Source organism: Streptomyces eurocidicus (assembly GCF_002891295.1).
Lineage (GTDB): Bacteria > Actinomycetota > Actinomycetes > Streptomycetales > Streptomycetaceae > Streptomyces > Streptomyces eurocidicus.
In genome coordinates this window covers 57672-173014 of sequence record NZ_LGUI01000012.1, presented here as the reverse complement: position 1 = coordinate 173014, position 115343 = coordinate 57672, and the positions used below count along the sequence as shown (strand labels likewise).

94 protein-coding genes, 2 pseudogenes and 1 riboswitch (2 of these 97 cut by a window edge) are annotated in these 115343 nt (G+C 72.1%); of the genes and pseudogenes, 69 read left to right on the top strand and 27 right to left on the bottom strand.

The window, feature by feature from the left end; all coding sequences use genetic code 11:
* The 7 genes from AF335_RS30110 to AF335_RS30080 all read left to right on the top strand — a co-directional run.
* Positions 1-458, top strand: the 3' portion of a protein-coding gene (locus AF335_RS30110; protein WP_102921607.1) for an NUDIX hydrolase. Its footprint begins 34 nt before the window's first position; the window shows 458 of its 492 coding nt (coding positions 35-492); the start codon falls outside the window, past its left edge; its stop codon occupies positions 456-458.
* 39 nt (positions 459-497) lie between these two features.
* A complete protein-coding gene (locus tag AF335_RS30105) occupies positions 498-806 on the top strand; it encodes a DUF2469 domain-containing protein (protein ID WP_009714730.1) in 309 nt (102 codons plus the stop codon).
* Positions 807-888: 82 nt separating this feature from the next.
* Positions 889-1248 carry a YraN family protein gene (locus AF335_RS30100; protein WP_102921606.1) on the top strand — a complete coding sequence of 120 codons (360 nt, stop codon included), beginning with the start codon at positions 889-891 and terminating at the stop codon, positions 1246-1248.
* On the top strand, positions 1248-2870 hold the full coding sequence (locus tag AF335_RS30095) for a YifB family Mg chelatase-like AAA ATPase (RefSeq protein WP_102921605.1): 1623 nt from the start codon (positions 1248-1250) through the stop codon (positions 2868-2870). The genes AF335_RS30100 and AF335_RS30095 overlap by 1 nt, the downstream gene beginning before the upstream one ends.
* 55 nt (positions 2871-2925) lie before the next feature.
* The gene (dprA, locus tag AF335_RS30090; protein WP_102921604.1) at positions 2926-4104 is read left to right on the top strand and encodes a DNA-processing protein DprA; all 1179 of its coding nucleotides are present in this window, start codon (positions 2926-2928) and stop codon (positions 4102-4104) included.
* Between the two features lie 240 nt (positions 4105-4344).
* Complete coding sequence (gene whiG / locus AF335_RS30085) at positions 4345-5181, top strand: RNA polymerase sigma factor WhiG (RefSeq protein WP_102921603.1); 837 nt, start codon at positions 4345-4347, stop codon at positions 5179-5181.
* Positions 5182-5266: 85 nt separating this feature from the next.
* Positions 5267-5824, top strand: a complete 558-nt coding sequence (locus AF335_RS30080) for a TetR/AcrR family transcriptional regulator (RefSeq protein WP_102921602.1) — start codon at positions 5267-5269, stop codon at positions 5822-5824.
* A 150-nt stretch (positions 5825-5974) separates the two neighbouring features.
* On the opposite strand, the pseudogene AF335_RS30075 reads toward AF335_RS30080, so the two are convergent.
* Positions 5975-6511, bottom strand: a pseudogene (locus AF335_RS30075) (peptidoglycan DD-metalloendopeptidase family protein); the annotation flags it as partial.
* A gap of 314 nt (positions 6512-6825) precedes the next feature.
* Between AF335_RS30075 and rpsB the strand changes: the two are divergent.
* The 9 genes from rpsB (at position 6826) to AF335_RS30030 (ending at position 16609) form a co-directional block, all read left to right on the top strand.
* Positions 6826-7677: a 30S ribosomal protein S2 gene (rpsB, locus tag AF335_RS30070; RefSeq protein WP_087926041.1), complete on the top strand. Its 852-nt coding sequence runs from the start codon at positions 6826-6828 to the stop codon at positions 7675-7677.
* Between the two features lie 96 nt (positions 7678-7773).
* Entirely contained in the window at positions 7774-8610 is an 837-nt protein-coding gene (gene tsf, locus AF335_RS30065) for a translation elongation factor Ts (protein WP_102921601.1), read from the top strand.
* Positions 8611-8773: 163 nt separating this feature from the next.
* The gene (pyrH, locus tag AF335_RS30060; RefSeq protein ID WP_102921600.1) at positions 8774-9553 is read left to right on the top strand and encodes a UMP kinase; all 780 of its coding nucleotides are present in this window, start codon (positions 8774-8776) and stop codon (positions 9551-9553) included.
* 166 nt (positions 9554-9719) lie between these two features.
* Positions 9720-10277: a ribosome recycling factor gene (gene frr / locus AF335_RS30055; RefSeq protein ID WP_087926038.1), complete on the top strand. Its 558-nt coding sequence runs from the start codon at positions 9720-9722 to the stop codon at positions 10275-10277.
* On the top strand, positions 10277-11377 hold the full coding sequence (locus AF335_RS30050) for a phosphatidate cytidylyltransferase (RefSeq protein WP_102921599.1): 1101 nt from the start codon (positions 10277-10279) through the stop codon (positions 11375-11377). The genes frr and AF335_RS30050 overlap by 1 nt, the downstream gene beginning before the upstream one ends.
* 165 nt (positions 11378-11542) lie before the next feature.
* Positions 11543-12652 (top strand): dual-specificity RNA methyltransferase RlmN, encoded by a 1110-nt coding sequence (gene rlmN, locus AF335_RS30045; RefSeq protein WP_102921598.1) that lies wholly within the window; start codon positions 11543-11545, stop codon positions 12650-12652.
* Positions 12653-12698: 46 nt separating this feature from the next.
* A riboswitch (TPP riboswitch) is annotated at positions 12699-12803 on the top strand.
* Entirely contained in the window at positions 12799-13887 is a 1089-nt protein-coding gene (locus AF335_RS30040) for a thiamine ABC transporter substrate-binding protein (RefSeq protein WP_102921597.1), read from the top strand. It overlaps the preceding riboswitch by 5 nt.
* Positions 13888-13958: 71 nt before the next feature.
* Positions 13959-15572 (top strand): ABC transporter permease, encoded by a 1614-nt coding sequence (locus tag AF335_RS30035; protein WP_102921697.1) that lies wholly within the window; start codon positions 13959-13961, stop codon positions 15570-15572.
* Positions 15572-16609 carry an ABC transporter ATP-binding protein gene (locus AF335_RS30030; RefSeq protein WP_102921596.1) on the top strand — a complete coding sequence of 346 codons (1038 nt, stop codon included), beginning with the start codon at positions 15572-15574 and terminating at the stop codon, positions 16607-16609. Before AF335_RS30035 ends, AF335_RS30030 begins: the two co-directional genes overlap by 1 nt.
* A 100-nt stretch (positions 16610-16709) precedes the next feature.
* Here AF335_RS30030 and AF335_RS30025 read toward each other — a convergent pair whose 3' ends face one another.
* The 6 genes from AF335_RS30025 to AF335_RS30000 form a co-directional block, all read right to left on the bottom strand.
* Entirely contained in the window at positions 16710-17633 is a 924-nt protein-coding gene (locus tag AF335_RS30025; RefSeq protein WP_102921595.1) for a DMT family protein, read from the bottom strand.
* A gap of 109 nt (positions 17634-17742) precedes the next feature.
* A complete protein-coding gene (locus tag AF335_RS30020) occupies positions 17743-18855 on the bottom strand; it encodes an LOG family protein (RefSeq protein WP_102921594.1) in 1113 nt (370 codons plus the stop codon).
* A gap of 6 nt (positions 18856-18861) precedes the next feature.
* Complete coding sequence (locus tag AF335_RS30015) at positions 18862-20106, bottom strand: hypothetical protein (protein WP_102921593.1); 1245 nt, start codon at positions 20104-20106, stop codon at positions 18862-18864.
* Positions 20088-20825, bottom strand: coding sequence for an ABC transporter ATP-binding protein (locus AF335_RS30010; protein ID WP_102921592.1), 738 nt, complete (start codon positions 20823-20825; stop codon positions 20088-20090). Before AF335_RS30010 ends, AF335_RS30015 begins: the two co-directional genes overlap by 19 nt.
* 344 nt (positions 20826-21169) lie before the next feature.
* Positions 21170-22549, bottom strand: coding sequence for an aspartate aminotransferase family protein (locus tag AF335_RS30005; RefSeq protein WP_102921591.1), 1380 nt, complete (start codon positions 22547-22549; stop codon positions 21170-21172).
* The gene (locus tag AF335_RS30000) at positions 22534-23031 is read right to left on the bottom strand and encodes an Lrp/AsnC family transcriptional regulator (protein ID WP_102921590.1); all 498 of its coding nucleotides are present in this window, start codon (positions 23029-23031) and stop codon (positions 22534-22536) included. The genes AF335_RS30005 and AF335_RS30000 overlap by 16 nt, the downstream gene beginning before the upstream one ends.
* Before the next feature lie 169 nt (positions 23032-23200).
* Between AF335_RS30000 and AF335_RS29995 the strand changes: the two genes are divergently transcribed.
* Complete coding sequence (locus AF335_RS29995) at positions 23201-24652, top strand: gamma-aminobutyraldehyde dehydrogenase (protein ID WP_102921696.1); 1452 nt, start codon at positions 23201-23203, stop codon at positions 24650-24652.
* A gap of 69 nt (positions 24653-24721) precedes the next feature.
* On the opposite strand, the gene AF335_RS29990 is transcribed toward AF335_RS29995, so the two are convergent.
* Positions 24722-25399, bottom strand: a complete 678-nt coding sequence (locus tag AF335_RS29990) for a TetR/AcrR family transcriptional regulator (RefSeq protein WP_228773083.1) — start codon at positions 25397-25399, stop codon at positions 24722-24724.
* A gap of 91 nt (positions 25400-25490) precedes the next feature.
* Between AF335_RS29990 and AF335_RS29985 the strand changes: the two genes are divergently transcribed.
* The 9 genes from AF335_RS29985 (at position 25491) to AF335_RS34930 (ending at position 36425) form a co-directional block, all read left to right on the top strand.
* Complete coding sequence (locus AF335_RS29985) at positions 25491-27005, top strand: MFS transporter (protein WP_102921588.1); 1515 nt, start codon at positions 25491-25493, stop codon at positions 27003-27005.
* 41 nt (positions 27006-27046) lie between these two features.
* Positions 27047-28210, top strand: coding sequence for a polyamine ABC transporter substrate-binding protein (locus tag AF335_RS29980; protein ID WP_102921695.1), 1164 nt, complete (start codon positions 27047-27049; stop codon positions 28208-28210).
* A gap of 369 nt (positions 28211-28579) precedes the next feature.
* Positions 28580-29659 (top strand): hypothetical protein, encoded by a 1080-nt coding sequence (locus tag AF335_RS29975; RefSeq protein WP_102921587.1) that lies wholly within the window; start codon positions 28580-28582, stop codon positions 29657-29659.
* A 36-nt stretch (positions 29660-29695) separates the two neighbouring features.
* Positions 29696-30049: a cupin domain-containing protein gene (locus tag AF335_RS29970; RefSeq protein ID WP_102921586.1), complete on the top strand. Its 354-nt coding sequence runs from the start codon at positions 29696-29698 to the stop codon at positions 30047-30049.
* A gap of 46 nt (positions 30050-30095) precedes the next feature.
* On the top strand, positions 30096-31760 hold the full coding sequence (locus AF335_RS29965) for a methionine--tRNA ligase (protein ID WP_102921585.1): 1665 nt from the start codon (positions 30096-30098) through the stop codon (positions 31758-31760).
* Between the two features lie 13 nt (positions 31761-31773).
* Positions 31774-32898: an NAD(P)/FAD-dependent oxidoreductase gene (locus AF335_RS29960; protein ID WP_102921584.1), complete on the top strand. Its 1125-nt coding sequence runs from the start codon at positions 31774-31776 to the stop codon at positions 32896-32898.
* Positions 32895-34283 carry a DUF4178 domain-containing protein gene (locus tag AF335_RS29955; RefSeq protein ID WP_102921583.1) on the top strand — a complete coding sequence of 463 codons (1389 nt, stop codon included), beginning with the start codon at positions 32895-32897 and terminating at the stop codon, positions 34281-34283. Before AF335_RS29960 ends, AF335_RS29955 begins: the two co-directional genes overlap by 4 nt.
* A gap of 118 nt (positions 34284-34401) precedes the next feature.
* Complete coding sequence (locus tag AF335_RS29950) at positions 34402-35379, top strand: SIS domain-containing protein (RefSeq protein WP_102921582.1); 978 nt, start codon at positions 34402-34404, stop codon at positions 35377-35379.
* Entirely contained in the window at positions 35376-36425 is a 1050-nt protein-coding gene (locus tag AF335_RS34930; protein WP_170127841.1) for a DMT family transporter, read from the top strand. Before AF335_RS29950 ends, AF335_RS34930 begins: the two co-directional genes overlap by 4 nt.
* Here AF335_RS34930 and AF335_RS29935 read toward each other — a convergent pair.
* Together AF335_RS29935 and AF335_RS29930 are read right to left on the bottom strand one after the other, a co-directional pair.
* Positions 36408-37130 (bottom strand): glycerophosphodiester phosphodiesterase, encoded by a 723-nt coding sequence (locus AF335_RS29935; protein WP_102921580.1) that lies wholly within the window; start codon positions 37128-37130, stop codon positions 36408-36410. The genes AF335_RS34930 and AF335_RS29935 overlap by 18 nt on opposite strands.
* Positions 37131-37442: 312 nt before the next feature.
* Positions 37443-38465 (bottom strand): adenosine deaminase, encoded by a 1023-nt coding sequence (locus AF335_RS29930; protein ID WP_102921579.1) that lies wholly within the window; start codon positions 38463-38465, stop codon positions 37443-37445.
* Between the two features lie 106 nt (positions 38466-38571).
* Here AF335_RS29930 and AF335_RS29925 point away from each other — a divergent pair, with 106 nt between their 5' ends.
* A complete protein-coding gene (locus AF335_RS29925; RefSeq protein ID WP_102921578.1) occupies positions 38572-39453 on the top strand; it encodes a DUF4190 domain-containing protein in 882 nt (293 codons plus the stop codon).
* Positions 39454-39640: 187 nt separating this feature from the next.
* Here AF335_RS29925 and AF335_RS29920 read toward each other — a convergent pair whose 3' ends face one another.
* Entirely contained in the window at positions 39641-40237 is a 597-nt protein-coding gene (locus AF335_RS29920; protein ID WP_102921577.1) for a riboflavin biosynthesis intermediates N-glycosidase, read from the bottom strand.
* A 104-nt stretch (positions 40238-40341) separates the two neighbouring features.
* Here AF335_RS29920 and AF335_RS29915 point away from each other — a divergent pair, with 104 nt between their 5' ends.
* The 7 genes from AF335_RS29915 (at position 40342) to AF335_RS29885 (ending at position 47598) form a co-directional block, all read left to right on the top strand.
* Positions 40342-40800, top strand: coding sequence for a DUF4190 domain-containing protein (locus AF335_RS29915; protein WP_102921576.1), 459 nt, complete (start codon positions 40342-40344; stop codon positions 40798-40800).
* A 121-nt stretch (positions 40801-40921) separates the two neighbouring features.
* Positions 40922-42436 carry a gamma-aminobutyraldehyde dehydrogenase gene (locus AF335_RS29910; RefSeq protein WP_102921575.1) on the top strand — a complete coding sequence of 505 codons (1515 nt, stop codon included), beginning with the start codon at positions 40922-40924 and terminating at the stop codon, positions 42434-42436.
* 139 nt (positions 42437-42575) lie between these two features.
* Positions 42576-43751, top strand: a complete 1176-nt coding sequence (locus AF335_RS29905; RefSeq protein WP_102921574.1) for an ABC transporter ATP-binding protein — start codon at positions 42576-42578, stop codon at positions 43749-43751.
* The gene (locus AF335_RS29900; protein WP_102921573.1) at positions 43751-44677 is read left to right on the top strand and encodes an ABC transporter permease; all 927 of its coding nucleotides are present in this window, start codon (positions 43751-43753) and stop codon (positions 44675-44677) included. Before AF335_RS29905 ends, AF335_RS29900 begins: the two co-directional genes overlap by 1 nt.
* A complete protein-coding gene (locus AF335_RS29895; RefSeq protein WP_102921572.1) occupies positions 44677-45543 on the top strand; it encodes an ABC transporter permease in 867 nt (288 codons plus the stop codon). The genes AF335_RS29900 and AF335_RS29895 overlap by 1 nt, the downstream gene beginning before the upstream one ends.
* Before the next feature lie 4 nt (positions 45544-45547).
* Complete coding sequence (locus tag AF335_RS29890; RefSeq protein ID WP_228773085.1) at positions 45548-46960, top strand: NAD(P)/FAD-dependent oxidoreductase; 1413 nt, start codon at positions 45548-45550, stop codon at positions 46958-46960.
* A gap of 146 nt (positions 46961-47106) precedes the next feature.
* Complete coding sequence (locus AF335_RS29885; RefSeq protein WP_102921570.1) at positions 47107-47598, top strand: hypothetical protein; 492 nt, start codon at positions 47107-47109, stop codon at positions 47596-47598.
* On the opposite strand, the gene AF335_RS29880 is transcribed toward AF335_RS29885, so the two are convergent.
* Both AF335_RS29880 and gabT read right to left on the bottom strand, forming a co-directional pair.
* Positions 47567-48445, bottom strand: a complete 879-nt coding sequence (locus AF335_RS29880; RefSeq protein WP_102921569.1) for a phosphatase PAP2 family protein — start codon at positions 48443-48445, stop codon at positions 47567-47569. The two genes, AF335_RS29885 and AF335_RS29880, sit on opposite strands and share 32 nt — an antisense overlap.
* Positions 48446-48577: 132 nt before the next feature.
* Entirely contained in the window at positions 48578-49936 is a 1359-nt protein-coding gene (gene gabT, locus AF335_RS29875) for a 4-aminobutyrate--2-oxoglutarate transaminase (RefSeq protein WP_095581387.1), read from the bottom strand.
* A gap of 207 nt (positions 49937-50143) precedes the next feature.
* On the opposite strand from gabT, the gene AF335_RS29870 reads away from it, so the two are divergent.
* The 11 genes from AF335_RS29870 to AF335_RS29815 all read left to right on the top strand — a co-directional run bounded on the left by AF335_RS29870 (position 50144) and on the right by AF335_RS29815 (position 67117).
* On the top strand, positions 50144-52630 hold the full coding sequence (locus tag AF335_RS29870) for an ATP/GTP-binding protein (protein ID WP_102921568.1): 2487 nt from the start codon (positions 50144-50146) through the stop codon (positions 52628-52630).
* 141 nt (positions 52631-52771) lie between these two features.
* Positions 52772-54427 carry a PucR family transcriptional regulator gene (locus AF335_RS29865; RefSeq protein ID WP_102921567.1) on the top strand — a complete coding sequence of 552 codons (1656 nt, stop codon included), beginning with the start codon at positions 52772-52774 and terminating at the stop codon, positions 54425-54427.
* Between the two features lie 474 nt (positions 54428-54901).
* Positions 54902-56347, top strand: coding sequence for an aldehyde dehydrogenase family protein (locus AF335_RS29855; protein ID WP_102921565.1), 1446 nt, complete (start codon positions 54902-54904; stop codon positions 56345-56347).
* 215 nt (positions 56348-56562) lie between these two features.
* Entirely contained in the window at positions 56563-57525 is a 963-nt protein-coding gene (locus AF335_RS29850) for an NADP-dependent oxidoreductase (RefSeq protein ID WP_102921564.1), read from the top strand.
* 156 nt (positions 57526-57681) lie between these two features.
* A complete protein-coding gene (locus tag AF335_RS29845; protein WP_102921563.1) occupies positions 57682-59616 on the top strand; it encodes an acyl-CoA dehydrogenase family protein in 1935 nt (644 codons plus the stop codon).
* A gap of 122 nt (positions 59617-59738) precedes the next feature.
* Positions 59739-61010 carry a 1-deoxy-D-xylulose-5-phosphate reductoisomerase gene (dxr, locus tag AF335_RS29840; RefSeq protein WP_102921694.1) on the top strand — a complete coding sequence of 424 codons (1272 nt, stop codon included), beginning with the start codon at positions 59739-59741 and terminating at the stop codon, positions 61008-61010.
* Positions 61007-62308: a M50 family metallopeptidase gene (locus tag AF335_RS29835; protein ID WP_102921562.1), complete on the top strand. Its 1302-nt coding sequence runs from the start codon at positions 61007-61009 to the stop codon at positions 62306-62308. The genes dxr and AF335_RS29835 overlap by 4 nt, the downstream gene beginning before the upstream one ends.
* A 283-nt stretch (positions 62309-62591) precedes the next feature.
* A complete protein-coding gene (gene ispG / locus AF335_RS29830; protein ID WP_087925999.1) occupies positions 62592-63749 on the top strand; it encodes a flavodoxin-dependent (E)-4-hydroxy-3-methylbut-2-enyl-diphosphate synthase in 1158 nt (385 codons plus the stop codon).
* A 171-nt stretch (positions 63750-63920) separates the two neighbouring features.
* Positions 63921-64766 (top strand): GNAT family N-acetyltransferase, encoded by an 846-nt coding sequence (locus tag AF335_RS29825; protein ID WP_102921561.1) that lies wholly within the window; start codon positions 63921-63923, stop codon positions 64764-64766.
* Between the two features lie 42 nt (positions 64767-64808).
* The gene (locus AF335_RS29820; protein ID WP_102921560.1) at positions 64809-65348 is read left to right on the top strand and encodes a GNAT family N-acetyltransferase; all 540 of its coding nucleotides are present in this window, start codon (positions 64809-64811) and stop codon (positions 65346-65348) included.
* A 71-nt stretch (positions 65349-65419) separates the two neighbouring features.
* Positions 65420-67117, top strand: a complete 1698-nt coding sequence (locus AF335_RS29815) for a proline--tRNA ligase (protein WP_102921559.1) — start codon at positions 65420-65422, stop codon at positions 67115-67117.
* Positions 67118-67363: 246 nt separating this feature from the next.
* On the opposite strand, the gene AF335_RS29810 is transcribed toward AF335_RS29815, so the two are convergent.
* The 3 genes from AF335_RS29810 to AF335_RS29800 are packed head-to-tail and all read right to left on the bottom strand — an operon-like array spanning position 67364 to position 69332.
* Complete coding sequence (locus AF335_RS29810) at positions 67364-68308, bottom strand: aminoglycoside phosphotransferase family protein (RefSeq protein ID WP_102921558.1); 945 nt, start codon at positions 68306-68308, stop codon at positions 67364-67366.
* 30 nt (positions 68309-68338) lie between these two features.
* The gene (locus AF335_RS29805; RefSeq protein ID WP_102921557.1) at positions 68339-68827 is read right to left on the bottom strand and encodes a ferritin-like domain-containing protein; all 489 of its coding nucleotides are present in this window, start codon (positions 68825-68827) and stop codon (positions 68339-68341) included.
* The gene (locus AF335_RS29800; protein WP_102921556.1) at positions 68817-69332 is read right to left on the bottom strand and encodes a hypothetical protein; all 516 of its coding nucleotides are present in this window, start codon (positions 69330-69332) and stop codon (positions 68817-68819) included. The genes AF335_RS29805 and AF335_RS29800 overlap by 11 nt, the downstream gene beginning before the upstream one ends.
* 179 nt (positions 69333-69511) lie before the next feature.
* Here AF335_RS29800 and rimP point away from each other — a divergent pair, with 179 nt between their 5' ends.
* The 9 genes and pseudogenes from rimP to AF335_RS29750 all read left to right on the top strand — a co-directional run bounded on the left by rimP (position 69512) and on the right by AF335_RS29750 (position 82267).
* On the top strand, positions 69512-70045 hold the full coding sequence (gene rimP / locus AF335_RS29795; RefSeq protein ID WP_102921555.1) for a ribosome maturation factor RimP: 534 nt from the start codon (positions 69512-69514) through the stop codon (positions 70043-70045).
* A gap of 2 nt (positions 70046-70047) precedes the next feature.
* Entirely contained in the window at positions 70048-71037 is a 990-nt protein-coding gene (gene nusA / locus AF335_RS29790; RefSeq protein WP_087925991.1) for a transcription termination factor NusA, read from the top strand.
* Positions 71038-71245: 208 nt separating this feature from the next.
* Entirely contained in the window at positions 71246-71524 is a 279-nt protein-coding gene (locus AF335_RS29785) for a YlxR family protein (RefSeq protein WP_102921554.1), read from the top strand.
* A gap of 179 nt (positions 71525-71703) precedes the next feature.
* Positions 71704-74774: pseudogene (gene infB / locus AF335_RS29775) on the top strand (translation initiation factor IF-2).
* A 146-nt stretch (positions 74775-74920) separates the two neighbouring features.
* Complete coding sequence (locus AF335_RS29770) at positions 74921-75217, top strand: DUF503 domain-containing protein (protein WP_102921552.1); 297 nt, start codon at positions 74921-74923, stop codon at positions 75215-75217.
* Between the two features lie 51 nt (positions 75218-75268).
* Positions 75269-75721, top strand: a complete 453-nt coding sequence (gene rbfA / locus AF335_RS29765) for a 30S ribosome-binding factor RbfA (RefSeq protein ID WP_102921551.1) — start codon at positions 75269-75271, stop codon at positions 75719-75721.
* The gene (gene truB / locus AF335_RS29760) at positions 75718-76620 is read left to right on the top strand and encodes a tRNA pseudouridine(55) synthase TruB (protein WP_102921550.1); all 903 of its coding nucleotides are present in this window, start codon (positions 75718-75720) and stop codon (positions 76618-76620) included. Before rbfA ends, truB begins: the two co-directional genes overlap by 4 nt.
* Before the next feature lie 382 nt (positions 76621-77002).
* A complete protein-coding gene (locus tag AF335_RS29755; protein ID WP_146045648.1) occupies positions 77003-81250 on the top strand; it encodes a trypsin-like peptidase domain-containing protein in 4248 nt (1415 codons plus the stop codon).
* Positions 81251-81301: 51 nt separating this feature from the next.
* Complete coding sequence (locus AF335_RS29750) at positions 81302-82267, top strand: bifunctional riboflavin kinase/FAD synthetase (RefSeq protein ID WP_102921548.1); 966 nt, start codon at positions 81302-81304, stop codon at positions 82265-82267.
* A 168-nt stretch (positions 82268-82435) separates the two neighbouring features.
* Here the strand turns inward: AF335_RS29750 and AF335_RS36340 are convergent, their stop codons facing one another.
* The 3 genes from AF335_RS36340 to eccE form a co-directional block, all read right to left on the bottom strand.
* A complete protein-coding gene (locus tag AF335_RS36340; protein ID WP_184742796.1) occupies positions 82436-85591 on the bottom strand; it encodes an SCO5717 family growth-regulating ATPase in 3156 nt (1051 codons plus the stop codon).
* 481 nt (positions 85592-86072) lie between these two features.
* The gene (locus AF335_RS29740; RefSeq protein WP_342353979.1) at positions 86073-86672 is read right to left on the bottom strand and encodes a hypothetical protein; all 600 of its coding nucleotides are present in this window, start codon (positions 86670-86672) and stop codon (positions 86073-86075) included.
* Between the two features lie 186 nt (positions 86673-86858).
* Entirely contained in the window at positions 86859-88052 is a 1194-nt protein-coding gene (gene eccE / locus AF335_RS29735) for a type VII secretion protein EccE (RefSeq protein ID WP_311775546.1), read from the bottom strand.
* 327 nt (positions 88053-88379) lie between these two features.
* On the opposite strand from eccE, the gene eccB reads away from it, so the two are divergent.
* From eccB to AF335_RS29700, 7 genes are all read left to right on the top strand, one after another.
* Complete coding sequence (gene eccB, locus AF335_RS29730; RefSeq protein ID WP_102921545.1) at positions 88380-89966, top strand: type VII secretion protein EccB; 1587 nt, start codon at positions 88380-88382, stop codon at positions 89964-89966.
* A gap of 8 nt (positions 89967-89974) precedes the next feature.
* Positions 89975-91516: a type VII secretion-associated serine protease mycosin gene (gene mycP, locus AF335_RS29725; RefSeq protein ID WP_146045647.1), complete on the top strand. Its 1542-nt coding sequence runs from the start codon at positions 89975-89977 to the stop codon at positions 91514-91516.
* A gap of 102 nt (positions 91517-91618) precedes the next feature.
* Positions 91619-92074, top strand: a complete 456-nt coding sequence (locus tag AF335_RS29720; protein ID WP_146045646.1) for a hypothetical protein — start codon at positions 91619-91621, stop codon at positions 92072-92074.
* A gap of 11 nt (positions 92075-92085) precedes the next feature.
* Positions 92086-93534 carry a hypothetical protein gene (locus tag AF335_RS34275; RefSeq protein ID WP_146045645.1) on the top strand — a complete coding sequence of 483 codons (1449 nt, stop codon included), beginning with the start codon at positions 92086-92088 and terminating at the stop codon, positions 93532-93534.
* Positions 93535-93710: 176 nt separating this feature from the next.
* A complete protein-coding gene (gene mycP / locus AF335_RS29710; protein ID WP_228773086.1) occupies positions 93711-94847 on the top strand; it encodes a type VII secretion-associated serine protease mycosin in 1137 nt (378 codons plus the stop codon).
* Positions 94848-94946: 99 nt separating this feature from the next.
* Positions 94947-95318 carry a WXG100 family type VII secretion target gene (locus tag AF335_RS29705; RefSeq protein WP_102921540.1) on the top strand — a complete coding sequence of 124 codons (372 nt, stop codon included), beginning with the start codon at positions 94947-94949 and terminating at the stop codon, positions 95316-95318.
* Positions 95319-95418: 100 nt separating this feature from the next.
* Complete coding sequence (locus AF335_RS29700; protein WP_146045644.1) at positions 95419-95724, top strand: WXG100 family type VII secretion target; 306 nt, start codon at positions 95419-95421, stop codon at positions 95722-95724.
* A 106-nt stretch (positions 95725-95830) separates the two neighbouring features.
* Here AF335_RS29700 and AF335_RS29695 read toward each other — a convergent pair whose 3' ends face one another.
* On the bottom strand, positions 95831-96058 hold the full coding sequence (locus AF335_RS29695) for a DUF397 domain-containing protein (RefSeq protein ID WP_102921538.1): 228 nt from the start codon (positions 96056-96058) through the stop codon (positions 95831-95833).
* Between the two features lie 137 nt (positions 96059-96195).
* A complete protein-coding gene (locus AF335_RS29690; RefSeq protein ID WP_146045643.1) occupies positions 96196-96684 on the bottom strand; it encodes an ATP-binding protein in 489 nt (162 codons plus the stop codon).
* Positions 96685-96967: 283 nt separating this feature from the next.
* Between AF335_RS29690 and AF335_RS29685 the strand changes: the two genes are divergently transcribed.
* From AF335_RS29685 to AF335_RS34925, 3 genes are all read left to right on the top strand, one after another.
* Entirely contained in the window at positions 96968-97819 is an 852-nt protein-coding gene (locus AF335_RS29685; RefSeq protein WP_102921536.1) for a helix-turn-helix domain-containing protein, read from the top strand.
* Between the two features lie 11 nt (positions 97820-97830).
* Complete coding sequence (locus AF335_RS29680; protein WP_102921535.1) at positions 97831-98025, top strand: hypothetical protein; 195 nt, start codon at positions 97831-97833, stop codon at positions 98023-98025.
* A 146-nt stretch (positions 98026-98171) separates the two neighbouring features.
* Positions 98172-98330 (top strand): hypothetical protein, encoded by a 159-nt coding sequence (locus tag AF335_RS34925; protein ID WP_170127840.1) that lies wholly within the window; start codon positions 98172-98174, stop codon positions 98328-98330.
* A gap of 263 nt (positions 98331-98593) precedes the next feature.
* Here the strand turns inward: AF335_RS34925 and AF335_RS34270 are convergent, their stop codons facing one another.
* The 5 genes from AF335_RS34270 to AF335_RS34920 all read right to left on the bottom strand — a co-directional run bounded on the left by AF335_RS34270 (position 98594) and on the right by AF335_RS34920 (position 104997).
* Positions 98594-99700, bottom strand: coding sequence for a hypothetical protein (locus AF335_RS34270; protein ID WP_146045642.1), 1107 nt, complete (start codon positions 99698-99700; stop codon positions 98594-98596).
* 510 nt (positions 99701-100210) lie between these two features.
* Positions 100211-101266, bottom strand: a complete 1056-nt coding sequence (locus AF335_RS34265; protein ID WP_146045641.1) for a hypothetical protein — start codon at positions 101264-101266, stop codon at positions 100211-100213.
* Positions 101267-101272: 6 nt separating this feature from the next.
* A complete protein-coding gene (locus AF335_RS29665; protein ID WP_146045640.1) occupies positions 101273-103588 on the bottom strand; it encodes an Ig-like domain-containing protein in 2316 nt (771 codons plus the stop codon).
* Between the two features lie 37 nt (positions 103589-103625).
* Positions 103626-104147, bottom strand: coding sequence for a hypothetical protein (locus AF335_RS29660; RefSeq protein WP_102921531.1), 522 nt, complete (start codon positions 104145-104147; stop codon positions 103626-103628).
* A gap of 388 nt (positions 104148-104535) precedes the next feature.
* Positions 104536-104997, bottom strand: a complete 462-nt coding sequence (locus tag AF335_RS34920; RefSeq protein WP_170127839.1) for a hypothetical protein — start codon at positions 104995-104997, stop codon at positions 104536-104538.
* Between the two features lie 100 nt (positions 104998-105097).
* Here AF335_RS34920 and AF335_RS34915 point away from each other — a divergent pair, with 100 nt between their 5' ends.
* Complete coding sequence (locus tag AF335_RS34915; protein ID WP_102921529.1) at positions 105098-105310, top strand: hypothetical protein; 213 nt, start codon at positions 105098-105100, stop codon at positions 105308-105310.
* Positions 105311-105651: 341 nt separating this feature from the next.
* Here the strand turns inward: AF335_RS34915 and eccCa are convergent, their stop codons facing one another.
* Entirely contained in the window at positions 105652-109599 is a 3948-nt protein-coding gene (gene eccCa, locus AF335_RS29645) for a type VII secretion protein EccCa (protein ID WP_102921528.1), read from the bottom strand.
* Positions 109600-109804: 205 nt separating this feature from the next.
* Between eccCa and eccD the strand changes: the two genes are divergently transcribed.
* The 4 genes from eccD to AF335_RS29625 all read left to right on the top strand — a co-directional run.
* A complete protein-coding gene (gene eccD / locus AF335_RS29640; protein ID WP_102921527.1) occupies positions 109805-111244 on the top strand; it encodes a type VII secretion integral membrane protein EccD in 1440 nt (479 codons plus the stop codon).
* A 199-nt stretch (positions 111245-111443) separates the two neighbouring features.
* A complete protein-coding gene (gene rpsO, locus AF335_RS29635) occupies positions 111444-111731 on the top strand; it encodes a 30S ribosomal protein S15 (RefSeq protein ID WP_045934183.1) in 288 nt (95 codons plus the stop codon).
* A gap of 266 nt (positions 111732-111997) precedes the next feature.
* Positions 111998-114214: a polyribonucleotide nucleotidyltransferase gene (locus AF335_RS29630; RefSeq protein ID WP_102921526.1), complete on the top strand. Its 2217-nt coding sequence runs from the start codon at positions 111998-112000 to the stop codon at positions 114212-114214.
* Positions 114211-115343: the 5' portion of a M16 family metallopeptidase gene (locus AF335_RS29625; protein WP_102921525.1), read on the top strand. 250 nt of this gene lie beyond the right edge of the window; only the first 1133 of its 1383 coding nucleotides appear in the window; its start codon is at positions 114211-114213; its stop codon lies off the right edge, out of view. Before AF335_RS29630 ends, AF335_RS29625 begins: the two co-directional genes overlap by 4 nt.

Here is a 115343-nt window from a genome sequence, read left to right as displayed (position 1 = left end):
TCGTCCTCCTCGACCCGGCCGACCGGGTGCTGCTGATCCACGGCCTCGAACCGGAGGACCCCTCGACGACCTGGTGGTTCACTCCGGGCGGCGGCCTGGAGCCCGGTGAGAGCTGGGAGCAGGCGGCCCGCCGGGAGCTGGCCGAGGAGACGGGCGTCACGGACATCGAACTGGGGCCGCTGCTCTGGCGGCGCGTCTGTTCCTTCCCGTTCGACGGCCGCCGCTGGGACCAGGACGAGTGCTACTACCTGGCGCGCACCCGGCAGCCGGCCGTGTGGACCGGCGGAGAGACGGACCTGGAACGGCGCAGCGTCACGGGCCTGCGCTGGTGGACGTGCGAGGAACTCCTCGCGACCCGTGAGACGGTGTATCCGACCAAGCTCGCCGGGCTGCTGCGTACGCTGCTCGACGAGGGGCCCCCGCGTACGCCGGTGCTTCTTGAGACGGAGCGCGCCTGACGCACAATAGGGGGACGCACGGCTGAAGGGGAACATGCCATGAGCGCCGAGGACCTCGAAAAGTACGAGACCGAGATGGAGCTGAAGCTCTACCGGGAGTACCGCGACGTCGTCGGTCTGTTCAAATACGTGATCGAGACCGAGCGGCGTTTCTACCTCACCAACGACTACGAGATGCAGGTGCACTCGGTGCAGGGCGAGGTCTTCTTCGAGGTCTCGATGGCCGACGCCTGGGTGTGGGACATGTACCGGCCGGCCCGCTTTGTGAAGCAGGTGCGGGTGCTCACCTTCAAGGACGTGAACATCGAGGAGCTCAACAAGAGCGACCTCGACCTTCCGGGTGGCTGAGTTGTCCACAACCGCCGGGTTGTCCACCAAGATCCAATAGATCGGGGCGGTGGCGGCAGAGTCGGTGCCGGAGGTGGTGCCGATGAACGCCCGAGGAGCCCTGGGCCGCTACGGCGAGGAACTGGCCGCCAGGCGGCTCGCCGAGGCCGGGATCGTCATCCTGGACCGGAACTGGCGGTGCCGGGAGGGCGAGATCGATCTGGTCGCCCTCGACGCGGACGCCCTGGTCGTGTGCGAGGTCAAGACCCGCCGCGCGGGTGTGTACGAACACCCGATGGCGGCCGTCACCCCGGCCAAGGCCGAGCGGCTGCGGCTGCTGGCCGGGCGCTGGCTGGAGCGGAACGGCGGCCCGCCCCCGGGCGGGGTGCGGATCGACGTGGTGGGCGTGGTCGTCCCCGACCGGGGCGCGCCCGCCGTCGAGCACGTCAAGGGGGCGGCCTGATGGGTTTCGCCCGTACGTGCTCGGTGGCCCTGGTGGGCGTCGAGGGCGTGGTCGTGGAGGTCCAGGCCGATCTGGAGCCGGGCGTCGCGGCCTTCACCCTGGTCGGCCTGCCCGACAAGAGCCTCTCGGAGAGCCGCGACCGGGTCCGCGCGGCGGTCGTGAACTCCGGGGCGGAGTGGCCCCAGAAGAAGCTGACGGTCGGTCTGAGCCCGGCCTCGGTCCCCAAGGGTGGCAGCGGTTTCGATCTGGCGGTGGCCTGCGCGGTGCTCGCCGCGGCCGAGCGGGTCGACCCGCGTGAGATCGCCGATCTGATGATGATCGGCGAGTTGGGTCTCGACGGCCGGGTCCGTCCCGTCCGCGGTGTCCTCCCCGCGGTCCTGGCCGCCGCCGACGCGGGGTACCGCCAGGTCGTCGTCCCCGAGCGCACGGCCGCGGAGGCCGCTCTCGTGCCCGGTGTCTCGGTCCTCGGGGTGCGCAGCCTCCGTCAGCTCATCGCCGTTCTGACGGACGAGCCGGTCCCCGAGGAGGAGGACCCGCCCCAGGAGGGCCGGCCCGACCCGATGCTGGCGGGGCTGGCGGTGCCGGGGCTGGGTCTGGGGTCGGGCGCGCTCTGCGGCCCGGACGGCGCGGCCCGGACGCCCGATCTGGCGGAGGTCGCGGGGCAGCGGCAGGCCCGCAAGGCCCTGGAGATCGCGGCGGCGGGCGGCCACCACCTCTATCTCAAGGGCCCGCCCGGCGCGGGCAAGACCCTGCTGGCCGAGCGTCTGCCGGGGCTGCTGCCACCGCTGACGTCCCAGGAGGCCCTGGAGGTCACGGCGGTGCACTCCGTCGCCGGAGTCCTGCCGCCCGGCAAGCCGCTGGTGGACGCCCCGCCGTACTGCGCGCCGCACCACTCGGCGACGATGGCCTCCCTGGTGGGCGGGGGCAACGGCCAGCCGAGACCAGGCGCGGTGTCCCTTGCTCATAGAGGTGTGCTTTTTCTGGACGAAGCGCCTGAATTCAGTGGGCGGGCGCTGGACGCCCTGCGACAGCCGCTGGAGTCGGGAAGCGTCGTGGTGGCCCGTTCCGCCGGGATGATGCGGATGCCCGCCCGGTTTCTGCTGATGCTGGCGGCGAATCCCTGCCCCTGCGGTCGGCACTCGCAGTTCGGTGAGGGGTGCGACTGCGCTCCGGCCGCCGTCCGCCGCTATCAGGGCAGGCTCTCGGGGCCCCTGCTGGACCGGGTCGACCTCAGGGTCCGGGTCGAGGCGGTCACCCGGGCCGAACTCACCGGCCGGGACGGCGCGGTGGAGGACACCGCGACGGTCGCCGCGCGGGTGCGCGAGGCGCGGGAGCGGACGGCGGCCCGCCTCGGTGGGACGCCCTGGCGGACCAATGGCGAGGTGCCCGGCCATGAGCTGCGGACCCGCTGGCACCCGCTGCCCGGAGCCCTGGCGGAGGCCGAGCGCGACATGGAGTGCGGCCTGCTGACGGCCCGTGGGCTCGACCGCGTCCTCCGGGTCGCCTGGACCGTCGCCGACCTGGCCGGGCACTCCCGGCCGGACGCGGACGACGTGGCACAGGCCCTCCAGCTGCGCACCGGCGTCGGCCGCGGTGTGCCGGTCGAGGCGGGAGCGCGCTGATGGCGGCCCGGGATATGCGCCGACGTCGCGTCGCGGCGCGGACCGAGGGGCCGTCATGACCGCCCCCGCCCCGGACCGCCTGGCGCGGGCCGCGCTGACGCGGCTGACCGAGCCGGGGGACGAGCGCGTCGGCCGGTGGCTGCGCGAGATGGGGCCCGAGGCGCTGGTGCGGGGGCTGACGGGGGCCGGGCCCGCGCCGCCGGGCGCGGGCGAGGAGCGGCTCGCGGGGTGCCTGGCGCGGGCCGCCGCGCTCGACCCCCACGGCGACCTCGACGCCATCGCCCGGCTGGGCGGCCGCTTCCTCGTCCCCGGCGACCCGGAATGGCCCCGCCAGCTCGACGACCTCGACGACGCCCGCCCCCTGGGGCTCTGGGTGCGCGGCACCGCCGATCTGAGGTTCTGGGCCCTGCGCTCCGTCGCCGTCGTCGGCGCCCGGGCCTGCACCGACTACGGCTCGCACGTGGCGACCCTCCTCGGCGCCGGCCTCGCCGAGCGCGGCTGGGTGGTGGTCTCCGGGGCGGCCTTCGGAGTCGACGGCGCGGCGCACCGAGGTGCCCTCGCCGCCGACGGGGCCACGGTGGCCGTGCTGGCCTCGGGGGTCGACGTGCCCTATCCACGCGGACACGCCGAGTTGATCGACCGGATCACGGAACAGGGTCTGGTGCTCGCCGAGTTGCCGCCCGGCGGCCATCCCACCCGCAGCCGTTTCGTCCTCCGCAACCGCGTCATCGCCGCCCTGACCAGGGGAACGGTGGTCGTCGAGGCCCAGTACCGCAGCGGATCGCTGGTCACGGCGCGGTGCGCCCGGCGGCTGGGGAGGCAGACGATGGGCGTCCCCGGCCCGGTCACCTCGGGGCTCTCGGCCGGTGTCCATGAACTGCTGCGCGAGGAGGCCCACCTGGTGACCGACGCCGACGAGATCGTCGAGCTCGTCGGCGGCATCGGCGAACTCGCCCCCGAGCGGCGAGGGCCCGTCGTGGCGCGCGACCTGCTGCCACCCGCCGCGGCCACTGTGCTCGACGCGGTCCCCGGAGGAACCGGCGGCACCCCGGGGACCATCGCCCGGAACGCCGGTCTGAGCAGGGACCGCACCCTCGGTGGCCTCCATGAACTCCGGGCCCTGGGCTTCGTCGAACGTCACGGTGATCACTGGAAGTTGGCCGACCCGCCGTCAACATCCGGCACCCCCAAGCCCCTCGGACGGCGCCCCACCACGCGGCGAGGCGGTTCTTGACCTGGGGCGATCGGGTGAAAGGGTTAAGGGGACGACCGTGGGAACCGATACGGCGGGCCCGGCACGGTCACCGGACGCCCGGCCGCCGTGCACCGGGGCCACGGAAAGTGGAACGTATCTGCATATCAACCGAAGGGGCTCTCCTCGCGCACCGCAGCGCCACAGTCACGCTACGCTCACGGGAATCCAGCCATTCGTACCTCTCCCTTCACGTCACAGCAGAACGGCTCAAGACGACGAATGCCCCAGCACACCTCCGGGTCCGATCGCGCGGCGGCGCCACCCGCGGCGCGCGGCCCCGTGCGCCCTCCCGCTCCCTCGACCCTCGATGAGCTGTGGCGGTCGTACAAGGCTTCGGGCGACGAGCGGCTGCGGGAGCAGCTGATCCTCCACTACTCGCCGCTCGTGAAGTACGTGGCGGGCCGGGTCAGCGTCGGCCTGCCGCCCAATGTCGAGCAGGCGGACTTCGTGTCCTCCGGCGTCTTCGGACTCATCGACGCCATCGAGAAGTTCGACCCCGCGCGGGAGATCAAGTTCGAGACCTACGCCATCACCCGCATCCGCGGGGCGATGATCGACGAGCTGCGGGCGCTGGACTGGATCCCGCGCTCGGTCCGGCAGAAGGCCCGGGCGGTCGAGCGCGCGTACGCCACCCTGGAGGCGGCGCTGCGGCGTACGCCCTCCGAGGCCGAGGTGGCGGCCGAGATGGGCATCGCCGTCGAGGAACTGCACGCCGTCTTCAGCCAGTTGTCGCTGGCCAATGTGGTGGCCCTGGAGGACCTGCTGCACGTCGGCGTGGACGGCGGCGAGCGGCTGAGCCTGATGGACACCCTGGAGGACACCGCCGCGGACGACCCGGTGGAGGTCGCCGAGGACCGCGAGCTGCGCCGGCTGCTCGCCCGCGCCATCAACACCCTCCCCGAGCGGGAGAAGACCGTGGTGACCCTCTACTACTACGAGGGCCTCACGCTCGCCGAGATCGGCCATGTCCTCGGTGTCACGGAGAGCCGGGTCAGTCAGATCCACACCAAGTCCGTGCTTCAGCTGAGGGCGAAGCTCGCGGACGTCGGGCGCTGACCGCGGAGGGAAACCTCCCACCAGCGTCGTCCCGGTCAGGGGATATCCGTAAAGTGGGGCCGTGCCCAGGATTCGAGCGGCCTCCGTGGCCGAGCACCGGACTATGCAGCGCGACGCCCTGCTGGACGCTGCCCGCTCCCTGCTGTCCGAAGGCGGTACGGAGGCGTTGACCTTCCCCGCGCTGGCGGAGAGGACCGGCCTGGCCCGGTCCTCGGTCTATGAGTACTTCCGCTCCCGCGCGGCCGTGGTCGAGGAGCTGTGCGCCGTCGACTTCCCCGTCTGGGCGGCGGAGGTCGAGGCCGCCATGGAGCGCGAGGACACGCCCGAGGCGAAGATCGAGGCGTATGTGCGACGGCAGCTGGCGCTCGTCGGCGACCGCCGGCACCGGGCCGTGGTCGCCATCTCGGCCGGGGAGCTGGACGCGGGCGCCCGCGAGAAGATCCGCGCCGCCCACGGCGGCCTGATCGCCATGGTCGTCGAGGCCCTCGTCGGCCTCGGCCACGACCAGCCCCGGCTGGCGGCCATGCTCCTCCAGGGCGTCGTGGACGCCGCCGTCCGCCGTATCGAGCTCGGCGCGGCCGAGGAGCCGGACCGGATCACCGAGGCGGCCGTCTCCATGGCCCTGCGCGGGGTCCGCGGCTGACACCGCCCGCGCGAGCGGCCCCAGCGGGCCGGTCAGCGGCAGCAGCCGGGACGGCGGCCGGCGCAGCATCCACGGCGGCAGCAGGCTCAAGGGGTCGAGGTACGTCCCGCCGCGGAGCAGTCCCCAGTGCAGGCACCCCGCCGGGCAGTGGGAGGGCCCCGACTGGAGACTGCCGACCCGTGCCCCCGCGGGCACCGCGTCGCCCTTCCGCACCGACGGCCGCACCGGCTCGTAGGTGATGCGCAGCGGCGGCTCCCCGCTCCCCGACAGCTCGACGGCGACCACGCCGCGCCCGGCGACCGTCCCGGCGAAGGACACCGTCCCCGGGGCGGCCGCCCTGACGGGGGCGCCCGCGCGGGCGTCGAGGTCCACGCCGCGGTGCCCCGAGGCCCAGGGGACCGGTGGCGGGTCCCACGCCCGGACGATCGACGGCCGGGCCGTGCGGGCCCCGCTCACCGGCCAGGCGCGGTCGCCCGGGACCCGCTCCCGCTCGACGGGCGGTCCGGCGGCCGAGGCGTTCACCAAGGCGTTTTCTGGGGCCTGCGTGAAGGCTGTGGCGACTGTGATGCATGCGATGACCAGCGGTAATACACGGAGAGTGACCGCTCGTGCGAGGCGGCCGAGGGCCCGGCCGGGGTGGCGCGGACCGCTTCGGAAGGGCCGGGGAAGGTGTGGGGCGAAGGTCATGGCAGCACCGTGGCGCACCCCGCCGAACCGCGGGGATCTTGGCCGTGACCGGTGGACTACTCGCGGGTTGTGGACAACGCCGTCACCCGGGCCTTCCCCGGTCCCGTACACTTCTCATGGCGATCCGGGTGACCGGATCGACTTCGCACGCCCCGCTACCGGCGCGTCAGTCCCTTTCGGGCAGCCCGGTGGCCGTGTCACTCGGTCCGCGGAACGGTTCCTCGCAAAGGCACCTACCGCGGCGGGCACGTCGGGGCGTCAGGAGCGGCGGCCGCCCGGCCGCCGTGGAACCGAGTATTTCAAGGAGCGCGGCCATGGCCGTCGTCACGATGCGGGAGCTGCTGGAGAGCGGCGTCCACTTCGGTCACCAGACCCGTCGTTGGAACCCGAAGATGAAGCGTTTCATCTTCACGGAGCGCAACGGCATCTACATCATCGACCTGCTCCAGTCGCTGTCGTACATCGACCGCGCCTACGAGTTCGTCAAGGAGACCGTCGCGCACGGTGGCTCCATCATGTTCGTCGGTACGAAGAAGCAGGCCCAGGAGGCCATCGCCGAGCAGGCGACGCGCGTCGGCATGCCCTACGTCAACCAGCGCTGGCTGGGCGGCATGCTCACCAACTTCTCGACCGTCTACAAGCGCCTGCAGCGCCTGAAGGAGCTCGAGCTCATCGACTTCGAGGATGTGGCCGCCTCCGGCCTCACCAAGAAGGAGCTGCTCGTCCTCTCCCGCGAGAAGAGCAAGCTGGAGAAGACCCTCGGCGGTATCCGCGAGATGCAGAAGGTGCCCAGCGCCGTCTGGATCGTGGACACCAAGAAGGAGCACATCGCCGTCGGTGAGGCGCGCAAGCTGCGCATCCCGGTCGTCGCGATCCTCGACACCAACTGCGACCCCGACGAGGTCGACTACAAGATCCCGGGCAACGACGACGCGATCCGCTCCGTCACCCTGCTGACCCGTGTGATCGCCGACGCCGTCGCCGAGGGCCTCATCGCCCGTTCCGGTGCCGCCACCGGTGACGCCAAGGCCGACAAGGCCGCCGGCGAGCCGCTCGCCGAGTGGGAGCGCGACCTGCTCGAGGGCGAGAAGAAGGCCGACGACGAGGCCGAGAAGCCCGCCGAGGCCCCGGCCGAGGCTCCGGCGGCCGACGCCGAGCAGGCCTGACACCTCAGTCCCGGTAGTTGAACGGCGGGGGTCGGCGCGAGCAGCGCCGCCCCCCGCCGTGCACCCGTAGTCAACGACTTTCGAGAGAGATTCACCATGGCGAACTTCACCGCCGCTGACGTCAAGAAGCTCCGTGAGCTCACCGGCGCCGGCATGATGGACTGCAAGAAGGCGCTGGACGAGGCTGCCGGCGACCTGGAGAAGGCCGTCGAGATCGTCCGCGTCAAGGGTCTGAAGGGTGTGGCCAAGCGCGAGAGCCGCACCACCGAGAACGGCGCCGTCGTCACCTCCATCGCCGACGACAACACCTCCGGTGTCATCGTCGAGCTGAAGTGCGAGACGGACTTCGTCGCCAAGGGTGACAAGTTCGTCACCGTCGCCGACGCTCTGGCCGCCCACATCGCCAAGAGCGCCCCGGCCGACCTTGAGGCGCTCATGGCGTCCGAGATCGAGGCCGGCAAGACCGTCCAGGCGTTCGTGGACGAGGCCAACGCCACCCTCGGCGAGAAGATCGTCGTGGACCGCTTCGCGCAGTACGCCGACGGCAAGGTCTACTCCTACATGCACCGCACCGCCGCGGACCTGCCCCCGCAGGTCGGCGTGCTGGTCGAGCTGGACAAGGAGAACGCCGAGGTCGCCAAGGACGTCGCGCAGCACATCGCCGCCTTCGCGCCGAAGTTCCTGACCCGTGACGCCATCCCGGCCGACGTCGTCGAGAACGAGCGCCGCGTCGCCGAGGCCACCGCTCGCGAGGAGGGCAAGCCCGAGGCCGCCCTGCCGAAGATCGTCGAGGGTCGCGTCACCGGCTTCTTCAAGGAGCAGGTCCTGCTGGACCAGCCCTTCGCGAAGGACAACAAGAAGACCGTCCAGAAGATCCTGGACGAGGCCGGTGTCACGCTGAAGCGCTTCGCGCGCATCCGCGTCGGCGCCTGAGCCTGTAGCAGGGCAGCGATTGACCTGCGACCCGCTAGGGTCGTATGCAGCCGGCCCGTCACCGGTCGGCCGCTGATGTGACGAGGAGGCCATTGCCGCAGAGGGATCTGATAAGGACCCGTCCGGCAATGGCCTTCTTCGTATGTGCACGAGGAGATCTCCAATGAATCAGGGTGCGGACGCCCGGCAGACCGCCGAAGACAAGAGCGCTGACCACGGCAAACGCCGCCGGTTTATGCTGAAACTGTCCGGCGAGGCATTCGCCGGCGGCGGGGGCCTCGGTGTCGACCCCGATGTCGTGCACGCGATCGCCCGCGAGATCGCGGCGGTCGTCCGCGACGGGTACGAGATCGCCGTCGTGATCGGTGGCGGCAACTTCTTCCGCGGCGCCGAGCTCCAGCAGCGCGGCATGGACCGGGCCCGGTCGGACTACATGGGCATGCTCGGTACCGTCATGAACTGCCTCGCCCTCCAGGACTTCCTGGTCAAGGAAGGCATCGAGACGCGGGTGCAGACCGGCATCACCATGGGCCAGGTCGCGGAGCCGTTCATTCCGCTGCGCGCGGTACGCCATCTGGAGAAGGGTCGCGTCGTCATCTTCGGCGCGGGCATGGGCATGCCCTACTTCTCCACCGACACCACCGCCGCCCAGCGCGCCCTGGAGATCCACGCCGAGGCGATCCTGATGGGCAAGAACGGCGTCGACGGGGTCTACGACTCCGACCCGAAGAAGAACCCCGACGCGGTGAAGTTCGACGCTCTCGAGTACGGCGAGGTGCTCTCCCGCGGCCTCAAGGTCGCCGACGCCACCGCCATCTCCCTGTGCATGGACAACAAGCTCCCGATCCTGGTCTTCGAGCTGCTGGCCGAGGGCAACATCGCCCGCGCGGTCAAGGGTGAGAAGATCGGCACGCTCGTGAGCGACGAGAGCACGCGGGCCTGACGGCTCGTACGGCCGTCCGTGGCGTTCACGCCCACACGGACGGCAACACCGTGCCGTGGGAAGACCTCGGCACGGGGATGGACAACGGCCTGCCGGTCGGACACCGTGCAGGAGAAGACGCGCGCAGGGGCGAGGCTCTGCTTACTGATAACACCAGGAGCAAGTGGTGATCGAAGAGATCCTCCTCGAGGCCGAGGAGAAGATGGAGAAGGCCGTTGTGGTCGCCAAGGAGGACTTCGCGGCGATCCGCACCGGGCGTGCGCACCCGGCGATGTTCAACAAGATCGTGGCGGACTACTACGGTGCGCTGACGCCGATCAACCAGCTGGCGTCCTTCTCGGTGCCGGAGCCGCGCATGGCCGTGGTGACGCCGTTCGACAAGACCGCGCTGCGCAACATCGAGCAGGCGATCCGTGACTCGGACCTCGGCGTCAACCCGAGCAACGACGGCAACATCATCCGGGTGACGTTCCCGGAGCTGACCGAGCAGCGCCGCAGGGACTACGTCAAGGTCGCCAAGACCAAGGCCGAGGACGCCAAGGTCTCGATCCGCTCCATCCGCCGCAAGGCCAAGGACGCCCTGGACAAGCTGGTCAAGGACAAGGAGTCCGGCGAGGACGAGGTGCGCCGCGCGGAGAAGGAGCTCGACGACACCACCGCGAAGTACGTCGCGCAGGTGGACGAGCTGCTCAAGCACAAGGAAGCCGAGCTCCTCGAGGTCTGATGAACGAGACATCCTGGGGAACCCCGCAGGGCGCCGCGTACTGGGGGTCCACCGACCGGGGGCCCTCCTCTGCGGCCCCCTCGGCGGGTCCTGTGCGCGAGGCGGGCGACGCGGCGCAGACTCGCCCCATGCCCATCGTGCCCGCCGCAGGCGGAGACCAGGACGACCGTGACCAGGGGGCCGCACACCTTCGCGGCCCCCTGTTCCGCGATGAACAGGAGCCCGACATCCGGCCCCAGGACCCGCCCCCGGTGCCCGCTTCCCCGCAGGCCCCGCAGTCGGGGAAGAAGAGCGCCGGCCGCGATCTGCGGGCCGCGATAGGGGTGGGACTGGGCCTCGGCGCGGTCATCATCGCCTCCCTGTTCATCTACAAGCCCGTCTTCCTCGGCGTCATCGTGCTCGCCGTCGTCGTCGGGCTGTGGGAGCTGACCTCCCGGCTCAGCGAGAAGAAGGGCGTCAAGGCCCCCCTGGTGCCGCTGGCGCTCGGTGGTGCCGCGATGGTCATCGCGGGCTATGCGAGCGGCGCCGAGGGCGCGTGGGTGGCCATGGCCTTCACCGCGCTGGCCGTGCTCGTATGGCGCATGACGGAGCCGCCGGACGACTACCTCAAGGACGTCACGGCGGGCATCTTCGCGGCGTTCTACGTACCGTTCCTCGCCACCTTCGTGGCGCTGATGCTGGCCGCGGGCGACGGCGCGTGGCGGGTGCTGACCTTCCTGATCCTCACGGTGGTCAGCGACACCGGCGCGTACGCCGTGGGCTGGAAGTTCGGCAAGCGCAAGCTGGCGCCGCGCATCAGCCCCGGGAAGACCCGCGAGGGCCTGCTGGGCGCGGTGGCGTTCGCCATGGTGGCGGGTGCACTGTGCATGCACTTCCTGATCGACGACGGGGTGTGGTGGCAGGGTCTGCTGCTCGGTCTCGCCGTCGCGGCCAGCGCCACGCTGGGCGACCTCGGGGAGTCGATGATCAAGCGTGATCTCGGCATCAAGGACATGGGCGCGCTGCTGCCCGGCCACGGCGGGATCATGGACCGGCTGGACTCCCTGCTGCCGACCGCACCGGTGGTCTGGCTGCTGATGGTCGTCTTCGTCGGCTCCTGAGCCGGGCCAGGTACCCTGGAAGGGCTCGTCGCTGTGCGGCGGGCCCTTTTCCGGCCCCGCGCCCGCGGGGGTGCTCCCGTGAGGTCTCCGGGTCCCGGCTTCTTGCCGCCGCCGGCTCCGCGATCGCGGAGATCATCCGCAGTCGTCAACGAGGAGTTTCCGCTCATGGCCCCCGCGCCTGGAGAACTGACGTTCGTCGCCCCCCGTGGGGCCAAGAAGCCGCCGCGGCACCTTGCCGACCTCTCGCCTGCCGAGCGCCGTGAGGCGGTCGCCGCGATCGGCGAGAAGCCGTTCCGCGCCAAGCAGCTGTCGCAGCACTACTTCGCCCGGTACGCGCACGACCCCGCGGCGTGGACGGACATCCCGGCGGCGGCCCGCGAGAAGCTCGCGGCCGAGCTGCTGCCGGAGCTGATGAGTGTCGTCCGGCACATCTCGTGCGACGACGACACCACCCGTAAGACCCTCTGGCGCCTGCACGACGGCAAGCTGGTGGAGTCCGTGCTCATGCGCTACCCCGACCGGGTCACCATGTGCATCAGCTCCCAGGCCGGCTGTGGCATGAACTGCCCGTTCTGTGCCACCGGCCAGGCGGGCCTGGACCGCAATCTGTCCACCGCCGAGATCGTCCACCAGATCGTGGACGGCATGCGCGCCCTGCGCGACGGCGAGGTCCCGGGCGGTCCCGCCCGGCTGTCCAACATCGTCTTCATGGGCATGGGCGAGCCCCTCGCGAACTACAAGCGGGTCGTCGGCGCCATCCGCCGCCTGACCGACCCCGAGCCGGACGGCCTCGGCCTGTCCCAGCGCGGCATCACGGTCTCCACCGTCGGCCTGGTCCCGGCGATGCACCGCTTCGCCGACGAGGGCTTCAAGTGCCGCCTCGCCGTCTCGCTGCACGCGCCGGACGACGAGCTGCGCGACACCCTGGTGCCCGTCAACACCCGCTGGAAGGTCCGCGAGGTCCTCGACGCCGCGTGGGAGTACGCCGAGAAGTCCGGCCGCCGGATCTCCATCGAGTACGCCCTGATCCGTGACATCAACGACCAGGCGTGGCGTGGCGACCTCCTCGGCCGGCTCCTCAAGGGCAAGCGGGTGCACGTCAACCTCATCCCGCTGAACCCCACCCCGGGCTCCAAGTGGACGGCCTCCCGCCCGGAGGACGAGCGGGCCTTCGTCGAGGCGATCGCCGCCCACGGTGTGCCGGTGACCGTCCGGGACACCCGGGGCCAGGAGATCGACGGCGCCTGTGGGCAGCTGGCGGCCACCGAGCGCTGAGCCGGCCCACCGGAGGCGCACTGATACTGTGCCTTCGCACAAATGAACAATCCGACAGGGGAGCGCGCGAGCGCTGAGAGTGCGGCACAGGCCGCAGACCCTCGGACCTGATCCGGGTCATACCGGCGTAGGGAGTCAGCATCTTCATGAACACCAATCTCCGGCGTGCCCTCGGGGCGGCCGTCGTCGCCGCGCTCGGCCTGCCCGTACTGGCCGCCTGCGGCGGCTCGGGCGGCTCCGGCGAGGCGGACGGCGGCAAGACCGTCACCCTCGTCTCGCACGACTCCTTCGTCGTCTCGGACGGCGTCCTGAAGGACTTCGAGAAGGAGAGCGGCTACACCGTCAAGGTGATCAAGAGCGGTGACGCCGGCTCGGCCGTCAACCAGGCGATCCTCTCCAAGAGCCACCCGCAGGGCGACGTCTTCTTCGGCGTCGACAACACCCTGCTCTCCCGGGCGCTCGACCAGGACCTCTTCACGCCTTACGAGGCCAAGGGCCTGGACCGGGTGCCGAAGAACCTCCAGGCCGACGCCGCCCGGCACCGGGTCACCCCGGTCGACACCGGCGACATCTGCGTCAACTACGACCGCGCGTACTTCGCCGACCACAAGCTGGCACCGCCGCAGTCCCTCGACGACCTGATCAAGCCGGAGTACAAGAACCTCCTCGTCACCGAGAACGCCGCCACCTCCTCGCCCGGCCTCGCCTTCCAGCTCGCCACCGCCGCCAAGTACGGCGACGACGGCTGGCAGGACTACTGGAAGAAGCTCAAGGCCAACGGCGTCGAGGTCGTGAGCGGCTGGGAGCAGGCGTACAGCGAGCGCTTCTCCGGCTCGGCCGGCGGCAAGAAGGCCAAGGGCGACAAGCCGCTGGTCGTCTCCTACGCCTCCAGCCCGCCCGCCGAGGTGATGGGCGTGAAGCCGGAGCCCAAGGAGGCGCCCACCGGCGTCGCGACCGGCACCTGCTTCCAGCAGACGGAGTTCGCCGGGCTGCTCAAGGGCGCCAAGAACACCAAGGGCGGCCAGGCGCTGATCGACTTCCTGCTGGGCAGGAGGTTCCAGGAGGACATGCCCCTCCAGATGTTCGTCCGGCCCGTCAACCAGGACGCCGCGCTGCCCGAGCTGTTCACCAAGTACGGCGCCAAGGTCACGGATCCCCACACCCTCGACCCGGAGAAGATCGCCAAGAACCGGGAGCAGTGGGTCAAGGCATGGTCCTCGATCGTCCTGAAGTAGCGGCCCGCCGGACGCCCCGCCGGCCGGGCTCCCGGCCGGCGCTCCGGCGGACGGCGGTGCGGCTCGGCCTGATGGCCGTGCCGCTCGCCTTCTTCGGGGTCTTCTTCGCCTACCCCGTCACCGCCATCGTCCTCCGTGGGCTCAAGGACGGCGGCCGGTGGCGCTTCGGGCGCGTGGGCGAGGTGCTCACCGACCCCGCGATCGGCCACGTCCTGTGGTTCACCACCTGGCAGGCGGCCGCCTCCACGGCCCTGACGCTCGCCCTCGCCCTCCCCGGCGCGTACGTCTTCGCCCGCTTCGACTTCCCCGGGAAGCGGCTGCTGCGGGCGGTGGTGACCGTGCCCTTCGTGCTGCCGACCGTCGTCGTGGGCTCCGCCTTCCTGGCGCTGCTCGGCCGGGGCGGGCTGCTCGACGAGATGTGGGGCGTCCGGCTGGACACCACCGTCTGGGCGATCCTCCTCGCCCATGTGTTCTTCAACTACGCCGTGGTCGTCCGGACCGTCGGCGGCCTCTGGGCACAGCTCGACCCGCGCCAGGAGGAGGCCGCCCGGGTGCTGGGCGCGGGCCGGTTCGCCGCCTGGCGGCGGGTCACCCTGCCCGCCCTCGCGCCGGCCGTGGCCGCCGCGTCCCTGATGGTCTTCCTCTTCACCTTCACCTCCTTCGGCGCCGTCCAGATCCTCGGCGGACCCCGCTACGCCACGCTGGAAGTGGAGATCTACCAGCAGACCGCACAGCTCCTGGACCTGCCGACGGCCGCGGTGCTCACGCTCCTGCAGTTCGTCGCGGTCGCCGTGCTGCTGGGTGTGCACGCCCGGACCGTGCGCCGCCGCGAGTCCGCCCTGCGGCTGGTGGACGCCGCGCACACCGCGCGCCGCCCGCGCGGCCCCGCCCAGTGGGCGCTGCTGGGCGGTGTGCTCACCGTGATCGCCCTGCTGGTCCTGGTGCCGCTGGTCGTGCTCGTGCTGCGCTCCTTCGACGGGCCCGACGGCTACGGCCTGGCCTTCTACCGCGCCCTGGCCTCCGCCGGCGGCAGCGGCGGTACGTTCACCGTCGCCCCGCTGGAGGCCCTCGGCAACTCCCTGGCGTACGCGCTGGCCGCCACCGGGATCGCCCTGGTCGTCGGTGGGCTGGCCGCCGCCGCGCTGACCCGGCGCGCGGGCCGGCTCGTCCGGGGCTTCGACGCGCTCCTGATGCTGCCGCTCGGCACCTCCGCCGTGACCGTGGGCTTCGGCTTCCTGATCACCCTGGACGAGCCGCCGCTGGACCTGCGCACGTCGTGGATCCTGGTGCCGTTGGCACAGGCGCTGGTGGGCGTGCCCTTCGTCGTCCGGACCGTGCTGCCGGTGCTGCGCGCCGTGGACGCCCGGCTGCGCGAGGCCGCCGCGGTGCTCGGCGCGTCCCCGCTGCGCGCGTGGCGCGAGGTGGACCTGCCGTTGGTCGGCAGGGCGCTGGCGGTCGCGGCGGGCTTCGCGTTCGCGGTGTCCCTGGGGGAGTTCGGCGCGACGGTGTTCATCGCCCGCCCCGACAGCCCGACCCTTCCGGTGGCCGTGTCCCGGCTGCTGGGCCGCGCCGGTGAGCTCAATTACGGGCAGGCCATGGCCCTCAGCACGATCCTGATGCTGGTGTGCGCGACGGCGCTGCTGGTTCTGGAGCGCATCCGCACCGACCGTTCGGGAGAGTTCTGATGTCCTTGCTGCGACTGGACGGCGTCACGGTCCGTTTCGGGGAACGCGCCGCGCTGGACGCGGTGGACCTGGAGGTCGCCGAGCACGAGACGGTGTGTGTGCTCGGCCCGAGCGGAAGCGGGAAGTCCACACTGCTGCGGGTGGTGGCGGGGCTCCAGCGGGCGGACGCCGGGCGGGTGCTCCTGTCCGGGAACGACCAGGAGGGCGTGCCCACGCACCGCCGCGAGGTGGGTCTGATGTTCCAGGACCACCAGCTCTTCCCGCAGCGCGACGTCGGCGGCAACGTCGCCTTCGGACTGCGCGTGCGGAAGGTGGGCCGTGCCGAGACGGAGCGCCGGGTCGCCGAGCTGCTGGAGCTGGTGGGGCTGCCGGGCGCGGGGCGGCGCGCCGTCGCGGCGCTGTCCGGCGGTGAGCAGCAGCGGGTGGCGCTCGCTCGCGCCCTCGCGCCCCGGCCCCGGCTGCTGATGCTCGACGAGCCGCTCGGCCAGCTGGACCGCGGTCTGCGCGAGCGGCTGGTGGTGGAGCTGCGCGAGCTCTTCGGCCGGCTGGGCACCACGGTGCTGGCCGTCACCCACGACCAGGGCGAGGCGTTCGCGCTCGCCGACCGGGTGGTGGTGATGCGCGACGGGCGCATCGCCCAGGCGGGGACGCCCCTGGAGGTGTGGCAGCGGCCCGCGTCGGAGTTCGTGGCCCGCTTCCTCGGGTTCGACAACGTGGTCGCGGCGCGCGTGAGCGGTGGGAGGGCGGACACGGTGTGGGGCGGGATCCCGGTGCCCGCCGGTACGCCCGCGGGCGACCGCCGGCTGCTCGTACGGCCGGCGGGTGTGCGGCTGGTGCCGGACGGGCGAGAGGCCGGCGGGCTGCCGTGCACGGTGACCGGCCGGACGTTCCGGGGCGACCATGTGGTGGTGCTGTTGCGGCCCGCCGACGGGCCGCAACTGGAGGCGGCGTGCGGGCTGCGGGGCGCACCCGAGGTGGGGGACCGGGTCGGCGTCGTGTTCGACGCGGGCGAGGTCGTGGTGCTGGACGGCCCCTGAGACGGCCGTAAGGGCCTGGCTGTAAAGGCCCGACCGTAAGGGCCCGCCGTCCCGTCCATGGAGGACGGGGCAGCGGGCCCTTACGCGTATGCGCCGGGCGTCAGCCCGTGGTGGTCGGTTCGAGCTTCTTCGCTTCCGGTTCGGCCGCCGGCGCGCCCTCGGGCTCGCCGAACCAGGCGACCGCCACCGCTCCGGCCACGGCCAGCAGGAAGCCGAGGATCGCCATCCAGGCGAAGCCGGACCGGGAGGTGTCGCCGAGCCAGACCACGCCGATGATGCCGGGCAGCACGGTCTCGCCGACGACGAGGGCGGCGGTGGCCCCGTTGACCGAGCCGATCTGCAGGGCGACCGTGTGCAGGTACATGCCGACGCTGCCGGCTATGAGGATGGCGTACAGCGCCGGGTCCGCGAGCATCGTGGGCAGGTCGAACGGGTCGATGCCGTCGAGGATGCGGACGCCCACGCCGATCGCGCCGAAGCCGAGGCCGGACAGCAGACCGGCCAGGATGGCGGCCCGCGACCCCAGGAAGTGGACGGCCACCCAGCCGCCGCCCATCAGCACGACGGAGATGATCAGCAGCCACCAGTGGGTGGACCGGGCGGCCTCACCGCTGCCCTCGTGGCCCGCCGCGGTCGCCAGCAGCACCAGCGCGGAGCAGACGACGCCGATCGACATCCACTCCTTCCTGGTCAGCCGGATGCCGAGCAGCTTGATGCTCAGCAGGGCCGTGACGATCAGGTTGGCGCTGATGACCGTCTGGGAGAGGAAGAGCGGCAGCATCCGGGCGGCCAGCGCGCCCAGGGCGAAGCCTATGAAGTCCAGGACCGTACCGACCATGAACTCCCAGGTCACCGCGGCCTTCGCGGTGGACGAGAGGCTCGGCCCGCCGTGCTGGGTGGTGCCCGTGGTGGAGGCCGCCGCGGCCTCCCGGCGGGCGGACTTGCGCGATCCCACGGCTTGCAGGACCGAGCCTGTTCCATAACAGGCCGAGGCCGCGACAGCCGTCAGAAGGCCGATGATCACCAATAGCTCCGTTCGCCTGATAAACCGTCGTGCTCCAAAGCCAGACGCGGATTTCGGCGTGGAAGTTGCCTTGGGTCAAGAAAAGGTCAAAAACCGGGTCCCGGGCCGGTCAGTGCCCGGCGTGCCCCGCCAGCCGGGTCAGCGCCGCCGGCACCTCCTCGACGGTGTCCACCAGCGCGATCCGCCGGGCCATCGGCCGCCCCTCGGCGAGGGCCTCCAGGAGCGGCCAGGCCGGCAGCGCGGACGTCCAGTGCGCACGGCCCACCAGGACCATCGGCCTCGGCTCGCCCCGCGACCCGTAGAAGTTGGGCGTGGCGTCGCCGAAGATCTCCTGGACGGTCCCGGCGGCGCCCGGAAGGAAGACCACCCCGGCGTCGGCACGGCTCAGGAGCCCGTCCTCGCGGATGGCGTTGGCGAAGTACTTGGCGATGTGCCCGGCGAAGGCGTTGGACGGCTCGTGCCCGTAGAACCAGGTGGGGACGGACAGCGAGGGCCCGCCGTCGGGCCGCGCCGCCCTTACGGCGAGAGCCGTCGCCGCCCAGGCGCCCACGGACGGGGTGAAGCCGGGGACGCCACGGAGGTCCGCCAGCGCCCGGTCCAGCATGCCGTCCTCGAACGGCGCGGCGTACGCGCCGAGGTTCGCGGCCTCCATCGCGCCCGGCCCGCCGCCCGTGGCGACCATCAGGCCGGAGCGCGCCAGCGCCCGGCCGAGCCGGGCCGCGCCCGCGTACTCCGGCGCGTCGCGGCGCAGGCCGTGGCCGCCCATGACGCCCACGACGCGCTCCCCGACCAGCAGCTCGTCCAGGGCGTCGGAGACCGCGTCGTCATGGATGCCGCGCAGCATCGAGGCGACGACGTCACCGTCCGCCCTGGTCCGCTCGAACCACGCGTACGCGAGCGCGTCGGGAGTGTTGCCGTAGCCCTTCTCCAGGCCCTCGTACAGCTCCTCGGGGCGGTAGAGCGTGCCCCGGTAAGGATCGAAGGGCAGATGGGGCACCGGCGGGAAGACCAGCGCGCCGTCGGCCCGTACCTTCGCGGCCGCCTCCCGCTCCATCGGACAGCCCAGGAAGACCGTCCCGGAGGTGTCGACGGCCAGCAGGACGGCGGTACGGGCCGTCAGGTCGACGGACTGCACCCGGTGTCCGGCGAGGGAGCCGGTGGCGGAGACGACCCGGTCGAACTCCTCCAGCGACTCGATCTCCTCCGTGGCACCGGGGGGCATCGACCGTCACCGTGTCATGGGCAGGGCCGCCAGCTCGGCGATCGCCCAGGTCAGCGGGGTCAGTACGGCCAGGAGCACACCCGTGCGCAGGACGGCGGCGCCACGGAGCAGCGAGTGGGGGATGCCCAGGCGGTTCAGCGCCGTGGTGGTGCCGGTGCGGCTCTGGCGGCTGTCGAGGGCCGCGGTGATGGCGGTGGCGGTGACGCAGGACATCACCAGGCCCGCGCCGAGGCCGGTGAGCGGGCCGAAGGGCCGCGAGCCGTCGGCCTCCCACGCCGCGCCGTACAGCTCGGCGGCGGCGAGCGACGCCGAGGCCACCGCGCACAGCACCCCGAGCGGCCGGCCGATCCGGGTCGCGGCGTCCTGCAGTATGCGCCCGGCCAGCAGTCGCACGGCGCCCGGCCGTCCGGCCGCCAGCAGGACCCCGCACCAGTGGGTCAGCCCGGGGCCCGCCAGGACGAGCCCCAGGGAGGCCAGCAGCCAGCCGCCGATGACGCCGGGGGAGGCGCCGTCGGAGCCGGGCAGGGCGAGCAGGGTGTCGGGGTCCGGAGCCGGTCCCCGGGCCACGTACGCCTCCATGGCCAGGCCGACCGTGATGATCGTGATGCCCCAGGGGAGCCCGGTGTAGCTGGGCTTGGGGGCGGGCGGCGGCGTGGGGACGACGGGGGCGGCGGGAACGTCCGCGGGGTCCTGTGCGGCGTCTGCGGGCTGTTTCGCGGCCCTGGCGGCCCGTGCGGCCCCCGCGCGCGGCCGCAGGGCGAGGGCGCAGGTGCCGGCGGCGAGCACCGGCAGCAGGCCCAGGAGGGTCAGCGTCGCGGCCCAGGGCAGCGGGGCGTTCCCGTCCAGCAGCCCGGAGGCGGAACCGCTCAGCGGGGTGCCGCCGAGGTCGCCGCGCAGCTCCAGGTAGACCAGCAGGGCGACGCCGCTGCCGAAGGAGCAGGAGAGGGCCGTCGACGCGGCCGCGAGCAGGGACAGCCGCACCGGGCCGAGGCCGATGGCGTCCAGGCCGTCACGGGGCCGGGTGGCGGGGTCCGTACGGGCCACGGCGAGGGCGAACTGCACCACGGCGGCCAGCGGCACGGCGCACCACATCAGCCGGACGAGTGACTCCCCGGTGGACTTGGGGTGGGCCACCGCGTATCCGAGCGTGCACAGCAGCAGGAACCCGACGCCCGCCGCGGCGGCCGCGACCAGCAGCCGCCGCAGCAGGACGAGCGGATGCGCGCCGCGCGCTAGGCGGAGACTGAGCACGCGGCCCTGCCCTCGCCCTCGGACGCGTCGGGAACCGGGACCCCGCTCGTGCGGCGGCCGTCGACCAGGGTGACGGCGCGGTCCGCCAGGGTGGCGATCTCGTCGTCCGGGCCGGCGACGACGACGGTGATCTGGTGCGAGCGCGCGGCCGTGGTCAGGGTGCGCAGCACCTGGGCGCGGTCGGCGTTGTGCAGCGGGGCGGTCGGCTCGTCCGCGAAGATCACCGTCGGTTCGGTGGTCAGCGCCCGCGCGATGGCGACCCGCTGACGCTGGGCCATGAGCAGTGCGCCGGGCCGCTTCCGGGCGCAGTCGCCGACGTCGAGGCGCTCCAGCCACTCGCCGGCGGTCCGTCTGGCGGCCCGGTGGCCGATGCCGCGCAGCAGCAGCGGCAGGGCGGCGTTCTCCCAGGCCGACAGCTCGGGCACGAGGTGGGGCTCGCTGTCGATCCAGCCGAACCGCTCCCGGCGCAGCCGCTCGCGTGCGGAGCGCGAGAGGGTGTGCACGGGCGCGCTGTTGAACCACACCTCGCCCGGGTGGGGTACGAGCTGGCCCGACAGGCACTTGAGCAGGGTGGACTTCCCGGAGCCACGTGGTCCGGTGACGGCGAGGATCTCGCCTTCGCGCACGCCGAGGGAGACTCCGGCGAGTGCGGGGGAACCGCTGTATGCGTAATGCAGGCCGCGTGCCCAGAGCACGTCGTTGTCCGGCGGGGCCACCATATCGAGCACCTCGGGTCGCTGAAGGGTCCGTTCCCCTGACCGGCTGAACGAACCGGAGGCCATTGGGTCACTGGCACCGTACGGAACCGGGATCCTAGCCCCCTCCCAGGCTCGGCGCTGGAGTGCCTCACTTTCCTCCGGTCGGCCTCATCCCCGGCCGTCGCCCAAGAGTCGGAGCGCGTCCGCGCACCGCCGGTGAGCGGATGTGCGGCGGGGGCGCGGGCGGACATGGCGAAAGCCGTGGCCCACGCGCGCGTACTGCGAAGGGGGTCGCGCGGGGCCACGGCGGAGGGACGGCGCCGGGAATGGACCGGACGCCGTCCGGGTCGGTGCCGGACAGTGGGTCAGATCTTCGTCCACGCCTCCGTAAGGACGCCGCGGAGGATCTGCTCGATCTCATCGAAGGTGGACTGGCCGGCGATCAGCGGCGGCGCGACCTGGATGACGGGGTCGCCCCGGTCGTCGGCCCGGCAGTACAGACCGTTCTCGAACAGCTTCTTCGACACGAAGCCGTAGAGCAGCCGCTCGCAGTCCTCCGGCGTGAACGACTCCTTGGTGGCCTTGTCCTTCACCAGCTCGATGCCGTAGAAGAAGCCGTTGCCGCGGACGTCGCCGACGATCGGCAGGTCGTGCAGCTTGGACAGGGTCGACAGGAAGGCCGACTCGTTGTCCAGCACGTGCTGGTTGAGGCCCTCGCGCTCGAAGATGTCGAGGTTGGCCAGCGCGACGGCGGCGGAGACCGGGTGGCCGCCGAAGGTGTAGCCGTGCAGGAAGGTCGCGTCGCCCTTGAAGAACGGCTCGGCGATGCGGTCGGAGATGACGGCCGCGCCGATGGGGGAGTAGCCGGAGGTCATACCCTTGGCGCAGGTGATGATGTCCGGGACGTAGCCGAACTTGTCACAGGCGAACATCGTGCCGAGGCGGCCGAAGGCGCAGATGACCTCGTCCGACACCAGCAGGACGTTGTACTTGTCGCAGATCTCGCGGACCCGCTGGAAGTAGCCGGGCGGCGGCGGGAAGCAGCCGCCCGCGTTCTGCACGGGCTCCAGGAAGACGGCGGCGACGGTGTCGGGGCCCTCGAAGAGGATCTGCTGCTCGATCTGGTCGGCGGCCCAGCGGCCGAACGCCTCCGGGTCGTCGCCGTGCACCGGGGCGCGGTAGATGTTGGTGTTGGCCACCTTGTGCGCGCCGGGGACCAGCGGCTCGAAGGGGGCCTTGAGGGCCGGCAGGCCGGTGATGGACAGGGCGCCCTGGGTGGTGCCGTGGTAGGCCACCGACCGCGATATGACCTTGTACTTCCGGTGGTTGCCGGTCAGCTGGTGGTACTGCTTCGCCAGCTTCCACGCGGTCTCCACGGCTTCGGCGCCACCGGTGGTGAAGAAGACCTTGTTGAGGTCGCCGGGGGCGTAGTGGGCCAGCCGCTCGGCGAGCTCGACGGCCCTGGGGTGGGCGTAGCTCCACACCGGGAAGAAGGCCAGCTCCTGCGCCTGCTTGTTGGCCGCTTCGGCCAGCTCGGCGCGGCCGTGGCCGGCCTGGACCACGAACAGGCCGGCGAGACCGTCGAGGTAGCGCTTGCCCTTGTCGTCGTAGATGTAGGTGCCCTCACCGCGCACGATGGTCGGCACGGCTGCGTTCTCGTACGACGACATGCGGGTGAAGTGCATCCACAGGTGGTCGTACGCCGTCTGGGAGAGGTCCTTGCTCACGGCTATCGGGTTCCCCATGTGTAGGTCTGCTTGCGGAGCTTGAGGTAGACGAAGCTTTCGGTGGAGCGCACGCCGGGGAGGGTCCGGATGCGCTTGTTGATCGTTTCCAGGAGGTGGTCGTCGTCCTCGCAGACGATCTCGATGAGGAGATCGAAGGAGCCGGCGGTCACCACGACGTACTCCACCTCGTCCATCGCGGTCAGGGCGTCGGCGACGGGGTCGAGGTCGCCCTCGACGTTGATGCCGACCATCGCCTGGCGCCGGAATCCCACGGTGAGCGGGTCCGTGACGGCGACGATCTGCATCACGCCCTGGTCGAGCAGCTTCTGCACGCGCTGCCGGACGGCCGCCTCGGACAGACCTACCGCCTTGCCGATCGCCGCGTAGGGGCGGCGGCCGTCCTCCTGGAGTTGCTCGATGATCGCCAGGGAGACGGCGTCGATCGACTGCGTGCCCTGCACGCTCTTGGGGTCTGCACTACGAGTGGCCACGGAGACCACTGTGCATGGGACTCGCCCGTGTGGCAACCCGGAATCGATGAAATTCGTTGTGAGGAACCTTTTAGAACACTGATTCCGTTGTTCATGGGGAGTGGGTATGTCGAAAGCGTCGCCTTACTGACTAGGCTGGGCGTCTCACCCAATGGACCTGAAAGAAGGGGTGGCGAACGTGACCACCGAGCTGCGTCGTCTCCGCAACTACATCGACGGAGAGTTCCGGGATGCCGCCGACGGGCGGACCACGGAGGTGGTCAACCCGGCCACCGGCGAGGCGTACGCCGTCGCCGCCCTGTCCGGCCCCGCCGACGTCGACGCGGCCATGGCCGCCGCCCAGGCAGCGTTCCCCGCCTGGCGCGACCTGGTGCCCGCCGAGCGCCAGAAGGTCCTCCTCAAGATCGCCGACGCCTTCGAGGCGCGGGCCGAGGAGCTGATCGCCGCCGAGTCCGAGAACACCGGAAAGCCGCTGGCGCTCACCCGCAGCGAAGAGATCCCGCCGATGGTGGACCAGATCCGCTTCTTCGCGGGTGCCGCCCGGATGCTGGAGGGCCGCTCCGCCGGTGAGTACATGGAGGGCATGACCTCCATCATCCGGCGCGAGCCGATCGGTGTCTGCGCCCAGGTCGCGCCGTGGAACTACCCCATGATGATGGCCACGTGGAAGTTCGCCCCGGCGCTCGCCGCGGGCAACACCGTCGTCCTCAAGCCCTCCGACACCACCCCGGCCTCCACACTGCTCATGGGCGAGATCATCGGCGGTGTGCTGGAGGAGCTCGGCCACCCCAAGGGCGTCTTCAACGTCCTGTGCGGCGACCGCGAGACCGGCCGGCTCATGGTGGAGCACCCGGTGCCGGCCATGGCCTCGATCACCGGCTCCGTGCGCGCGGGCATCCAGGTCGCCGCGTCCGCCTCGAAGGACGTCAAGCGGGTCCACCTGGAGCTCGGCGGCAAGGCGCCGGTCGTGGTCTTCGAGGACGCCGACATCGCCAAGGCCGTCGAGGACATCTCCGTCGCGGGCTTCTTCAACGCGGGCCAGGACTGTACGGCCGCGACCCGGGTGCTCGTGCACGAGTCGATCCACGACGAGTTCGTGACCGCGCTGGCCAAGGCCGCCGCCGACACCAAGACCGGGCAGCCGGACGACGAGGACGTGCTCTACGGCCCGCTGAACAACGCCAACCAGCTCGAGCAGGTGTCGGGCTTCATCGAGCGGCTGCCCTCGCACGCCAAGGTCGAGGCGGGCGGCCACCGGGTCGGCGAGAAGGGCTACTTCTTCGCCCCGACCGTCGTCTCCGGGCTCAAGCAGGACGACGAGATCATCCAGCACGAGGTCTTCGGCCCGGTCATCACCGTCCAGTCGTTCTCGGACGAGGAGCAGGCCGTCGGCTACGCCAACGGCGTCGAGTACGCGCTGGCCTCGTCGGTGTGGACCAAGGACCACGCCCGCGCCATGCGGATGTCCAAGCGGCTCGACTTCGGCTGCGTGTGGATCAACACCCACATTCCGCTGGTCGCCGAGATGCCCCACGGCGGCTTCAAGCAGTCCGGCTACGGCAAGGACCTCTCGGCCTACGGCTTCGAGGACTACACGCGCATCAAGCACGTGATGACCTCGCTCGGCTGAGCCCGGACGACAGCGCAGCGGTGGCCCCGCCGGATCCTCCGGCGGGGCCACCGCCGTGTCCGGGGCGGGTCAGGGTGTGCGCCGGGCCGCGCCGGCCGGGCCGTAGAGCCGCAGGAAGGCGTGCACGCCGCCGCTGACGATGGCGTCGATCTCGGTCTCCGGCATCTTCACGGCGCCGAAGAAGGAGCCCTGGCTGACGTCCGAGACGGCCAGCAGGGCGAAGTGGCGCGCGGCCACCCCGGCGTCGTCGATGTCGAGCAGCCCCTCCTCCGCCAGTTCGCCCAGCCGGTGGGCCAGCTGCCGGAACGCGGGACGCGGGCCCGCCTCCTGCCACGCCTCGATGACCGCGGGCTCCAGGTGGGACGCCTCCGCGTGGATCTGGCGCACGAGCGCGAAGTGGTCGGCGAACTCGGGCGGGGGAGAGGCCCAGTCGAAGGCGAAGGAGGTGAGGTCCCGCTCCAGATCGGTGATCTTGCCGAGGTGGCGCTCGACCATCATCCGGTGCCAGGTGGTCACGGAGCCGGCGCTCTCGATGACGACGGAGCGGAAGAGCTCCTCCTTGTCCTGGAAGTGGTTGTAGATCGTGCGCTTCGACACCCCGGCCTCGGCGGCGATGGCGTCCACGCTCGCCCGGCTGAAGCCGTCCCGGGCGAAGACCGTGCGGGCGGCACGGGTGATGGCCTGCCGCTTCTCCGCCATGCCGCGGCGGGGACGTCCGGCCGCGGGCTCCTGTTGTGCTGCGGGCATCGCCGCTCCTCTCCAAGGGTCGCGAAGCGTGCCTCGCGAAAAATTGCACTGCTCGGTTTACCAGTTGCACTGCACGGTGTAGTTTACTCGTATGTCTTCCGAGTCCCCGCGGACCCGGCGGCCCAGCCCCGTCATGACGGTGCTCGTGGTCCTGCTGGGTTTCCTCACGCTGCCCATGTCCATGTCCGGCACGAATGTCGCGATCCCCCGCATCGGCGAGGACCTGCACGCCTCCGGCGCCTCCCTGCAATGGGTCGTGACCGGCTATTTCCTCACGGCCTCCTCCCTCATGCTGGTCTCCGGCTCGCTCGGCGACCTCTTCGGCCGTCGCCGGATCTTCTCCATAGGCGCCGCGGTCTACACCGCCGGGGCCCTCGGCAGCGCCCTCGTGAACGACATCCTGCTGCTCGACGTGGCCCGTACGCTCTCCGGCGCGGGCGCGGCCGGAGTGATGGCGGGCGGCGGCGCGATCCTCGCGTCCACCTTCCAGGGCGAGGCCAGGACCCGGGCCTTCGCCGCCATGGGCACCATGGGCGGCATCGGCCTCGCGATCGGGCCGACGTTCTCCGGCTGGATGGTCGGCGGGCTGGGCTGGCGCACGACCTTCGGGGTCTTCGCGGCCGCCGGTCTGGTCATCCTCCTGGGCACCGCCTTCGTCGGCGAGTCGCGGGCCGACCACCGTCCGAAGGTCGACCGGCCGGGTGTGGCCAGCTTCATCGGCGGCCTGGCGCTGCTGATGTTCGGCATCACCCAGGGCGCGCAGGCCGGCTGGGGCAGCCCGCGGGTGCTCGGTCCCGTCGCCGCCGGACTCCTGCTGCTGGTGGTCTTCGCGGCCGTCGAACGGCGCAGTGATCACCCGGTGCTCGACCTGACCCTGGTCCGCGACCGCCGCTTCATGGGCTGGAGCCTGGCGGCCCTCGCGGTCCCCGTGGGCTCCTCCGGGGTGCTGGTGTTCCTGCCGATCTACCTCCAGGGTGTGAACGGCCTCTCCGCCCGGGACGCCGGCCTGAGCATGCTGATGCTGACGGCCCCCGTGCTCTTCCTCCCCGCAGCCGGCGGCCGGCTGGTCAACCGGGGGATACCCGCCCGCTATCTCGCCGGCCTGGCCCTGGTGCTCCTCGCGGGTGGCAACGCCTGGCTCACCGTGCTCCACCCCGGCATATCGGCCCTCGCCCTGCTCGGCCCGCTCCTCGCCATCGGCGTCGGCAACGGCCTGGTGGTCGGTATCATCGATGCCCAGGCGATGAGCCTGGTGGAGCCTGCCCGGGTCGGTATGGCGGCCGGATTCCTCAACACCGTCAAGGGTGGCGCCAACGCCCTGGTGGTGGCCGTGGTCGGCGCGGTCCTGACCAGCTTGATCCAGGCCCGTACGGGCTCGGCCGAGCTGGCCGGGAAGATCGCCGCCGGTGACCTCTCCGGGCCCGGCGAGGCGCTGCACGCGGCACAGTTCACCGACGCCTGGCACATCGTCCTCTGGTCGGTCGCGGCCCTGTGCGCCCTGGGTGCGGTCACGGTCCACCTGCTGCTCGCCCCGGTCCGGCCCGTCAAGGTGTCGGGGGGCGCGGACGGCTCCCGGACAGGCCGTACATTGTCCGCGAAGATCTGACCCGTCAAGCTGCCGAAATGCGAGTGAGCCCCGTGAAGAGCCTGTCCCGCCGGTCCCTGCTGCGCGTGCTCGGCGCGGGCGCGGGCGCCGCCGCACTCGCCGGGTGCGGGGTCCCCGCCGCCTATGTCGAGCCCGGCGACCGGGCCGCCGCGGACCGTTCGGGCCGGGAGAAGCGGCTCGTCTTCGCCAACTGGCCGCTCTACATCGACACCGACGACGAGGACCCCCAGCGCCGCCCGACGCTGGACGAGTTCGAGAAGGCCGGCGGGATCTCGGTGAAGTACACCGAGGAGATCAACGACAACGACGAGTTCTTCGGGAAGATCAGCCCGGCGCTGATGAACCACCAGGACACCGGCCGGGACCTCGTCGTCGTCAGCGACTGGATGTGCGCCCGCTATGTGCACCTGGGCTGGGTCCAGGAGATGGACCGCTCCCGGCAGCCGAACGTCGCCCGCAACCTCGACCCGCTGCTGCGCAGGCCGCCCTTCGACCCCGGCCGCCGGCACACCGTCCCCTGGCAGTCCGGCATCACCGGCATCGCCTACAACCGCAAGAAGCTCGGTCGCGAGATCCGGCACACCTCCGAGCTCTGGAAGGACGACCTGCGTGGCCGGGTCACCCTGCTGGCCGGGCTGGACGAGGCGTTCTGCCTGCTCATGCAGGGCAACGGCGCGGACGTCACCCGCTGGACCGCCGACGACTTCCACACCATGACCGACCAGCTGCGCCGGCTGGTGAGCAAGCGCCACATCCGCCGCTTCACCGGCAACGACTACATCAAGGACCTCTCCTCCGGGGACGTCCTGGCCTGTCAGGCGTATTCCGGCGACATCATCCAGCTCCAGGCCGACAACCCCGACATCGAGTTCGTGGTCCCGGAGGAGGGCGCCGAGCTGTGGGCGGAGAGCCTGATGATCCCCAATCTCGCCCGCCACAAGAGCAACGCCGAGCGGCTGATCGACCACTACTACCAGCCCGAGGTCGCGGCGCGGCTCGCCGCTGCCGTCAACTACGTCTGCCCCGTGCCCGCCGCGCGGGATGTCCTCGCCGCCTCCCGGGACAAGGAGCTCGCCGAGCTCGCCGGGAACCCCCTGATCTTCCCGAGCGACGACATGCGGAAGCGGCTCGCGACCGCCCGGGACATGACCTCCAAGGAGCGCCCCGTCTTCGCCAAGGAGTGGAACGAGATCGTCGGCCTCTGAGACGGGCCTCTGAGACGGGCCTCCGGGCGGGCCTCCGGGCGGGCCTCCGGGCGGGCCTCTGGGACGGGCCCCGGAGCCAGACCTGAGACCGGCCCCCTGAGGCGGATCTGAGGCAGACCTGAAGCGGTCTCTGAGACGGACCCTGAGACCAGCCCCCGAGACGGGCCCCCGAGGCGGCCCCGAGGCGGGGCACCCCCACCGCCCCAAAGCGCCCTCCGCGAAAGACCGTTGGGGCTGTCCGAATCCATGCTCGCCATGCCCCCGCACTACGGATTCCGTCGTAAGTCAAGGTCTTGACCAGCGATCTTGTGCATCGTCAGACTGTCGCCGTCGCCGACGAGCCATCGGCGTGCAGACCACTATGGGGGAGTGATCGCACTGGACGGCAAGACAACCCTGCCCGCGAGGGCCGGCCTCGCCGAGGCGCTCGCGGCCCTGCCGCAGGACACCGGTGCGACCGGCTTCGGAGCGGACATCGACGCGGCCCACGAGGTGCTGCTGGCGCCGGACGCCTCGGCCGAGGAGCGGGAGACCGCCCTGCTCGGCTGGCTGCGCCGGTCCCAGCCCTGCCTCTTCGGGCGCCTCGCCGCCAGGTCCTGGCAGGGTCCGGGCGCCTCCAAGGGTCTCGGCGTCGACATCTGCTGGTTCCGCCCGGAGGACCTCGCCCGGGGCCACGCCCACCTCGCGGCCCGGATCTGGACCGCGCGGGCCGCCTGGAAGCGGCGGGCCGTCACCGGCCAGAGCAGTGCCTTCCTGATCGTCTTCAACGACGAGCGGCTCGCCCGGGCCCTGCCCGGCCCCGAGTTCGCCGACGTGTGCCGGCGCCTGGCCGACACCTATCTGTCCGAGTGGGCGCCCCTCGCCTTCGACACCGTCTACGCCGAGGCCCTGCCGCTGGAGCAGCCGGACGGCTCCCTGGCCCTCTTCAAGGCCAGCACCCAGCTCTTCTACACCGGTGCCCACCAGCGCCGTAACCACGACCGCAGGATCCCCGGCGGGGTGGTCATATCGGTCAACGCCCCCGGCCACTACGCCCATTCGCTCGTCACCCGCGGTCTGGCGCCCGACCTCGGCGCGGCCATGGACTTCGTCCGCGACAACGCCCACCGCACCATCGGCAACGGCGGCATCGGCCACCCGGACCGCCTCGCCAGCAGCTGGCACAACCCCGTCGGTCCCGGCTGCCCCGCCGACACCTTCTCCGCCACCTACCAGATCGACGTTCTCGTCCAGAGCGACGTCGTCGGCGACGACACCCGGCGCCTGGGCGCCCACCGCGAGGAGGAGGTCTGGCCCTCGCTGCGGCTGGACTACCTCACCGCGAAGGACTTCTCGGTCGGCGACCCCGATCACGGCTGGTCCAACGGCCTGCCCATCGAGCCCGACGCCCTGCTCACCAACCCCTGGGAGCCCGTCGTCGCCGCCAACACCCCCGACTTCACCTACTGACCACCCGCGGCGGGCCCCGCCGGGACGGAGACCTCCATGCTCATCAGGGACATGAGTGACAGCCGGCTCACCGACGCCTACGGCATCCGCTATCAGCAGGTCTATCCGCACGGCGGCGAGGACCTCGCCGACTGGGGCCTGGGCCGGGCCGTCATCCCGCCCGGCGGCGAGACCGAGCCGCACGACCACCACGAGGAACACGAGGCGTTCGTCATCGTCTCGGGCAGCGGGGTCATGGTCATCGACGACGAGACACGGCCCGTCGCCGCGCCCTCGGCCGTGCTCATCCCCAACGGCTCCCGCCACCAGCTGAGGAACGCCAGCGCCACCGAGCCGCTGGTCTTCCTCTCGCTCTACTGGCCGCCCGCCATGGGCCCGCTCGACCTCTGACCCGCGCTCCACCGGCCCCGTGCTCCCCACCCCGGAGATCCCGCACATGCTCACGCGCACCCTCGTCACCGCGGCACCGCCCACCCCCAACGGCGACCTGCACCTCGGCCACCTCTCCGGCCCCTACTCCGGGGCCGACATCCACACCCGGGCGCTCCGCCTCCACGGCACTCCCGTCCGCTACCTCACCGGCTCGGACGTCCACCAGAGCTACGTCCCGCTCAAGGCCCGCGCCCTGGGTGCGGACCCCCTCGTGCTCGCCGACCGGTACGCCGACGTCGTCGCCGCCATCTTCGCCTCGGCCGCCTTCGACGCCGACACCTACGTCCGCCCCCAGCACTCCCGCCTCCACCAGGAAGCCGTGAGGGACTTCGTCACCGCCCTCCACCGCACCGGCCGGATCGTCGCCCGCACGGCGGAGGGACTGCACTGCGTCCCCTGCGACCGCTACCTCTTCGAAGGACACGTCAGCGGCGGCTGCCCCCGCTGCGGCGCCGACAGCGACGGCAACTCCTGCGAGGAGTGCGCCTGGCCCAACGTCTGCACCGACCTCGTCGACCCCGTCTGCAACACCTGTGGCGCCACACCGGTCACCCGCACCTACGAGCGCCTCGTCTTCCCCCTCGCCCCGTACGCCGACCGGTTGCGCGCCCTGCACGCCCGCACCGCGATGAGCCCCCAGCTGGAGGAGCTCTGCGCCGGTCTGCTGGCCGGCGAGCTCCCCGAGATCCCCGTCACCCACCCCACCGACTGGGGACTCCCGGTGCCCGTGGCGGGCTTCGAGCGGCAGCGCGTCTACGTCTGGGCCGAGATGGTCCCCGGCTATTTCGCCGAACTCCAGGAGGCCCTGCGCGCCGAAGGAACGGACCCCGGCGGCTGGCGCGAGGAGTGGAACGCCTCCCGGATCGTCCAGTTCTTCGGCTTCGACAACGGCTACTTCCACACCGTCCTCTTCCCGGCCCTGATGATGGCCTACGACGAGGGGCTGCGCCTGCCCGGCGCCTTCGTCACCAACGAGTTCTTCCAGCTGGACGACGCGAAGTTCTCCAAGAGCCGCGGCCACGTCATCCGGGCCGACGCCCTGCTCGCCGAGGTGCCCGGCAGCGTCGTCCGGTTCGCGCTCGCCCACGACCGGCCGGAGACCGCCCGTACCTCCTTCACCTGGGACCGCTTCCGCCGCCTGGCCGACGAGGAACTGGCCGGCGCCTGGCAGGGCTGGCTCGACGGGCTGTTCCACCGCGTCGGCACCGTCGGCGGCGGCCGGATCCCCGTGCCCGGCGCGCCCACCCCCTCCCAGGCGGCCTTCGCCTCCGCCGTCGAGGCGCTCGCCGGCGAATGTCTCGCCGCCCTCCGTGCCGAAACGTTTTCCCCCCAGCGGGCCACCCGCTGCCTCAGCGAACTCGTCCGCCTCTCCGCCGCCTTCGCCGCCGGGCAGTCCCGGCTGCTCGCCGCCCACCCCACCGACGACCGCGCCCGTACCGCCGTCGCCCTCGAAGCGCGCGCGGCCCGCACCCTGGCCGCCTGCGCCCACCCCCTCATGCCGGACTTCGCCCAACAGCTCTGGCACGCCCTCGGCCTGCCCGGCGGACCCACCCGCGCCGCCGGGCGGGCGGACTTCCCCGCCGACGAGGCCCACCCCGTCGCCCCCGGCCCGCACACCTTCTTCACCCCGCTGCCCGCCGACGTCGACACCCGGGTGACGGCCGGATGACCCGGACCCGCGCATGAGCCGCGCCCTCGTCGTCGGCGCCGGGGTCTTCGGCCTGTCCCTCGCCCGCGAACTCGCCGGGCGGGGCCGGTCCGTCGACCTCGTCGACCCCCGCCCGGCCGGCGCCGGAGCCGGCCCCTCCTACGCCGACACCCGTATCCTGCGCTGCGCCCACGGCCCGGACCGCTGCTACGCCCGCTCCGCGTGGCGGGCCCGGACGCTCTGGCGGGAGCTGGAGGCCGAGACCGGCCGGCGGTTCCTCCACCCCACCGGAGCCCTGCTGCTCGCCACCGGCCCCGACACCCGGTGGGAGCGCGCGAGCCTCGACACCCTGCGCGACCTCGGCATCCCCGTGGAACACGTGCCGGCCGCCGCCCTGCCCGGCCGGTTCCCCGGCTTCACCGCCCAGGGCGTCTCCTTCGCCGTCCACGAACCCGGCGGCGCCGTGCTCGCGGCCCGTACGGCGATGCGCGCCCTGGCCGACTCCGCCGCGCGGCGCGGCGTCCGCACCCTCGTGGGCACTGCCGTGCCCGACGGCGACGGCGCCCGCGTCGACGGCCGGCCGCACCCCGCCGACCTGGTCGTATGGGCCGTCGGCCCGGCCCTGCCCACGCTCTTCCCCGGCCTCACCGAGGTCGTCGCCGAACGCCAGGACAGCTACCGGCTCACCGCGCGCGGCCCCTGGGCGACCGGCGGCGGGCCCGCCTGGATCGACCGCGCGGCGGAGATGTACGGCGTGCCCGCGATCGACAGCACGGCCACCGTGAAGATCGTCCCGGACGTCGTCGCCGAGGATCCCCCGGCCGCCGGCGCCCCCTCGGCCGCCGTCGAACTGCCGCCGCACGCGCGGCGCTACGTCGCCACCCGCTTCCCCGCCCTCGCCGAGGCGCCCGTCGAACGGCGCGAGGAGTGCGCGTACGCCTGGTCGCCCGACGGGCACTTCGTCCTGGACCGGCTGCCCGGCACCCGCGACGGCTGGCTCGTCGGCGGCGACTCCGGGCACGGCTTCAAACACGGGCCGGCCTGGGCCCGCCACGTGGCCGACGTCCTCGACGGCACGGCCGAGCCGCTGCCGCGCTTCGCCCTGCGCGGGCCCGCGGCGCCGGGGACACACCGAGAACCACCGGGAGAACAGTCATGAGCGAGCAGAGACACGCCCACCCCCACGCCCACGCCCGCCCCCACGAGTACCCCGACGAGCGACAGCACGCGCCCGCGCAGGAGCCCCCGTACGAGCAGCACCCCTGGACCCCGGCCTGCGCCGCCGTCGCCGACCGGCTGACGCCCGGCGCCGACGCGGTCGTACGGGGCCGGAAGTGGCGGGTGGCCGGCCGGGTGGTGGCCACGGACCACGAGGAGACCTGGCTGGAGGTCCTCCTCCAGGACGGCTCGGAGACGGCCTGGCTCGCCGTCGAGACGCTCGGCGGCGACCCCCGCCTCTCGCTCTGGCGGCGCGCCGAGGCGACCACCGCGGGTTTCGACCTCGCGACCGCCACGCTGCGTGGCGCGGTCCTGACCGAGACGGCGCGCGGCGAGGCGCGCTATGTGACCGAGGGTCGCTTCGGCCTGGAGCTCCCCACCGCCGGACGGCTCGTCCACCGTGAGTACGAGGGCCCCGAAGGCCGGGTCGCGGCGGCCCGCTTCAGCCCGGAGGGGCCCTGGCTGGTGGGCGTCGGAACGCCGCTGGGCGGTGCGGAGGCCCTTGAGGGCGGGGGAACCGGGCCGGACGCCGGCCCGGGGGAACCGGGCGACTGGTGGACCGCGTTCTTCGGTGACATCTACACCGACTCCGACATCGAACAGCAGGACCCCGGCCTCACCCGGGCCATGATCGACTGTGTCACCGCGCTGGTGCCGCCCGGCGACCGGCCGCGCCTGCTCGACCTCGCCTGCGGCACGGGCCGCCACGCCGTGCCGCTCGCGGGCGCCGGATACCGCGTCACCGGAGCCGACCTGTCCGCCGACTACCTCGGGCAGGCGCGCCGCCGCGCCGCGGCCGCCGGGCGGGACGTCGCGTTCGTACGGGCCGACATGAGGGACCTCGGCGCCTTCCCCGACGGGTCCTTCGACGCCGTGACCAACCTGCACACCAGCTTCGGCTTCTTCCACGAGGCGGCCGAGGACATGCGCGTCCTGCACGAGGTGCGCCGGGTCCTGGCGCCCGGCGGCCGGTTCCTCCTCGACGTCGTCAACCGGGACGCCTTCCTCCGGCAGACCGGCGAGGTCTTCGGCGTCCCCGAGGACCAGTACGTCATCCGCAACTTCGACAGCTCCACCGGCCGGACCTTCCTCCACGAGGAGGTCTTCGACCCGCTGACCAGCCGTATCCGCTGGACCGTGACCGAGCCCGCCACCGGGCGCTCGTCCACCGCCGACTACCGCGTCTTCAGCGCCCATGAGCTCCTGGCCATGCTGCGGGCCGCCGGGCTGCGCGTGGAGGCGGTGTACGGGGACTACGACCGGACGCCGTTCACCGTCCACGCGCCCAGCGTCGTCGTCCTCGCCTCGGCCCCACCCGTCGGGTGAGGCCGCCGGGCCCCTCCCGAAAGACCCCCGAGCCCCCGAAGACCCCGAAGCCCCCGAAGCCCCCGAAGCCCCTGAGCCCTCTGCCGTCCCCCCTCTCACGATTGGCGATCCGATCACCATGCCGACCGCACTCCACCGCATGATCAACCAGCAGGCCGCCGCCCTCGACCGCGTCGCGGGGCTCGACCTGGCCGAGCGGGCCGCCGTCCTCGCCGCCGCCCGCCGGGTCGTCGTCACCGGCACCGGCACCAGCCAGCACGCCGCCGAGCTCGGCGCCGCGATGCTGGAGCGGGCCGGTCTCGACGCCCGCTGGGCGCCCGCCGTCCAGTGGTCCCGGTGGAGCGCGGGGCATCGGCCCGGCGACGTCCTCCTGGTCATCACCCACACCGCCGAGACCGCGTTCGCGGTCCGCGCGCGGGCCGCCGCCCAGGAGGCCGGCGTCCCCGTCGTCCCGGTCACCGGCACGGGCCGCGGCTGGCCGGAGGCGATCGGGACGGTGGCTCCCGAGGAGTCCGAGACCTACACCGTCAGCTACACCTCCGCGCTCGGCGTCCTCGCCCGGCTCGCCCACCTCGCCGGCGCCCCCGAGGGCTCCGCCGACGACCTCCGGCGGACGGCGGAGCAGGTCCGCGCCGTCTGTGCCGAGCCCGGCACCGACCACATCGCCGTCCCCGCGCGCAGCCTGGCGATCATCGGCTGCGGGCCCTGGGGCGTCACCGCCCGCGAGGGCGCCCTGAAGATCCGCGAGGGGGCCCGGATCCTCGCGGAGGGCTTCGACTCCGACCGCTTCCTGCACGGTTCGGCCGTGCCGTACACCGCCGCGGACGGCCTCGTCGTCCTCGAACCGGCCGCCGACCCCGACGGGCTGACGGCAGCGCTGGCCGAGGCCGCCCGGCGGGAGGGCATCGCGACGGCCACCCTGGAGGCGCCCGCCGGCGACCCGCTGCCGCCGCTCCTCGCCCAGATCCCCATGACCGTACGCCTTCAGCTGCTGGCCGACCGCTACGCCGCCCTGCGCGGCCAGGACCCCGACGAGGCCATCGTCGGGGCCTGGGCCGACAGCGCGCTGTGGCGGATGGGCACCCCGGGCCGGTGAACTCCTCGCTGCCCGCCCGTCTCACCCGCCTCTCGCGTCATCAGGTCGCGCTGGTGTCGGCCGCCTTGTTCTGGGGCAGCTCGGCCACCTTCACCAAGTCCGCGCTGGACGCGCTGCCGCCGCTGACGCTGCTGGTGATCCAGCTGGCGTCGGCGACGGCCGTGCTCTGGGCGGTGCTCCTGATCCGCGGCCCACGGCGTCCGCCCGGCCGTAGGTGGGTCGTCCGCCTCGGCCTCCTGGGCCTGCTCGAACCCGCCCTCGCCTACGCCCTCTTCAACTTCGGTCTCTCCCGCACCACCGCGTCCAACGCCTCCCTGCTCACCGGCCTGGAGTCGTTCTTCGCCATCGGCATGGCCTGCCTCTTCCTGCGCGAGAGACTCACCGGCCGGGCCTGCGCGGCGCTCGTCCTGGCGCTGGCGGGGGTGGCCACGCTGGAGGGCCTCGGCTCGGGCTTCGCGCCGCACGCGGGGGACGGGCTGGTGCTCGCCGGGGTGGTGTGCGCGGCGGGCTACGTCATGCTCGCCGCGCGGACCGCCGAGCACGTGGACGCGCTGACCATGACGGCGTACCAGTTCTCCTTCGGGCTGCTGTGCACGCTCCCGTTCGCGCTGGTGCGGTGGGCGGGCGGCGCGGAGTCCCTGCCCACGGACGCCTCGGCCGGAGCCTGGGCCGCCGCCGCGCTGTCCGGGATCGTCGGCTACGCGGCCAGCTTCCTTCTGTACAACTACGCGATCAAGGCCGTGCGGGCCACGACGGCGGCGATGGTCCTCAACCTCATCCCCGTCTTCGGCGTCGCCTGCGCCGTGGTCTTCCTCGGCGAGCGGCTGTCGGGCGCGGCGCTGGCCGGTGCCGCGCTGGTCGTCGGCGCGGTCGTGGTCTTCTCCGCGTCGGAATCCGATACCGCGTCGGAATCCGACGCCACGTCGGAGCCGGATGCCGTGTGGGAGCCCGATGCCGCGCCGGAAGCCGATGCGGTGGCGGAATCCGGGCCACCGCCGGTGGTGGTGGACGGTGCCCCCACCGGAAGGTCAGCGGGCCGGCAGTGACCGCAGGGCGTCGATGCGGTTCGTGGTGATCGCGTCGACGCCCGCGGCGAGCAGCCGCCGCATGGTGAACCGGGTGTCCGCCGTCCACGCGGAGACCAGCATTCCCGCGCTGTGGTCGTGGGCCACCAGCTCCGGGCTCACCAGCCCGAACCGGTAGTTCATCCAGCGCGGCCGGACCGCGGCGAGCAGCTCCGCGCGCGGCGGTACGAGCGTCGTCCAGGTGAGCGCGATCTCGGCGTCCGGGTCCGCCCGCCGCACGGCGAGCATCGCCGTGGGGCCGCCGCAGTAGTACGCCCGCCCGGTCGCGCCGCTCGCGTGCACCTCGGCGACGGCGGCCTCCGCCGCCGTGGGGTCGGGCAGGTCGACGAACAGCCGTGGCGCGGGCCCCGTCGCCGCCCCGTCCGTGACGAGCGCGAGCGCCTCGCGCAGGGTCGGCACCCCACCGCCCGTCAGCTCGCCCAGTTCCCCGGCCGAGAGCGAGCCCAGCAGCCGGGCGTGGCCCCACAGCCGCTCCAGCGTCGCGTCGTGCAGCAGGACGGGCACGCCGTCCCGGGTCAGCCGGACGTCGATCTCCACCGCGCCCGCACCGGCCCGGAGCGCCGAGCCGACGGAGGCGAGGGTGTTCTCACGGTGGACGTACGGGTCACCGCGGTGGGCGACGGCGGTGAACTCGGGGGCGGCGGCTGCGCGCGTCGGATCGGACATGGGGTCATTCTTACCGGTCCCACCGGACTCGCCCGCGCGCCGAGCGGCCCCGCCGGGGCCCGCCCGCACCTCACGTCACGGCGCTCGGCCACCGTGACGGGCCCGTGCGCCCGGGGCGGTCGTCGGCCCGTACGGGCCCGCGCGCGGCCGCCCCGTCCCGGCCGGCGGTCGCCGCGGGCGGGTGGCCCTGTGCCCGTACGGTCCCGTGCTCGTACGGCCCTGTGCTCGTACGGCCCCGCCGCACGGCCCGCGCGCCGGAGCCCCCGCCGCGACCCCGCCGGATCCCGCCGGGCGCGAGCGGCGGTGTCCCGGTCAGCCCCGCCAGGCCGCGGTGTAGGAGTCGATCTCCGCGCGCAGCGCCCGCTTGCCCGCCTCGTCCATGAAGGACGCCTCGACCGCGTTCTTCGCGAGCTCGGCGACGCCCTTCGCGTCGAGGTCCAGCAGCCGGGCGGCGACGCCGTACTCCCGGTTGAGGTCGGTGCCGAACATCGGCGGGTCGTCGCTGTTGATCGTGACCAGCACGCCCGCGGCCACCATCTCCTTGACGGGGTGCGCGTCGAGGTCGGTCACGGCCCGGGTGGCGAGGTTGGAGGTCGGGCAGACCTCCAGCGGGATCCGGTGCTCGGCGAGGTGGGCCAGCAGCGCCGGGTCCTGGGTGGCGCTCGTGCCGTGCCCGATGCGCTCGGCGCGCAGCTCGGTCAGGGCGTCCCGGATCGTCTGCGGGCCCGTGGTCTCCCCGGCGTGCGGGACGCTGTGCAGGCCGGCGGCGATCGCCCGGTCGAAGTAGGGCTTGAACTGCGGCCGGGGCACACCGATCTCGGGGCCGCCCAGCCCGAAGGAGACCAGGCCCTCCGGCTTGAGCTCGCAGGCGATCCGGGCCGTCTCCTCGGCCGCTGCCAGCCCGGCCTCGCCCGGGATGTCGAAGCACCAGCGCAGTACGACGCCCAGCTCCGCCTCCGCCGCCTTGCGGGCGTCCTCGATCGCCTCCACGAACGCGGCGTCGGGGATCCCGCGCCGGGTCGAGCTGTACGGGGTCACGGTCAGCTCGGCGTAGCGGATGTTCTGCCGGGCCATGTCGCGCGCGACCTCGTACGTCAGCAGCCGTACGTCCTGGGCGTCGCGGATCAGGTCGACCACCGAGAGGTAGACCTCGATGAAGTGGGCGAAGTCGCGGAAGGTGAAGAAGTCGGCGAGCGCCTCGGGGTCGGTGGGCACGGGGGAGTCCGCGTGCCGGGCGGCCAGCTCGGCGACGATGCGCGGGGAAGCGGAGCCGACGTGGTGGACGTGCAGCTCCGCTTTGGGGAGCCCGGCGATGAACGAGTCGAGAACGGACATGCGCGCCTCCAGGGCTGCTCGGTCGACGGGCTGATCATCGTATGCGGGGCGGGTACGGGGGCCGTGCCCAGGGCTTAGCATGACGGAGTACCGACTGGGGAGGGCTATGTCCGACAAGGCCGACAGGGCCGACAGGGCCGCCACGGCCGACGAGCAGCCCGAGCCGCGGGACCGCGACCCCTGGGCGCCGCCGGAGCGGCGGGTGCAGATGGACAAACCGGCCACCGGGCCGCTGCCCGAGCAGCGGACGGCGGCCGCGCCCGGGCGACCGGGTCCCGCCGTGCCGCCGCCGCACGCGGCCGCACCGCCCGGCGTGCCGGCCTCATCCGCCGTGCCTCCCGTGCCGCCGGTGCCTCTCGCGCCGACGGGCCCGGGGACCCCGAGCGCGTATCCGGGCGGGCCCTACGGGCAGGTTCCTTATCCCCAGGGCCACCCCGGAGCGTCTTACCCGCAAGGCCCCCAGAACCCTCACGCCCCGTACGTCACGAGTGGTTACGGCTATCCCATGGCCCCGGGCGGTCAGATTCCGTACGGCGCGCCGCCCTACGGCGGGCCCGTGCCCTACGGCCAGGTCCCGTACCAGCCGGGCTCGTACGGCTACCCGATGCCGCTGTACGGCGAGGACCCGCGGGCCATGACCTCGGACAGCGGCTTCGGCGTCGCCGCCCTGGTGCTCGGCATCGTCGGCACCGTCATGTCCGTCACGGTGCTCTTCGGCGCGCTCCTCGGCATCCTCGGCGTCATCTTCGGCGCGATAGGCCGGTCCAAGGTGAAGAACGGCCGGGCGTTCAACGGCGGTCAGGCGCTGACCGGGCTGATACTCGGGGCGCTGGCGTTCGTGCTGTCCGCCGTGATGCTCTTCGTCTACATCGGTGTGTCCGACGACGGGGACGGGCTCGCGCCGGAGGAGGATCCCGGGGCGACGTACGGGGCGTATGTGTCGGCGCCGTTGTGGCCTGGGGCCGGGGTCGGGGGCCGGGGCCGCTGAGTCCCGGGGGGTACGCCCTGCGGGCGGCCTTTTCCCCACCCCGCCCCTTCCCGGAACCGGGGGCTTCGCCCCCGGGCCCCCTTTCCGCGCTGACGCGCGGTGTCCTCAAACGCCGGACGGGCTGGATTTTCCAGCCCGTCCGGCGTTTGAGGACCGGGGTCCGGGGCGGAGCCCCGTTCGAAAAAAGTCAGTCCCGCCCCGCCAGCCGCTGCCGTGCCTCCATCAGCGCGAAGCCCAGCAGGTTGTCGCCGCGCCACCGCGCCGGGTCCGCCGCCCGCTCGTCGTCGGCCGCGAGGCCGATGCCCCACACCCGGTCCAGCGGGCTCGCCTCGACGAGCACCCGCTCGCCGGTGCCCAGCAGATAGTCGCGGAGTGCCGGGTCCTGCCCGAACTTGTGCACGCTGCCCTCGACCACCAGGTCGAAGCGGTGGCGGCGCCACCGCTCCTCGTCGAAGCCGCGTACCGTGCGGCCCGCGTCCTTGGCCTGCTTGGGGTGGGTGGCCGCGAGGGCCCGGGCCGCCGCCTCGGCGTCGTCGAACAGCCGGGCCTTGCCCGCCATCATCCAGTGCTCGGCCGTGGCGTAGGCGACGCCGTCCACCGTGAACGGCGACGGCCACCACTGGCTGAAACAGCTCGCGCCGATGCTGCCGTCGGGCCTCGGCCGGTGCCCCCAGAACCAGACGTACTCGACCCGCTCGCCCCGGCCGACGGCCGCCGTCAGCTCGGCCACCGAGCGGGGCCCGTCCGCGCGGCGCCCGCCACCGCTCTCCCCGTTGATCTTCATCGGGCCATTCTCGGACACCCGGCCACCGACAGTGAACTCAATTACTGAGAGTCAGGCGTTCCTCATAGCATTGCCCGACGCAGTCCAACGGAGGGGACATTCACATGTCTGACTACCAGCAGAATCCTTACGGCGCGCCTCAGCAGCCGCCCCAGCAGCCGGGATACGGCTACCCCGTGCAAGGCCAGGGCCACCCGGCGCAGGGGACCGACCAGGGCTACCCCGCGCAGGGCGCCTACCCGCCCGCGTCCCCGTACCAGCCCTACCCCGGCGGCTACGCCGCGCCGATGCGGCCCGACAACGGCACGGGCACCGCCGGACTGGTCTGCGGCATCATCGGCACGGTCTGCAGCCTGCTGGTCTTCCTGTGGTTCTTCGGCCTCGTCCTGGGCATCCTCGGCATCATCTTCGGCGCCGTCGGCCGCTCCAAGGTGACCAAGGGCGAGGCGACCAACGGCAGCGCCGCCACCACGGGCATCGTGCTGGGCATCGCGTCGCTCGTCATCCTCGTCCTGTGGGCCGCGCTCTTCGCGACCCTCGTCAGCGCGAACTCCTGGACGTGACGATCCGGCTGCTCCGTCACTGAATCCGTCGTGATGTCAAAACACCACGACGGAATCCCTTGTTGCAACCCCTCTCCTCTGCCAAGATCTGCAACCAACGCGATCGGTCGAGGAGTATGCGATGGGCCAGCGATTCGATGTGACGGAGCGGTTCGCCGACGGCGCGCAGTACATCGGGGGCCGGCCGCGGGCTGGCACCTCCGGCCGCCGGCACGCGGTCGTCGACCCGGCCACCGGAGCCGAACTCCTCGGCTACGAGACGGCGGGGCCCGCCGACGTCGACGCCGCGGTGGCAGCCGCCGAGCGGGCGCTGCCCGGCTGGGCCGGCGCCACCCCCGGCGACCGCGCGACCGCGCTGCACCGCTTCGCGGACGTCCTGGCCGACCGGGCCGAGGACCTCGCCCGCACCGAGACCGCCCAGTGCGGCAAGCCCATCCGGCTCAGCACCGAGTTCGACGTACCGGGCACCGTCGACAACACCTCCTTCTTCGCGGGCGCCGCCCGGCATCTGGAGGGCCGCTCCGCCGGTGAGTACAGCGCCGACCACACGTCGTACATCCGCCGTGAGCCGATCGGCGTCGTCGGTTCGATCGCGCCCTGGAACTACCCCTTGCAGATGGCCGCCTGGAAGGTCCTGCCGGCGATCGCCGCGGGCAACACGGTCGTCCTCAAACCCTCCGAGCTCACCCCGCTCACCTCGCTGATGTTCGCCCGGGCCGCGTCCGACGCGGGGATCCCCGACGGCGTGGTCAACGTCGTCAGCGGCGCGGGCGAGGACGCGGGGGAGCACCTCGTCGGCCATCCGTCCGTCGCCATGACCTCCTTCACCGGCTCCACCCCGGTCGGCAGGCGCGTCGCCGAGATCGCCACCCGCACGGTCAAGCGGCTCCACCTCGAACTCGGCGGGAAGGCACCCTTCCTCGTCTTCGACGACGCCGACCTGGAGGCCGCCGTCCACGGGGCCGTCGCCGGCTCGCTCATCAACGCAGGCCAGGACTGCACCGCCGCGACCCGCGCCTATGTCCAGCGACCGCTGTACGAGGCGTTCGTGACCGGCGTCGCCGACCTTATGGCCACCGTCCGCCTCGGCGACCCCTTCGATCCCGCCACCGACCTCGGCCCCCTCATCTCCCACGCCCACCGCGACCGCGTCGCCGGCTTCGTGGACCGCGCCCGCTCCTACGCCACCGTCGTCACCGGCGGCGCGGCCCCCGCCGGCGACCTCGCCAAGGGCGCGTACTACCTCCCCACCCTCCTCACCGGCGCGCCGCAGGGCAGCGAGGCCGTCCAGCGGGAGATCTTCGGCCCCGTCCTGGTCGTGCTGCCCTTCGACGGCGACGACGAGGGCCTGGCCCTGGCCGGCGACACCCCCTACGGCCTGGCCGCCTCCGTCTGGAGCCGGGACGTCTACCGCACCGGCCGCGCCACCAGGGAACTGCGGGCCGGCTGCGTCTGGGTGAACGACCACATCCCGATCGTCAGCGAGATGCCCCACGGCGGCTACCGGGCCTCCGGCTACGGCAAGGACATGTCGGCCTACTCCTTCGAGGAGTACACGCAGATCAAGCATGTGATGTCCGACAACACCGCGGTCGCCCGGAAGGACTGGCACCGCACCGTCTTCGGAGGGCGCTGAGCACCCGCCGCATTAGCGACAATCTTCTGGTCCCCGCCGAACGGGCCACCGGCGCGGCGCCCGACCCCGGACATATGAGAACGTACGCGGCTGTACGTGCCGTACGTGCTCACACCCCCGACACCCCTGGACCAGACCCATGACAACAACCGCCCCGACCGGCACCCCGACCAGCGACAGCAGCGGCACGGACGTCCGCCTCACCGGCATCAGCAAGCGCTACGGCGCCTTCACCGCCGTGCACCCGCTCGACCTGGTCGTCCCCGGCGGCTCCTTCTTCGCCCTCCTCGGCGCCTCCGGCTGCGGCAAGACCACCACCCTGCGCATGATCGCCGGCCTGGAGGAGCCCAGCACCGGCACCGTCCGGCTCGGCGGCGAGGACGTCACCGGCCTGCCCCCGTACAAGCGGCCCGTCAACACCGTCTTCCAGAGCTACGCGCTCTTCCCGCACCTCGACATCTACGAGAACGTCGCCTTCGGCCTGCGCCGGCGCGGGGTGAAGTCCGTCAAGAAGCAGGTCGGCGACATGCTCGACCTCGTTCAGCTGGGCGACTTCGCCCACCGCAAGCCCCAGCAGCTCTCCGGCGGCCAGCAGCAGCGCGTCGCCGTCGCCCGCGCCCTGATCAACCACCCCCAGGTGCTGCTCCTCGACGAGCCCCTCGGCGCCCTCGACCTCAAGCTGCGCCGGCAGATGCAGCTGGAGCTCAAGCGCATCCAGACCGAGGTCGGCATCACCTTCGTGCACGTCACCCACGACCAGGAGGAGGCCATGACGATGGCCGACACGGTCGCGGTCATGAACGGCGGCCGGGTGGAGCAGCTGGGCGCCCCCGCCGACCTCTACGACACCCCCCGCACCACCTTCGTCGCCAACTTCCTGGGCACCTCCAACCTCATCACCGCGGACGTCCTCGACACCTCCGGCGACGACATCGTCCTGCGCGCCGCCGGCTCCAAACTCGCCCTGCCCGCGGCCCGATGTACCGTCACCGCCCGGACGGGCGAGAAACTCCTCGTCGGGATACGGCCCGAGAAGATCACCCTGACCCATGCCGACGACGCCGGCACCATCCCCGAGGGCCGCAACCGCGTCCACGGCCGCATCACCGAGGCCGGGTTCTTCGGCGTCTCCACCCAGTACCTCGTCGACAGCCCCGTGGGCACCGGTCTGTCCGTCTACCAGCAGAACATCGAGCGCGACGGCCGTCTCGTCCCCGGCGCCGACGTCGTCCTGCACTGGAACCCGGGCCACAGCTTCGGCCTGGACGCCGCGCAGAGCATCGAGGCGGGCACGGACGCGGGGGAGGGCACCTGATGGCACTGACCGGCATCCGGGACCAGCCTCCCGCCGACGTCTCCCCGGCGACCGAACCCACCCGCCGCAGAAAGCTCACCCCTTACTGGCTGCTGCTCCCCGGCATCCTCTGGCTGCTCGTCTTCTTCGCGGCCCCCCTCGTCTACCAGGCGTCCACGTCCGTGCAGACCGGCTCCCTCGAAGAGGGCTTCCGGGTCACCTGGCACCTCGCCACCTACTGGGACGCGCTGACCGAGTACTACCCGCAGTTCCTGCGCTCGGTCGCCTACGCCGCGACCGCCACCGTGCTCTGCCTCGCCCTCGGCTACCCGCTCGCCTACCTCATCGCCTTCCGGGCCGGCCGCTGGCGCAACGTCCTGATGGTCCTCGTCATCGCGCCGTTCTTCACCAGCTTCCTGATCCGCACCCTGGCCTGGAAGACGATCCTGTCGGACGGCGGGCCCGTCGTCTCCGCCCTGGGCGCCCTGCACATCCTCGACCTCACCGACGCGCTCGGCGTCACCGAAGGTCAGCGCGTCCTCGCCACCCCGCTCGCCGTCGTCTGCGGCCTGACCTACAACTTCCTGCCCTTCATGATCCTGCCGCTCTACACCTCCCTCGAACGCATCGACCCCAGGCTCCACGAAGCGGCCGGAGACCTCTACGCCAGGCCCCTCACCACCTTCCGCAAGGTGACCTTCCCGCTCTCGATGCCCGGTGTCGTGGCCGGCACCCTGCTCACCTTCATCCCGGCCACCGGTGACTACATCAACGCCGAGCTGCTCGGCTCCACCGACCAGAAGATGATCGGCAACGTCATCCAGTCGCAGTTCCTGCGCGTCCTGGACTACCCGACCGCCGCCGCCCTCTCCTTCATCCTTATGGCCGCCATCCTCGCCATGGTCACCGTCTATATCCGCAAGTCCGGGACGGAGGACCTGGTCTGATGGCCGCTCCCACTAAAAACCCCACCAAAAACCCCACCAAAAGCCCCACCGGAAGTCCCGCCAAAAGCCCCGCCAAGGCGTCGCGCTGGCTGCGCCGCAACCTCGTCGTCCTCGCGGGCCTGGCCACCCTGGCCTATCTGCTCCTGCCCAACGTCATCGTCACGGTCTTCTCCTTCAACAAGCCCAACGGCCGCTTCAACTACGAGTGGCAGCGCTTCTCCACCGACGCCTGGACCGACCCCTGCGGCGTCGCCGACCTGTGCGGCTCGCTCTCGCTGAGCCTGGGCATCGCCTTCTGGGCCACCCTCGGCTCCACCGTCCTGGGCACGATGATCGCCTTCGCGCTCGCCCGCTACCGCTTCCGCGCCCGCTCCTCGGTGAGCACCCTGCTGTTCCTGCCGATGGCCATGCCCGAGGTCGTCATGGCCGCGTCGCTGGCCACCCTCTTCCTCAACATGGGCGTCACCTTCGGCTTCTGGACCGTGCTGATCGCCCACATCATGTTCTGCCTGAGCTTCGTGGTCACGGCGGTCAAGGCCAGGGTCATGTCCATGGACCCCCGCCTGGAACAGGCCGCGCAGGACCTCTACGCCACCCCGCTCCAGACCTTCCTGCGGGTGACCCTCCCGATCGCCGCCCCCGGCATCGCGGCGGGCGCCCTGCTCGCCTTCGCGCTCTCGTTCGACGATTTCATCATCACGAACTTCAACGCCGGCTCGGCTGTGACCTTCCCCATGTTCGTCTGGGGAGCCGCACAACGGGGCACACCCGTTCAAATCAATGTCATCGGAACGGCGATGTTCGGTATCGCCGTGCTGTGCGTCCTCGTCGGTCAGCTGGTCGGCGGGCGCCGTAAAAGGAGCTGAGACCATGGCCGCTCGTGCCATGAACCCTGCCAAATCACTTTCCGACGCCGCACCCCGGCCCTACTGGCTCGACGACCCCGGCCGCCCGGCGGCCCTCCCCGCCCTCGTCGGCGACGAGCGGTGCGAACTGCTCGTCGTCGGCGGCGGCTACTCCGGACTGTGGACCGCGCTCCTGGCCAAGGAGCGCGACCCCGCCCGTGACGTCGTCCTCATCGAGGCCCAGGAGACCGGCTGGGCCGCCTCCGGCCGCAACGGAGGATTCTGCTCCGCCTCCCTCACCCACGGCTGGGCCAACGGACAGTCCCGCTGGCCCCAGGAGCTCGCCACCCTGGAGCGGCTCGGCCGCCGCAACCTCGACGAGATCGAGGCCACCGTGGCCCGCCACGGCATCGACTGCGGCTTCGAGCGCACCGGCGAGATCGACATCGCCACCGCCGCCCACCAGGTCGCCGAGCTGCGCGAGGCCGCCGACGAGGTCGCGGAGCTCGGCCTCCCCGACTACGAGTACCTCGACCAGGACGCCCTGCGCGCCGAGGTCGACTCCCCGACCTTCCTCGCCGGGCTCTGGGACCGCACCGGCGTCGCCATGGTGCACCCCGCCCGGCTCGTCTGGGGCCTCAAGCGGGCCTGCCTCGACCTCGGTGTGCGGATCTACGAGCACACGCCCGGCACCGAGCTGTCCGCCCACGGCCCGGGCGTCGCCGTCCGCACCCCCTACGGACGGATCTTCGCCCGGCACGCCGCGCTCGGCACCAACGCCTTCCCCTCGCTGGTCAAGCGCGTACGCCCGTACATCGCCCCGGTCTACGACTACGCCCTGATGACCGAGCCGCTCACCCCCGAGCAGCGCGACGCCATCGGCTGGCGGCGCCGGCAGGGGCTCGGCGACGCCGCCAACCACTTCCACTACTTCCGCATCACGCCCGACCACCGCATCCTGTGGGGCGGATACGACATCGTCCACCACTACGGCGGCGGCGTGCGCGCGGAGTACGACCACCACCCGGCCACCTACCGCAAGCTGGCCGAGCACTTCTTCCACTGCTTCCCCCAGCTGGAGGGCCTGCGCTTCACCCACAACTGGGGCGGCGCCATCGACACCTGCTCCCGGTTCTCGGCCTTCTTCGGCACCGCGCACGGCGGCCGCGTCGCCTACGCGCTCGGCTACACCGGCCTCGGCGTCGGCGCCAGCCGCTTCGGCGCGGACGTCATGCTCGACCTGCTGGCCGGGGAGCGCACCGAGCGGACGGAGCTGGACATGGTGCGCAGCAAGCCGCTGCCGTTCCCGCCCGAGCCCGTGCGGTCCATGGGCATCGGCATCACCCAGTGGTCGATGACCCGCGCGGACGAGAACGGCGGCCGCCGGAACCTCTGGCTCAAGGCCATGGACAAGGTCGGGATGGGCTTCGACAGCTGATGCCCGCGGGCGCCGTTGAGTGCGCCGGTGCGCCCCGTCATGCCTCCGCGCGCCCCCGGGCTTCCGGAACTCGCGTAATGATCCGCCGCCCGGGGGCCTCTCATCCGTGAACGCAGAACAAGCGCACACGGAACGGAGGAACGCACATGAGCGGCGACGCGGGGAAGAGGAGCGCGGTGGAGTGGCTGGCCTCGGCGGCACCCGACCCCGGAACGTGCCGGTGGGAGTGGGAGCGCAACCCCCTCGGGGTGGCGCTCCTGCCCGCCGGCCGGATCTGGGACGTCCTCATCCTCTCCAGCGGCCTCGGCTACCCCACCCTCGACGTGCTGGACCGGTGCGCCCACCGGCCGGGCCCGGTCCTCGCGGACTTCGGCGACAGCCGGATGGGGTTCTTCGTGCCGCCGGGCACCGCGTCGGGCTGGCTCGCCACCGGTGTCCGGGGCGCGGGGCTCGGCAGCTGGGTCGTGGTCCCGTACCCCGGACGGCATGCCTCCGGGGTCCGCTGGGTGGTGCCGCCCGACGGCACGGGCACGCTCACGGACCCGGCGGCGCTGGAGCTGGCGATGCACGAGGCCGCCGTGAACCTCGGGGGCGGCCCCGGGGGCTTCACCGTCCGGAAGGAGGATCCGTCCGGGTGACCCGGACGAGCGCCAGGCCCAGCGCCCACAGCACCACGCCGGACAGGCACCAGGCGCCCACCACGTCCAGCGGCCAGTGATACCCGCAGCGCACCAGGCCGATCCCCACCCCCGCGTTGAGCAGCGCGTAACCGCAGAGGATCAGGGCGCGCGGGCGGCGGCCGACGGGGTGTGCGGTCAGCAGGAGGAGCGTCGCGGCGCCGTAGGCGACGGCGGCCGTGGCGGTGTGCCCGGAGGGGAAGAAGCCGTCGGCCACGCCGGAGGCCGCCGTCCCGGGCGGCCCCGGGCGGCCGATCCAGGACTTGAGGGGCACGACCAGGGCCGGTACGGCGGCCATCGCGAGGGCGGCGCCGAGCGCCGGCCGCCACCACCGGCGGACGCGGCGGGCGCGCACCGCGATCACTACGGACAGGACCGTCGCCGCCAGCAGCACGGGCAGGGCGACCGTGACGTTCCCGAGGTCGGCGAGGACATGGGCGGGACCCGAGGGGAAGCCGGAGCCCGCGACCGTACGGCCGAGACGCTCGTCGAGGCCGCGCAGCGGGCCATGGGCGGCGGTCTGCCAGGTGAGGAGGGCGAGGAGCAGGACGCACAGCGCCGGGAAGAGCCCGCGCCGGGTCCGGGCCCATGCCGGCGGCCCCGGAACAGGGGGGGTGGTTCCGGGGCCGCCGTGGGGACCGGGGTGCCGCGCGCCCCGGGGGGTGTGGGGCGGGCGGCCGTCCGATCGGTGAGGATGTCCGGAGCCGGAGGCTCCAGTGGTGTGCGCGAAGGCACGGCCGGGCCGGAGCTGGGGAAGCGCCGACGCGGCGGTGTCCGCAGTCTCCTGCGGACGGGGTGTTGCGTTCATCTGCAGAAACCGTACGGCAGGTCGAGCGCCCCGAACAGCCGGATCACTCGTCCACCACCCGCCCCGCACAGGTTCTTCACTCCGTGCATCCCTTACTGGTGGTAACTGATACCCGGGGTTACGACGAAAGGGTCACAGCCGGGCGAACGCGGCCTCGATGATGTCCAGGCCCTCGTTCAGCAGGTCCTCGCCGATGACCAGCGGCGGCAGGAAGCGCAGCACGTTGCCGTAGGTGCCGCAGGTGAGGACGAGCAGGCCCTCCGCGTGGCACGCCTTGGCGAGCGCGCCGGCGGCGGCCGCGTTCGGGGTCTTGGTGCCCGGCTCGACCAGCTCGATGGCGATCATCGCGCCGCGACCGCGGATGTCACCGATGATCGCGCCGTTGTCCAGCTTGGCCTGCATCTCGGCGAGGCGGCCCTTCATGACCTCCTCGATGCGCTTCGCCTTGGCGTTGAGGTCCATCTCGCGCATGGTCTCGATGGAGCCGAGCGCCGCCGCGCACGCCACCGGGTTGCCACCGTAGGTGCCGCCGAGGCCACCCGCGTGCGGGGCGTCCATGATCTCCGCGCGGCCCGTGACGGCGGCGAGCGGCAGACCGCCCGCGATGCCCTTGGCCGTCGTGATCAGGTCGGGGACGATGCCCTCGTCCTCGCACGCGAACCACTGGCCCGTACGGCAGAAGCCGGACTGGATCTCGTCCGCGACGAAGACGATGCCGTTGTCCTTCGCGAACTGCGCGATGGCGGGCAGGAAGCCCTTGGCCGGCTCGATGAAGCCGCCCTCGCCGAGCACCGGCTCGATGATGATCGCGGCGACGTTCTCCGCGCCGATCTGCTTGGTGATCTGGTCGATGGCCTGGGCGGACGCCTCGGCGCCACAGTTCTCCGGGCCGGTCGGCCAGCGGTAGCCGTACGCCACCGGCACCCGGTAGACCTCGGGCGCGAACGGGCCGAAGCCCTGCTTGTACGGCATGTTCTTCGCCGTCAGCGCCATCGTCAGGTTGGTGCGGCCGTGGTAGCCGTGGTCGAAGACGACGACGGCCTGGCGCTTGGTGTACGCACGGGCGATCTTGACGGCGTTCTCGACGGCCTCGGCGCCCGAGTTGAAGAGCGCGGACTTCTTGGCGTGGTCGCCCGGGGTCAGCTCGGCGAGCTGCTCACAGACCTCCACATAGCCCTCGTACGGGGTCACCATGAAACAGGTGTGGGTGAAGTCGGCGAGCTGCGCGGACGCGCGGCGCACGACGGCCTCCGCGCTGGAGCCCACCGAGGTCACGGCGATGCCCGAGCCGAAGTCGATCAGGGAGTTGCCGTCGATGTCCTCGATCACGCCGCCACCGGCGCGCGCGGTGAACACCGGGAGCGTCGAGCCCACGCCCGCCGCGACCGTCGCCGTCCGGCGGGCCTGCAGCTCAAGCGACTTGGGGCCGGGGATCGCGGTGACGATGCGGCGCTCCTGGGGGAGGGACGGGCCTCCGGTCAGTTCGGTCATGAGTGGGCTCCAGGGGGGAACGGTGCGGCATTCGGACTTTTAGTCGCAGGCTAGGGGCGAAATCACGCCCCCGGCATGTTCCGTAAGGGAGAAGTGCGCGCCCCGCCTTGTCCGTACCGGACATGGCGGGGCTCCCGCCACTAGATTGAGCGGCGGCGCGCAGGTGGTGGCGCCGACGACCGCGGCTGGTGGGGGCAAGGGGCAGCGATGGACACAGAGGGCACGTACGACGCACCCGGAACGTGGGGTGCGGGGGGAGCGGGGGAGCCGCCGCGTGACCGTGTCGTGCCCCCGCGCCCCGCCGAGCCGCCACGGTTCGCCGCCCCCCCGGCGGCACCCGCGCACGACGGCCGCGAATCGCCCTTCCTCGCCTGGCTGCGCACCCCACGCCCCGCCGCCCGGCCGGGCGTCTGGGCCTTCGGCCACCGGCCCCCGGCGCCCGCGGACCACGGCCGGGTCCCGGCCCGGCAGCTGCTGGTCGGCGCCGTGATCGCGTTCCTGTGCGGCTGGCTCCTGTGGTCCCTGCTGTGGCACGGCTACCTCGGGCCGTACTGGCGGTGGCCGCTGCGCGCCATGTTCCTCGACGTATGGCCGGAAGGCACCCAGGAGTGGCTCGCGGCCTCGTACATCTACTACGCCCTCTGCGTGGGCGCCCTCGCGGTCGGCTTCGGCCGGATCGGCCGCTGGCCGGAGCTCTGGCGCCGCTACGGCGCACCCGGGTGGAACCGGCTCTGGCGCCCGGCCCCGGCCTTCCTCCACCCGCCCGAGCCGGGGCGCCTCCCGGCGCCCGTGCTCGTCCGCCGCGGCGCCCTGGCCGCCGTGGGCGCCGTCGTCGTGTGGACGCTGTGCTGGAACGGCGCGTTCGGCGGGGTCTGGCTGTGGCCGCTCTTCCATCTGACTCCCCAGTCCTGGCAGGGCCGGATCCCCGAGTCGTTCTACGCCACGTACACCTACTACGTCCTCTTCGCCGGCTTCCTCCTCGCGGTCGCCGGCCGCATCGGCTGCTGGGGCGAGCTCCGGCGCCGCTACGGCCCGGCCGCCCGTGCCGCCGGCAAGCCCGCCTCCGGCCCGGCCGGTGCCCCCGGCAAGCCCGGCACCGCCGTCCCCGAGGCGCAGGGCGACCCCGCCGACTGGCCCCAGCTGCGCGCCGCCGGCGCCCACGAGGCCGCCGAACGCCTGGCGGCCGAGGCCCGCACCGGCGCCATGAACGACGTCGACCACTCCCGCATCGAGCGCGCCTGGCAATCCGTGCACACCCGGCCCGGCCGCCTCGCCGCGTTCACCGAGACCGTGCTGCGCCACGGCGCCGCCGCCTGCGCCCACCCCTCCGGCTCCCGTGACCTGCCCGTCCGCGTCGCCCGGCACGACCTCGTCACCCGCCAGGTGCGGATCGGCACCGCCGCCGACGACGACCGCAACCCCCACGAACACCGGGGCGCCGGCTGCGCCCTCGACCCCGGGCTGCTGGGCACCTCCCTGCTGGCCGTCGGCCCGCCCGGCTCCGGGAAGACGGACCGCCTGGTGCGGCCCGTGCTGGAGTCGCTCTGCCTCCAGGCGCTCGCCGGCCGCACCGCCGTCGTCGCCGTCGGCGCGGCGGGCGAGGGGCTCGCCCCGGACGAGGCGTTCGACATCGTGGTGAAGATCGGACGCCCGGACTCCCGTTACGACCTGGACCTGTACGGCGGCACCGAGGACCCCGACGAGGCCGCCGCCGTCCTCGCCGAGGGCCTCATCGGCGACGTCGCCGCCGGCCTGCCCGGGGAGGGCTCCCGGCGGGCCGCCATGGCGCTGGCCCAGATCCTCGGCCCGTACCACGCCGTCCACGGCCGCTTCCCGTCCGTACCGGAGCTGCGCGAGCTCCTCGACGGCTCGGCGCGGGCCGTCGACGCGCTGCGCGCCGGCCTCGCCGCCGGTGGCCACGACACGCTCGCCCGGGAGCTCGACGCGCGCGAACGCCAGGCCCACCGCCCCGGCGACGCCGGCCCGCTCCTCGCCGACCGGCTCGCGCTCCTCGACCGGCCCGCCTTCGCCCGCTTCTTCGACACCACCCGGCCCGGCCGCACCTTCTCCCTCCGCACCCTCGAACACCCGCTGCGCGTCCGCATCGACCTGCCCGAGCGCGGCCACGCCGAGGCGTCCCGGATGCTCGCCCGGCTCGTCCTCGCCCAGTTCACCGAGTCCACCGTCGCCCGCGCCGACCGCTCGCTCTTCGCCTGCCTCGTCCTCGACGACGCCACCCACGCCGTCACGCCCGAGGCCGTCCGCGGCCTCGGCCGGCTGCGCTCGGCCAACGCCGGGGCCCTCCTCACCCTCCGCACGCTCGACGACGTGCCGGAGTCGCTGCGCAGCGCCCTGCTCGGCGCGGTGGGCTGCCGGATGGCCTTCTCCGGGGTCACCACCTGGGACGGCGCCCGCTTCGCGGAGGTCTGGGGCAAGGAGTGGGTGGAGGCCCGCGACATCACCGACCGGCAGGTCATCGCCCACGAACCGCTGACCCGGGCCACGCACCTGCTGCGCCGCGCGGTCACCGGCCGGGCCGTCACCGCCCAGTCCGTGACCGTCCGCAAGGTCGAGCGGGAGCGCTGGTCCGCCTCGGAGCTCGCCCACACGGTGCCCCCGGGGTACGCCGTGCTGTCCGTGACGTCCGTAAGGGGCGCGAGCGCGCCGCCGGTGCTCGTCGACCTGCTGCGCTGACCCGTGCCCGGCGCCCCCGGGCCGGGCGGGCGGATCGTCCGGAGGGCGGTGTTCGCGTGCCCGGCCAATCCTCCACTGAGGCAGAATCGGGAGCAGCCGTTCATACGGGACGGCGTATTCGTCGGCCCTCCCGAAGGTGTCATGCCTCCTACGCTCGCCTCCCTCGTCCACCACTCCGCGCTCAAGCTCGCCGTGCTCGCGGGGGAGGACCGGCTGGACACCCCCGTCCGCTGGGCGCACGTCAGCGAGCTGGCCGACCCCGTGCCGTGGATGGACGGCGGGGAGCTCCTGCTGATCACCGCGATGAAGATCGACGCGGAGGACCGGCAGGAGATGCGGGGCTACGTCCGCCGGCTGGTCCGGGCCGGCGTCGTGGGGCTGGGCTTCGCCGTCGGCGTCAACTACGAGCAGGTGCCCGAGGCGCTGATCGAGGCCGCCGAGACGGAGGGGCTGCCGCTGCTGGAGGTGCCCCGGCGCACACCGTTCCTCGCCATCAGCAAGGCCGTGTCGGCCGCCATCGCCGCCGACCAGTACCGCGCGGTCACCGCGGGCTTCGAGGCCCAGCGGGAGCTGACCCGGGCGGCCGTCGGCGCCGAGGGCCCGGCCGCGCTGCTGGCCCGGCTCGCCGTGCACCTGGACGGCTGGGCCGCGCTCTACGACGCGTCCGGCGCCGTCGTCGCGGCCGCCCCGGAGTGGGCGGCCCGCCGCGCCGCCCGGCTGGGCCGGGACGTCGAGCGGCTCCGGGAGCGCCCCGCGCCCGCGACCGCCGTCCTGGGCAGCGACCCCGCCGAGGAGGGCGCCGACCGCGTCGAGCTCCAGTCCCTCGGCTCCGGCCGCCGGGCCAGGGGCGTCCTCGCCGTGGGCACGGCCGCCCCGCTGGGCACCGCCGAGCGCTACGCCGTCCAGTCCGCGATCGCCCTCCTCACCCTCACCACCGAGCGCTCCCGCGCCCTCCAGGACGCCGAGCAGCGGCTGGGCGCGGCGGTGCTGCGGATGCTGCTGGCGGGCGAGCCGGACCACGCGCGGGCCGTCGCGGGCGATCTGTACGGCGAGCTGCTGGACGCCCCCTTCCGGGTGCTGGTCGCCGAGGCCGTGACCGAGCCGCCGCCCGCCGAGGAGGGCGACGGGCCGGCGGGCGAGGCCGTACCGGTCCCGGCCGATCCGCTGGGGCTGCTCGCCGACGCGGTGGAGACGGCGGCGGGCCGGGTGGCCGAGGCGGTGCTGACCGTGCCGGACGGCGAACGCCTCATCGTCCTCGCGCCCGACGGCGGCGCGGCCGTCGCCGCCTGCGCGGAGCACGCGCGCGGCATAGAGGCCCGCCGGGGCACGAAGTCCCGGCCGCGCGACCGCAGCGCGGCGGCACCCCCCTGCGACCTGGTCGTCGGCCTGTCGGCCCCCGCCGGGCCCATCGCCGCCGCGGCCGCCTACCGGCAGGCCGAACAGGCCCTGTCGGTGGCCCGCCGCCGGGGCCGCGTCCTGGTCGAGCACGAGGAGGTCGCGGCCGGATCGGTGCTCCCCCTGCTCGCCGACGACGCGGTCCGCGCCTTCGCCGACGGCCTGCTCCGCGCCCTGTACGAGCACGACGCCACCGGCCGGGGCGACCTGGTCGCCTCCCTCCGGGCCTGGCTCTCCCGGCACGGCCAGTGGGACGCGGCGGCCGCGGACCTGGGCGTCCACCGCCACACGCTGCGCTACCGGATGCGGAGGGTGGAGGAGATCCTGGGGCGGTCGCTGGACGACCCGGATGTCCGGATGGAGCTGTGGCTGGCCCTGAAGACGACGTCGGGGCAGCAGTAGGACTTTCCCCGGCCCCGCCCCTTCCCGAACCGGGGGCAAGCCCCCGGGCCCCGGTTCCGCACTGCCGCGCGGTGGCCTCGATCTCCCCCGGCTACCTCCCCCAGCTACCGCTGGGGGTGCCCCCAGGAGGTGCCCCCAGCCGGGCTGGATTTTCGCCCTGTCCGAGCTCGGCTTCCGACCCGGACAGGGTTGTCACTTGGCCCGGTTCCGGGCAACAACTCAGCCCGTCCGGCGCTTGAGGACACCGCGCGTCAGCACGGAAAGGGGGCCTGGGGGCGAAGCCCCCGGATGGGGGCACCTCCCAGCGGTAGCTGGGGGAGGGAAGGGGCGGGGCTGGGGAAAAACCCACCCCCCACCCCGCCATTGCGGCGCACCCACCCCCACCCGCACTCCATCCCGGACAACACCCCCCAAGACCCACCCCCTCTACGGTGAGGGAGCCAAAATCACCTACACCTCCCGGGAGGGAAAACCGTGACTGCTCCCCACGCGTTCTGGCTGGCCGGCCGTGAGGCCACCGGCGAGGAGACCTTCGACGTCACGAACTCCTGGGACGGCCGTCTCGTCGGCACCGTGAGCGTGCCCACCGAGGCGCAGGTCGAGGAGGCCGTGGCCGCCGCGCACGCCGTCCGTGACGAGTTCGCCGCCACGCCCGCGCACGTCCGGACCGCCGCCCTCGACCACGTCGCCGCGCGGCTCACCGAGCGCACCGAGGAGATCGCCCAGCTGATCTCGGCCGAGAACGGCAAGCCCATCAAGTGGGCGCGCGGCGAGGTCGGCCGCGCCGTCTCCGTCTTCCGCTGGGCCGCCGAGGAGGCCCGCCGGTTCAACGCCGGTGACGCCCAGCGCCTGGACACCGACGCCGGCGGCACCGGCCGCCTCGCGCTGACGCGCCGCTTCCCGCGCGGCACCGTCCTCGGCATCGCGCCCTTCAACTTCCCGCTCAACCTGAGCGCGCACAAGGTCGCCCCGGCCATCGCCGTCGGCACCCCGATCATCCTCAAGCCCGCGCCGGCGACCCCGATCTCCTCCCTGGTCCTGGGCGAGATCCTCGCCGAGACCGACCTGCCGGCCGGTTCCTGGAGCGTGCTGCCGGTCCCGAACGACCGGATGCCCGCCCTCGTCCAGGACGAGCGCCTGCCGGTCATCTCCTTCACCGGCTCGGGCCCGGTCGGCTGGTCGATCCTCGACTCCGCGCCGCGCAAGCACGTCACCCTGGAGCTCGGCGGCAACGGCGCGGCCGTCGTCCTCGCCGACTGGTCCTCGGAGGAGGACCTGGACTGGGCGGCGCAGCGCATCGCCACCTTCTCCAACTACCAGGGCGGCCAGTCCTGCATCTCCGTGCAGCGCGTCATCGCCGATGCCTCGCTGTACGAGCGGCTGGTCCCCAAGGTCGTCGCGGCCGTCGAGGCGCAGGTCACCGGTGACCCGTCCGACGCGGCCACCGACGTCGGCCCGCTGGTCAGCGAGGACGCCGCCAAGCGCGTCGAGTCCTGGGTGGACGAGGCCGTCGCCGCGGGCGCCACGCTCCTCGCGGGCGGCAAGCGCGACGGCGCCACCTACGCCCCGACCGTCCTCGCGGACCTCCCGGCGGACGTGACCCTCGCGTGCGAGGAGGTCTTCGGACCGGTCCTCACCCTCTCCCGGGTGGACGGCGAGGCCGCGGCCTTCGCCGCCGTCAACGACTCGCCTTACGGTCTCCAGGCGGGCGTCTTCACGCACGACCTGCAGACGGCCTTCCGCGCCCACCGCGCGCTGGAGACCGGCGGCGTGATCATCGGCGACGTGCCGTCCTACCGCGCCGACCAGATGCCTTACGGCGGTGCCAAGCAGTCCGGCGTCGGCCGCGAGGGCGTCCGCTACGCGATGGACGACTACACCTACGAGCGGGTGCTGGTCCTGACGGGCCTGGCCCTCTAGCCATGTAGGACCCCGCCACGGGACGGCGCGGGGAAGCGAGCGGGACGGCCGGTCCGGCACCACGGGTGGGTGCCGGACCGGCCGTTCGCGTACGCCGTCCCGGCCACCACCCCATGGCCCGATCCTTGCGCATCATGACAGTCAGGCCACTCGTCGCCCCGTCGCCGCCTCCGGAAGTCTGGAGCCATCGAACGGCACGACCGCAAGGAGCCCCCATGAACGCCCCCGCCACCCCCGCCCGCATGCTCGCCGTCCGGCAGGAGACCGCCGGCGGCCCCGAGGTGCTGCGCCAGGTCGAGACCGACCGCCCCGAGCTCCGCCCCGGCGAGGTCCTGGTGCGGGTGCGCGCCGCGGGGGTCAACCCGGTCGACTGGAAGACCCGGGAGCGCGGCTCCTTCTACACCGGCGAGACCACGCCCTTCATCCTCGGCTTCGACGTCTCCGGCACGGTCGAGGCGGTCGGGGACGGCGTGACCGTGCACGCCGTGGGCGACGAGGTCTACGGCATGCCCCGTTTCCCGCACCCGGCCGGTGCCTACGCCCAGTACGTCACCGCGCCCGCCCGGCACTTCGCGCCCCGGCCGCGCGGCCTCGACCACGTTCAGGCCGCCGCCCTGCCGCTGGCCGCCCTGACGGCCTGGCAGGCGCTCGTCGACACGGCCGGGGTGGCCGAGGGGCAGCGCGTCCTGATCCACGCGGCGGCCGGCGGGGTCGGCCACCTGGCCGTGCAGATCGCCAAGGCCCGCGGCGCGTACGTCATCGGCACGGCGAGCGCCGCCAAGCACGACTTCCTGCGCGGCCTGGGCGCCGACGAGCTGATCGACTACCGCGAGCGGGACTTCGCCGAGGCCGTGAGCGACGTCGACGTCGTCCTGGAGGCCATCGGCGGCGACTACCCCGCCCGTTCCCTGCGTACCCTGCGCCCCGGCGGCACCCTCGTCTCCCTGCTGCCCCTGACCGAGCCGGTGCTCGCGGAGGCCCGCGACCGCGGTCTGCTCGCCGTCCGCATGATGGTCGAACCCGACCTCGCGGGCCTGCGCGGCATCACCGAGCTCGTCGAGTCCGGCCGGCTGCGGACCGAGGTCGCCGCCGTCCTGCCGCTGGCAGAGGCCGCCAAGGCCCACGAACTGGGCGAGACGGGCCGTACCACCGGCAAGATCGTCCTGTCCGTCGACTGACGCCGGGACCCGGGATCCGGCCCCTCACCCGCCCGGGTGAGGGGCCGGATCGTTGCGCGAGGACTGGTAGAGGTACGTCGAATCGGGTAGATACGGTCGAGTAGCACCGGTCGGTAGCCGACCGGGACGGCCCCGACTCACGCGGCGAGGTGCCTGATGACCGCACCATCCGTACGACCGGTCTCCGAACGCGAAGCACGCCAGGTCGCCGAAGCGGCCCGGGAACAGGACTGGAAGAAGCCCAGCTTCGCCAAGGAGCTCTTCCTCGGCCGGTTCCGCCTGGACCTGATCCACCCGCATCCGACGCCCGAGCCGGAGGACGTCCGGCGCGGCGAGGAGTTCCTCACCAAGCTCCGCGACTTCTGCGAGACCCGCATCGACGGCGCCCGCATCGAGCGCGAGGCCAAGATCCCGGACGAGACGGTCAACGGGCTCAAGGAGCTCGGCGCCCTCGGCATGAAGATCGACATCAAGTACGGCGGACTCGGCCTCACCTCCGTCTACTACAACAAGGCGCTCGCCCTGGTCGGCTCCGTCAGCCCCGCCGTCGGCGCCCTGCTCTCCGCCCACCAGTCCATCGGCGTCCCCCAGCCGCTGAAGCTCTTCGGCACCCAGGAGCAGAAGGACGCCTTCCTGCCGCGCTGCGCCCGCACCGACATCACGGCCTTCCTGCTGACCGAGCCGGACGTGGGATCCGACCCCGCCCGGCTGGCCACCTCCGCCGTCCCCGACGGCGACGACTACGTCCTGGACGGCGTCAAGCTCTGGACCACCAACGGCGTCGTCGCCGACCTGCTCGTGGTGATGGCCAGGGTCCCGAAGAGCGAGGGCCACAAGGGCGGCATCACGGCCTTCGTCGTCGAGGCCGCCGCCGAGGGCGTCACCGTCGAGCACCGCAACGCCTTCATGGGCCTGCGCGGCATCGAGAACGGCGTCACCCGCTTCCACCGGGTCCGGGTGCCCGCCGCGCACCGCATCGGCCCCGAGGGCGCCGGTCTGAAGATCGCCCTGACCACGCTCAACACCGGCCGCCTGTCCATCCCCGCCATGTGCGTCGCCGGGGGCAAATGGGCGCTGAAGATCGCCCGCGAGTGGTCGGCGGCGCGCGAGCAGTGGGGCAAGTCCATCGCCGAGCACGAGGCCGTGGGCGCCAAGATCTCCTTCATCGCCGCGACGACCTTCGCCCTGGAGGCGGTCCTCGACCTCTCCGGCCAGATGGCCGACGAGAACCGCAACGACATCCGGATCGAGGCCGCCCTCGCCAAGCTCTACTCCAGCGAGATGGCCTGGCTGATGATGGACGAGCTGGTCCAGATCCGCGGCGGCCGGGGCTACGAGACCGCCGCCTCGCTGGCCGCCCGCGGCGAGCGCGCCGTCCCCGCCGAGCAGATGCTGCGCGACTCCCGCATCAACCGCATCTTCGAGGGCTCCACCGAGATCATGCACCTGCTGATCGCCCGCGAGGCCGTCGACGCCCACCTCGCGGTCGCCGGAGACCTCATCGACCCCGAGAAGTCCCTCGGCGACAAGGCCCGCGCCGGAGCCCGCGCGGGCGGCTTCTACGCCCGCTGGCTGCCCAGGCTCGTCGCGGGCCCCGGCCAGCTGCCGACCACGTACACCGCGTTCCACCCGGCCGGCCACCGCGACCTGGCCGGTCATCTGCGCTACGTCGAGCGCTCCTCGCGCAAGCTCGCCCGCTCGACCTTCTACGCCATGTCGCGCTGGCAGGGCCGGATGGAGACCAAGCAGGGCTTCCTCGGCCGCGTCGTCGACATCGGGGCCGAGCTCTTCGCCATGAGCGCCGCGTGCGTCCGCGCCGAGCGGCTGCGCACCGAGGGCGAGCACGGCCGCGAGGCGTACGAGCTGGCCGACGTCTTCTGCCGGCAGGCCAGGATCCGGGTCGAGGAGCTCTTCGGGCGGCTGTGGACCAACACCGACGACCTCGACCGCAAGCTCGTCTCCGGTGTGCTCGCGGGCTCCTACGAGTGGCTGGAGGCCGGCATCGTCGACCCCAGCGGCGCGGGCCCCTGGATCGCCGACGCCACCCCGGGCCCCGCCACCACCGACAACGTCCACCGGCCCATCCGCTGACGCCCGCCGGGAGCGCCCCGGGGCCCGCCCGGGGCGCCCTCCGGACGCAAATGTTCCGCCACGGTGGCCGGGCGGGGGGATCCCTGTCCGCCCACCGGCCGGAAGACGTAACAATGGAGCCCATGACGGACTCCCTCGCTGACCCGCACCTGCGCTACGCCGCCCCCACCGCTCCCGGGGCGCCGCGCGAGATCGTGATCCTCGGCTCGACCGGCTCGATCGGGACCCAGGCCATCGACCTCGTGCTCCGCAACCCCGACCGCTTCACGGTGACGGCCCTGTCCGCCGCCGGCGGCCGGGTGGGGCTCCTGGCCGAGCAGGCCCGGCGGCTGCGGGTCCGCGCCGTGGCCGTCGCGCAGGCCGACAAGGCCCCCGCGCTGCGCGAGGCGCTGGTGGCGCAGTACGGGACCGAGCCGCTGCCGGAGATCCTCGCGGGCCCCGAGGCGGCCACCGAGCTCGCCCGGAGCGAGTGCCACACCGTTCTCAACGGCATCACCGGCTCCATCGGCCTCGCGCCGACCCTCGCCGCCCTGGAGGCGGGCCGCACCCTGGCGCTGGCCAACAAGGAGTCGCTGATCGTCGGCGGCCCGCTGGTCAAGAAGCTGGCCAAGCCGGGCCAGATCATCCCGGTCGACTCCGAGCACGCCGCGCTCTTCCAGGCCCTGCTCGGCGGCACCCGCGCCGAGGTCCGCAAGCTGGTCGTCACCGCCTCGGGCGGCCCCTTCCGCGGCCGGACGAAGGCGGAGCTGGCCTCCGTCACCCCTTCGGACGCCCTCGCCCACCCGACCTGGTCCATGGGCCCGGTGATCACGGTCAACTCCGCCACCCTGGTCAACAAGGGCCTGGAGGTGATCGAGGCGCACCTGCTCTACGACATCCCCTTCGACCGCATCGAGGTCGTCGTCCACCCGCAGTCCTACGTCCACTCGATGGTGGAGTTCACGGACGGCTCCACGCTCGCCCAGGCGACCCCGCCCGATATGCGCGGCCCCATCGCCATCGGTCTCGGCTGGCCGGAGCGGGTCCCGGACGCGGCCCCGGCCTTCGACTGGTCCAAGGCTTCCACCTGGGAGTTCTTCCCGCTCGACGAGGAGGCGTTCCCCTCGGTCGGCCTCGCCCGGCACGTCGGTGACCTGGGCGGCACGGCGCCCGCCGTGTTCAACGCGGCCAACGAGGAGTGCGTCGACGCCTTCCTGGCCGGCGCGCTGCCGTTCAATGGGATTGTCGATACCGTCGCCGAGGTGGTGGCGGAACACGGCACCCCCGCCTCGGGAACCCTGCTCACGGTCCCGGACGTCCTGCAAGCGGAGACCTGGGCCCGCGCCCGGGCCCGTGAACTGGCCGCCCGCAAGGCGGCCCGTACGGTGAAGACAACCTCGGAGGCCCGCGCATGACAACACTGATGACGGTCCTCGGGATAGTCGTCTTCGTGGTGGGCCTGCTCTTCTCGATCGCCTGGCACGAACTGGGACACCTGTCCACCGCGAAGCTCTTCGGCATCCGGGTGCCGCAGTACATGGTCGGCTTCGGGCCGACGCTGTTCTCGCGGCGGAAAGGCGACACCGAGTACGGCATCAAGGCCGTCCCGCTCGGCGGCTACATCCGCATGATCGGCATGTTCCCGCCCGGCGCGGACGGGAAGATCGCCGCACGCTCCACCTCGCCCTGGCGAGGCATGATCGAGGACGCCCGGTCGGCGGCCTTCGAGGAGCTCCAGCCCGGCGACGAATCCCGGCTCTTCTACACGCGCAAGCCGTGGAAGCGCGTGATCGTGATGTTCGCCGGACCGTTTATGAACCTGGTCCTGGCCGTGGCGATCTTCCTCGGCGTGATGATGTCCTTCGGCATCAACACCCAGACGACCCAGGTCTCCACCGTCTCGGACTGTGTGGTCAAGGCCACCGACAAGACGGACAAGTGCACCCCGGGCGCCAAGGACTCCCCGGCCAAGGCCGCCGGCCTCCAGCCGCGTGACAAGATCGTCGCCTTCAACGGCCACAAGGTCGACGACTGGTCCACCCTCCAGAAGGACATCCGCCGGACCACCGGCCCGGCCACCCTCACCGTCGAGCGGGACGGCACCCGCAAGGACCTCCACGCGAACCTGATCTCCAACCAGGTCCAGAAGTACGACGGCAAGGGCACCCCCCTCAAGGGCGAGTACGTCACCGCCGGCTTCCTGGGCTTCACCCCGGCCACCGGCGTCGTACCCCAGTCCTTCGGGCAGTCGGTCGACCGTATGGGTGACATGGTCCAGTCGGGCGTCGAATCGCTGATCGCCCTGCCCAGCAAGATCCCCGACCTGTGGAACGCCGCCTTCGACGGCGGCGAGCGCAAGGCGGACTCCCCGATGGGCGTGGTCGGCGCCGCCCGCGTCGGCGGCGAGGTCTTCAACCTCGACATCCCGCCGTCGCAGCAGATCGCGACCATGCTCTTCCTGGTCGCGGGCTTCAACCTCTCCCTGTTCCTGTTCAACATGCTGCCGCTGCTGCCGCTGGACGGCGGGCACATCGCGGGAGCGCTGTGGGAGTCCGTGCGGCGGGCCTTCGCCAGGGTCTTCCGCCGCCCCGACCCGGGCCCCTTCGACGTGGCCAAGCTGATGCCCGTCGCCTACGTGGTCGCCGGCATCTTCATCTGCTTCACGCTGCTGGTGCTCATCGCGGACGTGGTGAACCCGGTGCGCCTCACGTAGCGCCTTACCGGCGGGGCGCGGGGGTGCACCGCCGCTGCGCGGCGGCGTCCTCAGACGCCGGACGGGCTGCAATCAGCCCGTCCGGCGTTTGAGGACGCGCCCGCAGGGCGCCGGCCGCCGCAGGCGGCAACGACGGGACCGCGGCCGAAGACCCACCGGACCCGCCCGGAACCGGCCCGGCCACAGCCCGCAATGTGCCCCGAAGGGGCCGGGTGCCGTAACCTCGAAGACCGGAGCCCGCCGATCTCGGGACCTTGATTCACACCTTGGGGTTGCTCGCCAGATGACTGCGATTTCGCTTGGAATGCCTTCCGTTCCGATCAAGCTCGCCGACCGCAGGGTCAGCCGCAAGATCCAGGTCGGCTCCGTGGCCGTCGGAGGCGACGCGCCCGTGTCGGTGCAGTCGATGACCACGACCAGGACCTCGGACATCGGCGCGACGCTCCAGCAGATCGCGGAGCTCACCGCCTCCGGCTGCCAGATCGTCCGGGTCGCCTGCCCGACCCAGGACGACGCGGACGCGCTGCCGGTCATCGCGAAGAAGTCGCAGATCCCGGTGATCGCCGACATCCACTTCCAGCCGAAGTACGTCTTCGCCGCCATCGACGCCGGCTGCGCCGCGGTCCGGGTCAACCCGGGCAACATCAAGCAGTTCGACGACAAGGTCAAGGAGATCGCGAAGGCGGCCGGCGAGACCGGCACCCCGATCCGCATCGGCGTCAACGCCGGCTCCCTCGACGCCCGCCTGCTGGCCAAGTACGGCAAGGCCACCCCGGAGGCGCTCGTCGAGTCGGCGCTGTGGGAGGCGTCGCTGTTCGAGGAGCACGGTTTCCGTGACATCAAGATCTCGGTCAAGCACAACGACCCGGTCGTGATGGTCAACGCCTACCGCCAGCTGGCCGCCCAGTGCGACTACCCCCTGCACCTCGGTGTGACGGAGGCGGGCCCGGCCTTCCAGGGCACGATCAAGTCGGCGGTGGCCTTCGGCGCGCTGCTCTCCGAGGGCATCGGCGACACCATCCGGGTCTCCCTGTCGGCGCCGCCGGCCGAGGAGATCAAGGTCGGTATGCAGATCCTGGAGTCCCTGGGCCTGCGCCAGCGCCGCCTGGAGATCGTCTCCTGCCCGTCCTGCGGCCGTGCCCAGGTCGATGTCTACAAGCTCGCCGACCAGGTCTCGGCCGGTCTGGAGGGCATGGAGGTGCCGCTGCGCGTCGCGGTGATGGGCTGTGTCGTGAACGGTCCCGGCGAGGCCCGTGAGGCCGATCTGGGTGTCGCGTCCGGCAACGGCAAGGGGCAGATCTTCGTCAAGGGCGAGGTCATCAAGACCGTCCCCGAGTCCAAGATCGTGGAGACCCTCATCGAAGAGGCGCTGAAGCTGGCCGAGCAGATGGAGAAGGACGGCGTCGCCTCCGGCGAGCCCGAGATCAGCGTCAGCGGCTGATCCGGCCCGGCTCCCGTCCCGGCGCCACGATGCCCCGCCCCCGCCGGCGGGGCATCGTCATGTCCGGATGTATCCCGATCCGGCGGGGGAGGTGTGCGAGGACCCGTAGAGGTACAGTTCCAAGACCTGTTCCCATGGCCACCGGCCCGCGACGGTGAGGCATACCCACACGTGTTGACGACGACCACCACCAAGGTCCTGGAGCCCGGCGAACTCGACGCCGCTCTCGCCGTCCTCGACCGCGATCCCGTCGCCAACGCCTTCGTCGCCGCCCGTGTCCAGGTCGCCGGGCTCGACCCCTGGCGGCTCGGCGGTGAGATGTGGGGCTGGTACGCGGGCGGCCGCCTCGAATCCCTCTGCTACGCCGGGGCCAACCTCGTCCCCATCTGCGCCGGCCCCGAGGCCGTCCGCGCCTTCGCCGACCGGGCCCGCCGCGCCGGCCGCCGCTGCTCCTCCATCGTCGGCCCGGCCGACGCCACCGCCGAGCTGTGGTCCCTGCTCGAACCGCACTGGGGACCGGCCCGCGAGGTCCGCGCCCACCAGCCGCTGATGGCCGCCCACGCCATGCCCGCGGACATCCGGCCCGACCCGCACGTCCGCCGCATCCGCAAGGACGAGATGGACGTGATCATGCCGGCCTGCGTGGCGATGTTCACCGAGGAGGTCGGCGTCTCCCCGCTCGCCGGCGACGGCGGACTGCTCTACCAGGCCCGGGTCGCCGAGCTCGTCGGCGCGGGCCGCTCCTTCGCCCGGATCGAGGACGGCCGGGTCGTCTTCAAGGCCGAGATCGGCGCCGCCACCGCCCACGCCTGCCAGATCCAGGGCGTCTGGGTCGCCCCCGAGCGCCGCGGCCGGGGCCTCTCCGAGACCGGCATGGCCGCCGTGCTGCGGTACGCCCTGCGCGAGGTCTCCCCGGTGGCCAGCCTCTACGTCAACGACTACAACACCGCGGCCCGGGCCGCCTACCGCCGCGTGGGCTTCCGGGAAGTCGGCGCGTTCATGAGCGTCCTGTTCTGACCGGACCGCCGCTCGGCCGCTCCGCACGGGTAGCCTCCGGACATGGATGACATCGCGGTCGGGACCCTCGACCTCGCCGCGCGGGTGGACGACGCGCTGGCCGTGCAGGCGCTGGCCTTCGGGCTCAGCGACGAAGAGATCGCTGTACGGCGCCACATCGTGCTACGCCACCTGGCCTCACCGGGCGCCCGGGCGCTCGGCGCCACGACGCCGGACGGCCGGCTCGTCGGCTTCGTCTACGGCATGCCCAACGACCGCGCCCACTGGTGGTCCGGCGTCGTCGAACCGTATCTGCGCGCCACCGGCTCGGACGGCTGGCTCGACGACGCCTTCGTCATCACCGAGCTGCACGTCCACCCCGACTTCCAGAAGCGGGGGATCGGCCGGACCCTCATCACCACGATCACCGGGAGCGCGGCCGAACCGCGCAGCATCCTCTCCGCCATCGACATGGAGAGCCCGGCCCGCGCCCTCTACCGCGGCCTCGGCTACCGCGACCTCGCCCGCCCGGTGATCTTCCCCAGCGCGCCGAGCCCGTATGTGGTGATGGGCGCGCCGCTGCCGCTGCGCGAGCGGCCGTGAGAACCCGTTTCCGCCCGACCGGCGGCTGCCGATAATCTCCTGGGATTCCCACCGAGCCCGCAGGAGAACCGATGGCCCCCGTCCAGCGCATGTCCACGACCATGCTGAAAACCCTCCGTGACGACCCGGCCGACGCCGAGACCGCCAGCCACAAGCTGCTGGTCCGTGCCGGGTACGTCCGCCGCACGTCCGCGGGGGTCTGGACCTGGCTCCCGATGGGCAAGAAGGTGCTGGAGAACGTCTCCCGCGTCGTCCGCGAGGAGATGGACGCCATCGGCGGCCAGGAGGTCCTCCTCCCCGCCCTGCTGCCCAAGGAGCCCTACGAGACGAGCGGCCGCTGGGAGGAGTACGGCGACCTCCTCTTCCGCCTCAAGGACCGCAAGGGCGCGGAGTACCTGCTCGGGCCGACCCACGAGGAGATCTTCACCCTCACGGTCAAGGACCAGTGCACGTCCTACAAGGACCTGCCCGTGATGCTCTATCAGATCCAGACCAAGTACCGGGACGAGGCGCGCCCCCGCTCCGGCGTGCTGCGCGGCCGCGAGTTCCAGATGAAGGACTCCTACTCCTTCGACACCACGGACGAGGGCCTGGCCGAGTCCTACCGCCTGCACCGTGAGGCGTACACCCGGATCTTCGAGCGGCTCGGCCTCGACTACCGCGTCGTCTCCGCGGTCTCCGGCGCGATGGGCGGCTCGGCGTCCGAGGAGTTCCTCGCCCCGGCCGCGGCGGGCGAGGACACCTTCGTCGACTGCCCCGCGTGCGACTACGCGGCCAACACGGAGGCCGTCACCGTCGTCGTCGCCCCCGCGGACCCCACCGGACACGGCCCCGTCGAGGAGCTCGACACCCCTGACACACCGACCATCGAGTCCCTCGCCGAGCTCCTCGGCGTGCCCGCGTCGGCGACCCTGAAGAACCTCCTCGTCAAGATCGACGGCGAGATCACCGCCGTCGGCGTGCCCGGCGACCGCGAGGTCGACCTCGGCAAGCTGGGCGAGCACCTGGCGCCCGCCGTCGTCGAGTTGGTGACCGCCGAGGACTTCGCCGGCCGCCCCGACCTCGTACGCGGCTACGTCGGCCCGCAGGGCCTGAAGCTCCGTTACCTCGCCGACCCGCGCGTGGCCCCCGGGACCTCCTGGGTCACCGGCGCCAACAAGCCCGACACCCACGCCCGGAACGTGGTCTGCGGCCGGGACTTCGAGGTCGACCAGTACCTCGACGTCGTCGTGGTCGAGCAGGGCGACCCGTGCCCCCGGTGCGGCGCCGGCCTGGAGATCGGCCGCGCGATCGAGATCGGCCACATCTTCCAGCTCGGCCGCAAGTACGCGGACGCGTTCGGCCTCGACGTCCTCGGCCCCCAGGGCAAGCCGGTCCGGGTCACCATGGGCTCGTACGGCATCGGCGTCTCGCGCGCCGTGGCCGCCCTCGCCGAGCAGACCCACGACGCGTCCGGCCTGTGCTGGCCCCGTGAGGTCGCCCCGGCGGACGTCCACATCGTCGCGGCCGGCAAGGCCGTCCAGATCGAACTCGCCCTGGAAATCGCGGAGAAGCTGGGCGCGGCGGGCGTACGCGTCCTGGTCGACGACCGGGCCGGGGTCTCGCCGGGCGTGAAGTTCACGGACGCGGAGCTGATCGGTGTGCCGACGATCCTGGTCGTGGGCCGGGGGGCCGCGGACGGCGTGGTGGAGCTGAAGGACCGCCGGACGGGTGAGCGTGAGGAGTTGGCGGTGACGGAGGCGGTGGAGAGGCTGACGGCGCGGGCGTGAACGCCTGACGGCGGGTCTTTCCCCACCCCGCCCCTTCCCGAATGTCCTCAATCGCCGGACGGGCTGAAATTCAGCCCGTCCGGGGGCACCTCCTGGGGGCACCCCCAGCGGTAGCTGGGGGAGATTGAGGACCGGGGTCCGGGGCGGAGCCCCCCCCGCGCGGCGGAGCCGCACATCGGATACTGCGGGAAGGGGCGGGGCTGGGGAAAAGCCCCGCGCAGCGGCAACCCGCACACCCACCCCCCGTTACAACAACCCCGCGAACTCCAGCAGCACTTCCCCCCGCCCCCTCGCCCCCGCGAAAAGTTCCCCCGTTCCCGAAGACACCGCCCGGAACACCACCCACCCCCGCAACCGCTCCGCGTCCACCTCCAGCGAGTCCGCCAGCTTCGCCACCCGCCGCCGCGCCGCGGCCGCCGCGCCCGGAGAGGCCAGGAGGGTGTCCGCGCGGTCGCGGACCAGCCAGGCCAGGTCGTACGCGCGCTCGCCGACCAGCGGGCGGGGCGCGACGGCCAGCCACGGCGCGCGGTCGCCGGCCAGCACCGTGCCCTGGTGGTACTCGCCGTGCAGCAGCACCGCGTCACCACCCGCTCCGGCGCTCTCCGTCAGGCCGGACGCCAGCTCCAGCGCCTCGTCGACCAGCGCCCGGACCTCCGCCGCCGCGGGCTGCTCACGGCGCTCGCGCAGGGCTTCCGCCAGGCCCGCCGCATGGGCGGTCACCTCGGGGAACGGATGGCCCTCCGCGCCCGGGAGGGCGGTCGGCGGCACCCACAGCCGCTGGAGCACCGCGGCGGCCTCCAACTGGGCCTTCGCCTCGGCCAGCGAGCGCAGGCTGATGTCACCGTGCAGCCGCTCCAGGAGCAGCGCCCCGGCGTCCGCCCGCAGCACCCGTACCGCGTACCGGCCGTCCCACCGCTCCAGCGCCGCGTGTTCGCGCGCGGCCGTGCCGTCGGGAGGGCAGAGCTTGAGCGCGGCGGGTGTGCCGTCGGCCCGGCGCACCAGGAGGACGACGCCGGTCCGGCCGCCGGGCGTCTGCACCCTTTCGGGCGTCAGTTCCCAGCGGTCCAGGTAGTCCCGGGCGGTCTCCGGCAGCGTCGCCAGCCAGCGGCGGGCCACTCCGTCCGCGGGCTGTGAGCTCAGGGTGCGCACCAGCCGCTCCGGCGGTTCGAGGCGGTAGTTCGCGTTGTTCATCCCTGCGCTGTCCTTTTCTTCTTCCGCTGGTCAGGACCGGTTCGGCGACCCGCTCGGCGAGGCGTCCGGCCCGGCCGCGGCGGCCCGCTCGGCGAGCCCAGGGAAGGCTACGCCGTCACCGCGCCACCGCACCGACCGCACCGCCGCGTCCCGCAGCGCCGCGGCCGCGTCCCGGCGCAGGGCGCCCGTGGCGGCCCGTACGAGATCGGCGTACACCCCGGCGGCCCGGCTCTCCAGCTCCGCCGCGAGCCGCACCGCCGCCGCCTCGTCCGGCACCGGGAACGGCAGTGTGTACCCGGCCGCCGCGGCCTCCGGCTCGGCTCCCAGCTCACGGACCGCCCGGCTCATCGCGTCGCGCCGGGCCCGGTGGGCGTCGAACGCCTCGCGGGCCTCCGCCGCGCGCTCCGCGCCGATCCGGGCGCCGACGACCCCGTAGCCGTACACGGCCGCGTGCTCGGCCCCGAGCGCGGCCTGCGCCGCCTCCCGCGCCCGGCGGTCCCGGCGGCGCTCACCCGGCACCGCCGAGCAGGTAGGCGTGGGCCGCGCCCGCCGCCGCGACGGAGGCGAGCAGCCGGGCCAGTTCCGGCGGCGCCCCGGTCAGGGCGGCGGTCCGGGCGTCGGCGGTGCGCCGCTCGGCCCCGGCGAGCGCGGCCAGGGCCGCCTTCTCGTCACCGGGCACACCGGCCGCGCCCCCGGACGAGGAGGCGGCGGGCACCCCGAACGCCTCCGCGTGGCGGGCGACCTCGGCCCGCAGCGGGCGGAGCCGCGCGGCCAGCCCGTCGTGCGCCCGGGCCGTCGCGTCGTACCGCTCCAGCAGGGCCGCCGAGTCCCGCCCGGCGGCGGCCCGCAGCCGCTCCGCCGTGGCGCCGCGCTCGGCGTCCGCGCCGCCGGCCGCCCCGGAGGCGCCGCCCGCGCACCCGGTCAGCAGCGTCGCCGCACCCGCCGTGAGGGCCGCCGCGCCGCCTGCCAGTACGCTGCGTCTGCGCGGGCCGGCAGCGCCCCGCGTCGTCGTCGTGCGCGCCACGATCCTCTTTCCGCCAGGTTCGCCAGGTCCGGTCATGATCACCGCACGCGAGCGTACCGGCGCGCGACGCCGGGGCCGGGGACCAGGCACCGAATCGTCAGTCGCCTGCCGGAACAGATAGGCTTTGACCTGACACGCGACTTTCCCACAACAGCACACGCGGCCGAGGAGTCACCCGGATGAGCACCACCCAGAGCGAGAGGCTGCGCGAGCTGCTGGCCCCTCTCGTCAGCGCGCGAGAGCTGGATCTGGAAGAGGTCGACGTGACCACCGCGGGCAAGCGGCGCGTGCTGCGCATCGTGGTGGACTCCGACGCGGGCGTGGAGCTGGACGAGTGCGCCGAGGTCAGCCGCGCGGTCTCCGAGAAGCTCGACGAGACGGACGCCATGGGCGGCGCTCCGTACGTCCTGGAGGTCACCTCCCCCGGGGCCGACCGCCCCCTGACCGAGCACCGGCACTACGTCCGGGCCACCGGCCGCCTGATCAAGGTGCAGCTGACCGAGGGCGGCGAGCTCGTCGCCCGGATCGTCTCGGTGGACGACGAGGGGCTCGACCTGGAGGTGCCGGGCGTGAAGGGGCGCAAGCCCACCGCCCGCAGGCTGGCCTTCGGCGAGATCGCCAAGGCGCGTGTGGAGATCGAGTTCAACCGCAAGTCCGTCGAGGCGGCCGCAACGGCCGCTGACGAAAACGACGAGAGCCAAGAGGAGGCGTAGCCGTGGACATCGACATGAGTGCCCTGCGGGGTCTGGTGCGAGAGAAGGAGATCTCCTTCGACCTGCTGGTCGAGGCGATCGAGTCGGCCCTCCTCATCGCGTACCACCGCACCGAGGGAAGCCGCCGCCGCGCCCGGGTGGAGCTGGACCGGGCCACGGGCCATGTGACGGTCTGGGCCAAGGAGGACCCGCAGGACCTGGAGGAGGGCGAAGAGGCCCGCGAGTTCGACGACACGCCGTCCGGTTTCGGCCGGATCGCCGCGACCACCGCCAAGCAGGTCATCCTCCAGCGTCTGCGCGACGCCGAGGACGAGATCACTTTCGGTGAGTTCGCGGGTCGCGAGGGTGACGTCGTCGCGGGCATCGTCCAGCAGGGCAAGGACCCGAAGAACGTCCTGGTCGACATCGGCAAGCTGGAGGCCATCCTGCCGGTGCAGGAGCAGGTCCCCGGCGAGGAGTACAAGCACGGCACCCGCCTGCGCACGTACGTCGTCCGGGTGGCGAAGGGCGTCCGCGGTCCGTCCGTGACCCTTTCGCGCACGCACCCCAGCCTGGTGAAGAAGCTCTTCGCCATGGAGGTGCCGGAGATCGCCGACGGTTCGGTGGAGATCGCCGCCATCGCCCGTGAGGCCGGCCACCGCACCAAGATCGCGGTGCGCTCGACCCGCTCCGGGCTCAACGCCAAGGGCGCCTGCATCGGCCCGATGGGCGGCCGCGTCCGCGCCGTCATGGCCGAGCTGCACGGCGAGAAGATCGACATCGTCGACTGGTCGGACGACCCGGCCGAGCTGGTGGCGCACGCGCTGTCCCCCGCACGGGTGAGCAAGGTCGAGGTCGTGGACTTCGGCGCGCGCTCCGCACGGGTGACGGTGCCGGACTACCAGCTCTCCCTCGCCATCGGCAAGGAAGGCCAGAACGCCCGTCTCGCCGCCCGCCTCACCGGCTGGCGCATCGACATCCGGCCGGACACCGAGCAGCCGGAACAGGACTGACCCCACCCCCGGTTCCGGACCTGTGATCAGGACCGGAACCGGGGCCCGGGCCGGGGATTCCCACCGGCCAGGGACCGGGGTCCCGCATGATCCACGGCGGGCCCGTCACGACGGGCCCCGACCGGGCCGCACAGAGTGGCCGAAACGTATACGTGCCCGATCACTGCCCCCCAGGGGTGGGGTCGGTGCGGGGAGGTAGACTTAATCAGTGTCTGGCCGGACGCATGCCCGCGCATGCCCTGAGCGAACCTGCGTGGGATGCCGGGAGCGAGCGGCCAAGGGCGATCTGCTGCGGATCGTGAAGATCGAGGGCGAGTGTGTCCCCGATCCTCGCGGTACGCTGCCCGGCCGGGGTGCCTCCGTGCACCCCACACTGGTCTGTCTCGACCTGGCGGTCCGCCGCCGGGCGTTTCCCCGGGCCTTCAAAAGCCCGGGTCCGCTCGGCACCACGGAACTGCGCCAGTACATCGAACGGGCCGAGGAATAGATCCCCGCGCAGGCGGGGATGGCCCCACCGTAAGTAAGAACGCCACGGGAAACCGTGCGGTCAGGTACCTCGCGAGTTGGAAGTAGGTCGAGATTGCGATGAGCACTCGATGAGTACGCGATGAGTACGCCCATGAAGTAGCGACGGTCCGGTGGACACCCGGACCTAGAAGGAGCGAAGTGGCTAAGGTCCGGGTATACGAACTCGCCAAGGAGTTCGGAGTGGAGAGCAAGGTCGTCATGGCCAAGCTCCAAGAACTTGGTGAATTCGTCCGTTCGGCGTCCTCGACTATCGAGGCGCCGGTCGTCCGCAAGTTGACTGACGCATTGCAGGGGCCGGGCGGCAACGCCAAGTCCGCTGCGAAGCCGGCGGCGCCGCGCAAGGCCGCGCCCGCCAAGCCGGGTGCCCCCACTCCGGGCGCCCCCCGTCCCGCCGCCCCGGCCCCCAAGCCGGCGGCGGAGACCCCCAGCACCCCCAAGCCGGCAGGTGCCGCGCCGACCCCCGGCCCGCGCCCCGGCCCGAAGCCCGCTCCGGCGGCTCCGGCCAAGCCCGCGCCGGTCACCCCGGTGCCCGCCGCGGAGTTCTCCGCGCCGGCCCCGGCGGCCCCGCCCAGCAGGCCCCTCCGGCCCGCGCCCCGGCGCCACCCCCGGCCCGCGTCCGGCTCGTCCGGCGCCCGCCGGTCGTGACGGCGGTCAGCGTGACGGCGGTCGTCCCGAGCGCGGTCCGCGCCCCGGCGGTCAGGGCCAGGGTGCCCCGCGCCCCGGTGGCGCCCGTCCGGCCGGTCCCCGTCCGGGCAACAACCCCTTCACCTCCGGTGGCTCCACGGGCATGGCCCGTCCGCAGGCCCCTCGTCCCGGTGGCGCGCCGCGCCCGGCGGCCAGGGTGCCCCGGGCGCGCCGCGTCCGCAGGGCGGCCCGGGCGGCGCTCCGCGTCCCCAGGGTCAGGGCGGCGCCCGTCCGACCCCCGGTGGCATGCCTCGTCCGCAGGGCGGTCCCGGTGGCGCTCCGCGTCCCGGCGGCGGTCCCGCGGGTAACCGCCCGAACCCGGGCATGATGCCGCAGCGTCCGGCTGCCGGCCCGCGTCCGGGCCCGGTGGCGGCGGTCGTGGTCCCGGTGCCGGCGGCGCGGGTCGTCCCGGCGGTGCCGGTCGTCCCGGCGGCGGCTTCGCCGGCCGTCCGGCCGGTCCCGGTGGCGGCGGTCGTCCCGGTGGCGGCGGCGGCTTCGCCGGTCGTCCCGGTGGCGGTGGCGCTCCCGGCGGTGGCGGCGGCTTCGGCGGTCGTCCCGGCTTCGGTGGCCGTCCCGGCGGTCCGGGTGCCCGTGGCGGCACGCAGGGCGCCTTCGGCCGTCCCGGCGGTCCGGCGCGTCGTGGTCGCAAGTCGAAGCGGCAGAGGCGCCAGGAGTACGAGGCCATGCAGGCCCCGTCCGTCGGCGGCGTGATGCTGCCCCGCGGTGGCGGCGAGACCATTCGCCTGTCCCGTGGTGCCTCCCTCACCGACTTCGCGGAGAAGATCGGCGCCAACCCGGCGTCGCTCGTCGCCGTGATGATGAACCTCGGCGAGATGGTCACGGCCACGCAGTCGGTCTCCGACGAGACCCTGCAGCTCCTCGGCGACGAGATGAACTACACCGTTCAGATCGTCAGCCCCGAGGAGGAGGACCGCGAGCTGCTCGAGTCGTTCTCCATCGAGTTCGGCGAGAACGAGGGCGGCGAGGAGATGCTCGTCTCCCGTCCCCCGGTCGTCACCGTCATGGGTCACGTCGACCACGGTAAGACCCGACTGCTCGACGCCATCCGCAAGACGAACGTCATCGCGGGCGAGGCCGGCGGCATCACGCAGCACATCGGTGCGTACCAGGTCGCCACCGAGGTCAACGGCGAAGAGCGCGCGATCACCTTCATCGACACCCCGGGTCACGAGGCGTTCACCGCCATGCGTGCCCGTGGTGCCAAGTCGACCGACATCGCGATCCTCGTGGTGGCGGCCAACGACGGTGTCATGCCGCAGACGATCGAGGCGCTGAACCACGCCAAGGCGGCCGACGTGCCGATCGTGGTCGCGGTCAACAAGATCGACGTCGAGGGCGCCGACCCGACCAAGGTGCGCGGTCAGCTCACCGAGTTCGGTCTGGTGGCCGAGGAGTACGGCGGCGACACCATGTTCGTCGACATCTCCGCCAAGCAGGGCCTGCACATCGACAGCCTGCTGGAGGCCGTGGTCCTCACCGCGGACGCCTCGCTCGACCTGCGCGCCAACGCGGAGCAGGACGCGCAGGGTATCGCCATCGAGGCCCACCTCGACCGTGGCCGCGGCGCCGTGGCCACCGTGCTCGTCCAGCGCGGTACCCTCCGCGTCGGTGACACGATGGTCGCCGGTGACGCCTACGGCCGTGTCCGCGCGATGCTCGACGACAAGGGCCAGAACGTGGAAGAGGCGGGTCCGTCGACCCCGGTCCTCGTCCTCGGTCTGACCAACGTCCCGGGCGCCGGCGACAACTTCCTCGTCGTCGACGAGGACCGCACGGCCCGCCAGATCGCCGAGAAGCGCGCGGCGCGCGAGCGCAACGCCGCCTTCGCCAAGCGCACCCGCCGGGTGTCCCTCGAGGACCTCGACAAGGTGCTCAAGGCCGGCGAGATCCAGCAGCTCAACCTCATCATCAAGGGTGACGCGTCCGGTTCGGTCGAGGCTCTCGAGTCCTCGCTGCTCCAGCTCGATGTGGGCGAGGAGGTCGACATCCGCGTGCTGCACCGTGGCGTGGGTGCGGTCACCGAGTCCGACATCAACCTGGCGTCCGGCTCCGACGCGATCGTCATCGGCTTCAACGTCCGTGCGGAAGGCCGTGCCACGCAGATGGCCGACCGCGAGGGCGTCGACGTCCGGTACTACTCGGTCATCTACCAGGCGATCGAGGAGATCGAGGCGGCCCTCAAGGGCATGCTGAAGCCCGAGTACGAAGAGGTCGAGCTCGGTACGGCGGAGATCCGCGAGATCTACCGCTCGTCCAAGCTGGGCAACATCGCGGGTGTCCTCATCCGCTCGGGCGAGGTCAAGCGCAACACCAAGGCGCGCCTCATCCGCGACGGCAAGGTCATCGCGGAGGACCTCACGATCCAGGGTCTGCGCCGCTTCAAGGACGACGTCACCGAGATCCGCGAAGGCTACGAGGGTGGTATCAACCTCGGAAACTTCAACGACATCAAGATCGACGACGTCATCGCGACGTACGAGATGCGGGAGAAGCCGCGCGGCTGATCTGCGCAGAACGTTCCGGGGCCGGTCGGCGGGAGTATTTCCGTCGATCGGCCCCGGCCGTTACGTGTACGGTTCGAAGAGCTCGTACACCATGTACGTACACCACGTACACCTCACGCCTTCCGGGTGGGCTTCACCCGTCACGCATGTATGTAGGGACGCTGTCCTTCGACCTCCTCCTCGGCGACGTACGGTCGCTGAAGGAGAAGCGCTCCGTCGTCCGACCGATCGTCGCCGAGCTGCACCGCAAGTTCGCGGTCAGCGCGGCGGAGGTGGGCGACCAGGACCTGTACCGCCGGGCCGAGATCGGCCTGGCGGCGGTGTCCGGGGATCCGGGGCACCTCACCGATCTGCTGGACCGCTGCGAGCGCTGGGTCGCCGGGCGGCCCGAAGTGGAGCTGCTCTCGGCGAGGCGGCGGTTCCACGGCGAACATGACGACTGAGCGCGTCAAGGGCGCCACAAGCACAATGGACAACAAGAAGGAGACGGACCAGTGGCCGACAACGCGCGGGCGAAGAGGCTGGCGGACCTCATCCGCGAGGTGATCGCCCAGAAGCTTCAGCGCGGCATCAAGGACCCGCGGCTCGGTACGCACGTGACCATCACGGACACCCGGGTCACCGGCGACCTGCGGGAGGCTACGGTCTTCTACACGGTCTACGGCGACGACGAGGACCGTGCCAGCGCCGCCGCCGGCCTGGAGAGCGCCAAGGGCATCCTGCGCTCCGAGGTCGGCCGTGCCGCGGGCATCAAGTTCACGCCGACCCTGACGTTCGTGGCGGACGCCCTCCCGGACACCGCCCGGACCATCGAGGACCTCCTCGACAAGGCGCGGGCCTCGGACCAGCAGGTGCGCGAGGCGTCCTCGGGCGCCACGTACGCGGGCGAAGCCGACCCGTACCGCAAGCCGGGCGACGAGGACGAGAAGGACGCCGCCGCCGAATGAAGCACAAGGAGACCCCGCCGGACGGGCTGGTCATCGTCGACAAGCCGGCCGGTTTCACCTCGCATGACGTCGTCGCGAAGATGCGCGGCATCGCGCGGACCCGGCGCGTCGGCCACGCGGGGACGCTCGACCCGATGGCGACCGGTGTGCTCGTCCTCGGGATCGAGCGGGCGACCAAGCTGCTCGGTCACCTCGCGCTGACCGAGAAGGAGTACGTCGCGACGATCCGGCTCGGCCAGAACACCGTGACGGACGACGCGGAGGGCGAGATCACCTCGTCCGCCGACGCCTCGGGCGTCACCCGCGAGGCGATCGACGCCGGCGTCGCCAAGCTCACCGGCGCCATCATGCAGGTGCCGTCGAAGGTCAGCGCGATCAAGATCGACGGCAAGCGGTCGTACGCGCGGGCCCGGGAGGGCGAGGACTTCGAGATCCCGGCCCGCCCGGTGACGGTCTCCTCCTTCGCCGTGCACGCGGTGCACCCGGCGGAGGCGGCGGACGGCACTCCGGTGCAGGACCTGCTGGTCTCCGTCGTCTGCTCCTCCGGGACGTACGTCCGTGCCCTCGCCCGCGACCTGGGCGCGGACACGGGCGTCGGCGGCCATCTGACGGCGTTGCGGCGCACCCGCGTCGGTCCGTACGGGCTGGGCGAGGCGCGCACGCTGGACCAGCTCCAGGAGGAGCTGGCCATCATGCCCGTCGCGGAGGCGGCCGAGGCGGCCTTCCCGCGCTGGGACGTCACGGAGGAGCAGGCGCGCCTGCTCGCCAACGGCGTCCGGGTCAGGATGCCGCTGTTCGAGGCCAAGGGCCCGATCGCGGTCTTCGGTCCGGACGGGCGCTTCCTGGTCCTGATCGAGAACCAGGGCGGACGGGCCAAGAGCCTGGCCGTCTTCGGCTGAGCCGGCCGCACGGCGGCACAGCCGCATGGCATTACGGCGCCCCCGGCGCGGTCCTCGGACCGTGCCGGGGGCGTCCTGCCGTGTCCGGGGGCTCCGGGGTGCCGGAGCGGAAGACGGCCTTCCCGGCCTTGGCCGGGCTCACCGCACCGGCTCGCCGCGTGCGGGCTCACCGTGGGGCGGGAGCCTGCTTTCCGGCACGCTCCCGTCCCACGATCCCCCTCCCTCCGGTTCTCTATCCGTCCCGTGCCGAGGATTCACCCCATTGGGCAGGCGCTCGGAGTGAACCGAGGGGGTGGAAGGGGGCGCGTTCCTGGTGCGATCTGTCCTGCCGATCATCCGCTGCCTAACGTCGCAGTAAGTGCACGGCGGGGAGGTTCGGCGGATGAGCGGTCGACGGACCGATGCGGACGAGAACTTGGTGCGCATCAGAGACCTCGCCGGGCGTCCGCGCGGCACGGGTTTCCTCGCGGACGACCGCGGCACCATGATCACCAGTCATGAGGCGGTCGACGGCCTCGCCCGGCTGGTCCTGCTCGCGCCCGGGGAGCGCACCTGCCTCGTCGGGGCCGAGGCCGTCACACCGCTGCCGGGATCCGATCTCGCACTGGTGCGGACCGAGGGCCTCGGCGTCCAGCCCCTGCCCATCGCCGCCGCCGAGTGCCTGGAGGACGGCGTGGAGGTCCGGCTGCGGGCCGGCCGCTGGCAGCACGCCCGGATCGTCGGCGAGGCCCTGGTGACGTACACCGCCACCGACCGCTTCCATCTGCTCGACGCCGCGGTGGAGCTCTCCGTCGGCGAGCGGGACGGCCTCCGCCTGGGCGAGGAGGCCACGGGCGGCCCCGTCCTCGACGCCCGCACCGGCACCGTCGTCGCGGTCCTCGGTACCGCGCTGCACGCCGAGCGCCGCTCGGGCGGCTTCGCCATCCCCCTCCGGGCCGCCGCCCTGGCCTGCCCGGACGGCCCCCTGGCCCTCCTCCTGGAGCACAACGGCGCCACGGTCCCCGCCTACGGCCCGGATCTCAACCTCGCGGGCGCCCTCCAGCTCACGGCGACCTCGCTCGGCCCCGTCACCACCTCCCGCGTCTGGCGCGACCCCGTCGACCGCCCCGAGGTCGCCCGGGAATTCGCCCGCTTCCTGGACACCGGCCGCCGCCCGCGCGAGCGGGTGCCCTGCGGCCTCGACCACGATGTGCACGGCGGGGTGACGCTCGCGGCGGGTCTGTCGCCGGGCCTGCCGGCCGAGACGGGCGGCGCCGACGGCCGGACGTACGGCGCGCAGGGCCCGTACGGCGCGCAGGATCCGTACGACACGGAGAACCCTTACGGCGCGCAGGACCCGTACGACACGGAGAACCCTTACGGCGCGCAGGACCCGTACGACACGGAGAACCCGTACAGCGCGGAGGTCCCGTACGACACGGGGTACGGCCCGGGCCCCGCGTACGCCCCCGGGAGCCCCGTCCAGGGGGACGCCGCCGGCCCGGATCCCCGGGAGGAAGCGGAAGGGACCGTGTCCGGCGAGGGCTCCCCGGACGGCGAGCCCGGGGAGGGCGAGGAGGACCGCCCGCCCGGGGCCCGCGTCCTCGGCCTCGTCGGCGGGCCCGGCACGGGCCGCACCACCGAGCTCGGCGCGCTCGCCACCCGCCGCGCCCGGGGCCCGGAGCCCGCGCCGACGATCTGGCTGCGCGGCGCCGACCTCCAGGACGGCGACGAGAGCGTGCGCGACGCCGTCGCCCGCGCCCTGGAGGCGGCCGGCCGGATCGTCACCGCCTCGGCGGGCCCCGCGGGCACGGTCGGCGACCCGGCGGAGGCCACCCCGGAAGCCGTCGCGGCCCTCGCCCAGCGCGTCGGCCGGCCGCTCCTCGTCATCCTCGACGGCCCGGAGGAGGTCCCGCCCGTCCTCGCCCACGCCCTGCCGTCGTGGACGGCGGCCACGGCCGAATGGCTGGACGGGACGGCGGCCCGGCTCGTCGTCGCCTGCCGCCCCGAGCACTGGGAGACCGCCGGGGCCCTCTTCCCGCGCGCCACCCTCCACACCCCCCTGGACACGGCCGTCCACCGCGGTCTGCCGCCCTGCGTCCGTCTCACCGACCTCACGCCCTGCCAGGCCGCCCAGGCCCGTGCCGTCTACGGCGTCCCCGCCGAGGCGATCCAGGAGGCGGACGCCGCGCACCCGCTCGCCCTGCGCCTGCTCGCGGAGGTCCGCGCGGCCCTCCCGGTCCACGCGGGACGGGCCTGGGCGGCCGGTGACGCGACCGCCGAGGAGGACGCGGACGGCACCGCCCCGCCCCCCGACCGCTGGGGCGTCTTCGCCGCCTACCTCGACCTGATCTGCCTGCGGATCGCCGTAAGGCTCTCGGCGGACCGCAGGCCGCCTCTGCGCGGCACCGCCGTGCGCCGGCTGGCCGCCCGGGTGGCGGGGCAGCTCCACGAGGCCGCCCGGCGGTGCCTGGGCCCGGGCCAGGGCGAGCTGGACCGCGAGGCGTTCGAGGAGCTGTTCCCCTGGCGCAACGGCTGGGCCTCCGCCGTCCTCACCGAGGGGATGCTCGTCCCGGCCGGCACGGGCTACCGCTTCGGGCACGAGGAGTTCGCCGACTGGCTGCAGGGCGCGCACCTCGACCTGGACGCCGCCCTGCACACCCTCGTCCACCGCTGGTACGAGCCGGAGGTCCCGCCCGCCGAGACGGAGCCCCGGCTGCCGTCCCGGCCGGGCGGCGGCCCCGCGCCCGAGGGCCACGTCCCGCCGCCGCCGGGCTCCAGCAGGCCGCCCAGAACGGCGGCCGCCCGCCGCCGCACCCGCGCCGGGGCGCGCGGCAAGGAGCGGCCCAGGCCCGTGCCCGTGCCGCGCCACCGCATCGGCCCCGTCCTCCAGGCGCTGCTCCTGCTCGGCCGCCGCTCCGGCCCCGCCGAGCTCGCCGCCCGCCTCGACGGGCTGATCCACGCGGCGGAGGCCCTCTCCCTCGCGCCCCGCCCGCCCGCCGAGCCCGATGCCCACGTCCCGGCGCTTCCCGACCCGGCCTGGTGGGCCGCGCACCTCCTTGGCGAAACGCTGCTGCGGGTCCCGGACGCCACCCCCTACCTGGGCTCCCTGCGGCTGCTCGCCGAGCGGCTGACCACCCGCTCGCTCGCCGTCGGCGGCTTCGACAGCGACCCCGGGGGCCCGCTCGGCGGCCTCGCCGAGTTCGGGCCCTGGTTCTGGCTGCGGCTGCCCCTCGGCCTCGCCGACCGCCTGGACCTGCTGCGGCTGCTGGTGCCCGCGGACGGCCCGCCGCCCGGCGCCGCCCAGACCCAGCAGCTCGAACCGCACGCCCACCACGTCGCCCACCCGCCGCAGAGCGACCGCTTCCTGCCCACCGTGGCCACCGTCCTCGCCGAGGACCCGTGTGCCGCGCAGAACCTCCTGTGCCGCTGGTTCACCGACGAGCGCCCCCTCCAGGGCCCGCCCTACGGCGACTGCGTGCGCCCCACCGTCTCCACCGCCGCCCAGGTCCTCCTGCACACCCACCGCCACCACGCGGTGGACGACCTCGCCGAGTCCCTCGTCGACGCGGGCCACCCCCGGGCCGACGAGCTCCTGGTCGCCCTCGCCGAGGACGAGCCGTCCGCGATCTGCCGGGCCGTCGACCGGTGGGCGCACGACGACCGCATCGAGCGCCATGTGGCCGCGGCCGCGTACGCCCTCAAGGCGGCCCCCCACGTCACCACCACCGCCGACCGCGAGCTGCTGCGCTACTCCGCCCTGGCCCTGCTGGCCCGGCCCGCCGAGGGCGCGCTGCACGGCACGGCGCTCTGCCTGCTCGTCCGCGACGACGAGACGCGCGGCAAATACCTTCCGCAGGCCCTCGTCCGCTTCGCCGCGGGCGACGCGCACGTCCCGGCCCGCGCCCTCGCCGCCGCGCTGACCACCCACCCCGAGCCGGTCCTCGCCGTCTTCCGGGCCCGGCTGTACGAGCCGGGGGACGGCCCCGGCGAGGTCCTCGGCGCTCTGGCCGAGGTCACCACCCCCGCCCTGGCCCGCCGCGCCGCCTCGCTCGTACGGGAACACGTCGAGCACCGCCCCGAGGGCGCCGGGCACGCGGCGGCCTTCGTGGACCGGCGCCTGGAGGCGGGCCCCGCCGCCCGGTCCGTGCTCTTCCCCCTCGTCGTCCAGCTGCTGGGCAACCGTTCCGCCCAGGTCCGCCGCGCCCTCGCGCCCGTCCTCGCCGCCCCCGGCACCCCTCTCTCGCGCCCCCTGCGCCAGGAGCTCCTGGAAGTGCTGCTGGAGCGCGAGCAGTACGGCCCGTTCGAACGGGACATCACCGTCCTCGACGCCCTGCTGCGCGCGGTGGCCACGGGTGCCGGCGAGCGGGCCGAGGCCCGCACCCGCGATCTGGTGCACCGCATCGGCCTGCTCATGGCCCGCAGCGCGGAAGGCGCGGCGTGCTTCGACCGGCGGCTGACCCAGCTGGCCCGCGAGGTCCCCGTGTTCGGCGGCCAGGTGCGCGGCTGGCTGCGCTCCGCACCCGCCCAGTGGGCGGTCGTGGTGGGCCCCCAGGCGCGGATCAGGCTGACCTCGGAAGAAGATGACGAAGATCTGACAGTCGGTGGACCGGCCGATGCTGAGCGGCGCGAACCGGCATGGCACTCTTAGACCTGCGTAATCGACAGACAAAAGTTCGGGTTCGGGCGAGGAGCGGGCACAGTGCAGCGCTGGCGTGGCTTGGAGGACATCCCCCAGGACTGGGGGCGCAGCGTCGTCACCATCGGCTCGTACGACGGGGTGCACCGGGGGCACCAGCTGATCATCGGCCGTGCGGTGGAGCGGGCGCGGGAGCTCGGTGTGCCCGCGGTCGTCGTGACCTTCGACCCGCACCCCAGCGAGGTCGTCCGGCCGGGCAGCCACCCGCCGCTGCTGGCCCCGCACCACCGGCGTGCGGAGCTGATGGCGGAGCTGGGCGTGGACGCGGTGCTGATCCTGCCGTTCACGGCGGAGTTCTCGAAGCTCTCGCCCGCCGACTTCGTGGTGAAGGTGCTGGTCGACAAGCTGCACGCGAAGCTCGTCGTGGAGGGTCCCAACTTCCGCTTCGGCCACCGTGCCGCGGGCGACGTGGAGTTCCTCAAGGAGCTCGGCGCCACCTACGACTACGGCGTCGAGGTCATCGACCTGTACGTGACCGGTGAGGCGGGCGGCGGACTGCCGTTCTCGTCCACGCTGACGCGCAAGCTGGTCGCCGAGGGCGATGTCGCGGGCGCCATGGAGATCCTCGGCCGCCCGCACCGCGTCGAGGGCGTCGTCGTCCAGGGCGCCCAGCGCGGCCGCGAGCTCGGCTACCCCACGGCCAACGTGGAGACCCTCCCGCACACCGCGATCCCGGCCGACGGCGTCTACGCCGGCTGGCTCGTCGTCGGCGAGGAGGCCATGCCCGCGGCGATCTCCGTCGGCACGAACGTGCAGTTCGACGCGACCGAGCGCACGGTCGAGGCGTACGCGATCGACCGCACGGACCTCGACCTGTACGGGCTGCACGTGGCGGTGGACTTCCTCTCCTACCTGCGTGGCATGGAGAAGTTCGAGTCCATCGAGGCGCTGCTGCTGTGCATGGCGGGCGATGTGAAGCGGGCGCGCGACCTGGTGACGGCGCACGAGTCGCAGGTGGTGGCGCGGTAGCGCGCGGTATGTGAGGTGAACGGCGCGGGGCGGACCGGATCTTCATCCGGTCCGCCCCGCGGCGTTTGAGGACACCGCGCGGTAGCGCGGAAAGGGGGGTCCGGGGGCGGAGCCCCCGGTTTCGGGAAGGGGCGGGGCTGGGGAAATCCCCCCGCCTCCGCCCCGTCACTACTGCTGCGGCGCCTGCGGGTACTGCGGAGGCCACCCACCCTGCCCGGGCGCCGGGTAAGCCCCCGGCTGCGGCTGCGCCAACGGCTGCCCCGTGTACGGGTCGTACCCGTAGACCGCGGGCCCCGGCTGGGCAGCGTGCTCAGGCGCGTACGCCCCCGGCTGAGCCGCCTGCTCGGGCGCGTACGCCCCCGGCACCGGCGGCGCCTGATGCGCCGGCGGATTCTCCCCGGTCCACAGCCCGCGCTGCTGCTGCGCCCGCGTGAAGTCCTCCGCGACCAGCGTGGACAGGTTGAAGTACGCCTCCCGCGTCTTCGGCCGCATCATCTCCAGATCGACCTCCGCACCCGTGGCCAGGTGCTCGTCGAACGGCACGACGACAACCCCGCGGCAGCGCGTCTCGAAGTGGGAGACGATGTCCTCCACCTTGATCATCTTGCCGGTCTCGCGGACCCCCGAGATCACCGTGACGCTGCGCGCGACGAGGTCGGCGTAGCCGTGCGCGTGCAGCCAGTCGAGGGTGGTGCTGGCGCTGCTCGCGCCGTCGACGGACGGCGTCGAGACGATGATCAGCTGGTCGGCGAGGTCGAGGACGCCGCGCATGGCGCTGTAGAGCAGGCCGGTGCCCGAGTCCGTGAGGATGATCGGGTACTGCTTGCCCAGCAGGTCTATCGCCCGCCGGTAGTCCTCGTCGTTGAAGGTCGTGGAGACCGCCGGGTCCACGTCGTTGGCGATGATCTCCAGACCGGAGGGCGCCTGCGAGGTGTAGCGCCGGATGTCCATGTAGCTGTGCAGGCTCGGGATCGCGGACACGAGGTCGCGGATCGTCGCGCCGGTCTCACGGCGTACGCGGCGGCCGAGCGTGCCCGCGTCCGGGTTGGCGTCGATGGCCAGGATCTTGTCCTGGCGCTCGCTCGCGAGCGTCGCGCCGAGGGCCGTGGTGGTGGTCGTCTTGCCGACGCCGCCCTTGAGGCTGATGACGGCGATGCGGTAGCAGGACAGGACGGGCGTACGGATCAGCTCCAGCTTCCGCTGCCGCTCCGCCTCCTCCTTCTTGCCGCCGAACTTGAAGCGGTTGCCGCCGATCTGCTTCTTCGGCTTGGGCTTGCTCCGCAGCAGCCGCTCCGACGAAAGCTCCATGGAGGCGGTGAAGCCGAGCGGGGCGCCGTGCACGGACCGCTGCCGCTGCTCGGGCGAGACGGTGGGCCAGCCGCCGGCGCGCGGGTCGACGGGCATGCCGGAGTGCGGGTCGGCCTGCGGGGCCGCCTGCTGCGGGGCGTTCGCCAGGGCCTGCGGGGTCTCGGCGAGCGGCGGGAGCGGCGCGGGTGCGTGCGCGTCGGGCCCGACGGCCGGGGGCAGGGCCGCGGCGGGGTGCGCCTGGCCGACCGGCTGCCCGGGCTGCCCCGGCTGCGGGTAACCGCCCTGCTGGGCGAAGCCGTTGAGGGCGGGCGGCAGGGGAGCCGGTGCGGGCTGCGGGTAGCCGGTCGGCGGGACGGCCTGCGGTGCGGGGGCCGCGCCGGTGACGGGACCGGGCGCGGGCAGGGGCGCGGGCACGCCGTGCGGCGGGTGGGCGGCGGCCGGGGGACCGGCGTGCGCGTCGGGACGGGGGTAGCCGTAACCGCCGGAGGCACCGGTGCCGTCGGCCGTGGCGTGCGGCGCCGGCAGCTCCGGGCGCGGGTAGCCGTAGCCTGCGCCCGCCTGCGCCGGGCCGGGCTCGTGCGGCGCGGCGGAAGCCTCCTGCGGGGTGGGCGCCGGGTAGGCCGGGGCGCCGTCGAAGGGCTGCCGGGCGTGCGGGGCCGGATAGGCGGCCGCCTCGGGGGCGGGGTAGCCGTAGCCGGCCTGCGGCGTCGGCGCGGGGGCGAGGGGCTGCGGGGCGTTCGGGGGCTCCGGTACGGGCGCGGGAGCCGGTGCGGCGGCCGCCTCGGGACCGGGGAAGCCGTAGCCGGAGGCGGGCGTACCGGTGGCGGGTACGGGTACGGGCGCGGGCTCGCTCTGCGGGGCGGGGGCGCCGTGGAGCTCGGGGCGCGGGTAGCCGTAGCCGCCCTGCGCTTCCGGGGCCGGAACGGGGGCCGCCGAGGCGGGGGCCCCTTGCGCGTCCGGGCGGGGGTAGCCGTAACCGCCCTGAGGCATCGGCGCCGGGGCGTCCGGCCGCGGAGCGACGGCGGGCTGGAAGTCCGGCGGCAGCGGCGGCAGCGCGGGGGGCGCCGGCGGGGACCACTGCGCCTGGGCCTCCGGGGCGTCCTGGGCCTCCGGGGCGGCCGCGGCGTCCGGAACGCTCGGGTCCTGCGTCGCGTTCGTCGCCTCGTCGGAGGCGCGGTTGGCGATCTCTTCGTGCAGCGCGGCGGCCGAGAACCGCATGGTGCCCTCGCGGCGCATCTCACCGCCCGCCGGGTCGGCGGGCTCCTGTGCCGGGGCCGGATCCGGGGCCGGGGCGGGAACCGGATCCGCGGCGGAGTCCACGGCGCGCACGTCGTCCTCGGCGGGGCCGGGCTCGACGGCCGGTGCGGAACCGGCGGCGTCCACGGCGAGGTCCGAGGCCAGGGCGGGAGCGTCGTCCGACGCGGCGCCGGACAGCGGCTCCTCGGCCGGGGCCGGGCCGGTGGGGAGCTCGGTGCCGAAGGAGGGCGCGGGCCCGGATCCGGATCCGGTGGGGAGCTCGGCATCGAAGGAGGGCGCGGGCGCGGGCCCGGTTCCGGGGAGCCCGGCGTCGAAGGAAGGCACGGGTGCGGGCACCGGCTCGGAGGACAGGGCGGGCGCGGCGTCCACCACCGGATCGGAGCTCAAGGCCGGATCGGGGCTCACCACCGGATCGGAGCTCACAGCCGGACCGGGCTCCGCCATCGGACCGGGGTCTGCCACCGGGCCGGGGCCCGGCACAGGACCGGAATCCGGCACAGGACCGGAGCCCGCCACCGCGCCGAACGCCGCGAGGGGCGCGCCCGAAGGCGGCGGCGGAGCCGCCACATCCATACCGCTCCGGGCGTCACCGTCCGAGCCCGCCGCAGGCGCCGCCGCGTTCTGCGTGTACCAGGCAGGCGGGGTGTAGTCGATCGTGAACTCACCCGTCTGCTCGGGCTCGTTCTCGTGGCCCGCGTCGGACCGTTCCTCGCCGGCCGTTGTCCCGCCCGCGCGGATCGCGTCCCGATCGCTGCTCACATTGCCTCCTGCTGGTGTGGTCTAGCGCCCATGAATTGCCTGTCGGGCCCGACCGTTCCCGTCGTCCGACCGCCCGGGGTTCCCCCTTGTGCGACGGGAGAGGCCCGGCATGGGGTCTCCAGTACGTACACCCACCAAGACTAATCGTCATACGCATCGTCGCGGCAGGCCCGTCCCGGGCCCACCGGCCGTACCCTCCGTCACCTGCGGCCATGCGGGCGCGGGCGACGGTAAGGGCGGTGCCGGACCGTCAAGGGCCGGTGGGCGGTGAACACGGACGGGGGGCGGGCGATTTGCGGAGGACGCCCCTCTTCGTATGGCTCGGGCCGGAAAACGGGTGGGACCGAGGTTCGTGACGGTGTGTGAGCGGGCGCCGCGGCCGATCCGGCCCCGTGGGCCTCGTCCGACCCGCCGGCCGTCAGCTCCGTCAGCCCCGTCCGCCATGCGCGGCGGCGGCGCGCCCGCTGAGTCCGTCGACCCGTCAGTCCATCCGCCGCGCCGCGCCCAGCAACCCCGTCTCCGGCTCGGTCGCCCGGGTGTCCACGTACATCCGCGACGCGCCCGCGCACCAGAGCGTGAATCCGTCCGGCAGGGCGGGCAGGGCGTCGACGTCCTCCTGCGGGAGCCCGAGGAGCCGGCCCAGCCGGCGCGCCTCCTCCGGGGAGACCCGCTGGACGCCGACGAGGTCCGCGCTGTCCATCAGCCGAGGGGCCTCGGGCCCCAGATAGGGGAGGAGGGTCAGGACGGGCTGCCAGGGGGCGGCGACGACCCGGCCGCGCGGCGGGCGCACGCCGCAGTCGCGGACCACCAGCACGGGGCTGTGCACCGTCGGCCCCTGCGGCGGCACCCGGCCGACGTCGTGCAGGGTCACGCACTGCTGCCCGCTGTTGGCGGCCTGCGCGAGCCCGGTCCACAGCTGGCGGCGGCCCGTCTCCACGGCCACCCGTGCGCCCGTGCCGACCGTACGCAACGCGATGACCTGCGCCGTCCACGCGCCGCCGATCAGTACCGCGTCGAAGGGCGTGGGCCGGGCGAGGCCGAGGACCGCGGGCGCCTCCCGGGGGTCGGCGCCGATGACCACGCCGTCGTCCCCGACGGGCAGGGCCAGCGCCTCGAACTGCTCGGACGACAGCTCGTGCCGCCCGCGCCGCGGGCCGAGCAGCCCGAGCCCGAAGCGCCGCCGCCCGGCCGCCGGGCGGGACGGCCGCGGGGCCGGCGCCGGGCACCGGGCCCGTCGCGGGGCCGGTCGTCGGTGAGGCCGTGGACATCAGCGCGTACCTCCCAGGGGCAGCGTGGCGAGGACGCCGGGCACCTGCTCGTGGTCGAGCCGGACCAGCCCGGCCCGTACGGCGCGCGCCGCACGCTCCAGGTCCCGCCGCGTCGTGGCCAGTTCGTCGGAACTGCGGCCGGTCACCCGGACGTGTGCGGTCATCGTCGGCGCGTGCCGCCCGTCGCGGGTGCCACCGCGCCCGAGCGTGAGGCTGAGGGTCGTCGCCAGCGCGGGCAGCGAGGTGAGCAGGGCGGCCAACTGCGGCAGGGGAGTGGCCGTCGGGCCGAGCTGCGGCCAGCGCGCCACCCAGTACGTCGTGTGCCATCGGTCGTCGCACCGCCAGGCCCGTACGGTCTCCAGCGTCCGCCGTACGGGCGCGCCGGCCCGCCCGGCCTGCGCGGAGGCCACCGGGTTGACGTTAGCGGCGAGGGATATCGCGGCCCTCAGCTCCTCCTCCGACAGCGGCGCCGCCCGGAAGCCCGCGCCCTGCAACCGGCTCACGAGCTGGTCCGCCGTGCGCAGCACGCAGCGCCGCGCGCCCTCCTCGCCGCCGCCCCGCGCCTCGACGGCCTCCGGGCACAGCTCCGGGTCGAGCTTCAGCGCCACCCAGGTCATGCGCACCGCCGGGGAGCCCGACTGGGCCTGCAACGGCGCGTAGTTCCGCGTGGCCAGGGACTCGGCCGGCAGATGCGGCGCGGGCGCGGGCAGGGTGCTCTGCACCACCTGTACGGACTCCAGACAGATCCCGTCGACGTCCATCGCGTCCCGCAGCAGGGCCAGCGGCAGGGCCTTCTCCACCCGCAGCGGCCGCAGCGGCGCGTCCACGGCGTCGAGCCGGAGCACCGCCGTCACGAACGTGCCGTCGCCGACCAGACCGATCTCACGGCGCTCACGGTCGGCGAAGGAAGCGGTCCGCAGGGCCGGCTCGCACTCCACGACCGGCGCGATCCCCGGGTCCGTGCCCGCGCCGGCCGGGGCCACGCGCCGCGCGCGTCCCCGCAGGGTCACCGCCGCCACCAGCCACTCCGCTATCGGCCGCTGACCGAGCTGCACCACCGCGAGCAGCACCAGCAGCGCGGCGACGGCCACCGCGGGCGCCATCAGCAGCGGTTCGCCCGAGACCCACGCGGCCAGCACCAGGGCGGCGGCCACCTCGGCCAGCACCAGCTGCTGAAGTCTCACGGGCCCCATGCTCACCGCCCGTGCCACGGGCCGTGGCGCGACCACGCCCGCCCCCGCGCCTGCGGCCCCGGGGTTCCGTACGCGCGTTGCGGCACCCATTGCCCGTCAAGCCCCCATCGTCGCCGGCCCGTCGCCCGCCACCTCCGTGGCCGGCGCCGGAGCCCGTGTCTCCGTCACTTCTCCGCCACGGCAAGCCCGTGACCGTCGTCCCGGATCAGCGGCATCCCCTGACGGGTGCGCCGATCGCTACCGGCATAGTAGGGGGCCGGTACGACAACCGGACCGCGGGCAGCGCCTGTCCACCGACGCCGACGACTTGGGGAGAAGCGGCTACACATGGCATCACGGCGGGATGAGCTCAATGCCTACACCTTCGCGAAGAAGCGCACGGTCGCGGCGTTCCTGCAACCCTCGCCCAGTGGCACGGAGGAAGGCGCTCCGCGTCCGCTGCGCGCGGTGCTGCCCGGCGTCATCGTCGGCGCGGTGCTGGTCGCCGGCTTCGGCGCGTGGGGCATGTTCAGGCCGACCGCGCCGAAGGGCTGGGACGACGAGGCCGCACACGTCATCGTCGGTAGCCAGTCCACCACCCGCTACGTCGTCCTGAAGACCGACGGCAAGAAGCAGCTGCACCCGGTCCTCAACTTCGCGTCCGCGAAGCTCCTCCTCACCCCCGACAAGTCCACCGTCATCAAGGTGAAGGAATCCGAGCTCGACAACGGCCACATCCCGCGCGGCCCGACCGTCGGCATCCCGTACGCGCCCGACCGGATGCCCAGCGCGGGCGAGGCGGGCAAGCAGAAGCAGTGGGCCGTCTGCGAACAGCCCGGTGCCGGCGGCCGGACCACCCAGAAGGCGGTCTTCCTCTTCGCCGGTCACGACCCCAAGCTCAAGAAGCTCACCGGCGAGCAGCGCCTGCGCGGCAACCAGGCCCTGTACGTCCAGGGGCCCGACGACGCCCGCTACCTCGTCGACCCCCAGGGCGTGAGGTACCTGCTCGGCGGCGCCGACTGGAAGTCCGCCGACCCCGCCGACCAGAACCTGCTGCTGCGCTCCCTGTTCAGCGACGGCGCCCAGCCGCAGCGCGTCACCAAGGACTGGCTCGACACCTTCCACGAGGGCACGCCCATCGTCTTCCCCGAGATGCGCGAGGAGGCCGGCGCGAACGCGGGCGTGGCCAGCCTGCCGCCCCGGGCCAACCGCGTCGGCATGGTCCTCGAAGCGCCCACCGGCACGGGCACCCAGCACTACGTGGTGCTGCCCGGTCAGGTGCGGCGCGTCTCCGAGCTCGTCGCCAAGCTGCTCCTGAACAGCCGGAAGCTGACGACGCTGGGTCAGGCCGGAGTGCCCGAGCGGGTCAGCGCGGCCGCCTTCACCCCGCACGAAGAGGACTTCTACGGGAAGTACCACTGGCCCGCCCAGGTGCCCCGGCAGGTCAACAGCGTGAACCCGACCGCGAACACCGCGGCCAAGGACACCGTCTGCAGCGTCTTCGGCGGCATGTCCGCCTCCGGCACCCCTGAGCTGGCCACCTGGGCGGGCACCGAGTACCCGGCCACCATCCCCGACGGCGCCACCAGCGCGTACGTCACCCCCGGCTCGGGCCTCCTCTACCGCCAGGTCACCGGCCGCCAGACCAACAGCGGCTCGGTCTTCCTGGTCACCGACACCGGGCTGCGCTACGCGGTCCAGTCCAACAACGACAGCGCGGCGGGCAAGTCGAAGATCGGCGAGAGCGCGGCGCCTTCGCCGGGCACGGGCGGGGCGGAGGGCGGCGCCGCAGCGCCGCCGGAGGCGGACCAGGCCCGCATCAGACTCGGCTACCGGAACGTGGACCCCCTGGCCGTCCCGACCAACTGGTCGCAGTTCCTGCCGACCGGGCCGCGACTGGACGCGAACAGCGCCAGGCAGCCGCAGGGACGGTGACGGACCCGATGCCACGCACCACGACCTCGGTCACCGTCGCCCTGACGGCCGCCGTCCTCACCACGTTGACGGGCCCGCACGTGGCGGCGTCGGCGGCCCCCTTGTCGCTGGACGGCAGCGGCGAGTGCACGAGCTACCCCGCCAGGACCATCCAGGGCACCCCCTGGTCGCTCCAGCGGATCCTCCTCGACCGGCTGTGGCAGGACACCAAGGGCAAGGACGCCCAGGGCAACCCGGTCCGCGTCGCCGTCATCGACACCGGCGTGGACGTCAGGAACCCGCAGCTCAAGGACGCCGTCGACGTCAAGAGCGGGGTGGACCTGCTGGCCGGCATGAAGGAAGGGGCCCAGGCCCAGGACGGGTCGGCGGGTGTCAGGGCGGCCTCGAAGGACGGCCCGAAGGACGACCCCACGACGCCGGCCAGGAAGAGCCCCGAGAAGAAGCCGTCGGCCAAGCCCTCGGGAACCCCGTCGCCGACGCCGAAGGCATCGGAGAAGAGCAAGGAAGAGGAGAGGAAGAAGAAGGAGGAGGAAGAGCGGCAGAAGGAGAAGGAGCGGGAAAAGGAGAAAGAGAAGGAGAAGGAGCGAGAGAAGGAACGGGAGAAGGAAAAGCAGCGGGAAAAGGAGAAGCAGACCCCGGAGGTACCGCGCGATCCCACGCTCGACCTCGTCGGCCACGGCACGAAGGTCGCGGGCATCATCGCCGCCCGCCCGTCGGCCGGCAGCGGATTCGTCGGCATCGCGCCCGAGTCGGTCATCATCCCGATCCGGCAGAACGACGAGAAGGGCACGGGCACGTCCCGGACCCTCGCCGAGGGCATCAAGCACGCCGTAGAGGCGGGCGCCCGCGTCATCAACATCTCGCAGGACACCTCGAAGCCGCTCCTCCCCGACTCCGACCTGGAACTGGCCGTCAAGGACGCCCTGGCGAAGGACATCGTCGTCGTGGCCTCGGCGGGCAACGACGGCCTCGACGGGAACGTCAAGGAGACCTACCCCGCCGCGTACAAGGGCGTCCTCGCCGTGGCCGCTTCCGACCGCAACAACGAGCGCGCCGTCTTCTCCCAGCCCGGCGAGTTCATCGGCGTGGCCGCGCCCGGCGTCGAGATGGTCTCGACCGTCCCGCTCGGCGGCCAGTGCGTCGACAACGGCACGAGCTTCTCCGCCCCGTACGTCGCCGGCGTCGCCGCCCTCATCCGCGCCAAGCACCCGGACTGGAAGCAGCACCAGGTCGTCGCCCAGATCGAGCAGACGGCCGAACGCGCCACGAACGACCACGACCGCTACGTCGGCTGGGGCGTCATCGACCCGGTCCGCGCCCTCACGGAGGACGCCCACCCGGTCGACAAGGTGACCCCGGACAAGGTGACGGCCCGCACGGTCCACGCCCCGGAAGCGGCCCCGCTGTCCCTGGGCGAGACCCCCCGGGAACGCCAGGAGCGCCTGGCCACGTACGCCCTGGGCGGCGCGGGCGTCCTGGTGGCGGTGATCGCCGGCACGGCGGTGGTCCTCCGCGACCACCGCCGCCGCGCCTCCTCACGGAGCGTGTGACGCCCGTCAAACGGTCTTGACGGGTATCCAGTTGGGGCGCTGGATGTCAGTGACTACAGTTACTGTGGCGCTCCTTGGGGGCTACACGGGTAGGGGGTCGGGGTGACAGGGCAGGATCAGGGCAGCGGGTACACGCCGTCGGGGGAAGGCAAGCTCGCCAAAGAGCCCTTGACGCTGAAGTCGTTCCAGGGCCGCATCGACGCGGCTGTCGAGAAGCTGGAGAAGTCGAAGGCTTCGTCGAAGTCCATGGGCGACCAGAAGGTGCCGGTGGATGCGTTCGGTGTCGGATTCGGGTCGGCGAAGGACCTGGCGGGCCTGTACGACAAGGTTCATGAACGGCTGCTGGCGCTGTCCAAGGTATTCGGCGACCAGCTGGAGGCGACGGGCCTCGCGGCGGTGATCGCCGAGCGCGGGTACGACGGCATCGACGCCGAAGAGGCGGAGAAGCTGCGGTCCATTCAGAAGCGTACGCAGGAGTACGAGCGTGACCGGGCCGCCGCTTTGAAGAGGGATGCCCCCGGGGGCGGGGGCACCAGCGGAGGCGGCGGCGGGTTCTAGGGGATCAGTAGATGAGCGACGACAAGAGCAAGGGCAAGTTCGACCACTACAGCCACGAGCAGCTCTACGCGATGGTGGCGAACTCCAAGCCCGACCGGCTGAGCGATGTCGCACACGCGCTGGCCGAGGCATTCGGCGCGCTCGACTCCATCAGCAAAGACCTCAAGGTGTACTTCACCCAGGTCAAGCTGGAGGGCGAGGGCGGCAAGGCGTTCCACACGTGGGGCGAGAAGACGGTCATGCAGACCACGAAGCTGGCCCACTACGTGTCATCCGCCGGCGAAGCGATGAAGAAGGCCGGCGAGGGCCTCGCCAAGGCCAAGTCCGCCATGCCGCAGCCGGACATGATGTGCTACGCGGATCCGGAGAAGGACAAGGCGCGGCTGAAGAAGCGGGACGAGGCCGCGGATCTGCTGGTCGGGCTGGACAACTACTACGGCATTGTTAACGAGGACCTCAGGAAGCTGGAGGAGCCGAGGTTCGGGCTGCCGCCCCAGCTCAAGGACTCCGTGGGTCTACGAGAGCAGGAGTTCGCATCGCCGCCCTCAGGAGGCAGCGGATCGTCAGGCGCAGGCGCAGGCGCAGGCGCTGGGGCGGGAGCTCGCCGTACGGCCTTTTCCGACGCTGTCGGCTCCATGGGAAGCGGGCCTGTAGCGCCGCACCAGGGGCCCGAAGGCGTGACCAGGCTTCCTGGGATCAACGTGTCTTCAGGCTCTGGGACGGAGCATCTGGCTCCTCTGCCGGAGCCCCGGTACATCTCGGGCACCAACATCGACTCTTCGGGACCGGCTCCGTCTCCGGATGTCATTACTAAGCCGGAGATCTCACGCCCCCCTTCGGATATCCCCCGATACCCGGGAGACCCCTCTGTACCGCCACTTTCGGCAGGGCCTCACATTGGCCTGCCTGGCGTTCCCTACGCAGGCAGAGAAGGAGCCGGGCCGGGCCGACGGTTCGACATGGGACAGCCCCCTGAGGGCGGAACGGCGAGGCCCTGGTCCGGGAAAGTTCCGCCTACCGGCTCACGCGACGGGGTTGTGGGTGGTATCCCAGCTCGCCCGGCGCCTGGTTCCGTTGCGCCGAACATGCCCCGTGGCACGGTCGTCGGAGAGGAGCGTGCCACGGCGAGTCGTGGCCCCATGGGCATGGGCGGCTTCGGAGGTATGCCTGGAGGCGGGGCTTCAGGCGCCCGGAACCCAGCCGCTGGCCGCAGGTTGGCCACCGAGCCTGGTGGCGCAGCTGGCGTCCCACGTGCGCCGCGCGGAGGAACGGCGGAATTCACTCCGGGCGGCACAGGACTCGTACGGGGCGGGCCAGGAATGGGCGCTCTGCCACACCCCGGCGTCCCTTCGCCCAAGGATGCTCGGCGTTGGACCGGGAAGAGGCCCGAGTACCTCGTAGAGGACGAGGAAACGTGGACAGAGGGACACCGCGGGACCGTCCCACCCGTCATCGACTAGTACCGCTGATGCCATCTTCGCGCCCCCAAGGAGGCTGCCGACCCATGCCGTACCTGCCTGGCAGAGCGCTGCGATGTGCCTTGCCACTGATCGGTGCGGTAGCCGTGCTGCTCGGTGGCGGTGCACCACGAGCGACTGCAGAGGATATGCGTGCAAGGCAGTGGTACCTGGACGCTATGCAGGCTGATGACATGTGGAAGGTCAGCCGGGGAGAAGGCGTGACCGTCGCGGTCCTCGACACGGGTGTTGATTCTTCTGTCCCGGAGCTGAACGGGCAGGTCTTGCCGGGCACAGACGTTTCCAACAAGCCGAAAGGCGCCAACGAAGACGAGAACGGGCATGGCACGAACATGGCCGCGATGATCGCTGGCAGGGACGTTGGAGAAGGAATCCAAGGGCTCGCTCCTGGAGCCAAGATTCTTCCCGTGAGAACAGCGGGGGATCCCACAGCCGACGCCGATGACCCGCTCTGGGCGAGAGCGATTCGTTACGCAGCGGACCACGGTGCACGAGTAATCAACATCTCTATGGCTGGCCCCGCGGAAGCTGGCCAGGCTCCATTGACTGCGTCCGCTGTGAAATACGCCCTCGAAAAAGGTAGCTTGATCTTCGCGGGGTCGGGCAACGACGGTGACGAAGTCAATTTTCCCCACTACCCTGCGGCGCTCCCCGGGGTTGTTTCGGTAGGCGCGGTGGATCGTTCGGGGACGGTGACCAAATGGTCGAACAGTGCCAGCAACGTGGCACTTGCTGCTTCCGGAGCTGAGATTCCGGGGCGTTGTACCAAGAGCAAGGGTTTCTGCGCTGGGGACGGAACCAGTCAGGCCACCGCCGTCGTCTCCGCCTCCGCCGCCCTCATCTGGTCCAAGCACCCCGACTGGACCAACAACCAGGTCCTCCGGGTCATGATGGACACGGCGGGAAAGCCCACCACGGGAAAGGTGCCCAGCATCTACATCGGCTACGGCATCGTCCGCCCCCGCAAGGTCCTTGTAGATGGTGAAGGCAACCCGGGCCCCGCCGACGTCAACCCCCTCCTCGCCGCTGCGGAAAAGGACGCGAAGCCCTCGACCGCGCCATCCCCGAAGGCGAAGAACGACGCCAAGGCGCCGACCCCCGAAGAGAAGGCGGCCGAGAGCCGGGACAGCGGCAACAGCACCCTCTGGATCGGCATCGGCGCGGGAGCCGCAGTCGTCGCGGCGGTGGCCGCCACCGTATTCGTCCGGCGACGCAAGCGCGCAGCGGCCGCGCCGAATCCGTACGCGCCCACGCCCTCACCCCCGTACGGCCCGGGGCCCGGCCCCGGACAGTGATACTTCCCGGATGGCTGGCCGGCGAAGGCGAAAGCCCGCTGCCCCGGTCGGCACCAACCACGCACCCAAGAAAAAACCCCTCGTGGGGAAAGGTGGAACATGACAGACAAGCAAAAGGTCGATGACAAGGCGTTCAAGGCATTCACGGACGCCATGGATCTGACCACCGGCCACTTCTCGGCGAACCTCCGCAAGCTGGCGAACGTCATCGCCACGCTCGACGGCGGTTCGTGGAAGGGTGACGCCCACCGCGCCTTCCGCAAGGCCCAGATGGACCTGAACGACGACCACGACCGCGTGCGTCGCCTCGTCGACCAGGTCCGTGAAGCCGTTGTCCTGACGCACCGTTCCACCGGTGCCACGGACGCGGAGATCGCCGCCACGATGAAGGGCGTCGACACGGCCGGCGCTCCGGCGGGCGGCGGCGGTGGCGGGCAGCACACGCCCACCAGCGGGATCGACAAGTACTGAGTACGGGCCCGGACCCCGGTCCGGGTGAAGGCGGGAGCCGCGGCCGAGGCGCGGCGGTGAGCGCCGATTTTTGGATGACGACACCACAGAGGGTGGGGACATGGCAGACAACGGCGAACTTGTCGTTCATTACGGCTCGCTTTCGGAGACCGCCAAGGACATCCGGGCGGCCGCAGGCGTGATCCGGCAGGAGCTGGACGCCATGCAGAAGGCCGTCAGCGATGTCGCGCACGGCTGGGAGGGCCAGGCCCACCAGATGATGATGAGCGCGAACGCGATGTTCCGGCAGCGGAGCGAGCACATCCAGACCACGCTGGACGAGATCGCGAAGCTCGTCATGACCGGTAGCGAGCACTACTACGCGACCGACAAGAAGGCTTCGACGCTTTTCGACATCAGCTACTGATACCGATGAAGCGGTGACCCTCGACGAACGGGGGTGGGAGAGCCGGCCACCGGCTTCCCACCCCCGTTCGCGTACCGCCGTACGGGACCCGTGGATCCCGTACGACTCAGGTCAGGTCGAATTCGCCGTCCCGTACGCCCAGCACGAACGCGTGCCATTCGGCCTCCGTGTACCGCAGTACGGTCTCCGGGTCGGCGGACGACCTCATCGCCACCGCGCCACCCGGAAGGTACGCGATCTCGACGCGCTCCTCCGTCGTGGCGTCGGGTGCGCTCAGCCACTCGGCGCCCGAGATGTCCATGGCGTACAGCTCGGCCTTCTCGTGTTCGTCCATCGGTCAGGGGCCGCCTTTCACGGTGCGCGAATTTCGCCGGAGTGCAACATCGTCAAGCGAGTTGACGTGCGTCGCGGACAATCCGTGAGCAGCGTACTCCGGACCGGCGAGCCGCAGACCCGGTTCGAACAAGGCCCTCAGAGCAGGGCGTAATTCTCTGCCGCCTCCCGCGAGAACACGGCCCACATCTTGCTGCCGCCCAGCGGTGCCGCGCTCTCGTCCAGGCCGCAGATGCCGCCGCAGGCGTCGACGACGGCGTCCAGCGTGGACAGAGCGGCTCTCCGCCGCGCTCGGCACGCCTCGCGCAGGCCGGCCGGGTGCCGGGGGTGCTCGTCGAAGACGGTCAGGCGGAGGACGCCGAACCGCCAGCGGACGGAGAGGGTCGCCGCTTTGCCGGGCGTGAACAGGCAGGCGTTCGCGAGGAGTTCGGACGTGGCGAGCACGCCCAGCTCGGCCATCCCGGCGAGCCCGTGCTCGCACAGGACGCGCCGTACGACGGTTCGGGCCATGCCGAGGCTGTACGCGTCGGAGGGCAGGCCGAGGGAGTAGCTCAGGTTTCCGGGGGCGGGTTCGAAGGGGGCGGACGTCCCCATCAGGTGGGATAGGCAGGGGGTGTTGTGGCTCATGCGCGTCACTCCGGGCGCTCAGCGGGTGAAGGAGTGCTCGCACGCGAACGCGGCTACCGGTGGCCTGCCTCCCTGGGCGCGGGCGCACCCACCCCAGGGCAGGTGGGCATGCTCGCGCGGTGCACTTCCGGCCCCACGGCGTGTGAGCTAGGCAACACCGAAGGTAGCGCAGAAGGAAGCCCTGTGCTACCTACTCACCGGAAACCCTGTGCTACTCCAGTAACCGCTGGATCCGGCCGCTTCGCGACGGGCAGACTGGTGCCGGTTTTCAGGAAGGGGACCCATGCCACCGAGGAGCAACCCGACCATCCGTCAGAGGCGCCTGGGAGCCGCGCTGCGGCAGCTGCGCGAGCAGGCGGGCATGTCGGCGTCGGACGCTGCCGCCCTGCTCGGGGTCGACCGCACCCGTATCTCCAACACGGAGGCGGGACGCTTCGGCATCAGCGCCGCCCGCGTGCGCACACTCGCCTGCAACTATCGCTGCCCCGACGCCGGCCTGGTGCAGGCTCTTGCCGACATGGCGCAGGACCACACGAAGGGCTGGTGGGAGCAGTACAGAGGGGCACTTCCCGCCCACTTCCTGGACATCGCCGAGCTGGAGTGGCATGCGTTGCGGCTTCGTAACGCCCTGACGTCCCACGTCCCCGGTCTGCTCCAGACAGCGGATCACGCGCGGGCTCTCTTCGAGATGGTGATCCCTCAGCTCCCGGAAGAGGAGACACGCCTGCGAGTGGCCCAGCGGTTGGAGCGGCGCCAGGTCCTGGATCGGGACGACCCGCCCGCCTATGACGCGATCATTCACGAGAGCGCGCTGCACATGCAGTTCGGCGGCCGCGACGTCGCCCGCGCCCAACTCAAGCATCTGCTGGAGTCGGGCGAGCGTGACCACGTCAGCCTTCGGGTCATCCCGTTCACGGCAGGCGGCTTTCCGGGAGCCGGTCAGACGATCCTCTACGCGCACGGTCCGGTGACCGAGCTCGACACGGTGCAACTGGACGCCTCGCACGGCTCCGTGTTCATCGACTCCGGAATGCAGCTTGCCAACTACCGGGAGCTCTTGAGCAAGATGGAGCTGAGCGCACTCAGTGAGGAAGACTCACGCCAGCTCATCCACGCGATCGCTCAGCAGCTCTGAAAGGCTCCGAGATGTACGAGATCCAGTGGCAGGAACCCTTCTGCGGCAATGGCGGCAACGCATGCATCCAGATCGGCCACGCCGCAGACGGCACTCCCATACTCAGAGAGACGACCCGCCCCAAGGAACTGGTCGTCACGACCCGCGAGGGCCTCCGCAACCTCATCGAGGCCGCGAAGCGCGGAGACCTCGACCACCTGCTCTGAGAGACCGTGGCCCGGGCGCCCAGTTATCGCTGCAAGCGCTGCCGGGTCTCCTCGCTGGGGAGCGAAAGATCCGTACAGCCGTGCCGTTTCGCCTGGTTCTGGGCGAACGTGACGAGCAGTGTGCGCAGATCGCATCCTTTCCATCTATGAGCCGGCAGCTGGTGATCGGAGCCTGGTCGCCGGCAGGTGCCACCACCATCCAGGGCTCTCCGGACGCGTTCTTGGGGAGCGGGGCGTCGGCCAGCCATCCGCACATCGTGCCGGCCGCGTCCTTCAACGGAACCGCGGCCGACTCCTCGGGCTGAGTGTGTTTCGGCAGGGGCAGCGGCTTTGCGCCGCAGCCGAGCTTTTCGGATGCCTTGTTGGCCATGGAGGCAGCGATGCGCAAGGCGGCAGCCGTGTTGTCCTCGCTCGGGCGAACCGTGGTGAGCAGGCGGATCTTGCGTCCGTGAGAGTCCCGATCCAAGGAAGGGCCCACCCGAGTCCCTCACGGTTCCTGCGCGTCGGCATCCGCCCCAGGCGACATCAGCCTGGCGCCGGGGCGTCACCTGCTCCCCGTCAGATGGGGTCAGCCGTGGGTCGGCAGTTCGCACCCCATCCGCTTCGTCACTGCCCGGGCGAAGCCCTCGAACAGATCCTGCTGAGGCGCGAGATGTTCCGCTGCCCGCCGGTGGTCCTCCGCTTCTTCCTTGCTGTCCGGGTAGGACACGCGAATGAGGGCCTGGCTGTCCTTGCATCCCACCAGTACGGAGGGGCTTCGATCGGCAACGGCACTCTCACCGTTCCACTGAGCGTCGCCCGGCTTGTTCGGAGACACCTTCCGGGCGTACTCGCCGACCAACTGGGGATTGGTGGTCACGCTGAACGCGGCCAGGCGTAGTCCGTCGGGCTGCTGGAGGACGCAACTCCACGTCCGGTAGTCGTCCCCGGACACAATCTCCCGGACGTCCGATGTGGAGGCCCTTTCCCGGAGAGGGGAGAAACCGGCGAGCCCGCAGGCATGATCGAGCGGTGTTCTGCGCTCGGCGGGCGGCTTTGGCGTCGACCCGGGCGCGGTGAAACCCTCTGTAGAGCAGCCCAGCTCTCCGGCCAAGGTCGTGGCGGCCTTCATGAGCACCCGGCCCATCCGTGTCCGTGTCTCCTGTGCTCCCCAGGTGTCTTCCTGATTGTCTCCAAGGGTGAGCGTCACCTGTACAGGGTTGCCGTTGCTTTTTGCCGCACGCTTGCAGGCATCAGGAAGCCACACGGCCGCTTCATTGTGGCCGGCCCAGCCGTTGAGTCCGTTGCCGAGGGGGAAGCGCTGGACGTACTGACCCATGTTGCTGGAGTTCGAGCGGGTTCCGTAGGGCCAGTCGGACGAGGATCCGCCGTACTTCAGAGCGAACGTGGGTACCGTGGCGTCAGGTCTGGTGGAGACCTGGCAAAGCTGTGTCAGGGTGAGGTCGGCCGGGCTCTGGGAGTCCTGCGACGAGTAGCCCGATCCTTTCACCCCGACCGAGGCGACATCCTCCCTGGACAGGCTGTTCCAGCAAAAAGTCTCACGGGCGGTGGTCTCGTCCGCACGGTTCCAAGCGAAGACAGCCAGAGCTCCGCCGACCGCTATACCTACCACGGAGACGACGGAAACGACCTTCGTACGTCTGGAGAGTGCCTGGTCAGAATTTCGGCGGAACATTCAGCTCACCTCACTGCTGCCGTTCCGGAAGTCCTGCCCGGGACGGTCGTGCCGACCACGCCTGGCCAGACAGAATGCTCCCACCAAACCGCCCGCAGCCAAGGACAGGCCGGCGTACCCCAAGCGCTGCGTACGGGCGGTGCCGCATTCGACGTTATAGGCAGTGGCACCCGTCTCTTCTCGCGGGAAAACGACGGACCCGCACCTCAGGTGGGTGGTTTCCATCTCGAATATTCCGCGAGTCCTGTCGAACTCGACCGGTACGAGAAGGGACAGGGCGGCCCCGACTGAAAGCATCCCGAGCAGGAGCGTGCTGACCTTGCGAGCTCTTCTTCCGCTACCTGTGGAAGAGTTATCTTCCGAGGGTGATATCTGGATTTGCATCGGATATTCGCTCATCTTGTGGAGTGGTCAGGTTCGAGCACCCGTGTCTCCTTGGGGCTTCTTCGGTGAAGGCAGTCAGTGGTTTGGCCCCGCCAGCCTGCGCTCACCGGATTTCGCCGCCGAAGTCTACGGGGTTATCTTCGCGCAGCCCAGTTTTTCGCTGGCTGCCTTCACGAACGATACGAAGAGGGCGCGGTCGTCAGGGAGGAGTCTTTCGTGTTCAGCATTGGTCCAGCCAGCGGCGTACGAGTTCATTCCGAAGAACGTCTCTTTCCCCGCACAGTTCGCTACGACCTTCCCGATGTGGCCACGTGCCTGCCATCCTGTGCCGACCTTCCCGGTGCCGACAGCCTGGGCAAGGCTCGCGACGAGCCGGGGGTCCTGAGACACTGCGAAACTGGTAAAGGGAGTGCCCTCGTTTTCCTTGCTCAGGTGACACAGCCAGGTGGAAGAGAAGTCCTGCGTGCGACTCTCCCAAGGTGTGAGGACCTCAGACGAAATTGTTTCCGGCAACTTGAAGCCGGGCAGCGCGCAAGCCGCGCCCGGCTCAGCTTGCCGAGGCTTCGCGGGGAGTTGCAGCTCGCTGGGAACCGGTGTTTCGGGGGAGGCGCACCCTGATTTCTCAGCCACAGAATTCGCGGCATTGGTGAGGAGTCGGGCGACCTTCAAACTGTCTCCGTGCCCATCGGCAATATTGATCGTGACGACCCTGCGGACCGCGGAGTTCCGAGGATTGGAGCGGGACTTGCTGCTCCAGCATTTTTCCGGGAGGAGGACCCATCCGTTTGTATCGGAGACGCCGCCGCCGTTGAAGTAGGCCATGTCGGGCGTTGTGTGACCCCAGTTTGGTATGGAGAAGGGGAAGTCCGCCGTTGCCGTATCTTCGGCGCGGATATCGATCGTTATGTTATTGCGGCCAGGCAATGAATTTTTGACTCGAGTCGTGCAGGTGAATTCATTTTCGTCATGCCCGATTGAGGCGGGGTGCTGGCGTGAAGACAAACGCCCCGACCCTCCCGCCGCGTCTTGCATGTCCTGGGCGCTCACCAACCCGTTGCAGGGTCGGTCGGGGCCAAAAGTGTTGGTGTTGAACGTTATGTGCAACCCGGCCAGGATTCCCATGCAGACGACGATCGGCAGCCCGATGTTCCGGATGCGGCGCTGTTTCTTCGAGAGAGCCATGATTGATCAATGCCTGCCGAGAGCGTCGAGTGCGTTGTTGCGCCGCACGGCTGATTCCTGGCCGGCGGCCATCTTGAGATTGGCGAGTGCCGGGTTCTCCTGCCATTCCTCGTTGGTCTGAATCTTGGCCGGTATCTTCCGTTCCTTGGCCCAGGAGTCAATGAGTTCGTTTGTTCCGTCGATTCCTGCTGCCCTGTTTGCGTCCAGCTTCTTCTGGGCTATTAGATCTGCTTCGGATATGACGTCCTTGGCCCACGCGTAGGTGGCCTCGTCCAGTACGCGCTGCGCTTCGTCCCCTACGATGGGAATCATCGTGATCGGCGTTCCGCCGACGTGATAGGCGTGCTTCGACATGTCGTTGGCCCATTGAGCCTTGTCGTCTCGTTGGTCCAGGTATTTATCGGCACCGATTGCATTGAGTGTGCCCAGAGCGCCTGCTGTGTCCTGAATGGGGACGGCCCAGTTCTCGCGCCCCACGCCGGGTTCCTTCGCTGCTTTGACGAGAGCTTCCGCGCCGTAGAATCGCTCTGCCTCGTAGAGCTGGGCGAAGATGGAGTCGTTCTCGGCGGCGCCGCGCATGACGCGAATGAGGCTGTCCGGCGGGACGGTGATATGACTGCGGCCGTTGTCGGACCAGATATCTGTCTTCCCTGCGGAGCGTCCGAATTCCCCGATCCGCCCCTTGGAAATCTCGTGAGTGTCGGCCACGTAGTCGACCAGGGCATGCCCTACGGGCTGCTGAAGATTGGGGTGGATCTTCTGCCCGCCCTTCTCGAGGTCAAGAGTGGCGATGGTGTCCTGCATGACGCGCGCCTGCCCCTCGCTGTGCGGGCCGGGCTTGCCGACAGGGCTTCCCGGCTCGCGGCCGGTGGCGGCGGCTTCGAGCGCCGCACCGAGACCCACGCGGCTGTCCTTGTCCTCGGTGTCCCCGGCGCGGTGCTCGATGTTGCCGTTCCATTTGGTCGTGTTGGTCACGTCCCAGTCGCGGTCGTGGAGGAAGTAGTTCAGTCTTTCGTTGTTCCGGTGCTGGGCATCCTTGCCTCCCGCGCCGGGGTCCAGGTAGGCGGTCGCCGTGTCGGGGTCCCGGCTCATGATGCCGAGCGCGGCGTCGACGGGGTCGTTCGCGAACCAGCCGTCATTCTTCCCCTCGAACGTTCCGTGGAGATCCCAGAGGTTCTTGTCCTTCTTCTCCGCGGCCACCATGTCGTCGGTGACATCGGCCAAGAACTGTGGGGAGTAGGACCCGCCTTGCTGCATCAGCGTCAGAAGACCTTGGTAGCCGCGGACCTTCTGGTCGTGGCCCATCGCGATGACGTTGGTCTTTTCGGTGGCCGCCTTGAGCTTGTACTGATCGATGCCTGTTTTTCTGAGGTCTTCGCGCCAATGGTTGTAGAAGCGCGCGTCAGGCGACTTGAGCCAGTCCTGGTATGCCTTTGTGTACGCGGCGGAACCATACTTCAGCGGTTTCCCGTCCTGGCCCTTAAAGTCGGGAGCCCGCGTGCCCGTGGCGAGGCTGACCGCCATGCCCTTTTCCAGGCTCAGGTAGTCGTCCTTGTGCTTCTTGTCGTCGAAATAGGCCAGGTCGTTCATCTTGTTGGTGAACTTGATGGTGTTCGCCGAGCCGAGGGTGTTCAGCAGGGTCTGACTGAACTCCTTGTTCTTCCCGTTGTCGCGGAAGAGCCGTCGCATCTCGGCCATCTCCTTGTCATTGAGATGGCCCGTGGAGTTGAGCTTGGTCGCCAGCTCGGCCTGGCGCCGGCCCTCGACGACCTCGATGTCGCCCTCGGCCTTGGCGTTGAACCCGTGGTCGATCCCGTCGTTCGGGTCGGAGTCCTGCGTGGCCGCCGCCAGGGCCAGCTTGACGCCTTGGTCGGCGTCGTCGAATTGCTGGACGAAGTCGGCTATGCGCTCGGTCCAGGCAGCTTCGGCCTTGGGGATGGCGGTCGCGGCGTCGGGGTCGTTCTTCACGCCGGGGTCGTTGCGCTTGGTCCAGGTCGCCTTGCCGTTGTCGTCGATCTTCATGTCTTTTTCGGCGGCTTCGGCGACCGCCGCTTTGAGCTTGCCTCGCAGGTCCACGAACTGCGCGTGCGCGTCCCGCAGCAGTGAGGCGATCGCGCGGGCCTCGGTTGCCGCGGCCGTGTACTGCTCATAGGTGCGGGTGTTGGCCAGTTGGGCGAAGGTGCGGGCGACTCCCTGCCACTGGTCGTCGATGCCTACGTTGCGGACCTGGCTGTTGTACGTCTTCTGGACGGATTCCATGTCCTTCGCCGCCGCGTCCCACTGCGCGGCCGCCGTGGTCAGCAGAGCGAGGTCCGTGGTCATGACCTGGTGGTACGTGAGCATGCTCCGGCCGGTTCCTTTAGTTGTAGTTCGTCAGGCGGGAGGTGAAGGGCGCGTTGCCGCCCGTCTGGCCGGCGCCGGGCAGCCTGGGGGGCAGGAGCGGCGGGCCGTACAGGCCGAACTGGCCGCCGAGTCCCTTGTCGGCGCCCTGGAAGAGCGTGTTGGCGCCCGACAGCCCGGCCTTCTCTCCGGCGAGACGGTTCTCCAGCGCCTTGACCGAGACGCGCCACCCCTTCAGCGCCTCGTTGATGCCGGCGCCCGTGGCCCAGTCCTTGAACCCCTTGGCCGCGGCCTCCGTGGTCTCGTCCATGACCTTGCCGGCCTTCTGGGTGTCGGGCTGTACGTGCTGCTCCAGTGCCGAGACGGCTGCCTTCTTCTTCGCGGCGGAGGACGCGAGCCCGGAGTTGTCGCCACCGTTGTTGCCGCTGGCCGGCCCGGTGCCGTTGAGGCGTGTGTGGGACTCCGCCGCCCCGGCCCGGTCCTGCTCCAGCCGTGCCACCGACTCGGCTCGCAGTTCGTCCCACTCGTTCTCGAATGCCATGGTTTTCCCGTTCCCCCCGGACAGTAGGTCCCGTACGCACCCTGTGGCATCAGGGCATTCGTGTGTTCGAAACTAACAAGGGGGGCGCGCCTGGCGCACCCTCCTTATGGGATGTTCGTCGAATCTCTAACCGTCAACGCCTCCCGAGCCCCCTGCGGTTCCGAAGGCTCTCGTGACCCACGGGTCCAGCTCCCTGTGTCAGAGGCGCGTCCCCTTTGTCTGGGGCGCGAAGCTCCGGTACCCGCCCGTGCCGCGACCGGACGCTGCCCAGGGGCGCACGCGTTCGACGACCTGCGGAGCCTCGGTGCACCTTTGCCTGGCGTCCGGTTCCCCCTGCGAGGCGCACAGGGTCACCTGCGTACCTCGCGCCTCGCCGCACAATTCAAGCTCACGGAATCAATTGCTCGCGGAACTGCTCCATCGAGATAACCTGTTCTATCGGCGGTAGTTTGATGTCAACCTTCTCGCCGAACGAATCGTACGTCGTAGTGCTGGTGCGGCCATCTCGGGTGGACTTCATCTGCAAGATGTACGGGTCTCCTTCTACCGCGACCTGATAGACGTCTTCTGTTGCTCCGCTGGCCGAGCGGATCGCAATAGTTTTCTTGCCTTCGACCGTTGTGTCCGCCGTTGGGTCGAGCGTCGCTTGCTCGTCGATTTTGTAGAGCGCGGAGCAATCCTGACCGCCCATGTTGGACGATACGTATTTATCCGCAAGCTGCGGTGGGAGCTTACGATCGCGGCCGATCTTTCCGGCCTGTTGCAGAGATTCGATCAGCAGGGGCCCGCTTGTATAGCTGACCCCGTTTCTGCAGAATCCCTCACCAACGGCACCCGTCTTGTCCGACACCACTGTCGTGTGGACCCCCTTACGGGGATCTGACCATAACTCCATGCGGCCGCCGCCGAGGGCGGTTGTACTCCCCGACGAGTGGAATGAAGTCACGGACATGGCACTGTTCACCGACGTGATCTTCCCCAGATCTCCGTGGATTCCGGCCGGGGGAGTGGGTGATTCCGACTCGGTTGCCGTCGGCGATGCCGATCCCATGGGTGTGGAATTATGGCCGCACGCGCCGAGCGATACCCCAAGGGCTATGGCAATCGCCGATATCGAGGTCTTGGTGGCAGCGGAATTTTTCATCGATGCGTCCTCTCGGTAATGCTCTGTTACCCGCTCGTCCTGTGGTCGCAGGTCCTGAGGGTGAAGTCGCGAGGCGATCCAGCTTTCAGCCGAGAAAGATTTCCATTGCTCGGGGAACGCCGGGCGGCCTCCGCCCGGCGTTCCCCGGGTCGTCAACGGCTCACCCCGCCCCGCCCACTGATCCCGCGCATACTCGGACGCCACGATTCCCCCCCCGGAATCCATTCAGGCCCACCCCGCCCCTACGCACCAGGGCATTCGTACGTTCGAACCTAACAAAGGGGGGTGCGCCAGGCGCACCCCCTCATCGGATCTTGTCGATCCCCTTACTGCCAGGCCGCGACCGCAACCGCACAGCCGCTACTGCTCCTCCGGCACCCACCCCACCTGCACCAGCGGCGTCCCCCGCTTCCGGGAGACGAAGTAGCCGCGGCCCGGCGGCATCGGGCGCGGGCGGACGCCGCCCAGGACGTCGCCCTCGCCCGGGTCGCCCGAGAGGACGATGCCCTGGGCGCCCAGCTCCCGTACGCGCTGCATGAACTGCTCGAACATCGAACGGGACGCGCCGGCCGAGCTGCGCGCGATGATGAAGCGGACGCCCACGTCGCGGGCGAACGGCAGGTTCTCGGTCAGGACGGCCAGCGGGTTGCCGCTGCTGGTCGAGACGAGCTCGTAGTCGTCGACGATGACGAAGAAGCGCGGGCCCGACCACCAGCTGCGGTCGCGCAGCTGCTGCGGGGTGATGTCCGGCTGCGGCGCGCGCCGCTCCATCAGGCCGTTGAGCGCGTTGGCGTGCACCGTGAGGGCCGAGGTGATCGGCGCGTACTCCAGCAGGTGCGTGTCGGGGACGACGTCGAGGAGCGTACGGCGGTAGTCGCCGACGACGATCTTCGCCTCGTCCGGGCCGTACCGCTCGGTGATCTGCTTGGCCAGCAGCCGCAGCACCGACGTCTTGCCGGCCTCGCTCTCGCCGTAGACCAGGAAGAACGGATCGGTCTCGAAGTCGACGAAGACCGGCTCCAGATTGGTCTCGTCGATACCGATGGCCACGCCGTACTGCGGGTACTCGAAGCCCTTGGGAAGCTCGTCGGCGCGCAGCCTGCGGGGGAGGAGCCGGACGCCCGGGGCGCCGGGGCCGGACCACGCCTCGCCGACCGCGCGGACCATCGCGGCCGTCGCGTCCGTGAGCGTCTCGGGGTCGCTGCCTGCGTCGATGCGCGGCTGGGCCGCCATGAAGTGGAGCTTCTCCGGCAGCTGACCGCGGCCCGGCACACCCGCCGGGACGTTCGCGGCGACCTTACGGTCGAACTCCGAGTCCATCGTGTCGCCCAGCCGCAGCTCCAGCCGGTTGAGCAGCTGGTCCTTCAGCGAGGCGCGCACCTCCATGTTGCGCGAGGCGGTCACCACGATGTGGATGCCGTAGCCCAGGCCGCGACCCGCGATGTCGGTGACGACCCCCTCCAGCATCTCGTACTCCTGCTTGAAGTTCGCCCACCCGTCGACGATCAGGAAGACGTCGCCCCACGGCTGGTCGGAGATCTCCCCGGACGCCCGGAGCCGCCGGTACGTGCCGATCGAGTCGACGCCGTGCGCCCGGAAGTACTCCTCGCGGCGGGCCAGGATGCCCGCCACCTCGGCGACCGTACGGCGAACCCGCTCCGGGTCCAGGCGCGAGGCCACACCGCCCACGTGCGGCAGGTCGGCGACGGCGCTCATACCGCCACCACCGAAGTCCAGGCCGTAGAACTGCACCTCGGCCGGCGTGTGCGTCAGGGCGAACGCCGAGATCAGCGTCCGCATCAGCGTCGACTTGCCGGACTGCGGGCCACCGACGACGAGCATGTTGCCCGCCGCGCCCGAGAAGTCCCGGTACAGGACGTCGCGGCGCTGCTCGAAGGGCTTGTCGACGAGCCCGATGGGCACCGACAGCCGCCCGGCGCGGGGCAGGTCCGGGGCCGTCAGACCACGGCCCTCCACCGCCGACAGCGGCGGCAGCAGCTCGTCCAGCGACGACGACCGGTCCAGCGGCGGCAGCCACACCTGGTGGGCCGGCGGGCCCTGGCCCTCGACCCGGCGCACGATCACGTCCAGCACCGTGTCGGCCAGCCCGTCGTCACCCGGCCGCGGCCCGTCCGGCACGGGCGCCGGCGCCGTGTACGTCACCGGCACGGGATCGGCCGTGAACAGCACCGGACGCCGCTCGATCGGCAGCGGCCCGCCGGCCCCCGCGCTCGCGCCCGTACGGTACGTGCCCGAGACGTACGCCGCCTTGAATCGCGTCATCTCGTCCGTACCGAACTTCAGATAACCCGAACCCGGCACCGACGGCAGGTGGTACGCGTCCGGTACGCCCAGCGCCGTACGCGACTCGGCCGCCGAGAACGTCCGCAGACCGATCCGGTACGACAGATACGTCTCCAGACCGCGCAGCCGGCCCTCCTCCAGACGCTGCGAGGCCAGCAGCAGATGCACACCCAGCGAACGGCCGATGCGGCCGATCTGGATGAACATGTCGATGAAGTCGGGCTTGGCCGTCAACAGCTCGCTGAACTCGTCGATCACCAGGACGAGTGAAGCCAGCGGCTCCAGCGCCGCCCCGGCGGCGCGCGCCTTCTCGTAGTCGTGGATGTTGGCGTAGTTGCCCGCCGCGCGCAGCAGCTCCTGCCGGCGCTGGAGCTCACCCGTGATCGAGTCGCGCATGCGGTCGACGAGCGTCAGGTCGTCCGCGAGGTTGGTGATGACGGCCGCGACGTGCGGCAGCCCCGACATGCCCGCGAACGTCGCGCCACCCTTGAAGTCCGCCAGGACGAAGTTCAGATTCTCCGACGAATGGGTGACCGCGAGCCCCAGGACGAGCGTCCGCAGCAGCTCCGACTTGCCGGAACCGGTCGCTCCCACGCACAGGCCGTGCGGGCCCATGCCGTCCTGCGCCGCCTCCTTCAGGTCCAGCATCACGGGCGCGCCGTCCTCGCTGACGCCGATCGGCACCCGCAGCCGCTCCGCGGCCGACCGGGGCCGCCAGGTCCGCGCCACGTCCACCGAACCCGCGTCACCCAGGCCCAGCAGATCCGTGAAGTCCAGGTTCGCCAGCAGCGGCTCGTCGCCGTCGCCACCGCCCACCCGCAGCGGCGCCAACTGCCGCGCGAGCGCCTCCGCCGCCTCCATGGACAGCGTGTCCGGCACCCCTTCGTACGTCGCGACCTGCGACATCAGCCGGAGCGAACCCGGCTCCACCACCACCGACAGCCCACCGCGCAGCTCACCCAGCTCACCCGGCACGACCTCCACGATGGTGACGCCCTGAAGGCCCTCGGGCGCCGCGAACACCGAGTCCGCCGGCACCGCCCCGCCGTCCAGCACGACCACCACATGCGGCTGGTCCAGCAGCGGCTGCCCCTCACGGCTGAACCGCGTACGCCCCTCCAGCCGCGGCCGCAACAGGTCCTCCAACTCGGCGAGGTCATCACCGATCAGTCGCCGCGCACCGGCCCCGTCCAACGCACCCGGCACCTGCACATGCGGCAGCCACTTCGCCCACTCCCAGTACGAGGCCGCGCCCCGCGCCGAGACCACCGCGACGACCAGGTCCTCCGGCGAATGCAGCGTCACCAGCTGCGCCACCAGCGCCCGTGCCGTCCCGTGCACCGTCTCCGGCTCGCCCGACAGCGTCACGTGGTAGAAGGCCCGCAGCGACAGCGCCACCGGCATCCCGTCCAGCGAACCGTGCGTCGCCAGGAACTGCTGCATCGCCCCCGTCGTCAACGGCTCCAGATCGTCTATCGGCGCCGTCTCGGGAGCCACCAGCGGCGTCGAGAGCTGCTGTGTGCCCAGCCCCACCCGCACCTGGGCGAAGTCGTCGTCGTTCGCCCGCCGCTCCCACAGCCGCGTCCCCTCCGCCACCACCGACCACAGCTGATCGGGGGAGGGGTGCAGATAGAACTGCGCGTCCCGCTGCGCCTTCGCCGTGCGCCGCACCGTCCGGCGCGTCTGCGCCAAGTACTTGAGGTAGTCACGGCGCATGTCCGCCGTCTGACCCTGCGAGCCCTGACGGTGCCGCACCACCATCGCGATGGTCATGCCGAGCGTCGAGCACATCATCATGACGCCCATGATCTTCATCATCGGAGCGGCGCCCGGCATGAAGAAGTAGACCATCGACGAGGCCATGCCCAGCGTCGGCAACAGCTGCATCAGCACGCTGTCCTGACCGCCCCGCGGCAACTCCGGAGGCGCCTCCAGACGGATCTCCTCGCCGGGCACCTCCGGCGGCAGAGCCCTGGGTGGACGACTGACCACGATCTGGCTCACCGGATGCCTCAACCCCTCCGCACGGCAAGGACGATTCCGCGCGGCACCGCCCGGCGCCCCTTACGGCGACGGCCTCCCCTGCGCGGAACGGCGATCCTATCGACGTACGGATCGAGCCTCCCGATAGGGTGGCCGCCGCGCGCAAGCATGAGCGATCACCAGAGTGATCGTCGGAGCGAACCAAGCGAACCAAGGGGCCCGATAGGTGAGTACGTCCGCTGCGACCGGCTTCTGCAGAGTGACCGTGGTCGCGCCCGACAGCCGGATAGACGTCGCCCTCCCGGACGACATCGCCGTCGCCGACGTGTATCCGGAGATCCTGCGCCTGACCGGGCAGACCCAGCCCGTCGGCGCGCCCACCGGCTACCACCTCGTACGCCGCGACGGCACCGTCCTCGACAGCGCCCGCTCGCTCGCCGCGCAGCGGATCCTCGACGGCGACCTGCTCTCCCTCCGGCCCTTCGCCGAGTCGCTGCCGCCCGCCGTGCACGACGACGTCACCGACGCCGTCGCCGCCGCGGTCACCCGCGACCGCACCCTCTGGAACGACCGGCTCCTGCGGGCCTGGGGCCTGGCCGGGGGAGCGCTGCTGCTCGCCCTCATGGGCTTCGCCCTCTGGTTCGCCGACCCCGCCCGGCACGACATGCACGGGGTGCCCGGCGCCGTCGCCGCCGCCGTCGGCGTCCTCCTGACCGCCCTCGCGGGCGTACGGGCCCGGGTCTACGCCGACCGCGCCTCCGCCGTCGCCCTCGGCCTCGCCGCCCTCCCGCACCTGATGATCGCCGGCTCCGGGGTGCTCGGCCCGGCGGCGGGCGAGGGCGCCGGACGGCTGCAGTTCCTGCTCGGCTGCGCGGCCGTCCTGGTCGCCTCCGCCGCGCTCGTCGCCGTCATGCCCGCCGGCGACGCGCCGTTCGTCGCCGCCCTCGCCACCGCGGCCACCGGCACCTTCGCCGCCTTCTGCGTGATCCTCACCGACTCCCGCCCGGCCGACGCGGCCGCCGTCTGCGCCGTCGTCGCCATCGGCGCCATCGCCTTCCTGCCCGGCCTCTCCGCCCGGACGGCCCGCCTCCCCATCGGCTACGCCGCCCCCCGCGGCGCGGCCGCGGACGACCCCGACGCCCGCGGCCAGAGCCCCGAGCCCGTGGACGCCGAGCGCATCGCCGCCCAGGTCCGGCGCGGCCACGAGCTGCTCCTCGGCCTCGTCGGCGGCTGCGCGGCCGTCGTCGTCGGCGCGACCGCCGTGCTCGCCTTCACCCCAGCCGGCGGCCCCTGGCCCCGGCTGCTCGCCCTGGCCGCCGGCCTGGCGACGCTGCTGCGCGCCCGCCTCTTCCGCTACACCGCGCAGGTCGCCGCAGTCCTCGGCGCCGGCCTCGTCGCCCTCGCCCTCCTCGTCCTCGGCCTGGCGCTCCGGCCGCCCGCCGGGAGCGACGGCTCCCTCGACGTCCGTACGCTCTGGGTCGCCGCCGCCGTCACCCTCGGTGGCGCCCTGCTCACCACCGTCGCCCTCGTCGTCCCCGAGAAGGGTCTGTCACCCTTTTGGGGGCGTGTCTCCGACCTCGCCGAGAGCACCCTCCTGCTCGCGCTCGTACCGCTCTGCCTCGCGGTCCTCGGCCTCTACTCCGCCGCCCGGGGCCTCGCCGGCTAGGCCCCGGGGCCCCGGGCGGGGTTCGCTGGGCCGGGCTGGTACTGTGTGTAACGGCCGTTTGTGTACGCGCCTCCGGAAAGCCCTCACCGGCCTCTGGGGACAGCGCCCAGCGGACCCCGCCTCCCGAGTAACGGAAGCTCCCCTGAGACCTAGACCAGGGGCACTCGGTGGCTGAAACAGAGATTTTTGAGGAGTACGCGTGTCGCTCGACGCCGCTACGAAGAAGCAGATCATGGCCGAGTTCGCCACCAAGGAGGGCGACACCGGCTCCCCCGAGGTCCAGGTCGCGATGCTCACCCGCCGCATCTCGGACCTGACCGAGCACCTGAAGCAGCACAAGCACGACCACCACTCGCGTCGTGGCCTGCTGCTCCTGGTCGGCCAGCGTCGCCGCCTGCTGCAGTACCTGGCCAAGAAGGACATCACGCGCTTCCGCGCCCTGGTCGAGCGCCTCGGCATCCGCCGCGGTGCCGCCGGCGCCAAGTAAGACACCGTGAAGGGAGCGGTTCCCAACCCTGGGGGCCGCTCCCTTTGCGTATCTCGTGGAGAGCAGAAGCTTTGTAGTCTGGTTTCCACAGCGGCTGTACGCCGCGACAGCACGAGGAGGAGCGCAGGCTCGCCGCCGGTCCTCGGTAGTGGCCCCCGGATCAGGGAAATCCGGGTGCTTCGATCGAAGACCGGCCAGCTCAGGCGCCCCTCCGCCCCCGTCCCGCGCCACACGGGCGCCGGGACGTAGACGAGGAGATATCCCTGGTGGAGAACGAGACCCACTACGCCGAGGCCGTCATCGACAACGGCGCCTTCGGCACCCGTACGATCCGCTTCGAGACGGGCCGCCTGGCCCGTCAGGCCGCCGGCTCCGCCGTGGCCTACCTGGACGACGACACCATGGTGCTGTCGGCCACCACCGCCTCCAAGCGGCCCAAGGACCAGCTGGACTTCTTCCCGCTGACCGTCGACGTCGAGGAGCGGCAGTACGCGGCCGGCAAGATCCCCGGCTCGTTCTTCCGCCGCGAGGGCCGCCCCTCCGAGGACGCCGTCCTCACCTGCCGCCTGATCGACCGCCCGCTGCGCCCGTCCTTCAAGAAGGGCCTGCGCAACGAGATCCAGATCGTCGAGACGGTCATGGCGCTTAACCCCGACCACCTGTACGACGTGGTCGCGATCAACGCCGCCTCCTGCTCCACGCAGCTCGCCGGCCTGCCCTTCTCCGGTCCGATCGGCGCCACCCGCGTGGCCCTGATCAAGGGCCAGTGGGTCGCCTTCCCGACGCACACCGAGCTCGAGGACGCCGTCTTCGACATGGTCGTCGCCGGTCGCGTCCTGGAGGACGGCGACGTCGCGATCATGATGGTCGAGGCCGAGGCCACCGAGAAGACCATCCAGCTGGTCAAGGACGGCGCAGAGGCCCCGACCGAAGAGGTCGTCGCCGCCGGTCTCGAGGCCGCGAAGCCGTTCATCAAGGTCCTGTGCCGCGCCCAGTCGGAGCTCGCCTCCAAGGCCGCCAAGCCCGAGGGCGAGTTCCCGGTCTTCCTGGACTACCAGGACGACGTCCTGGAGGCCCTGACCGCCGCCGTCAAGAGCGAGCTGGCCCAGGCGCTCACCATCGCCGGCAAGCAGGACCGCGAGGCCGAGCTGGACCGCGTCAAGGACGTGGCCGCCGAGAAGCTGCTCCCGCAGTTCGAGGGCCGCGAGAAGGAGATCTCCGCCGCGTACCGCTCGCTGACCAAGTCCCTGGTCCGTGAGCGCGTCATCAAGGAGAAGAAGCGCATCGACGGCCGCGGCGTCACGGACATCCGTACGCTCGCCGCCGAGGTCGAGGCCATCCCGCGCGTGCACGGCTCGGCGCTGTTCGAGCGCGGCGAGACCCAGATCCTGGGTGTCACCACGCTGAACATGCTCCGCATGGAGCAGCAGCTCGACACGCTGTCGCCGGTGACGCGCAAGCGTTACATGCACAACTACAACTTCCCGCCCTACTCCGTCGGCGAGACCGGCCGCGTCGGTTCGCCGAAGCGCCGCGAGATCGGCCACGGCGCCCTGGCCGAGCGGGCCATCGTGCCCGTGCTGCCGACCCGCGAGGAGTTCCCGTACGCGATCCGCCAGGTGTCCGAGGCTCTCGGCTCCAACGGTTCGACGTCCATGGGCTCGGTCTGCGCCTCCACCATGTCGCTGCTGAACGCCGGTGTGCCGCTCAAGGCCCCCGTCGCCGGTATCGCCATGGGTCTGATCTCCCAGGAGATCGACGGCAAGACGCACTACGTCGCCCTCACCGACATCCTCGGTGCGGAGGACGCCTTCGGCGACATGGACTTCAAGGTCGCCGGCACCAAGGAGTTCGTCACCGCCCTCCAGCTCGACACCAAGCTGGACGGCATCCCGGCCTCCGTCCTGGCCGCGGCCCTCAAGCAGGCCCGCGACGCCCGCCTCCACATCCTCGACGTGATGATGGAAGCGATCGACACGCCGGACGAGATGTCCCCCAACGCCCCGCGGATCATCACCGTCAAGATCCCCGTGGACAAGATCGGTGAGGTCATCGGCCCCAAGGGCAAGATGATCAACCAGATCCAGGAGGACACCGGCGCCGAGATCACGATCGAGGACGACGGCACCATCTACATCGGTGCCGCCGACGGCCCGGCCGCCGAGGCCGCCCGCGCCACGATCAACGCCATCGCCAACCCGACCATGCCGGAGGTCGGCGAGCGCTACCTGGGTACGGTCGTCAAGACCACCACCTTCGGTGCCTTCGTCTCCCTCATGCCCGGCAAGGACGGTCTGCTGCACATCTCGCAGATCCGCAAGCTCGCCGGTGGCAAGCGCGTGGAGAACGTCGAGGACGTGCTCGGCGTCGGCGCCAAGGTCCAGGTCGAGATCGCCGAGATCGACCAGCGCGGCAAGCTCTCGCTGATCCCGGTCATCGAGGGCGAGGACGGCGACGAGGCTAAGGACGAGTCCGCCAAGTGACGTCCCGTAGTACACGGAAGACGGCCCGCACCTCTTCGGAGGGGCGGGCCGTCGCCCGTACCCAAACGCTTCTCCGGGGCGAGAACGGCATCGGCACGGTGCGCCGCACCACCCTCCCGGGTGGCCTGCGCGTCGTCACCGAGACGCTGCCGTCCGTACGCTCCGCGACCTTCGGCATCTGGGCCAACGTCGGCTCCCGCGACGAGACCCCGACGCTCAACGGCGCCACCCACTACCTGGAGCACCTGCTCTTCAAGGGCACCGCCAAGCGCAGCGCGCTGGACATCTCCTCCGCCATCGACGCGGTCGGCGGCGAGATGAACGCGTTCACGGCGAAGGAGTACACGTGCTACTACGCCCGTGTACTCGACACCGACCTGCCGCTGGCCATCGACGTCGTCTGTGACATGCTCACCGGCTCGCTGATCGAGGCGTCCGACGTCGACGCCGAGCGCGGAGTGATCCTCGAAGAGATCGCGATGACCGAGGACGACCCCGGCGACTGTGTGCACGACCTGTTCGCGCACACCATGCTGGGCGACACCCCCCTGGGCCGTCCGGTCCTCGGCACGGTCGACACGATCAACGCCCTCACCCGCGACCAGATCGCGCGCTTCTACAAGAAGCACTACGACCCGACCCACCTGGTCGTGGCCGCCGCGGGCAACGTCGACCACGCCAAGGTCGTCCGCCAGGTGCGCGCCGCCTTCGAGAAGGCCGGTGCCCTGGGCCGAACGGACGCGGTGCCCGTCGCCCCGCGCGCCGGCACGCGCACGATCCGGACCGCGGGCCGCGTGGAACTGCTCGGCCGCAAGACCGAGCAGGCGCACGTCGTCCTCGGCATGCCCGGGCTGGCCCGCACCGACGACCGCCGCTGGGCGCTCGGCGTGCTCAACACCGCCCTGGGCGGCGGCATGAGCTCCCGCCTCTTCCAGGAGGTCCGGGAGAAGCGCGGTCTCGCCTATTCGGTCTACTCCTACACCTCGGGCTTCGCCGACTGCGGCCTCTTCGGCGTCTACGCCGGCTGCCGCCCGAGCCAGGTCCACGACGTCCTGCGGATCTGCCGCGACGAGCTGGACAAGGTCGCCGCGGAGGGCCTGTCGGACGAGGAGATCACCCGTGCCGTCGG

Bases quoted from the DNA above. Each gene is read 5' to 3' on its own strand.
- AF335_RS30105 (WP_009714730.1), top strand. From the start codon at position 498: ATGAGCGCCGAGGACCTCGAAAAGTACGAGACCGAGATGGAGCTGAAG.
- AF335_RS30100 (WP_102921606.1), top strand. From the start codon at position 889: ATGAACGCCCGAGGAGCCCTGGGCCGCTACGGCGAGGAACTGGCCGCC.
- AF335_RS30095 (WP_102921605.1), top strand. From the start codon at position 1,248: ATGGGTTTCGCCCGTACGTGCTCGGTGGCCCTGGTGGGCGTCGAGGGC.
- dprA (WP_102921604.1), top strand. From the start codon at position 2,926: ATGACCGCCCCCGCCCCGGACCGCCTGGCGCGGGCCGCGCTGACGCGG.
- whiG (WP_102921603.1), top strand. From the start codon at position 4,345: ATGCCCCAGCACACCTCCGGGTCCGATCGCGCGGCGGCGCCACCCGCG.
- rpsB (WP_087926041.1), top strand. From the start codon at position 6,826: ATGGCCGTCGTCACGATGCGGGAGCTGCTGGAGAGCGGCGTCCACTTC.
- tsf (WP_102921601.1), top strand. From the start codon at position 7,774: ATGGCGAACTTCACCGCCGCTGACGTCAAGAAGCTCCGTGAGCTCACC.
- pyrH (WP_102921600.1), top strand. From the start codon at position 8,774: ATGAATCAGGGTGCGGACGCCCGGCAGACCGCCGAAGACAAGAGCGCT.
- AF335_RS30050 (WP_102921599.1), top strand. From the start codon at position 10,277: ATGAACGAGACATCCTGGGGAACCCCGCAGGGCGCCGCGTACTGGGGG.
- rlmN (WP_102921598.1), top strand. From the start codon at position 11,543: ATGGCCCCCGCGCCTGGAGAACTGACGTTCGTCGCCCCCCGTGGGGCC.
- AF335_RS30040 (WP_102921597.1), top strand. From the start codon at position 12,799: ATGAACACCAATCTCCGGCGTGCCCTCGGGGCGGCCGTCGTCGCCGCG.
- AF335_RS30035 (WP_102921697.1), top strand. From the start codon at position 13,959: ATGGCCGTGCCGCTCGCCTTCTTCGGGGTCTTCTTCGCCTACCCCGTC.
- AF335_RS30030 (WP_102921596.1), top strand. From the start codon at position 15,572: ATGTCCTTGCTGCGACTGGACGGCGTCACGGTCCGTTTCGGGGAACGC.
- AF335_RS30020 (WP_102921594.1), bottom strand. From the start codon at position 18,855: ATGCCCCCCGGTGCCACGGAGGAGATCGAGTCGCTGGAGGAGTTCGAC.
- AF335_RS30010 (WP_102921592.1), bottom strand. From the start codon at position 20,825: ATGGTGGCCCCGCCGGACAACGACGTGCTCTGGGCACGCGGCCTGCAT.
- AF335_RS30005 (WP_102921591.1), bottom strand. From the start codon at position 22,549: ATGGGGAACCCGATAGCCGTGAGCAAGGACCTCTCCCAGACGGCGTAC.
- AF335_RS29990 (WP_228773083.1), bottom strand. From the start codon at position 25,399: ATGCCCGCAGCACAACAGGAGCCCGCGGCCGGACGTCCCCGCCGCGGC.
- AF335_RS29985 (WP_102921588.1), top strand. From the start codon at position 25,491: ATGTCTTCCGAGTCCCCGCGGACCCGGCGGCCCAGCCCCGTCATGACG.
- AF335_RS29970 (WP_102921586.1), top strand. From the start codon at position 29,696: ATGCTCATCAGGGACATGAGTGACAGCCGGCTCACCGACGCCTACGGC.
- AF335_RS29965 (WP_102921585.1), top strand. From the start codon at position 30,096: ATGCTCACGCGCACCCTCGTCACCGCGGCACCGCCCACCCCCAACGGC.
- AF335_RS29960 (WP_102921584.1), top strand. From the start codon at position 31,774: ATGAGCCGCGCCCTCGTCGTCGGCGCCGGGGTCTTCGGCCTGTCCCTC.
- AF335_RS29955 (WP_102921583.1), top strand. From the start codon at position 32,895: ATGAGCGAGCAGAGACACGCCCACCCCCACGCCCACGCCCGCCCCCAC.
- AF335_RS29950 (WP_102921582.1), top strand. From the start codon at position 34,402: ATGCCGACCGCACTCCACCGCATGATCAACCAGCAGGCCGCCGCCCTC.
- AF335_RS29935 (WP_102921580.1), bottom strand. From the start codon at position 37,130: ATGTCCGATCCGACGCGCGCAGCCGCCGCCCCCGAGTTCACCGCCGTC.
- AF335_RS29930 (WP_102921579.1), bottom strand. From the start codon at position 38,465: ATGTCCGTTCTCGACTCGTTCATCGCCGGGCTCCCCAAAGCGGAGCTG.
- AF335_RS29925 (WP_102921578.1), top strand. From the start codon at position 38,572: ATGTCCGACAAGGCCGACAGGGCCGACAGGGCCGCCACGGCCGACGAG.
- AF335_RS29920 (WP_102921577.1), bottom strand. From the start codon at position 40,237: ATGAAGATCAACGGGGAGAGCGGTGGCGGGCGCCGCGCGGACGGGCCC.
- AF335_RS29915 (WP_102921576.1), top strand. From the start codon at position 40,342: ATGTCTGACTACCAGCAGAATCCTTACGGCGCGCCTCAGCAGCCGCCC.
- AF335_RS29910 (WP_102921575.1), top strand. From the start codon at position 40,922: ATGGGCCAGCGATTCGATGTGACGGAGCGGTTCGCCGACGGCGCGCAG.
- AF335_RS29905 (WP_102921574.1), top strand. From the start codon at position 42,576: ATGACAACAACCGCCCCGACCGGCACCCCGACCAGCGACAGCAGCGGC.
- AF335_RS29900 (WP_102921573.1), top strand. From the start codon at position 43,751: ATGGCACTGACCGGCATCCGGGACCAGCCTCCCGCCGACGTCTCCCCG.
- AF335_RS29895 (WP_102921572.1), top strand. From the start codon at position 44,677: ATGGCCGCTCCCACTAAAAACCCCACCAAAAACCCCACCAAAAGCCCC.
- AF335_RS29890 (WP_228773085.1), top strand. From the start codon at position 45,548: ATGGCCGCTCGTGCCATGAACCCTGCCAAATCACTTTCCGACGCCGCA.
- AF335_RS29885 (WP_102921570.1), top strand. From the start codon at position 47,107: ATGAGCGGCGACGCGGGGAAGAGGAGCGCGGTGGAGTGGCTGGCCTCG.
- AF335_RS29880 (WP_102921569.1), bottom strand. From the start codon at position 48,445: ATGAACGCAACACCCCGTCCGCAGGAGACTGCGGACACCGCCGCGTCG.
- gabT (WP_095581387.1), bottom strand. From the start codon at position 49,936: ATGACCGAACTGACCGGAGGCCCGTCCCTCCCCCAGGAGCGCCGCATC.
- AF335_RS29870 (WP_102921568.1), top strand. From the start codon at position 50,144: ATGGACACAGAGGGCACGTACGACGCACCCGGAACGTGGGGTGCGGGG.
- AF335_RS29865 (WP_102921567.1), top strand. From the start codon at position 52,772: ATGCCTCCTACGCTCGCCTCCCTCGTCCACCACTCCGCGCTCAAGCTC.
- AF335_RS29850 (WP_102921564.1), top strand. From the start codon at position 56,563: ATGAACGCCCCCGCCACCCCCGCCCGCATGCTCGCCGTCCGGCAGGAG.
- AF335_RS29845 (WP_102921563.1), top strand. From the start codon at position 57,682: ATGACCGCACCATCCGTACGACCGGTCTCCGAACGCGAAGCACGCCAG.
- dxr (WP_102921694.1), top strand. From the start codon at position 59,739: ATGACGGACTCCCTCGCTGACCCGCACCTGCGCTACGCCGCCCCCACC.
- AF335_RS29835 (WP_102921562.1), top strand. From the start codon at position 61,007: ATGACAACACTGATGACGGTCCTCGGGATAGTCGTCTTCGTGGTGGGC.
- ispG (WP_087925999.1), top strand. From the start codon at position 62,592: ATGACTGCGATTTCGCTTGGAATGCCTTCCGTTCCGATCAAGCTCGCC.
- AF335_RS29820 (WP_102921560.1), top strand. From the start codon at position 64,809: ATGGATGACATCGCGGTCGGGACCCTCGACCTCGCCGCGCGGGTGGAC.
- AF335_RS29815 (WP_102921559.1), top strand. From the start codon at position 65,420: ATGGCCCCCGTCCAGCGCATGTCCACGACCATGCTGAAAACCCTCCGT.
- AF335_RS29810 (WP_102921558.1), bottom strand. From the start codon at position 68,308: ATGAACAACGCGAACTACCGCCTCGAACCGCCGGAGCGGCTGGTGCGC.
- rimP (WP_102921555.1), top strand. From the start codon at position 69,512: ATGAGCACCACCCAGAGCGAGAGGCTGCGCGAGCTGCTGGCCCCTCTC.
- AF335_RS29770 (WP_102921552.1), top strand. From the start codon at position 74,921: ATGTATGTAGGGACGCTGTCCTTCGACCTCCTCCTCGGCGACGTACGG.
- truB (WP_102921550.1), top strand. From the start codon at position 75,718: ATGAAGCACAAGGAGACCCCGCCGGACGGGCTGGTCATCGTCGACAAG.
- AF335_RS29755 (WP_146045648.1), top strand. From the start codon at position 77,003: ATGAGCGGTCGACGGACCGATGCGGACGAGAACTTGGTGCGCATCAGA.
- eccE (WP_311775546.1), bottom strand. From the start codon at position 88,052: ATGGGGCCCGTGAGACTTCAGCAGCTGGTGCTGGCCGAGGTGGCCGCC.
- eccB (WP_102921545.1), top strand. From the start codon at position 88,380: ATGGCATCACGGCGGGATGAGCTCAATGCCTACACCTTCGCGAAGAAG.
- mycP (WP_146045647.1), top strand. From the start codon at position 89,975: ATGCCACGCACCACGACCTCGGTCACCGTCGCCCTGACGGCCGCCGTC.
- AF335_RS34275 (WP_146045645.1), top strand. From the start codon at position 92,086: ATGAGCGACGACAAGAGCAAGGGCAAGTTCGACCACTACAGCCACGAG.
- mycP (WP_228773086.1), top strand. From the start codon at position 93,711: ATGCAGGCTGATGACATGTGGAAGGTCAGCCGGGGAGAAGGCGTGACC.
- AF335_RS29705 (WP_102921540.1), top strand. From the start codon at position 94,947: ATGACAGACAAGCAAAAGGTCGATGACAAGGCGTTCAAGGCATTCACG.
- AF335_RS29700 (WP_146045644.1), top strand. From the start codon at position 95,419: ATGGCAGACAACGGCGAACTTGTCGTTCATTACGGCTCGCTTTCGGAG.
- AF335_RS29695 (WP_102921538.1), bottom strand. From the start codon at position 96,058: ATGGACGAACACGAGAAGGCCGAGCTGTACGCCATGGACATCTCGGGC.
- AF335_RS29690 (WP_146045643.1), bottom strand. From the start codon at position 96,684: ATGAGCCACAACACCCCCTGCCTATCCCACCTGATGGGGACGTCCGCC.
- AF335_RS29685 (WP_102921536.1), top strand. From the start codon at position 96,968: ATGCCACCGAGGAGCAACCCGACCATCCGTCAGAGGCGCCTGGGAGCC.
- AF335_RS29680 (WP_102921535.1), top strand. From the start codon at position 97,831: ATGTACGAGATCCAGTGGCAGGAACCCTTCTGCGGCAATGGCGGCAAC.
- AF335_RS34925 (WP_170127840.1), top strand. From the start codon at position 98,172: ATGAGCCGGCAGCTGGTGATCGGAGCCTGGTCGCCGGCAGGTGCCACC.
- AF335_RS34270 (WP_146045642.1), bottom strand. From the start codon at position 99,700: ATGTTCCGCCGAAATTCTGACCAGGCACTCTCCAGACGTACGAAGGTC.
- AF335_RS34265 (WP_146045641.1), bottom strand. From the start codon at position 101,266: ATGGCTCTCTCGAAGAAACAGCGCCGCATCCGGAACATCGGGCTGCCG.
- AF335_RS29665 (WP_146045640.1), bottom strand. From the start codon at position 103,588: ATGACCACGGACCTCGCTCTGCTGACCACGGCGGCCGCGCAGTGGGAC.
- AF335_RS29660 (WP_102921531.1), bottom strand. From the start codon at position 104,147: ATGGCATTCGAGAACGAGTGGGACGAACTGCGAGCCGAGTCGGTGGCA.
- AF335_RS34915 (WP_102921529.1), top strand. From the start codon at position 105,098: ATGGCACTGTTCACCGACGTGATCTTCCCCAGATCTCCGTGGATTCCG.